Source organism: Spiroplasma endosymbiont of Danaus chrysippus, from assembly GCF_902809815.1.
In the GTDB taxonomy this organism is placed as follows: Bacteria; Bacillota_I; Bacilli_A; order Mycoplasmatales; family VBWQ01; genus Spiroplasma_E.
Map to the genome: position 1 here is coordinate 1 of NZ_CADDIL010000007.1, position 115,343 is coordinate 115,343.

At 23.0% G+C, this 115,343-nt stretch carries 125 protein-coding genes, 1 rRNA gene and 6 pseudogenes (1 of these 132 running past the window's edge); 66 read left to right on the forward strand and 66 right to left on the reverse strand.

Features of this window, described 5'->3' with window-relative positions:
• Nucleotides 1-386: 386 nt before the first annotated feature.
• Nucleotides 387-509, forward strand: a complete 123-nt coding sequence (locus SPIRDC1_RS10375) for a hypothetical protein (protein ID WP_255496073.1) — start codon at nucleotides 387-389, stop codon at nucleotides 507-509.
• Between the two features lie 485 nt (nucleotides 510-994).
• Here the strand turns inward: SPIRDC1_RS10375 and SPIRDC1_RS08490 are convergent, their stop codons facing one another.
• The 9 genes from SPIRDC1_RS08490 to rpmH all read right to left on the reverse strand — a co-directional run bounded on the left by SPIRDC1_RS08490 (nucleotide 995) and on the right by rpmH (nucleotide 7,313).
• Nucleotides 995-1,291, reverse strand: coding sequence for a hypothetical protein (locus tag SPIRDC1_RS08490; RefSeq protein ID WP_174481415.1), 297 nt, complete (start codon nucleotides 1,289-1,291; stop codon nucleotides 995-997).
• 498 nt (nucleotides 1,292-1,789) lie between these two features.
• On the reverse strand, nucleotides 1,790-2,410 hold the full coding sequence (locus SPIRDC1_RS08495; RefSeq protein ID WP_174481416.1) for a hypothetical protein: 621 nt from the start codon (nucleotides 2,408-2,410) through the stop codon (nucleotides 1,790-1,792).
• A gap of 68 nt (nucleotides 2,411-2,478) precedes the next feature.
• Nucleotides 2,479-2,691 carry a hypothetical protein gene (locus SPIRDC1_RS08500; protein ID WP_174481417.1) on the reverse strand — a complete coding sequence of 71 codons (213 nt, stop codon included), beginning with the start codon at nucleotides 2,689-2,691 and terminating at the stop codon, nucleotides 2,479-2,481.
• 46 nt (nucleotides 2,692-2,737) lie between these two features.
• Nucleotides 2,738-3,583 carry a TatD family hydrolase gene (locus SPIRDC1_RS08505; protein ID WP_174481418.1) on the reverse strand — a complete coding sequence of 282 codons (846 nt, stop codon included), beginning with the start codon at nucleotides 3,581-3,583 and terminating at the stop codon, nucleotides 2,738-2,740.
• Nucleotides 3,584-3,600: 17 nt separating this feature from the next.
• Nucleotides 3,601-4,956, reverse strand: coding sequence for a tRNA uridine-5-carboxymethylaminomethyl(34) synthesis GTPase MnmE (gene mnmE, locus SPIRDC1_RS08510; protein ID WP_174481419.1), 1,356 nt, complete (start codon nucleotides 4,954-4,956; stop codon nucleotides 3,601-3,603).
• A gap of 50 nt (nucleotides 4,957-5,006) precedes the next feature.
• Nucleotides 5,007-5,444 carry a Jag family protein gene (locus SPIRDC1_RS08515; protein WP_174481420.1) on the reverse strand — a complete coding sequence of 146 codons (438 nt, stop codon included), beginning with the start codon at nucleotides 5,442-5,444 and terminating at the stop codon, nucleotides 5,007-5,009.
• Nucleotides 5,445-5,624: 180 nt separating this feature from the next.
• Nucleotides 5,625-6,806, reverse strand: coding sequence for a membrane protein insertase YidC (yidC, locus tag SPIRDC1_RS08520; protein ID WP_174481421.1), 1,182 nt, complete (start codon nucleotides 6,804-6,806; stop codon nucleotides 5,625-5,627).
• 13 nt (nucleotides 6,807-6,819) lie between these two features.
• Nucleotides 6,820-7,149 (reverse strand): ribonuclease P protein component, encoded by a 330-nt coding sequence (rnpA, locus tag SPIRDC1_RS08525; RefSeq protein WP_174481422.1) that lies wholly within the window; start codon nucleotides 7,147-7,149, stop codon nucleotides 6,820-6,822.
• Nucleotides 7,150-7,178: 29 nt separating this feature from the next.
• Nucleotides 7,179-7,313 carry a 50S ribosomal protein L34 gene (gene rpmH, locus SPIRDC1_RS08530; protein ID WP_174481423.1) on the reverse strand — a complete coding sequence of 45 codons (135 nt, stop codon included), beginning with the start codon at nucleotides 7,311-7,313 and terminating at the stop codon, nucleotides 7,179-7,181.
• 267 nt (nucleotides 7,314-7,580) lie between these two features.
• Between rpmH and dnaA the strand changes: the two genes are divergently transcribed.
• The 7 genes and pseudogenes from dnaA (at nucleotide 7,581) to SPIRDC1_RS10420 (ending at nucleotide 17,394) form a co-directional block, all read left to right on the forward strand.
• Complete coding sequence (gene dnaA, locus SPIRDC1_RS08535; protein ID WP_174481424.1) at nucleotides 7,581-8,960, forward strand: chromosomal replication initiator protein DnaA; 1,380 nt, start codon at nucleotides 7,581-7,583, stop codon at nucleotides 8,958-8,960.
• A 180-nt stretch (nucleotides 8,961-9,140) separates the two neighbouring features.
• Nucleotides 9,141-10,328 carry a DNA polymerase III subunit beta gene (gene dnaN, locus SPIRDC1_RS08540; protein ID WP_174481425.1) on the forward strand — a complete coding sequence of 396 codons (1,188 nt, stop codon included), beginning with the start codon at nucleotides 9,141-9,143 and terminating at the stop codon, nucleotides 10,326-10,328.
• Nucleotides 10,329-10,385: 57 nt separating this feature from the next.
• A complete protein-coding gene (locus SPIRDC1_RS08545; RefSeq protein WP_174481426.1) occupies nucleotides 10,386-11,417 on the forward strand; it encodes an SGNH/GDSL hydrolase family protein in 1,032 nt (343 codons plus the stop codon).
• Nucleotides 11,418-11,657: 240 nt separating this feature from the next.
• Nucleotides 11,658-13,578, forward strand: a pseudogene (gene gyrB, locus SPIRDC1_RS08550) (DNA topoisomerase (ATP-hydrolyzing) subunit B).
• 31 nt (nucleotides 13,579-13,609) lie between these two features.
• A pseudogene (gene gyrA / locus SPIRDC1_RS10655) lies at nucleotides 13,610-16,098 on the forward strand (DNA topoisomerase (ATP-hydrolyzing) subunit A).
• 16 nt (nucleotides 16,099-16,114) lie between these two features.
• A complete protein-coding gene (locus SPIRDC1_RS10415) occupies nucleotides 16,115-16,792 on the forward strand; it encodes a serine--tRNA ligase (protein WP_304625650.1) in 678 nt (225 codons plus the stop codon).
• A gap of 62 nt (nucleotides 16,793-16,854) precedes the next feature.
• Entirely contained in the window at nucleotides 16,855-17,394 is a 540-nt protein-coding gene (locus tag SPIRDC1_RS10420) for an aminoacyl--tRNA ligase-related protein (RefSeq protein ID WP_304625651.1), read from the forward strand.
• Between the two features lie 161 nt (nucleotides 17,395-17,555).
• On the opposite strand, the gene SPIRDC1_RS08565 is transcribed toward SPIRDC1_RS10420, so the two are convergent.
• Nucleotides 17,556-18,551, reverse strand: coding sequence for an IS3 family transposase (locus SPIRDC1_RS08565; protein ID WP_174480087.1), 996 nt, complete (start codon nucleotides 18,549-18,551; stop codon nucleotides 17,556-17,558).
• Between the two features lie 390 nt (nucleotides 18,552-18,941).
• On the opposite strand from SPIRDC1_RS08565, the gene SPIRDC1_RS08570 reads away from it, so the two are divergent.
• The 5 genes from SPIRDC1_RS08570 to SPIRDC1_RS08585 all read left to right on the forward strand — a co-directional run bounded on the left by SPIRDC1_RS08570 (nucleotide 18,942) and on the right by SPIRDC1_RS08585 (nucleotide 23,401).
• A complete protein-coding gene (locus tag SPIRDC1_RS08570; protein WP_174481427.1) occupies nucleotides 18,942-20,030 on the forward strand; it encodes a hypothetical protein in 1,089 nt (362 codons plus the stop codon).
• Nucleotides 20,031-20,034: 4 nt separating this feature from the next.
• Nucleotides 20,035-20,157: a hypothetical protein gene (locus tag SPIRDC1_RS10380; RefSeq protein WP_255496166.1), complete on the forward strand. Its 123-nt coding sequence runs from the start codon at nucleotides 20,035-20,037 to the stop codon at nucleotides 20,155-20,157.
• Nucleotides 20,158-20,174: 17 nt separating this feature from the next.
• On the forward strand, nucleotides 20,175-20,450 hold the full coding sequence (locus tag SPIRDC1_RS08575; protein WP_174481428.1) for a hypothetical protein: 276 nt from the start codon (nucleotides 20,175-20,177) through the stop codon (nucleotides 20,448-20,450).
• Between the two features lie 154 nt (nucleotides 20,451-20,604).
• A complete protein-coding gene (locus SPIRDC1_RS08580) occupies nucleotides 20,605-21,417 on the forward strand; it encodes a hypothetical protein (RefSeq protein WP_174481429.1) in 813 nt (270 codons plus the stop codon).
• The gene (locus tag SPIRDC1_RS08585; protein WP_174481430.1) at nucleotides 21,368-23,401 is read left to right on the forward strand and encodes a hypothetical protein; all 2,034 of its coding nucleotides are present in this window, start codon (nucleotides 21,368-21,370) and stop codon (nucleotides 23,399-23,401) included. Before SPIRDC1_RS08580 ends, SPIRDC1_RS08585 begins: the two co-directional genes overlap by 50 nt.
• Before the next feature lie 93 nt (nucleotides 23,402-23,494).
• Here SPIRDC1_RS08585 and SPIRDC1_RS08590 read toward each other — a convergent pair whose 3' ends face one another.
• Both SPIRDC1_RS08590 and SPIRDC1_RS08595 read right to left on the reverse strand, forming a co-directional pair.
• A complete protein-coding gene (locus tag SPIRDC1_RS08590) occupies nucleotides 23,495-23,731 on the reverse strand; it encodes a hypothetical protein (protein WP_174481431.1) in 237 nt (78 codons plus the stop codon).
• An 18-nt stretch (nucleotides 23,732-23,749) separates the two neighbouring features.
• Entirely contained in the window at nucleotides 23,750-23,917 is a 168-nt protein-coding gene (locus SPIRDC1_RS08595) for a DUF3761 domain-containing protein (protein ID WP_174481432.1), read from the reverse strand.
• 300 nt (nucleotides 23,918-24,217) lie between these two features.
• Here SPIRDC1_RS08595 and SPIRDC1_RS08600 point away from each other — a divergent pair, with 300 nt between their 5' ends.
• On the forward strand, nucleotides 24,218-25,339 hold the full coding sequence (locus SPIRDC1_RS08600; protein ID WP_174481433.1) for an Mbov_0401 family ICE element transposase-like protein: 1,122 nt from the start codon (nucleotides 24,218-24,220) through the stop codon (nucleotides 25,337-25,339).
• 2 nt (nucleotides 25,340-25,341) lie between these two features.
• Here SPIRDC1_RS08600 and SPIRDC1_RS08605 read toward each other — a convergent pair whose 3' ends face one another.
• From SPIRDC1_RS08605 to SPIRDC1_RS08680, 16 genes are all read right to left on the reverse strand, one after another.
• Nucleotides 25,342-25,800, reverse strand: coding sequence for a hypothetical protein (locus tag SPIRDC1_RS08605; protein WP_174481434.1), 459 nt, complete (start codon nucleotides 25,798-25,800; stop codon nucleotides 25,342-25,344).
• A gap of 377 nt (nucleotides 25,801-26,177) precedes the next feature.
• Nucleotides 26,178-26,543 (reverse strand): hypothetical protein, encoded by a 366-nt coding sequence (locus SPIRDC1_RS08610; protein WP_174481435.1) that lies wholly within the window; start codon nucleotides 26,541-26,543, stop codon nucleotides 26,178-26,180.
• A 19-nt stretch (nucleotides 26,544-26,562) separates the two neighbouring features.
• On the reverse strand, nucleotides 26,563-26,943 hold the full coding sequence (locus tag SPIRDC1_RS08615; protein ID WP_174481436.1) for a hypothetical protein: 381 nt from the start codon (nucleotides 26,941-26,943) through the stop codon (nucleotides 26,563-26,565).
• A 176-nt stretch (nucleotides 26,944-27,119) separates the two neighbouring features.
• The gene (gene rplA / locus SPIRDC1_RS08620) at nucleotides 27,120-27,800 is read right to left on the reverse strand and encodes a 50S ribosomal protein L1 (protein ID WP_174481437.1); all 681 of its coding nucleotides are present in this window, start codon (nucleotides 27,798-27,800) and stop codon (nucleotides 27,120-27,122) included.
• Between the two features lies 1 nt (nucleotide 27,801).
• Nucleotides 27,802-28,248: a 50S ribosomal protein L11 gene (gene rplK, locus SPIRDC1_RS08625; RefSeq protein ID WP_174481438.1), complete on the reverse strand. Its 447-nt coding sequence runs from the start codon at nucleotides 28,246-28,248 to the stop codon at nucleotides 27,802-27,804.
• Nucleotides 28,249-28,438: 190 nt separating this feature from the next.
• Nucleotides 28,439-29,071, reverse strand: coding sequence for a transcription termination/antitermination protein NusG (gene nusG / locus SPIRDC1_RS08630; protein ID WP_174481439.1), 633 nt, complete (start codon nucleotides 29,069-29,071; stop codon nucleotides 28,439-28,441).
• A 19-nt stretch (nucleotides 29,072-29,090) separates the two neighbouring features.
• On the reverse strand, nucleotides 29,091-29,522 hold the full coding sequence (secE, locus tag SPIRDC1_RS08635; protein WP_174481440.1) for a preprotein translocase subunit SecE: 432 nt from the start codon (nucleotides 29,520-29,522) through the stop codon (nucleotides 29,091-29,093).
• Nucleotides 29,523-29,533: 11 nt separating this feature from the next.
• The gene (rpmG, locus tag SPIRDC1_RS08640; RefSeq protein WP_174481441.1) at nucleotides 29,534-29,683 is read right to left on the reverse strand and encodes a 50S ribosomal protein L33; all 150 of its coding nucleotides are present in this window, start codon (nucleotides 29,681-29,683) and stop codon (nucleotides 29,534-29,536) included.
• Between the two features lie 166 nt (nucleotides 29,684-29,849).
• On the reverse strand, nucleotides 29,850-30,965 hold the full coding sequence (locus SPIRDC1_RS08645) for a hypothetical protein (protein WP_174481442.1): 1,116 nt from the start codon (nucleotides 30,963-30,965) through the stop codon (nucleotides 29,850-29,852).
• A gap of 54 nt (nucleotides 30,966-31,019) precedes the next feature.
• Nucleotides 31,020-32,351, reverse strand: a complete 1,332-nt coding sequence (locus SPIRDC1_RS08650; RefSeq protein ID WP_174481443.1) for a hypothetical protein — start codon at nucleotides 32,349-32,351, stop codon at nucleotides 31,020-31,022.
• 21 nt (nucleotides 32,352-32,372) lie between these two features.
• Nucleotides 32,373-33,617 carry a replication-associated recombination protein A gene (locus SPIRDC1_RS08655; RefSeq protein ID WP_174481444.1) on the reverse strand — a complete coding sequence of 415 codons (1,245 nt, stop codon included), beginning with the start codon at nucleotides 33,615-33,617 and terminating at the stop codon, nucleotides 32,373-32,375.
• 22 nt (nucleotides 33,618-33,639) lie between these two features.
• On the reverse strand, nucleotides 33,640-35,382 hold the full coding sequence (locus tag SPIRDC1_RS08660; protein ID WP_174481445.1) for a hypothetical protein: 1,743 nt from the start codon (nucleotides 35,380-35,382) through the stop codon (nucleotides 33,640-33,642).
• Nucleotides 35,383-35,584: 202 nt separating this feature from the next.
• Nucleotides 35,585-35,998 carry a hypothetical protein gene (locus SPIRDC1_RS08665; protein WP_174481446.1) on the reverse strand — a complete coding sequence of 138 codons (414 nt, stop codon included), beginning with the start codon at nucleotides 35,996-35,998 and terminating at the stop codon, nucleotides 35,585-35,587.
• Nucleotides 35,980-36,132: a hypothetical protein gene (locus tag SPIRDC1_RS08670; protein WP_174481447.1), complete on the reverse strand. Its 153-nt coding sequence runs from the start codon at nucleotides 36,130-36,132 to the stop codon at nucleotides 35,980-35,982. Before SPIRDC1_RS08670 ends, SPIRDC1_RS08665 begins: the two co-directional genes overlap by 19 nt.
• Before the next feature lie 107 nt (nucleotides 36,133-36,239).
• The gene (locus SPIRDC1_RS08675; RefSeq protein ID WP_174481448.1) at nucleotides 36,240-36,497 is read right to left on the reverse strand and encodes a hypothetical protein; all 258 of its coding nucleotides are present in this window, start codon (nucleotides 36,495-36,497) and stop codon (nucleotides 36,240-36,242) included.
• On the reverse strand, nucleotides 36,470-37,345 hold the full coding sequence (locus tag SPIRDC1_RS08680; RefSeq protein ID WP_174481449.1) for an ankyrin repeat domain-containing protein: 876 nt from the start codon (nucleotides 37,343-37,345) through the stop codon (nucleotides 36,470-36,472). Before SPIRDC1_RS08680 ends, SPIRDC1_RS08675 begins: the two co-directional genes overlap by 28 nt.
• 360 nt (nucleotides 37,346-37,705) lie before the next feature.
• On the opposite strand from SPIRDC1_RS08680, the gene SPIRDC1_RS08685 reads away from it, so the two are divergent.
• Nucleotides 37,706-38,146 (forward strand): hypothetical protein, encoded by a 441-nt coding sequence (locus tag SPIRDC1_RS08685; protein ID WP_174481450.1) that lies wholly within the window; start codon nucleotides 37,706-37,708, stop codon nucleotides 38,144-38,146.
• A gap of 76 nt (nucleotides 38,147-38,222) precedes the next feature.
• Here SPIRDC1_RS08685 and rlmB read toward each other — a convergent pair whose 3' ends face one another.
• From rlmB to SPIRDC1_RS08740, 11 genes are all read right to left on the reverse strand, one after another.
• Nucleotides 38,223-38,963, reverse strand: coding sequence for a 23S rRNA (guanosine(2251)-2'-O)-methyltransferase RlmB (gene rlmB, locus SPIRDC1_RS08690; RefSeq protein ID WP_174481451.1), 741 nt, complete (start codon nucleotides 38,961-38,963; stop codon nucleotides 38,223-38,225).
• Between the two features lie 12 nt (nucleotides 38,964-38,975).
• The gene (gene cysS / locus SPIRDC1_RS08695) at nucleotides 38,976-40,307 is read right to left on the reverse strand and encodes a cysteine--tRNA ligase (RefSeq protein ID WP_174481452.1); all 1,332 of its coding nucleotides are present in this window, start codon (nucleotides 40,305-40,307) and stop codon (nucleotides 38,976-38,978) included.
• A gap of 135 nt (nucleotides 40,308-40,442) precedes the next feature.
• Entirely contained in the window at nucleotides 40,443-41,174 is a 732-nt protein-coding gene (locus SPIRDC1_RS08700) for a hypothetical protein (RefSeq protein ID WP_174481453.1), read from the reverse strand.
• 201 nt (nucleotides 41,175-41,375) lie between these two features.
• On the reverse strand, nucleotides 41,376-41,954 hold the full coding sequence (locus tag SPIRDC1_RS08705; protein WP_174481454.1) for an ECF transporter S component family protein: 579 nt from the start codon (nucleotides 41,952-41,954) through the stop codon (nucleotides 41,376-41,378).
• A gap of 132 nt (nucleotides 41,955-42,086) precedes the next feature.
• The gene (locus tag SPIRDC1_RS08710) at nucleotides 42,087-43,211 is read right to left on the reverse strand and encodes a bifunctional folylpolyglutamate synthase/dihydrofolate synthase (protein WP_174481455.1); all 1,125 of its coding nucleotides are present in this window, start codon (nucleotides 43,209-43,211) and stop codon (nucleotides 42,087-42,089) included.
• Between the two features lie 18 nt (nucleotides 43,212-43,229).
• Nucleotides 43,230-44,177 (reverse strand): hypothetical protein, encoded by a 948-nt coding sequence (locus tag SPIRDC1_RS08715; protein WP_174481456.1) that lies wholly within the window; start codon nucleotides 44,175-44,177, stop codon nucleotides 43,230-43,232.
• Nucleotides 44,178-44,286: 109 nt separating this feature from the next.
• Nucleotides 44,287-44,958, reverse strand: a complete 672-nt coding sequence (locus SPIRDC1_RS08720) for a uracil-DNA glycosylase (protein ID WP_174481457.1) — start codon at nucleotides 44,956-44,958, stop codon at nucleotides 44,287-44,289.
• Nucleotides 44,959-44,970: 12 nt separating this feature from the next.
• Complete coding sequence (locus SPIRDC1_RS08725) at nucleotides 44,971-45,444, reverse strand: 23S rRNA (pseudouridine(1915)-N(3))-methyltransferase RlmH (RefSeq protein WP_174481458.1); 474 nt, start codon at nucleotides 45,442-45,444, stop codon at nucleotides 44,971-44,973.
• Nucleotides 45,444-46,256 (reverse strand): hypothetical protein, encoded by an 813-nt coding sequence (locus tag SPIRDC1_RS08730; RefSeq protein ID WP_174481459.1) that lies wholly within the window; start codon nucleotides 46,254-46,256, stop codon nucleotides 45,444-45,446. The genes SPIRDC1_RS08725 and SPIRDC1_RS08730 overlap by 1 nt, the downstream gene beginning before the upstream one ends.
• Nucleotides 46,257-46,537: 281 nt before the next feature.
• A complete protein-coding gene (locus tag SPIRDC1_RS08735) occupies nucleotides 46,538-46,783 on the reverse strand; it encodes a hypothetical protein (protein ID WP_174481460.1) in 246 nt (81 codons plus the stop codon).
• A 16-nt stretch (nucleotides 46,784-46,799) separates the two neighbouring features.
• Nucleotides 46,800-47,795 (reverse strand): IS3 family transposase, encoded by a 996-nt coding sequence (locus SPIRDC1_RS08740; protein WP_174479968.1) that lies wholly within the window; start codon nucleotides 47,793-47,795, stop codon nucleotides 46,800-46,802.
• A gap of 416 nt (nucleotides 47,796-48,211) precedes the next feature.
• Here SPIRDC1_RS08740 and SPIRDC1_RS08745 point away from each other — a divergent pair, with 416 nt between their 5' ends.
• Complete coding sequence (locus SPIRDC1_RS08745; protein ID WP_174480391.1) at nucleotides 48,212-48,607, forward strand: terminase small subunit; 396 nt, start codon at nucleotides 48,212-48,214, stop codon at nucleotides 48,605-48,607.
• Nucleotides 48,608-49,695: 1,088 nt separating this feature from the next.
• Here SPIRDC1_RS08745 and SPIRDC1_RS10565 read toward each other — a convergent pair.
• The 6 genes and pseudogenes from SPIRDC1_RS10565 to SPIRDC1_RS08770 form a co-directional block, all read right to left on the reverse strand.
• Nucleotides 49,696-50,300, reverse strand: a pseudogene (locus SPIRDC1_RS10565) (recombinase RecT); the annotation flags it as partial.
• A gap of 110 nt (nucleotides 50,301-50,410) precedes the next feature.
• Nucleotides 50,411-50,602 carry a hypothetical protein gene (locus SPIRDC1_RS08755; protein WP_174480720.1) on the reverse strand — a complete coding sequence of 64 codons (192 nt, stop codon included), beginning with the start codon at nucleotides 50,600-50,602 and terminating at the stop codon, nucleotides 50,411-50,413.
• Nucleotides 50,595-50,819, reverse strand: coding sequence for a hypothetical protein (locus tag SPIRDC1_RS08760; RefSeq protein WP_174480719.1), 225 nt, complete (start codon nucleotides 50,817-50,819; stop codon nucleotides 50,595-50,597). Before SPIRDC1_RS08760 ends, SPIRDC1_RS08755 begins: the two co-directional genes overlap by 8 nt.
• Nucleotides 50,820-50,822: 3 nt before the next feature.
• Nucleotides 50,823-51,464, reverse strand: coding sequence for a PD-(D/E)XK nuclease family protein (locus tag SPIRDC1_RS08765; protein ID WP_174481462.1), 642 nt, complete (start codon nucleotides 51,462-51,464; stop codon nucleotides 50,823-50,825).
• Nucleotides 51,457-51,579: a hypothetical protein gene (locus SPIRDC1_RS10385; RefSeq protein ID WP_255495914.1), complete on the reverse strand. Its 123-nt coding sequence runs from the start codon at nucleotides 51,577-51,579 to the stop codon at nucleotides 51,457-51,459. Before SPIRDC1_RS10385 ends, SPIRDC1_RS08765 begins: the two co-directional genes overlap by 8 nt.
• Before the next feature lie 17 nt (nucleotides 51,580-51,596).
• Nucleotides 51,597-51,806: a hypothetical protein gene (locus SPIRDC1_RS08770; protein WP_174480717.1), complete on the reverse strand. Its 210-nt coding sequence runs from the start codon at nucleotides 51,804-51,806 to the stop codon at nucleotides 51,597-51,599.
• A gap of 1,153 nt (nucleotides 51,807-52,959) precedes the next feature.
• On the opposite strand from SPIRDC1_RS08770, the gene SPIRDC1_RS08775 reads away from it, so the two are divergent.
• From SPIRDC1_RS08775 to SPIRDC1_RS08805, 7 genes and pseudogenes are all read left to right on the forward strand, one after another.
• Nucleotides 52,960-53,727, forward strand: coding sequence for a hypothetical protein (locus SPIRDC1_RS08775; RefSeq protein ID WP_174481463.1), 768 nt, complete (start codon nucleotides 52,960-52,962; stop codon nucleotides 53,725-53,727).
• 3 nt (nucleotides 53,728-53,730) lie between these two features.
• Complete coding sequence (locus SPIRDC1_RS08780) at nucleotides 53,731-56,070, forward strand: hypothetical protein (protein ID WP_174481464.1); 2,340 nt, start codon at nucleotides 53,731-53,733, stop codon at nucleotides 56,068-56,070.
• A gap of 4 nt (nucleotides 56,071-56,074) precedes the next feature.
• Entirely contained in the window at nucleotides 56,075-56,197 is a 123-nt protein-coding gene (locus SPIRDC1_RS10390; protein WP_255495889.1) for a hypothetical protein, read from the forward strand.
• An 18-nt stretch (nucleotides 56,198-56,215) separates the two neighbouring features.
• A complete protein-coding gene (locus SPIRDC1_RS08785) occupies nucleotides 56,216-57,457 on the forward strand; it encodes a hypothetical protein (protein ID WP_174481465.1) in 1,242 nt (413 codons plus the stop codon).
• Entirely contained in the window at nucleotides 57,408-58,286 is an 879-nt protein-coding gene (locus SPIRDC1_RS08790) for a hypothetical protein (RefSeq protein WP_174481466.1), read from the forward strand. Before SPIRDC1_RS08785 ends, SPIRDC1_RS08790 begins: the two co-directional genes overlap by 50 nt.
• Before the next feature lie 167 nt (nucleotides 58,287-58,453).
• Nucleotides 58,454-58,700 (forward strand): annotated as a pseudogene (locus tag SPIRDC1_RS08800) (transposase); the annotation flags it as partial.
• Between the two features lie 152 nt (nucleotides 58,701-58,852).
• Entirely contained in the window at nucleotides 58,853-60,565 is a 1,713-nt protein-coding gene (locus SPIRDC1_RS08805; protein WP_174481468.1) for a hypothetical protein, read from the forward strand.
• 571 nt (nucleotides 60,566-61,136) lie between these two features.
• Here SPIRDC1_RS08805 and SPIRDC1_RS08810 read toward each other — a convergent pair.
• On the reverse strand, nucleotides 61,137-61,829 hold the full coding sequence (locus tag SPIRDC1_RS08810) for a lipoprotein (RefSeq protein ID WP_174481469.1): 693 nt from the start codon (nucleotides 61,827-61,829) through the stop codon (nucleotides 61,137-61,139).
• Nucleotides 61,830-62,040: 211 nt separating this feature from the next.
• Here SPIRDC1_RS08810 and SPIRDC1_RS08815 point away from each other — a divergent pair, with 211 nt between their 5' ends.
• From SPIRDC1_RS08815 to SPIRDC1_RS08900, 17 genes are all read left to right on the forward strand, one after another.
• Nucleotides 62,041-63,159, forward strand: coding sequence for an Mbov_0401 family ICE element transposase-like protein (locus SPIRDC1_RS08815; protein WP_174481470.1), 1,119 nt, complete (start codon nucleotides 62,041-62,043; stop codon nucleotides 63,157-63,159).
• A gap of 330 nt (nucleotides 63,160-63,489) precedes the next feature.
• Nucleotides 63,490-64,437 (forward strand): rolling circle replication-associated protein, encoded by a 948-nt coding sequence (locus SPIRDC1_RS08820; RefSeq protein WP_174481471.1) that lies wholly within the window; start codon nucleotides 63,490-63,492, stop codon nucleotides 64,435-64,437.
• A 570-nt stretch (nucleotides 64,438-65,007) separates the two neighbouring features.
• Nucleotides 65,008-65,295 (forward strand): hypothetical protein, encoded by a 288-nt coding sequence (locus SPIRDC1_RS08830; protein WP_174481473.1) that lies wholly within the window; start codon nucleotides 65,008-65,010, stop codon nucleotides 65,293-65,295.
• Between the two features lie 209 nt (nucleotides 65,296-65,504).
• Nucleotides 65,505-65,696 (forward strand): hypothetical protein, encoded by a 192-nt coding sequence (locus SPIRDC1_RS08835; RefSeq protein WP_174481474.1) that lies wholly within the window; start codon nucleotides 65,505-65,507, stop codon nucleotides 65,694-65,696.
• A gap of 2 nt (nucleotides 65,697-65,698) precedes the next feature.
• Nucleotides 65,699-66,433, forward strand: coding sequence for a hypothetical protein (locus SPIRDC1_RS08840; protein WP_174481475.1), 735 nt, complete (start codon nucleotides 65,699-65,701; stop codon nucleotides 66,431-66,433).
• Nucleotides 66,434-66,768: 335 nt separating this feature from the next.
• Nucleotides 66,769-67,020, forward strand: a complete 252-nt coding sequence (locus SPIRDC1_RS08845; RefSeq protein ID WP_174481476.1) for a hypothetical protein — start codon at nucleotides 66,769-66,771, stop codon at nucleotides 67,018-67,020.
• Nucleotides 67,020-67,943, forward strand: a complete 924-nt coding sequence (locus SPIRDC1_RS08850) for a hypothetical protein (protein ID WP_174481477.1) — start codon at nucleotides 67,020-67,022, stop codon at nucleotides 67,941-67,943. The genes SPIRDC1_RS08845 and SPIRDC1_RS08850 overlap by 1 nt, the downstream gene beginning before the upstream one ends.
• Before the next feature lie 265 nt (nucleotides 67,944-68,208).
• The gene (locus SPIRDC1_RS08855) at nucleotides 68,209-69,156 is read left to right on the forward strand and encodes a rolling circle replication-associated protein (protein WP_174481478.1); all 948 of its coding nucleotides are present in this window, start codon (nucleotides 68,209-68,211) and stop codon (nucleotides 69,154-69,156) included.
• Nucleotides 69,157-69,331: 175 nt separating this feature from the next.
• Nucleotides 69,332-69,673: a hypothetical protein gene (locus tag SPIRDC1_RS08860; RefSeq protein ID WP_174481479.1), complete on the forward strand. Its 342-nt coding sequence runs from the start codon at nucleotides 69,332-69,334 to the stop codon at nucleotides 69,671-69,673.
• Nucleotides 69,674-69,836: 163 nt separating this feature from the next.
• A complete protein-coding gene (locus tag SPIRDC1_RS08865; protein ID WP_174481480.1) occupies nucleotides 69,837-70,112 on the forward strand; it encodes a hypothetical protein in 276 nt (91 codons plus the stop codon).
• A gap of 60 nt (nucleotides 70,113-70,172) precedes the next feature.
• The gene (locus SPIRDC1_RS08870) at nucleotides 70,173-70,376 is read left to right on the forward strand and encodes a hypothetical protein (protein ID WP_174481481.1); all 204 of its coding nucleotides are present in this window, start codon (nucleotides 70,173-70,175) and stop codon (nucleotides 70,374-70,376) included.
• A 183-nt stretch (nucleotides 70,377-70,559) separates the two neighbouring features.
• Nucleotides 70,560-71,423, forward strand: coding sequence for a hypothetical protein (locus SPIRDC1_RS08875; protein ID WP_174481482.1), 864 nt, complete (start codon nucleotides 70,560-70,562; stop codon nucleotides 71,421-71,423).
• A gap of 1 nt (nucleotide 71,424) precedes the next feature.
• On the forward strand, nucleotides 71,425-71,658 hold the full coding sequence (locus SPIRDC1_RS08880) for a hypothetical protein (protein WP_174479931.1): 234 nt from the start codon (nucleotides 71,425-71,427) through the stop codon (nucleotides 71,656-71,658).
• A gap of 1 nt (nucleotide 71,659) precedes the next feature.
• Nucleotides 71,660-71,866: a hypothetical protein gene (locus SPIRDC1_RS08885; RefSeq protein WP_174480862.1), complete on the forward strand. Its 207-nt coding sequence runs from the start codon at nucleotides 71,660-71,662 to the stop codon at nucleotides 71,864-71,866.
• A gap of 21 nt (nucleotides 71,867-71,887) precedes the next feature.
• A complete protein-coding gene (locus tag SPIRDC1_RS08890; RefSeq protein WP_174481483.1) occupies nucleotides 71,888-72,142 on the forward strand; it encodes a hypothetical protein in 255 nt (84 codons plus the stop codon).
• 11 nt (nucleotides 72,143-72,153) lie between these two features.
• Nucleotides 72,154-72,441, forward strand: a complete 288-nt coding sequence (locus tag SPIRDC1_RS08895; RefSeq protein WP_174479933.1) for a hypothetical protein — start codon at nucleotides 72,154-72,156, stop codon at nucleotides 72,439-72,441.
• Between the two features lie 209 nt (nucleotides 72,442-72,650).
• Entirely contained in the window at nucleotides 72,651-72,842 is a 192-nt protein-coding gene (locus tag SPIRDC1_RS08900) for a hypothetical protein (RefSeq protein ID WP_174481474.1), read from the forward strand.
• Between the two features lie 542 nt (nucleotides 72,843-73,384).
• On the opposite strand, the gene rrf is transcribed toward SPIRDC1_RS08900, so the two are convergent.
• Nucleotides 73,385-73,491: ribosomal RNA gene (gene rrf, locus SPIRDC1_RS08905) — 5S ribosomal RNA — on the reverse strand.
• A 1,318-nt stretch (nucleotides 73,492-74,809) separates the two neighbouring features.
• Nucleotides 74,810-75,082 (reverse strand): hypothetical protein, encoded by a 273-nt coding sequence (locus SPIRDC1_RS08915; protein ID WP_174481485.1) that lies wholly within the window; start codon nucleotides 75,080-75,082, stop codon nucleotides 74,810-74,812.
• A 1,070-nt stretch (nucleotides 75,083-76,152) separates the two neighbouring features.
• Between SPIRDC1_RS08915 and SPIRDC1_RS08920 the strand changes: the two genes are divergently transcribed.
• The 10 genes from SPIRDC1_RS08920 (at nucleotide 76,153) to SPIRDC1_RS08965 (ending at nucleotide 82,053) form a co-directional block, all read left to right on the forward strand.
• Entirely contained in the window at nucleotides 76,153-76,404 is a 252-nt protein-coding gene (locus SPIRDC1_RS08920; RefSeq protein ID WP_174481486.1) for a hypothetical protein, read from the forward strand.
• A 2-nt stretch (nucleotides 76,405-76,406) separates the two neighbouring features.
• Nucleotides 76,407-76,925 carry a hypothetical protein gene (locus SPIRDC1_RS08925; protein WP_174481487.1) on the forward strand — a complete coding sequence of 173 codons (519 nt, stop codon included), beginning with the start codon at nucleotides 76,407-76,409 and terminating at the stop codon, nucleotides 76,923-76,925.
• 134 nt (nucleotides 76,926-77,059) lie between these two features.
• Nucleotides 77,060-77,209, forward strand: coding sequence for a hypothetical protein (locus SPIRDC1_RS08930; RefSeq protein WP_174481488.1), 150 nt, complete (start codon nucleotides 77,060-77,062; stop codon nucleotides 77,207-77,209).
• 2 nt (nucleotides 77,210-77,211) lie between these two features.
• Nucleotides 77,212-77,676: a hypothetical protein gene (locus tag SPIRDC1_RS08935; RefSeq protein WP_174481489.1), complete on the forward strand. Its 465-nt coding sequence runs from the start codon at nucleotides 77,212-77,214 to the stop codon at nucleotides 77,674-77,676.
• Between the two features lie 2 nt (nucleotides 77,677-77,678).
• Entirely contained in the window at nucleotides 77,679-77,870 is a 192-nt protein-coding gene (locus tag SPIRDC1_RS08940; protein ID WP_174481490.1) for a hypothetical protein, read from the forward strand.
• Nucleotides 77,871-77,928: 58 nt separating this feature from the next.
• On the forward strand, nucleotides 77,929-78,924 hold the full coding sequence (locus SPIRDC1_RS08945; protein WP_174481491.1) for an IS3 family transposase: 996 nt from the start codon (nucleotides 77,929-77,931) through the stop codon (nucleotides 78,922-78,924).
• Between the two features lie 16 nt (nucleotides 78,925-78,940).
• Complete coding sequence (locus SPIRDC1_RS08950) at nucleotides 78,941-79,183, forward strand: hypothetical protein (protein ID WP_174481492.1); 243 nt, start codon at nucleotides 78,941-78,943, stop codon at nucleotides 79,181-79,183.
• 164 nt (nucleotides 79,184-79,347) lie between these two features.
• Nucleotides 79,348-80,586, forward strand: coding sequence for an IS256 family transposase (locus SPIRDC1_RS08955; protein WP_174479940.1), 1,239 nt, complete (start codon nucleotides 79,348-79,350; stop codon nucleotides 80,584-80,586).
• A gap of 119 nt (nucleotides 80,587-80,705) precedes the next feature.
• A complete protein-coding gene (locus tag SPIRDC1_RS08960) occupies nucleotides 80,706-81,248 on the forward strand; it encodes a hypothetical protein (RefSeq protein ID WP_174481493.1) in 543 nt (180 codons plus the stop codon).
• A gap of 106 nt (nucleotides 81,249-81,354) precedes the next feature.
• Nucleotides 81,355-82,053, forward strand: a complete 699-nt coding sequence (locus tag SPIRDC1_RS08965) for an SGNH/GDSL hydrolase family protein (RefSeq protein WP_174481494.1) — start codon at nucleotides 81,355-81,357, stop codon at nucleotides 82,051-82,053.
• Between the two features lie 249 nt (nucleotides 82,054-82,302).
• Here the strand turns inward: SPIRDC1_RS08965 and SPIRDC1_RS08970 are convergent, their stop codons facing one another.
• A complete protein-coding gene (locus SPIRDC1_RS08970) occupies nucleotides 82,303-83,385 on the reverse strand; it encodes an Mbov_0401 family ICE element transposase-like protein (protein ID WP_174481495.1) in 1,083 nt (360 codons plus the stop codon).
• 72 nt (nucleotides 83,386-83,457) lie between these two features.
• On the opposite strand from SPIRDC1_RS08970, the gene SPIRDC1_RS08975 reads away from it, so the two are divergent.
• On the forward strand, nucleotides 83,458-85,164 hold the full coding sequence (locus SPIRDC1_RS08975; RefSeq protein ID WP_174481496.1) for a terminase large subunit domain-containing protein: 1,707 nt from the start codon (nucleotides 83,458-83,460) through the stop codon (nucleotides 85,162-85,164).
• 245 nt (nucleotides 85,165-85,409) lie between these two features.
• Nucleotides 85,410-85,613 (forward strand): hypothetical protein, encoded by a 204-nt coding sequence (locus tag SPIRDC1_RS08980; protein WP_174481497.1) that lies wholly within the window; start codon nucleotides 85,410-85,412, stop codon nucleotides 85,611-85,613.
• A 257-nt stretch (nucleotides 85,614-85,870) separates the two neighbouring features.
• On the opposite strand, the gene SPIRDC1_RS08985 is transcribed toward SPIRDC1_RS08980, so the two are convergent.
• The 3 genes from SPIRDC1_RS08985 to SPIRDC1_RS08995 all read right to left on the reverse strand — a co-directional run bounded on the left by SPIRDC1_RS08985 (nucleotide 85,871) and on the right by SPIRDC1_RS08995 (nucleotide 87,945).
• On the reverse strand, nucleotides 85,871-86,857 hold the full coding sequence (locus tag SPIRDC1_RS08985; RefSeq protein ID WP_174481498.1) for a hypothetical protein: 987 nt from the start codon (nucleotides 86,855-86,857) through the stop codon (nucleotides 85,871-85,873).
• Between the two features lie 14 nt (nucleotides 86,858-86,871).
• The gene (locus tag SPIRDC1_RS08990) at nucleotides 86,872-87,423 is read right to left on the reverse strand and encodes a hypothetical protein (protein ID WP_174481026.1); all 552 of its coding nucleotides are present in this window, start codon (nucleotides 87,421-87,423) and stop codon (nucleotides 86,872-86,874) included.
• Between the two features lie 138 nt (nucleotides 87,424-87,561).
• Nucleotides 87,562-87,945 (reverse strand): hypothetical protein, encoded by a 384-nt coding sequence (locus SPIRDC1_RS08995; RefSeq protein WP_174480410.1) that lies wholly within the window; start codon nucleotides 87,943-87,945, stop codon nucleotides 87,562-87,564.
• A gap of 122 nt (nucleotides 87,946-88,067) precedes the next feature.
• Here SPIRDC1_RS08995 and SPIRDC1_RS09000 point away from each other — a divergent pair, with 122 nt between their 5' ends.
• From SPIRDC1_RS09000 to SPIRDC1_RS09060, 12 genes and pseudogenes are all read left to right on the forward strand, one after another.
• Nucleotides 88,068-89,231 (forward strand): Mbov_0401 family ICE element transposase-like protein, encoded by a 1,164-nt coding sequence (locus SPIRDC1_RS09000; protein ID WP_174480409.1) that lies wholly within the window; start codon nucleotides 88,068-88,070, stop codon nucleotides 89,229-89,231.
• 721 nt (nucleotides 89,232-89,952) lie between these two features.
• On the forward strand, nucleotides 89,953-90,768 hold the full coding sequence (locus SPIRDC1_RS09010; protein WP_174481500.1) for a hypothetical protein: 816 nt from the start codon (nucleotides 89,953-89,955) through the stop codon (nucleotides 90,766-90,768).
• Nucleotides 90,769-90,848: 80 nt separating this feature from the next.
• Nucleotides 90,849-91,847, forward strand: a complete 999-nt coding sequence (locus SPIRDC1_RS09015; protein ID WP_174481501.1) for a glycosyltransferase family A protein — start codon at nucleotides 90,849-90,851, stop codon at nucleotides 91,845-91,847.
• 4 nt (nucleotides 91,848-91,851) lie between these two features.
• Entirely contained in the window at nucleotides 91,852-92,547 is a 696-nt protein-coding gene (locus tag SPIRDC1_RS09020) for an RDD family protein (protein WP_174481502.1), read from the forward strand.
• Nucleotides 92,548-92,582: 35 nt separating this feature from the next.
• On the forward strand, nucleotides 92,583-94,769 hold the full coding sequence (locus SPIRDC1_RS09025; RefSeq protein WP_174481503.1) for an ATP-dependent helicase: 2,187 nt from the start codon (nucleotides 92,583-92,585) through the stop codon (nucleotides 94,767-94,769).
• Between the two features lie 460 nt (nucleotides 94,770-95,229).
• Nucleotides 95,230-96,237 carry a type I glyceraldehyde-3-phosphate dehydrogenase gene (gene gap / locus SPIRDC1_RS09030; protein ID WP_174481504.1) on the forward strand — a complete coding sequence of 336 codons (1,008 nt, stop codon included), beginning with the start codon at nucleotides 95,230-95,232 and terminating at the stop codon, nucleotides 96,235-96,237.
• 126 nt (nucleotides 96,238-96,363) lie between these two features.
• Nucleotides 96,364-97,554 (forward strand): phosphoglycerate kinase, encoded by a 1,191-nt coding sequence (locus tag SPIRDC1_RS09035; protein ID WP_174481505.1) that lies wholly within the window; start codon nucleotides 96,364-96,366, stop codon nucleotides 97,552-97,554.
• Between the two features lie 9 nt (nucleotides 97,555-97,563).
• Nucleotides 97,564-98,220, forward strand: a complete 657-nt coding sequence (locus SPIRDC1_RS09040) for a hypothetical protein (protein WP_174481506.1) — start codon at nucleotides 97,564-97,566, stop codon at nucleotides 98,218-98,220.
• A 290-nt stretch (nucleotides 98,221-98,510) separates the two neighbouring features.
• Complete coding sequence (locus SPIRDC1_RS09045) at nucleotides 98,511-98,651, forward strand: hypothetical protein (protein ID WP_174481507.1); 141 nt, start codon at nucleotides 98,511-98,513, stop codon at nucleotides 98,649-98,651.
• A 280-nt stretch (nucleotides 98,652-98,931) separates the two neighbouring features.
• The gene (locus SPIRDC1_RS09050) at nucleotides 98,932-99,309 is read left to right on the forward strand and encodes a hypothetical protein (protein WP_174481508.1); all 378 of its coding nucleotides are present in this window, start codon (nucleotides 98,932-98,934) and stop codon (nucleotides 99,307-99,309) included.
• A 446-nt stretch (nucleotides 99,310-99,755) separates the two neighbouring features.
• A pseudogene (locus SPIRDC1_RS09055) lies at nucleotides 99,756-100,283 on the forward strand (agmatine deiminase family protein); the annotation flags it as partial.
• Between the two features lie 107 nt (nucleotides 100,284-100,390).
• The gene (locus tag SPIRDC1_RS09060; protein WP_174481510.1) at nucleotides 100,391-101,386 is read left to right on the forward strand and encodes an IS3 family transposase; all 996 of its coding nucleotides are present in this window, start codon (nucleotides 100,391-100,393) and stop codon (nucleotides 101,384-101,386) included.
• Between the two features lie 6 nt (nucleotides 101,387-101,392).
• On the opposite strand, the gene SPIRDC1_RS09065 is transcribed toward SPIRDC1_RS09060, so the two are convergent.
• The 9 genes and pseudogenes from SPIRDC1_RS09065 to SPIRDC1_RS09100 form a co-directional block, all read right to left on the reverse strand.
• The gene (locus tag SPIRDC1_RS09065) at nucleotides 101,393-101,569 is read right to left on the reverse strand and encodes a hypothetical protein (RefSeq protein ID WP_174481511.1); all 177 of its coding nucleotides are present in this window, start codon (nucleotides 101,567-101,569) and stop codon (nucleotides 101,393-101,395) included.
• Nucleotides 101,570-101,777: 208 nt separating this feature from the next.
• Nucleotides 101,778-102,740: an alpha/beta hydrolase gene (locus tag SPIRDC1_RS09070; RefSeq protein ID WP_174481512.1), complete on the reverse strand. Its 963-nt coding sequence runs from the start codon at nucleotides 102,738-102,740 to the stop codon at nucleotides 101,778-101,780.
• Nucleotides 102,741-102,816: 76 nt separating this feature from the next.
• Nucleotides 102,817-103,326 (reverse strand): PTS sugar transporter subunit IIA, encoded by a 510-nt coding sequence (locus SPIRDC1_RS09075; RefSeq protein WP_174481513.1) that lies wholly within the window; start codon nucleotides 103,324-103,326, stop codon nucleotides 102,817-102,819.
• An 84-nt stretch (nucleotides 103,327-103,410) separates the two neighbouring features.
• A partial coding sequence (ptsP, locus tag SPIRDC1_RS09080; protein WP_174481544.1) for a phosphoenolpyruvate--protein phosphotransferase occupies nucleotides 103,411-104,892 on the reverse strand: 1,482 nt, incomplete at its 5' end.
• Between the two features lies 1 nt (nucleotide 104,893).
• Nucleotides 104,894-105,193: pseudogene (locus SPIRDC1_RS10570) on the reverse strand (phosphoenolpyruvate-utilizing N-terminal domain-containing protein); the annotation flags it as partial.
• The gene (locus tag SPIRDC1_RS10395) at nucleotides 105,162-105,293 is read right to left on the reverse strand and encodes a hypothetical protein (protein WP_255496404.1); all 132 of its coding nucleotides are present in this window, start codon (nucleotides 105,291-105,293) and stop codon (nucleotides 105,162-105,164) included. The pseudogene SPIRDC1_RS10570 and the gene SPIRDC1_RS10395, both read right to left, overlap by 32 nt.
• Nucleotides 105,294-105,839: 546 nt before the next feature.
• A complete protein-coding gene (locus tag SPIRDC1_RS09090) occupies nucleotides 105,840-106,517 on the reverse strand; it encodes a hypothetical protein (protein ID WP_174481515.1) in 678 nt (225 codons plus the stop codon).
• Nucleotides 106,518-106,618: 101 nt separating this feature from the next.
• Nucleotides 106,619-107,173 carry a hypothetical protein gene (locus SPIRDC1_RS09095; RefSeq protein ID WP_174481516.1) on the reverse strand — a complete coding sequence of 185 codons (555 nt, stop codon included), beginning with the start codon at nucleotides 107,171-107,173 and terminating at the stop codon, nucleotides 106,619-106,621.
• Nucleotides 107,174-107,899: 726 nt separating this feature from the next.
• The gene (locus SPIRDC1_RS09100) at nucleotides 107,900-109,282 is read right to left on the reverse strand and encodes an MFS transporter (protein ID WP_174481517.1); all 1,383 of its coding nucleotides are present in this window, start codon (nucleotides 109,280-109,282) and stop codon (nucleotides 107,900-107,902) included.
• Between the two features lie 522 nt (nucleotides 109,283-109,804).
• Between SPIRDC1_RS09100 and trxA the strand changes: the two genes are divergently transcribed.
• Both trxA and SPIRDC1_RS09110 read left to right on the forward strand, forming a co-directional pair.
• Nucleotides 109,805-110,146, forward strand: a complete 342-nt coding sequence (gene trxA, locus SPIRDC1_RS09105; RefSeq protein WP_199188855.1) for a thioredoxin — start codon at nucleotides 109,805-109,807, stop codon at nucleotides 110,144-110,146.
• Between the two features lie 10 nt (nucleotides 110,147-110,156).
• Nucleotides 110,157-110,981, forward strand: a complete 825-nt coding sequence (locus SPIRDC1_RS09110; RefSeq protein WP_174480654.1) for an HAD family hydrolase — start codon at nucleotides 110,157-110,159, stop codon at nucleotides 110,979-110,981.
• Nucleotides 110,982-111,367: 386 nt separating this feature from the next.
• Here the strand turns inward: SPIRDC1_RS09110 and SPIRDC1_RS09115 are convergent.
• The 5 genes from SPIRDC1_RS09115 to SPIRDC1_RS09140 form a co-directional block, all read right to left on the reverse strand.
• The coding region (locus SPIRDC1_RS09115) for a transposase (protein WP_233215024.1) at nucleotides 111,368-111,742 on the reverse strand (375 nt) is incomplete at its 5' end.
• 478 nt (nucleotides 111,743-112,220) lie between these two features.
• On the reverse strand, nucleotides 112,221-112,883 hold the full coding sequence (locus SPIRDC1_RS09125; RefSeq protein WP_174481520.1) for a motility associated factor glycosyltransferase family protein: 663 nt from the start codon (nucleotides 112,881-112,883) through the stop codon (nucleotides 112,221-112,223).
• Nucleotides 112,873-113,559 carry a ribulose-phosphate 3-epimerase gene (locus SPIRDC1_RS09130; RefSeq protein ID WP_174481521.1) on the reverse strand — a complete coding sequence of 229 codons (687 nt, stop codon included), beginning with the start codon at nucleotides 113,557-113,559 and terminating at the stop codon, nucleotides 112,873-112,875. Before SPIRDC1_RS09130 ends, SPIRDC1_RS09125 begins: the two co-directional genes overlap by 11 nt.
• 13 nt (nucleotides 113,560-113,572) lie before the next feature.
• Nucleotides 113,573-114,454, reverse strand: a complete 882-nt coding sequence (rsgA, locus tag SPIRDC1_RS09135) for a ribosome small subunit-dependent GTPase A (protein ID WP_174481522.1) — start codon at nucleotides 114,452-114,454, stop codon at nucleotides 113,573-113,575.
• Between the two features lie 12 nt (nucleotides 114,455-114,466).
• Nucleotides 114,467-115,343: the 3' portion of a serine/threonine-protein kinase gene (locus SPIRDC1_RS09140; protein WP_174481523.1), read on the reverse strand. It continues 95 nt past the right edge of the window; 877 of the gene's 972 nt are visible here — the last part of the coding sequence; its start codon lies off the right edge, out of view — the gene reads right to left on this strand; it ends in the stop codon at nucleotides 114,467-114,469.

Genomic DNA, 115,343 nt, shown 5'->3' on the forward strand with positions numbered 1-115,343 from the left:
TATCCATTATTAAAAATCCTTTCATGTCAAAATTAGTGTTAATTGTATAACACAATTGTTTTTCGAATACATTCAAGTTTTTTTTAAATTAATGGTCTAGTAAAAAGGGCTAAGTAGCAAGTAGCAAGTAGCAAGTAGCTATTAAAGAAATTAGCGCAAATTATCAAGCGGGTTGATGAGCAACTAATAACATAATTAGTGTTAGTACTCATGAATATGGTCATGCTTTCGATAATTTTTTATCATTAACGGATGCTGATCGTAGTACGTTTAATAACAATTGAAATTGACCTAAAAATAATAAAATCGAAAATTGTTTACTTAATAAAAATATTTTTAAAATTAATAATGATTATTCATCTGTTTGAAGAGCACAAAATCACGTGATGAGGGCACCAATTTCTGATTGTAGTCAATTATTAATGGATTACTTAAATGATAAAGTTAATATTAGTAATAGTGATTATCAAAAAAAGATTAGTATTCCCAATGATTATTGTGCAAAGTAATTATGGTCGTATATTTTGAAGCCAAGCGAAACCCTATAAAAAAGGTGAATTTTTTGCCGAAGCCTTTGCTGAATGATTATTAACGCCGCAATCTGGACGAGGGTGAAATTGAGAATTATTAAATGATTTTTTTATTAAAAAATTACCAACTTATTTATAAATTTTTCCATAAAATATTTTAATTAATAAACTTTTTTAATTCTTCTGTTTTTAAAATTCCTAGAATTTTATTAAAATTAATATTATTTATGCTAGTTAATCTTAATAATCTTGTATTTTTAATAGTTTTTAATTTATCAAATATCATAGATTTCCTATCTTTTTTAATTTTAATCATACTCTAAAAATTAAATTTTAATCCAAGAAGTCTATTATATAGAGAAACATGAAGCAATATTAATAAAGGAAAATTATATAAAATAATAACCTAAAAATAAAATAATATTTATTTTTTTTTACAAATTAATTATTATTAATAAGTTTTATTAATTTTTTTGTCTAACAAAATAACCAATCAAAATTAAAACTCCAGGAATAACAAATGTTGTTAAACTAAATAAACCTGTTAAAAATAATCATTTTTCTTCAATAAAATAATTATTTAAACAAAGTAAAAAGGGAATTACTTGAAATAATCCATAAATAATTATTAAAATGATAACTAGTGAAAAATAATTAAAAAATGTAAATATTCCATAAATAATACAGCTAATAAGTAATATTATTGACATAATCATTCCAATTATTAAACCTATTTTAATAAAATTATTATTATTTATCATTTTTTAATTACTCCTTTTTTTACTTTATATAAAATTTTAATATAAAATGTTATAATATTATTATACTACTTATAGGAGAAAGATAATCTAATGCAAAAAATAAATATTTTGTTTAAAAATCAGATTCAAAAGAAAATTAAAGTAAATAATTTATTAAAACATAAAAATCAAATTGTATATTTTTATAATGTAATTGTCTTTAAAACATATATATTAGTTTATTATTATTACTATAAATAAAAAATACAAACTTAAAATACTACCAATTGACTTTCCAATTGATAATAATACTACTACTTTTTCATCTAAATTAATAATTTAACAAGTTAATATTATTAATTTTTTAAAAAAAATCTTTAAAAGAATACTATAAAAATAGTAGACACTGCTTATAAAAAAATAAATAATATAAAAACTTTTTTCTAACTAAAAGCAGATTGTAATTTGAAGTGTAAAACTTTGAATTATAATCTGCTTTAATAATTTTATATTATAACTTTATTTTAAATATTTAATTAATAATCTATTGCAAATTTCAATCCATACTCTCCCTAAACTTCTAGTTAAATAGACATTAGAAAATGACATATCGAATGTTAATTTTGCAGGAAATAAAAATTGAATGTGTCAATCAAGATTATCAAAAAATAATGCAGTAGTTATACCTCTAACAACTTCAGCAGTTGCTAAAAAATCTTGATACGATTCTTTAAATGAAAAATTCATTCTATTATATGCTACTTCTTCATCTGTAATTTTTCCCTCATTAATTTTATTGATTTCTTTTCCCATTATTTTTAAAGGAACAGAAAATACATCATAATGATCTGAACCTCAGTCTATTTTATCTGAACCATTATTTAAAAATCATTCTAATATTCTAATAGATTTTGGTTTTTGAAAAGATTTTAAACCTGTAGAAACTACAAAATCTCAACTTTCATAAGCTGGATTTGATACTGATGAAGTTTTATAACTATGAACAATATCTTTTTTATTTTCACTAAATTCATAAGTTATTTCTTTAACTTCTTTTGGACTATTATTTATATTTAAAAAACTATTTGCATTTGTAAACGCTAAACCAATCGTTCCTAATAATGTTACTAAAGTTTTCATATATATTTTCCTTTCATAAATTAAAATATTACATTTTTATTTTTATAAATATTCCATAATTTATTTTATTAAACTTCTGGAACTCAATTAACTTTTAAATCGTTATTTTCACCAATAAAATGGTTCTTTCCTTCATCTGTTAATGTTAATTTAACATGTGTATCATGTTCTTTTAAATCTTCTGTAGTTAAAGGATCACCAAAGTCATTTTCGATACTTACTAAATCAATAATAATATTAGCCCTTCTTAATAGATCAATAGTAATTATTACTTCACCCATTTCATAGCCTGTTGCTAAAAAAATAGCTACTTTAAACTTCTCATTATTACTCATTATTTCTTTTCAATTCATTATTTAATTTAAAAACATTAATAGCATTTTCCCTAGTTGCATTAATAATACTTTGTTTTGGGATCTTCTTTAATTCAGCTATTTTATTAACTGTAAATATTATATTTTCTGGATGATTAATTGTTAATCCATTTTTGGGATTTTTGCCTCTTTTTGGTTCAGGAGTTAAATATGGCGCATCTGTTTCAACTAATATTTTATTAATTGGTATATTTTTTGCTACCTCTTGTAACTTCAAAGCATTTTTATATGTCACATTACCTGCAAAAGAAATATAAAAACCTTGTTTTATAAATTTTTCAGCTATTACTTTTGTTCCCGTAAAACAATGAAGAACACCATTAGTAATATTTTCTTTTTTAATAATTTCAAAAGCATCTTCAAAAGCATTACGAATATGTAATAATACAGGTAATTTATGTTCTTTAGCTAATTTTAGTTGTTCAATAAATCATTTTTTTTGCAATTGTGGTTCTGTAAATTTATGATAATAATCTAATCCAATTTCACCAATAGCAACTACTTTACCAGTTGCTATTAATTTTTTCAATTCTGAAATAGTATTACTATCGCAAGTATTTACTTCTGTTGGATGAATACCTACAGCTGCATAAAGATTGGGAATTTTTTCTTCACTCTCAAATTCATAAATTTGACTAACAGCTTGCTTACTAGTATTTAAGTCAAAACCAACATTACAAATACTACCAATACTATCACCTGCTGAATAAGCATCAGTTAATAATTTTAATATTTCTGTTTCATCATAATGTTTTGACATTAAATGACAATGAGTATCAAAAATTCCATTATTAGCCATATATTTTACCTTCCCTTTTATTTTCCTAAACAAAATCTTTTAAAAATTTCATCTAATAAATCAGTTTCAAATTTTTTACCTTGCATTTCTAAAATCTTATTTCATGCAGTTTGTAAGTGAACAATAATTAAGTCTATCGAAATATTCTTTTTTAAATCTTTTAATGCTTCTGAAATACTAAGTTCAATTTCATCCAAATATGCTAATTGTCTTGTATTCGCAAAAAGTAATTCTTTATCAAAATTAATTTCAGTAGTTATAATTTTATTTTTTATTCCTAAAATTAGATTTTCAATTTCGCCCATTATTGCACTAACTTTTACCACATTAAAATTATTTTTAATGTCTAATTTTAATTTTAACCTTAAATCCGTTTTATTAATAGCAATAAGGTAATTTTTATGTTTTATTTTTTCTAATAATTGTTTATCCTCAATACTTAAATCTTTTGAACCATCTAGTACTAATATTATTAAATCTGCTTCGTTTAAAGCCTTATGTGATTTATCAATACCTGCTTTTTCGATATCATTTAAAGTATGACGTATACCTGCTGTATCAATTAAATTTAAACTAATATCACCCAAATTAATTTTGCCTTCTACCAGATCTCTTGTTGTTCCTTCTTCATTAGAAACAATAGCTTTATCTTCATTTAAAAGCACATTTAATAGGGAAGATTTTCCAACATTAGGTTTTCCAATAATAACTGTATTAATTCCCTCTTTTATAGTTTTAGTAATTTTACTATGTTCTTTAATAACTTTTATTTTATTTAAAAATTTTTCAACTAAAGGAATAACATTATTAATTGTTTTTTCCTCAACCCCATCGTATTCAGGATAATCAATATTAACTGTTATATTAGCAATTAAAGTTAGTAATTCTGAAAATAATTCATCAATTAGTATTCTTGTTTTACCACTTAAACTATTAATAGCGGTTTTTAAAATAGTATTATTTTCAGCCATAATTAAATCATTAATAGCTTGTGCTTCAATTAAATCAATTTTATCATTTAAATAAGCTCTTGTCGTAAATTCTCCTCTTGTTGCCATTCTCATACCTGTAGATAGTAATAATTGCAAAATCTTTTGTGTTATTAGCACTCCACCATGACAATTAATTTCAATTGTATCTTCACCTGTAAAAGATTTGGGAGCGCGATAACATGCTAAAACAACTTGATCAATTTTATTCTTATTATGATCAATAATATATCCTGTTATTAAAGTGTGACCTTTTTGATTTAAAATATCTTTATCAAAAACCTTATTTAATAGTTCATAAGTATCTTTTCCTGAAATTCTAATAATACTAATTGCTTGATTTAAAGGTGCGGTTGCAATTGCAGTAATAGTATCATTTAACATTTTTCCCTCTTTTCATTTAAACAATCTAAGATTTTAAATCTTAGATTACTCTAATTTTCCAATCTAATTACTACATGACGGTTATAACCTATACCTTCAGAAAAGCTTGATATTCCTTCAATATTTTTAACTATTTCATGTATAATTTTTCTTTGGTTATTAGGCATTGATTCAAAATGAAACATTTCTTTACTTATTCTTATTTTTTTTATAATTTCATATATTCTAATTTTTAAATTTTGTTTTTGAATATTTAAATAATTATTAACATTTATTACTATTTGATAGTTTCTTTTAAATTTTGTTTCTAAATAAGTAATAAGTAAATTTTGTAAAGCACTAATTGTATAACCTTTTTTGCCAATTAAAATTGAATTTTCATTTTTACAATTAATATTAATATAAAATTTATTGCCATTTAATATTATTTCTTCTTGATAATTTTTTATATTAAAAAGTTCCAATAAATCATGTCATTTATCATTCAAATAATTTTTAACATCATTTTCGTTAAAAATAAAAATTTTAGTAATGGTTTTAAATAAACGTTTTTCTATACCTAATTTTATATAAAATGTCTTGGGGGGTAAATTTTTGATAGTTTTTTCTAAATCAATATTTTTTTAAATGATTTAATTTCCATCTTTTTTTCTCCACATTATAATAAATTACTTATTTTTTTTAGGTTGAACAACTATTTCAGATTTTGTAAATATCTTTTTAATCTTACTTGAAAATGATGTACTAATTGTACCATTTTTTTTATAACGGCTACATTTATGTTTATTATAGTAATGAAAACCAAGAGTTTGAAATATTTGTAATATTCCAGAAATAATTCAATAAATGCCTAATCCTGAAGGAGCAACACATACATAAAATAAAAACATAAAAATCATAACGCTTTGAATAATAACTTGTTTTTTTAATGCAGCTTTTGCTTCTTTAGTTTTAATCTTCTGTCGTGAACGATTTAAAAACATCGGTAATAACATAGAAACTAATTGTGTTGGTATATATATAACAATAATTATTAAATACATAAATTGGCCATGGGTAACCATAGTTCATGGTTGTTCAACTAAACTAATAGCACCAACAACAGTATTTTTTAATAAATTAGTTGATTTCATAACAGTAAACATAGCTGTTAAGAAAGGAAGTGATAAAAACATTGGAATAAAAGCAGCCATTGGATTTATTCCTTCTTTTTTATAAATAGCCATTAATTCCATTTGTTGTTTTTGTTTTGCACTTGGATCACGTGAATGTTTATATTTGGCTTGAATTTCGGAAGTTTTCATTTGCACTGATTGCATTTTTTCCTGATTTTGTTGGGCTTTAAAAGTAAATACTAATGTAATAAGTTTAATAATTAAGGTTGTAAAAATAATAGCAAAAATAACACTTACTGATCAATATTTTGAATTTACATCAACTCCACGACTTAATCCAGCAGAAATACTAACTAAGATTCAAGCAATTGGATAAACAAACATTCCAAAGAACGGTGATTTAGTTTGCGTTCAAGCTTCACTTCATGTTCTAATCCCTGTAAATCCATATTCATAAATATTGTTACCATTAAAATGAAAAATGTGATTTTTTGCTACATCACTGTTACCAATAAGTAATTCAAAAAAAACAGCCGCTACATTATATTTTTGAAAATCATAAGCTGAAATAACATCACTAGTTGCAACATTAGGATCACCCATAGTCTGACCGCAACCTCAAAGTGTTGACATCAATAAAAAAGTCCCTAAAATAATTTTAGTTCATTTTCATGTTATTTTTAATCAAACGTTTTTTTTCTGTTGTTCAGGAAATAAAAACTTTTTATATTGCATTAATTTTACTCTCCTATAATGGGATTTTCATTAAAAGATGTAATAAAGAGCTAAGATTTTCTTCATATGTATTAGATAAATAATTTTTTCTAATCATAATTACTATATCTACTGGTCAATCTTTTTTAATATCTACTAACATTCCTCGTACTTGACGTTTAATCTTATTACGTGCAAAAGCAAAACGAACTAGTTTTTTTCCTACTGATACACCTACTCGTATAGTTTCAAAATCTACTCTATTCATATAATAGATAAAAAATTGACCATTTGAAATACTTTTTCCTTCATTAATTAAATATTTAAAATGATGATTTTTCAAAAGGCGGTATTTTTTTTCCATATTTTGTTCACCTTATTTTATTTTTTAAACTATGCTGTTAATTTTTTACGTCCTCTTTGACGTCTTCTTTTAATAACATTAATTCCTGTCGCAGATTTCATTCTTGCAAAAAAACCATGAGTTTTTTGATGTTTTCTCTTACTTGGTTGATATGTCGGTTTCATTTTTTTTCTCCTTTTTTTAAAATTCTAATAAAAAATCATTAAGAGTATTGTAACATAATATTTATATCTTAACAAATTATTCTGTTTATTTTTAATAAAAACAATATTAGTTTAACAAAAAAATAAATCATTTATAATATTAAATAATAAATATCATTTTTTTTTATTTTTTTTAAAAGTATAATACAGATTATAATTATAAAAAAGTTATCAACATTAATCCACAATTTATCCACAATAATTATATTAATTAAAGAGGTTTTTAAAATGAATGACACTGATAATAAACGAGAAAACTTTCAAAATATTTGAAATAAAGTTAAAAATTTTCTTCAATATGATGAAATGATTGATCCAAGTATTTTTAATAACTATATTAAAAACACTTATATTTATGATATTTTTGAAAATAAATGTTTAATTATTGTTGATTCACTATTTGCAAAAGAAATTTTAACTAAAAATATAACATTTAAAGTTAAAGAAATTTTGGAAAGAATTATTCAACAAAATCTTCAAATTGAATTTTTAGAACTTAATGAAGCAAAGAAGCAAAAAATATATGTAGAAAAAGATTTTGTTGAATTTAATAAATTGCAACAAATTAAAAAACAATTTCAATTTAATAACTTTGTTAAAGGTGAATCAAATAACGATGCTTATCAAGCAGCATTTTCAATTACCATAGAACTTGGTAGGTATTGAAATCCCTTATTTATCTATGGTAATTCTGGATTAGGAAAAACACATTTACTTCATGCTATTGAAAATGAAATACTAACAAAATATAATAATCAAAAAAAAGTACTTTACTTATCTTCTGAAGAATTTGGTCGTATGGTACCAGAAATTATTAAACAAAATGTTAATGATATTGAAAAATTTAAAGATTCATTTAATCAATACGATGTTCTTCTCGTTGATGATATTCAATTTTTAGCTAATCGTAGTAAAACAAATGAAATATTTTTTCATATATTTAATAGTTTTGTTAACAAACAAAAACAAATTGTTATTACATCAGATAAACATCCTGATGATTTATATGGTTTTGAAGAAAGAAATGTTTCAAGATTTCAAAGTGGTTTAAGTGTTGGTATTGATTCACCAGATTTTGAAACTTCATTAATTATTTTAAAAGAAAAAATTAAGTCTTTAAATTATGATCCAAGCATTTTTACTGAAGAATCTTTAAGTTTTATTGCTTTAAATTTTAATAGTGATGTTAGAAAATTAGAAGGAGCATTAAATAGATTAATTTTTTACAGCATTTTATATATAAAACCTAATCATTTAATAGTACTTGAAGACGTTATGAAAGCTTTTAAAACATCAAATACTTCATTAAAAGAAAAACTAACTATTAAAAAAATTAAAACAATTGTATCTGAATATTATAATATTCCAATCAAATTATTGATTAGTACTTCTAGAGTTAAAACGATAACAATAGCACGCCATGTAGCAATGTATTTAATAAAAACACTTTTAAATGAATCATATACAAAAATTGGTTCTGAATTTGGAGGTAAAGATCATACAACAGTAATGAATGCTTATAACAAAATTAAAAAAAATATTGAAACTAATTATGAATTTAAAAAAAATATTGAAAGATTATCACGTGAATGTTTAAAACACAATTAATCCACTATTTTAATCATAAATTATTAACATATAAAATCCTGATTTTTTACTTATTTTATAAGTTAAAATTAGTTATTCACATTAATCCACATTGTAATATTATTAATAATTAAATAAATAATAGTAATTAATATATATAATATATAATTAATTATTAATGTTTAAAAATGGGAGATATTTATGAAAATCGAAATCAAAAGTTCTATATTATTCAAAATAATAAAAAAAATAATAAAAATAACAATTTCTAATAACAATTATGAAGAATTATCTTGTTTTTTATTAGAAGTTGAAAAAGAAAAAATAATTTTAACCGCATCTAATGGTAATTTATCATTAAAATATGAACTAAATAATAATGAAAAATACTTAAAAATATTAAATATTGGTTCAGTATTAATTAATACTAAAATTATTTATGATATTTTTAGCAAATTAGAAGATGAATGAATTTTATTTGAACTTAAAATTAATAACTTAATCATTAGTAATTTTAAAAATGATAATAATGATTTTATCTTCAAATTAAGTACGTTAACAATTGAAAAATTTCCAAAAATTAACTTTAATAAAAATATTAAAAATAAAGTATCTTTTAATAAAAGTTTGTTACAAAATATAAATGAACAAATTGCTTTTGCAACAAATACAAACAATAATAAACCAGCATTAAGTGGAATTAATTTTAAATTTAATGATCAAAAGTTATTTGTTACAGCAACTGATGGATATTGTTTAGCAAAAAAGTGTTTTTCTTTTGAAGAAAAATTAGAATTTAGTAATAAAGAGTTTAATATTCCAGTTCATTTAATAAATGAAATTGATAAAATTACTAGTGATTTAAATTCAAATATAAATTTTTATTTTGAAAATGATTATAATTTAATTATTGAAATTGAAAATTTTTTATTTCAAACACGAATGATTGAAGGTACTTATCCAAATACGGATGATATTATTAAAAATATTATAGAAAAAGAAAAAAATATTATTGAAATTAATAACGTTAGAGAATTTTTAAAAATTATTGAATTATCAATAATTTTAGCAAAAAAAGATACTTCACCTATGATTCAATTTTGAATCAATGTGGAAAAAAATGATTTTAAAATTAATTGTTTATCTAATAATGATAGTATAGGTGAAGTAATTGAACAATTTAAAAAATTTCATATTGTGAAATCTAAAAGTTTAAAAGAAGAAATAAAAGTAGTTTTTAATTCAAAATTAATTATTAATGCTTTAAAATCTTTTAATAAATGTAAAAAAGTAAATTTGAAAATTTCTTGACCAAAAAATTATACAATTATTGATAGTGAAGAAGAAACTGGGTTATTACAACTAGTTTTACCAATTGGAGAAAAATAATATGATATAACTAAAATAGTTATTTTTAATTAATAAGCTAAGAAAAGGTAAAAAATAATGAAGAAAAAATTACAATTGTTAAGTATGTTTACTATTTTAATTTTTACTAATTTAAATATAATTGCTTGTAAAAATAAGCAAGATAGTATTAATGAATTTTATGTTTTAGGGGATAGTTTATCAGATACTGGTGCAGGAACATTTGCACAAAATCAATATTTAGAAAATAGTAATAGTAAATTTAAACATTTTCAATTAGATAAACCTTATTATAATAATTGTTGAAGTAATAATAAAGTAGCTTCACAATTAATTGCTGAAAAATTAAATATTAATTTTAAACCTGGGTGATTATTTAACATCAATGGTAAAACATTTCAAAGTTTGGGTAATAATTATGCTTATGGAGGAGAAATTGCTGATAGCAGTGATAATAATTTAGATATTATTAAAACTTTTGATTTGTCTCATCAAACACAAATGTTGTTACTACAACATTCTTTACAAAAAAAAGATGTTATTTGAATAGAAATGGGAGCTAATGATATTGGTAATTTAATGAATAAAACAGATCCTATTATTATTAACAGTAAGATTAATAATGTAATAAATGAAGAAAAAAAAGCAATAAAATTATTAATTAAAAATGGTGCAAATAAAATTATTATTACTGATGTTCCTGACTTAACATTAACACCAAAAATTAAAAAGATATTACATAATAATCAACAAAAAATACAAATAGCACGTAAAACATGTATTGAATATCAAAAACAATGAAAAAAAATGATATTAGAAATGAAAATAATTTATAAAAATATTATTACACCTTTTTTTCTTTCAAGAGAATTAGCAACTGATATGAATAATTTTAAAAATAAAATTCCAGATGGAATTGTTGAAACTAGTGCTACAATTTGTAAAATGATGTCTAAAGAAACAAAATATTCTTATAAACCAGTTTTTAATTCTGGAGTTAATGAAAGTAATTTAAATAAATATTTTTATTTTGATGAGTTTCATCCAGGTATGTGATTTCATCAACAAATGGCAAATAGTATTATTAATTTAATAGAAAATTTTAAATAGATTTTTTGTTAAATATTTTTAAAAAAGTAATTTATTATTTTTGAATAAAGATTTTTTAATTTTTCTTTTAAAAAAATTATGTTGTTTTAAATCAAAAAAAATGTATAATTTATACATAAAATGTAAAATAATATGCTTATTTTAAAGAATAAAAAGTCTTTTTTTTGAATTTATTTTTGAAATTTTAAATATTTTCATTATTAAATTAATGAAAATATTTAATGATGAAAGAGAGTGAAAATAGTGAGCACAAGGACTCCAAATGATTATAATGCTAACTCAATTCAAGTTTTAGAAGGACTAGAAGCAGTTAGAAAACGACCTGGAATGTATATTGGTTCCACTGCAGAAAGAGGATTACATCACTTAGTTTGAGAAATAGTTGATAATGCTGTTGATGAAGTTATTGCCGGTTTTTGTACAAAAATTTCTGTAACCATTACTAAAAATAATGAAATATTAGTAAAAGATAATGGTCGAGGTATTCCTACTGATATACATCCAAAGACTAATATTTCAACAGTAGAAACGGTTTTTACTACATTACATGCTGGTGGAAAATTTGATAATGGTTCTTATAAAGTATCAGGTGGTTTGCATGGTGTTGGTGCTTCAGTAGTAAATGCTTTAAGTAAGTATTTGGAAGTTACTATTTATCGTGATGGTAATATTTTTTTTCAAAAATATATTGAAGGTGGTAAACCAGAATTACCATTGGCAGTTATTGGACAAAGTGATAAAAAAGGAACAACTGTTTTATTTAAACCTGATGAAAGTATTTTTACTGAAACTGTAAATTTTAGTTTTATAATAATTAAAACAAGGTTAAGACAACTTGCTTTTTTAAATAAAGGTTTAACTATTCAAGTTATTGATGAACGTGAAAATAAAGAAGAAACTTTTTGTTATGAAGGGGGTATTAAAGAATATGTTGCCTTTTTAAATAATAAATTTGAACCTTTAAAACATGAAATTATTTATGGAGAGTTTGAAATAAATGGTATAAACACAGAAATAGCTTTTCAATATAATGAAAGTGAAGAATCTCAAATATTTTCATTTTGTAATAATATTAATACACCTGAAGGTGGAACACATGAAGATGGTTTTCGTTTAGCATTAACAAGAGAATTGAATTCTTATGCGAAAAAAAATAATCTTTTAAAAAATAATGATGAAACATTTACTGGTGATGATGTTAAAGAAGGAATTTTAGCAATTATTTCAGTTCAACATCCTAATCCACAATATGAAGGGCAAACTAAAACAAAACTTGGTAATTCTGAAGTTAGAAAAATTGTTTCTAATGTAACTGGAAAAATAATTAATAAATTTTTATTGGAAAACCCTGCTGAAGCAAAAATTATTATTAACAAAGTTATTTTATCAGTAAGTGCACGTTTAGCATCTAAAAAAGCACGTGAGAATATTATGACTTCGAGAAAAAATCCTTTACAATTTTCTAATTTACCTGGTAAATTAGCAGATTGTTCTTCTAAAGATCCAACTAAAACAGAAGTTTTTCTTGTCGAAGGTGAGTCAGCTGGTGGCACTGCAAAGTTGGGAAGAAGTAGAGAAATTCAAGCAATTTTACCATTAAGAGGGAAAATAATTAATGTTGAAAAAGCACGACTTTTAAAAGTTTTTTCTGACGAAGAAATAAATAATCTTATTATTTCCTTTGGTTGTGGTGTTGGTAAAGAATTTAATATTACTAAATTACGTTATCATAAAATTATTATTATGACTGATGCTGATGTTGACGGTTCACATATTAAAACATTATTATTAACATTTTTTTATCGTTACATGCGTCCCTTAATTGATGCTGGTTATATATATAGCTCAGCATCCTTTATATAAATTTTATAGTGGTAAATTTGTTAAATATGCATATAATGATCAAGAATTGCAAGAAATTAAAGATAATTTTAATGGAACTAATTTTAACATTCAACGTTATAAAGGTTTAGGAGAAATGAATGCCACACAATTATGAGAAACAACTATGGATCCACAACATAGAATTTTATTACAAGTAAGTATTGATGATGCTTCAGAAGCAGATGAAACTTTTTCAATATTGATGGGGAAAGATGTATTTCCACGAAAAGAATTTATTCAAGAAAATGCTAAATATGTAAAAAACATTGATGCTTAAAAGTTAATAAAATAAAATTAGGAGTTTATATATGAGCGAAATAACTAAAAAAAATGAAACATTTATTTCTAATAAATATGTTCGTAATATATCTGATGAAATGAGAACTAGTTTTTTAGAATATTCAATCTCAGTTATTGTTTCAAGAGCTTTACCAGATGCAAGAGATGGATTGAAACCAGTACATCGTCGAATTTTATATTCTTTAGCAATTTTAGGTATGACATATGATAAACCTTATAAAAAAGCAGCACGTATTGTTGGAGAATGTATTGGAAAATTTCATCCTCATGGTGATATTGCAGTTTATGAAACAATGGTAAGAATGGCACAAGAATTTAATTATCGTTATCCTTTAGCTGATGGCCAAGGTAATTTTGGTTCAATTGATGGTGATAGTGCTGCTGCTATGAGATATACTGAAGTTAGAATGAGTAAAATGGCAGGAGAGTTGGTTAAAGATTTAAATAAAAATACAGTTACTTTTGTTGAAAATTATGATGGTGCTGAAAAAGAACCTAGTGTTTTACCGGCTTATTTTCCTAATTTATTAGTTAATGGAACAACAGGTATTGCTGTTGGAATGGCAACAAGTATTCCACCACATAACTTAAGAGAAATAGTTGATGCAATTATTTTTGTAGCTCACAATCCTGATTGTGATATTATGGAAATATTAGATATTGTTAAAGGACCTGATTTTCCTACAGGTGCAATGATTTTAGGCGTAAATTCATTTAAAAGTGCTTATTTAAATGGAAGATCAACAATAACAGTTCGTAGTAAAACTAAAGTTGAAAAATTATCAAATGGTAAACCTGCAATTATTGTTGAAGAAATACCTTATCAAACTAATAAAACTAATTTAATAAATAATATAGTTAAAGCAGTTCAAGAAAAAAAAGTAAATTATATAACTGATTTGCGAGATGAATCTAATGGTGAAGGAATAAGATTAGTATTAGAAATTAAAAATATTGATTATGCTGAACTTATTTTAAATCAACTATATAAATTTACTTCATTACAAACAACATTCACAATAAATTTATTAGCATTACATAATAAACAACCTAAAGTAATGAATTTAAAAGAAATGATTGAAATTTATATTGAACATCAAATTGAAATTATTCTTAATAAATCTAATTTTGAATTAAAAAAATATGAACATCAATATCATATTATTTTTGGTCTTGTTAAAGCATTACAAAATATTGATGAAATTATTAAAATAATTAAGGAATCAAAGAAAACAGAAGAAGCATTAACTAATTTACAGAATAAATTTGAATTTTCTGAAAAACAAGCTAAAGCTATTTTAGAAATGAAACTGCAACGTTTAACAGATTTAGAACAAGAAAAATTAAATAATGAATTATCATTTATTAATGAAGAAATTATTCGATTAAGAACTTTAATTAATGAACCTTCTAAGCAAATGAATTAATAATTTCTCAGTTAACAACAATTAAAGAAAATTATGGTGATGATAGAAGAACCGAAATTATTGAAAATTATGAAGGTGAAATTATTGATGAAGCTTTAATTAAAGAAGAACAGGTGGTTATAACGCTTTCAAAAAGTGGTTATATTAAACGTTTACCTTTAGATACATATAGAACTCAACATCGTGTTGGTGTTGGTGTTAAAGGTGCTGGTGGCACTGATATTAATACTGATGATATTGATAAAGTTTTAATTACTTCAACTCATTCTGATTTGTTAATATTTAGTAATAAAGGCAAAGTTTATCGAATTCGTGATCATAAGCTACCAAATTATTCAAGAACAGCTAAAGGAACACCAATTGTTAATTTAATAGCAACAGAAAAAAATGAGACTATTAAAACAATAATTGCTATATCAGAAGATTATGATATAAATGCTAATTTATTTTTTGTTACTAAAAAAGGAATTATTAAACGTTCAACTTTAGATCAATTTAAATCTATTTACCAAAATGGTAAGATAGCTATTAAATTGCGTTCAAATGATCAATTAGTAGATGTTCTGAAAACTACAGGTAATAATGAAATAATTATTGCTGTGGCTAATGGACGAGCAGTTAGAATCAATGAAAATCAAGTTAGAGTAATGTCAAGAATAGCCAGCGGAGTAAAAGGAATAGATACAAAAGGTACTCATGTAATTGGAATGTGCTCTAATCAAGATGGTGATTTAGTTATCTCTATTAGTGACAAAGGTTATGGAAAAATATCACGATTTGAAGAATATCGTTTAGCAAATCGTGGTGGTAAGGGTGTAATTTCAATGAAATTAGCTCAAAAAACAGGAAAATTAATTGGTATAAATTCAATAAATAACACTAATAATAGTAATGATTTATTAATTATTACTTTAAAAGGTACAGTTATTAGATTTTCTTTAGAAGATATAAGAACTACAAGCAGAAATACTATAGGTATTAAATTAATTAGATTTAAAACAGAAGATGATGCAATTTCTTCAATTGTAACAATCCCAATCACTAAAGAAAAAACTATTTTTATTGATTAATTTAAGAGGTGCTAAAATGATTGATATAGAAAAAATACGTAATAATTTGGAAAAAACTATTAATAAAATAGAAACAAGGGGCCAAAGTTATAAAAATGAAATAAATAAAATTTTTAATTTAGATTTAGAAATAAGAACTTTAAAAACAAAAAATCAAAAATTAGAAGAAACAAGAAATAAGCAATCTAAACAAATTGGTGAATTATTAAAAAATAAAAAAAATGATCAAATAAAAAAAATTAAAGATGATATGATTATTTTAAAAGAAAAAATTATAAAAAATAATTTAAAAATTGTAGATTTAGAAGATAAAATATATGAATTACAGTTAGTAATTCCTAATATACCACATTTTTCAGTTCCACAAGGAAACGATGAAACTAATAATCAAGAAGTTAGAAAATGAGGGAAAATTATTAAAAAAAATAGTAAACCACACTGAGAAATTGCTGAAAAGTTAAATATAATTGATTTTTCAAAAGCAACTAAATTAAGTGGTACTAGATTTATTATGTATAAAAATAAAGGTGCTTTATTAGTTAGAGCATTAATGAATTTTATGATTGATTCTCATTTAAAAAATGGTTATTCTGAATTTTTACCACCATTAATTATTAATAAAGAAAACTTATTTGGTACAGGGCAACTTCCTAAATTTAAAGATGATTTATTTCAATTAAATAATGAACAGTAAATAATGAACAGTATTTAATTCCAACAGCAGAAGTTCCTTTAACAAATATTTATCGTAATGAAATTATTAATTTTTCTGAATTACCAATAAAAATGTGTGCTTATACACCATGTTTTCGTTCAGAAGTGGGTTCTGCTGGTAGAGATACAAGAGGAATAATTAGATTACATCAATTTAATAAAGTAGAATTAGTTCAAATTGTTGAGCCTGAAAAATCTTATGATGCCCTTGAAGAGTTAACTAATAATGCTGAATTAATTTTACAAAAATTAGATATTCCTTATAGAGTTATTAATTTATGTAGTGGTGATATTGGTTTTACTGCTGCTAAAACTTATGATTTAGAATTATGATTACCTTCTCAAATGTGTTATCGTGAAGTTTCTTCATGTAGTAATTGTGAAGATTTTCAAGCAAGAAGAATGGAAACTAGAGTTAGTGAAGATAATAAGAAAGTAATTCCACATACACTAAATGGATCGGGATTAGCTATTGATCGAGTTGTTGCAGCAATTTTAGAAAATTTTTATGTTGAAGAAGATAATGTTGTAAATATACCTATTGTTTTACAACCTTATATGAATAATTTAAAAACTATTTAATTTATAATGTTTCACGTGAAACATTATAAATTAAAAAAAATGTATTTTTTATAAAAAAATTGTTATAATTAATAATGCCACTGCAACAATTACATTCGAACCGGGTCAGGACCGAAAGGGTGGTTAGCCCTAAATACTGGACCACTTTTGGATAGACAGTTTTAAATTTTTATTTGTGAAATTGGTGGTTTTAGAAATTTAGAATGTATTCTTTCGTAATTATAAAACATAATATATTGGTTTACATCATTTATAGCTTCATTGAGAGAAAAATATTGATTTGAACCTTTAGGTAGTCATTCTTGAGATAAATGAGAAAATCAGTTTTCAGATATTACATTGCCACCAATATCATAAGGTTGTTTTTTGCTTAAAATTATTTGCTTATCAGCAGCTCAATTTGTGATGTCTTGACAATAAAATTCGTTGGCGTTATCTGAGTGTAAAATAACGTTTTTTACTTGGTTTCAAGAGAATTGTTGATTTATTTTTTCAAGTGCAGGAAGGATTAAATCTTGATAGGATTTGTTTGAACATGTATTATAGCTTACAATATTATTTGAATAAAAATCAATAATTACAAAAAGATATAATCAACCTTCTTTAGTATTTATTTGTTTAGTGTCCATTGATCAAATTTGATTTGAAGAGGTTGTACTTTTATAATCTTTGTTTACTTTATCCATTGTAGGTATTCACTTATTTGAATTTTTTTTGTTTTTAGGATAGTTATTTTTAGTTTGTTTTAATCCTTGAAGATTGTGATCTTTCATAATTTTTCGCATTTGTTTTGTTGATAATTCTAGATTTAAAATAATATGTTTGTATTGTTTTAATCATTCTTTAAATGCTGAAAAAATTCGTAAATAGCCATAAATTTGTCCTTTTCTTGTAAAATGAAATTCAAGTAAAAGTTGGCATAATTCTTGATATTTATGTGTACAATTACTAATTTGATTTTTTTCTTTTTTAATAGGGTTTTGTTTGTTTTTTACAAAATAATATGTTGATCGGTTTAGTTGAAGATGTTGGCAAAGATATCTAATTGAATATTGGTTTTTGCTATCATCAATAATTTGAATTTTTTGTTTGATATTTAACTTGTTAATTACTAATGCTATTTGTTTAATTTTATCCATTATTAAAAATCCTTTCATGTCAAAATTAGTGTTAATTGTATAACACAATTGTTTTTCGAATACATTCAAGTTTTTTTTAAATTAATGGTCTAGTAAAAAGGGCTAAGTAGCAAGTAGCCATTACCACCCGAAGCATTACAAAATAATCCACAAATTGGTGATTATACACATGCACCAACTTGTGATTTTTCTGCTAAACAACAAAAACGAATTACTACTAATGAAAATGAAATTACAAAATTAAATACTGAATTAATTAAAGCAAACGAAAATATTAATGATGTTAAAAATAACTGATTTAATATCGAAACTAGTCCCCTATGAAAAAAAGTTGAAAATAATAATATAGAAACATTTAAATGATATTTTATTAAAATCAGTTATCAATATTCAACAGAAAATGACTTTATGAAATTTTATAAAGTAATTAAAATTTATTTAAATAATGTTTTTAATGAATTTGAATTGTTAAATGTTGATTCCATGACTTATAAAGAACAAATCTCAAATAAAAATATTTTAAATATTGGAACTATTTACTATGACAATAGAAATAAAAAATTTAGTGGTGGAGGTAATTCTTATCCTGAACGTGGAAAAATTAATTTAATTGGTGATATAAAAGAAATATATCAATATCAAGGAATAGATACGCCAACTGAATTTATAGCAGAAGAAAGTATTGAACGTGATTACTATACAAAAATAGAAACTAATAATTTATTAGATAAAAAGCAAAACAAATTAATTGCTGGTACTAATATAACTATTGATGAAAATAATAAAATTAGTGCTACTGGTGGTAAAGTAGATTTATCTGATTATTATAAAAAAGAAGAAGTAGATAAAAAATTAGAAGATACAAAAGCACAATTTCCGATTGCATTTCAAATAAATGCTCTAAGTCAAGAAATTCCTAATTTAGAAACTAATAATAAAACTGTCGCTAGTGCTATTAATGAATTAAAAGAAAAAATAAAAGACAAAAAATTTTCAAATGATTATTTTAAATATAATGCTAAAACAAATGAAGTTTCGTTAAATGATGAAGAAAATTCATTACTTTGTAAGGATATATTAGAAAATAATGAATATAAAATATTAAAAACTCAAAATAAAAAATTATTAGAAGCAATTAATGAAATATTAGAAAAACAACCACAACCCAGTCCAAGTGGTTCAAATTGAAAAGAAGTAGGTAAAGTCGTAGTAGATAAAAATAATCTTACACATATAGAATATATATTTAAAGATAAAACACATTATAGAATATATTATAGTTTTGGTGATTATACTAGTAAAGAAAATAATAAAAATTATAGTTGACAAATAATTAATTTTTATTATCAATTAGATACAAGCGTTGTAAAAAGTAGTTTATGAATAGCAAATAATAACAATAACCAACAAACTGAAATTAATATTTATAACAATAGAATAATGTGGGGTATGAGTAGAGATTATATTTTTAAAAAATTAGAAGAATTACAGGAATAATATTATGTTTTTTAAAATTATAAAAATTATTTTAAGTTTAATTGGAGTTTTATTATCTTCTGCAACTGCTGGTTTAATTATATTTATTATTGTAAAAATTGTATTTAAAATTAATCAAATATTTTAAGAAAGGTGGTGAATATTATGTTAGGTAGATTTTTTAGAAAAGATAAAAATAATATTAGTGATAATCAAAATGAAAAAGTAAAATTTTTAACTAATAAAAATAAAAGTACACATGCTTCTATTTTAAATTATTTTGGTTTTAATGACTTTAACCATGAAACTTATTTCACTGATTTTGTAGCAGAAAATAATGCTAATTTATATAATGCTCCATTAGAAATTAATAATGAAACTATTAAAAAATACTTAATTCAGCAAGAATTTTATAGAAAAAAATTGAAATTCTATTTTTAAATTAAGCAAATTAGGAATTAGTGGTTATTTAATTTATATTGCAAATGATGACTTATATTTTCAAGTAGTAGATATACAACAAAGAGTTTATAATATTACTGGTAAATTAATTCAATGTACTATTTTTTATGATAGTTATGAACAAAATGCACAAATGGTAAGATTATTTGAAGTTTATACACTAAATAATGAACAAGTAACTATTAATCGTGCAATTTATAGTATTAGTGATAATAAAAAACAATTTCCATTACCTTTTAAATCATACATTAATAATCCAAATTTAGAGCAAGAACAAACACTAAATATTAATTATATTCCAATAGCAATTATGCGAAATAAAGCAAATGAATTAGCAGATTGTAATAAAGTAATGGATAAAATTAAAGCATTAGATGTTATTTATGAACAAATTGTTTTAGATACCATTTTAAATTCACCTAAATTTATATTTAGTCAAACTTATGGTAATGTTCAATCAACATTAGAAGAAGCAGTAAGAACATTAGTTACTAAAAATTACATATTTAAAAGTGGTGGAGATAATAATGAACAAAACGAAAATATCAATATGACAAATAGTAATTTTAAAGGTAAAAATTTAACTGATATATATGATTGAAATGTTAATGAAATATTTAAACGTTGTGGTATTCATATACCAAGTCAAAAGAAATCTGCACAACAATCAGTTCCCGAAAGTACAGCTGTAAATATTTCAACCATTAATTATATTGAACAAAAATTATGGCAATTTAATATTGATATTCTTAAATTTATTCAAATATTAGTACGTTTAGATAAAGATTTATTAAATAGTAAAACATTTAATATTAATGATGAACAAGAAATTAATAACTTAACTGTTAAATTAAAATTATTTAACCCCGAAAATAACCAATTAATAGGAGAAAACAATGGAAAACAACAACAAACCACAAACGAAGTTTCCACAGAAACAAACTAAGCTTAATCAAGCAGAAATAGAAAATGATTATTTAATTGATAATATTCCTTATGATTTTACAAATATGATGAGAGCTACTAGTGACCCAGATATTAATAGAGCATACGATGAATTTAAAAAAAGAACAATTTATATTTATGAAATTGAACGTTTATTTAAAAATAATGAAAATAATAGTTTAAAATTTTCAGCAAATACTATTAAAATAGGTTTTATTAATATTGATAAAGTTTTAAAAACTACTGCTGTTGAAACATCAGACTTTACTATGCAATTAAATCAAAGAGCTAGCACAAATATTAATGATAATACTATTGAATATAGTATGACTGATATTAAAAATTTAATATTTCAAGAAATAAATTTATTAAATCAATTTAAGTTATATGCAGTATCTATTAATGAACCATTAACTGAAAATAATATAGATAACTTATATATAATTAATAATTATTCACAACCTTATCAAAATCTAAAAACAAGAAGTACTAAAAGTATTACTATTATTAAAATTAAAGATTTTAAAACAAGAGATGGTTATCCCATTATTATTAAATTACAAAAACCATTAGATAAAGATACAAAAGTTATCGGTTTAAAAATTAAAGCTCCTAGAAGCATGATTTTTGGCAATATAAAGGTACTTGGTGAAGTTGACAATATGGAAGTATACCCAAAGTTATTTGTTAAAGATAAGATAGCATTTCCGCTGTTATCAATGCCTATTGAAACTCAACCAAAAGTTAGAATATTACAACAATGATTTAGTGAACAAATATTACCTTGAAATCTTGCAAAACAATTTATAGGACAAGAAAAATCAGTTTTAGATTTAATTGCTATTGGTGGGGGTAAAGGAACAAGAAAAGAAATAATTAAAAACGCAAGAGTTACACATGCTTGATTAGGATATTTTTTAAGTTCCTATTCTTTTGGAGAATGACCATTAAAAGAAAAGAAAGAACTTAAAGATAAAGAGGTATGAAAAATTCAAAGTGGTCCAATTGGAAAAGAATATACAAGTATTGCTACATATGATAAATTTGATGATATTGAAGTTGAAATAAGTGACAAACCACCAATTGATAGTTTACAGAAACTATTATTAGATATGTTAAGTTATACATATAACTACAATAGAAATTTTGATGGTGCTTTGTATGATGATAAAGGCAAACCAAAAAATGATATTGCAACACTACGTGAAAAATTTGAAGGACAAAAACCAGATGAAATAATTACTAATTTATTTAAACAATGAGAGTTTGAATATCCAAATTATATTAACTTAGAGCAAATAAAAATATTTAAACAAATATTTATTATGTTATCAAAAAATATTTATTCATCATTATCAATTAATAAAGGTTTAAATGATGATAATAAGATTTTATTACCTTATTATTTTGAATTAAAATCAAGTCCAATAAAACCAAATGATAAAGAAATATGAAAATTCAAAGACATAAAAGTTATATTAAAATCTGTATATTTTGATTTTACAGATATCAATAATATTAAATTAAAAAATAATGACATTAGTCAAAATGAATTATTCAAACTAGATGATAACCAATTTAACTGATTATCTATCACAAACGAGTTAGAAAGCAATAATATACCGTCATTAATTCCTGCTGATTGAACATTAGGAAATGGTGAATATGGAAAGTATTTTACAAGAGTAATTATTAGTAATAATAAAATTGAAAATGCTTTAAATTTATATGGTTCAAATAAATCTCAATTATTTTCTAAACTAGAATTTTATAAAGAAATTTCACAAATTGATAATAATAGTGAATTTGAGTTAAAAATTGAAAATCCGATTAATAACTTAAATCGGATTGAAATTAGTGGCATATTTGGTTCTGGAAATTATGATTTAATTTTAATAACCAATAAACAAGAAATAAATTTAAAAAACATTAATTTATTTGATAAATATAGTGAAAATATTTCATATATAAATATTCAAATTTAATTATCAAAATATCCATCAGGATAAATTCCATCTCATTTTATATCAGAATTAAGAAGCGGTTTAATACTAAAATATAAATCTATTTTATTTGCATTATCAGTTTTTGTTTCTCATATAGTTTTCCCAGCCCCCCCAGTACGCTGTATAATCATGACCTAAATAAAAACTTAATTTTTGTCTTCCATCTTTACATGCAAGTCCTAATGCTGTTGCTGAAATAATAAATAATATTGTCATAAATGAAAATAATCCAATAAATATATTTCTTTGTGTTTTTCTTTGTTTTGCTATATTTTTAGCATAATTTAATTCTATATTTTGTTCACTCATGTTTAATTACTCCTTATCTTATTTTTTTATTCCGCCATGGCATGAACATGCACCTTTACCATGACTATTAGTTCAAGTACCATCATTACATTCAATAGTATGTCCTGTTAATGAACATCGATAAGTGCTTATAGAAAATAATGGTATTGATGCAAGATATAAAATCGTTGTCATAATTTTTTTCATATCAAATTACTCCTTTTTTCCTTGATTTTACTTATAAATTGTACTATTTTTGATTATTTTTACAAGTATGCTTTTAAATGCAAAATAACGCCTAAATACAAGGTGTTTATTTTGTGATACCTATACTATTAATTATATTGAAATTGTTTATTATATTTTAAATATGAAAGTTGTTTTTTAAATAATTTTAATTTAATTTTAAATTACACTTATATATGTATATAATAAACAAGTAAATTAATTTTTTAAAAATATTTACAATAAATTTAGATTTTTTTAAAATAGTTAGGAGAAGTAAATGTGAATTTTAATTATAAATGAAATTTTAGAGAACAAAGTGCAAAAATTGATAAATTAGTTTTAGAACATATAACAAAAAAATGAGAAAAATGAGATTGAAGAATAAAAAATACAAGAGATAAAAAGAAATATAAAATTGTTGATTATCAATATCGAACAAGAAAAATAATGTATGGATTAGTAACTTATAAAAGAAGAATTTATGAATATTTTGATGAAAAATTACAAAAATGAGTTCGCATTTGTTTTGTTGATGAATGACTAGAATTACCTAAATATAAAAGAATTAGTGAAGATGTTGAACAAACTATTATTGAATATTTTGCTGATGGAAAAAGATATCATGATATTTGTGCTATTTGTAAAAAAGCAGGTATTAGTGTTAGTACTGTTCATAGAGTTTTTAAAAATTTAGAAGTAATTGAAGCAAATCCAGTAAAAGTAAAATTAGAAAAAAATCAACCTATTTTTGTAGCAATTGATGATGGACATCGAAAATTTTGAAATTTTAAACGTAAAGGTATAAAACACTCTATGCGTTTAATAGTAACATATACAGATAATATTAATCATAAAGTACAAAATAAAAGAGTAAAAGCAATTATAAGACCAACAAGAACATCAATTGGTGTTAAAAAAACTGCTGAATTTGTTAAAGAACATTGTAAAAAATTTTATGAAAATGTTGAACAAGCAAAAATTATTATTTGTGGTGATAATGCAGGATGAATTAAAGATTTGGCAGATTATTTAGGTGCACAGTTTGTTTTAGATAAATTCCATTTAATTAGAACATTATATCTTGGAATAATGGCTGGAAATAAAGGAAAATATTTAAAAGAATATAATCACTGTAAAAATTTAATTAATAATGGTAATTATGAACAATTAATTGATTATTTATATAACCAATTAGAAAATCATAAAAAATTAAAGAAAAAATATTTTAAAAATAATAAACAAGGTATTGAAAATCAAAGTAAGAAATGAAATATTGGTTGCTTTACTGAAACTAATATTTGGCATGTTTTAAAAGAAATGCTTGGTAATAGAACATATAATATTTTAATTTATATTAAAATGGTTATTTTTAAATGTAATAAGATAAATTTAGAAACATAGTTTTAATGAATGTAGTAATTATTGATTATTTCACAATTTGCAATAAAGTCTCAAAAATTTTTATTTTTAATTTTTATTTTTAAATAAACTATTCATAAAATTAATAATATAGTTATAAATATTAAAATTGGTACTAAAATCTCACAAAAAATAATTCCAATTTTAAATTGTAATAAAGAATAATGATAATAATTATGAACAGTATAATAGTTTCCAAAATTTTTAAGAGAAATATTATTATTACTTAAAATATAATATAAACTATATTTACTTCATAATATAAAACCATTATATTTAAATATTTTTTTTAAAATTTTATGTAAAGAAATATCTTTCGAGATTACTACTTCTTTTCCATGAAATAAACCTATTAATCACAATCCTATAATTAAAGTTAAAATAGTTAAAATAAATAATGATACAGTTATTAACTGTAATTTTTTAAGTGTTTTAATTTTCATTTTTAAATTCTCCTTAACATTATTCCATAAGTTTAGCACTTACTAAATTTAATTATAAGTATTTTAGTTGCAATATTTTTAAAAAAATTATATTATTTAAATACAATTTCAATACAATTTATACAATTTCATAAAAATCCAAATTATTTCTTGTCTAAATTTATAATAACACTACAACGATTTAATTTATTCCGGATTTTTGACAATCTCCCAAAAATTTAAAACTGTCTATCCAAAAGTGGTCCAGTATTTAGGGCTAACTACCCCACCGTAAAAAAACAATTATTTTTTTAGAATTAAACATCATAATACACCCTTTTTAATGAAATAATGATTATTAAATTTTACTATAAATAAATTTATGAAGTAACTATATATTAAATTCTTGACTTTCATCATCCTCTAACTAATAAACTAACTCCAAGAACAAAACATATTGGTACAATAATAATTAAAAAAATAATTGCAAAATAAACTTGTTCAAAAGGATGAGAAACATAAGTATTTTTACCCGCTTCTATATCTAGTTGATCTCAATTATAAAACAAATTAATAATACCATAGTGTTTTAAACTTCAAAAACCGTTACCAAGAAAATTATTATAATGATCATTAAAAATAGCTGTTCCAAATAATATTAAACTAATTATTAGAAAAAACAAAGTTAAAATGAATAAGAATAATCCTAGTTTTTGCTTTCAATCCCAAGATGTAACTTTTTTATATTCTACATTTTTATTCATATTTAACACTTACTAAACACTAAGAATATAATCAACGTTTAAAATAACCAAATATTAAAGATAAAACACTAACACCAAGAAAGATAGCAGTTAAAATTACTGTAAATACAATTCCGACAACTACTTGCGCAAGAGGATAAGTTAAAAGCTTATCACTAGTAGCATCTGTTCACATTTGATCATAGCCAGCTTTGCTTAAAAAACTATCAAGTCCTCATATAGAAATAGCATGAAAGCCATTTCCAGCATATTGTGAACTTCCTCCACTTGGGGCTTTAAAATTGGCTGTTGCAATTAAAATTAGTCCTAATGCTAAACAAAGCAAACTAATTACCAGTGAGGCAAAGCCAATTTTTATTCCTCAATTTTGTTTCTTAAAAAGATTTATAAGATTTTTCATTAAGGTTTCTCCTTTACTACCTAATTATTTTATTGTTTTACCAAAATAACGTATTAATTGGTATTATCACAATAAATAAATTATAGCGTAAAATTTTTTTAAATAATAAAAAAATTATGAATAAAAACATAAAAAAATCATTAGTACTTTTACTAATGATTTTTTCTATTATTATATTATTCTTCAATTAATACTTTAATACCAGGGCCCATTGATGTAGTAATACTTATATTTTTAATATAAGCGCCCTTAACTGCTGCAGGCTTAACTTTTCTTAAAGTGTTAAGAATTGCTAAATAATTATCTTTTAACCCTTCTTGTGCAAATGATACTTTACCAAGAATAACATGAATATTACCTTGTTTATCAACACGATATTCAACTTTACCTTTACGAATATCAGCTATTGCTTTTTGAACATCCATTGTTACTGTTCCTAGTTTTGCTGTAGGCATTAATCCTTTTGGTCCTAATACTCTACCAATTTTTCCTAATTCACCCATCATTTCGGGTGTTGCAATAATAACATCAAAATCAAATCAACCTTTTTGAATTTTTTCAATCATTTCCTTACCACCAACAAAATCAGCTTGACTTTCCATTGCCCCTTTTTGTTTAGTAGTAGTTATTACTAAAACACGTTGTGTTTTTCCAGTTCCTGCTGGTAAAACAATAGAACCACGTAACATTTGATCAGCATGTCTTGGATCAACATTTAAACGAAATGCTGCTTCAACTGTTGCATCAAATTTTAATGATGAAGTTTGTTTAGCTAATTCTAAAGCACGATCAATTGGATAAACTTTAGTGTTATTAACTAATTTTGCAACTGCAAGATATCTTTTACTTCTATTCATATTAAACACCTTGCTTTCCATCTTCAACAGTAATGCCCATATTCTTGGCTGTTCCTGCAACAATTTTAATTGCATCTTCTAAAGAATAAGCATTTAAATCAGGTAATTTAATTTGAGCAATTTCTGTAATTTGAGCAATAGTAAGTGTTCCTACTTTTGTTAATTTAGCATTTGATGAACCTTTTGCAAGTTTCAATGCTCTTTTTAAAAGAAATGTTGTTGGTGCAGTTTTTATTTTAAAGTCGAAAGTTTTATCTTTATATGCTGTAATAAAAACTGGAATTGGAACCGGATTAACATCATCTTTTTGATCTTTGGTTTTATCGTTAAATTCTCTACAAAAACGTGGCATATCAATACCAAATGATGCTAAACTAGCACCTGGTTTGGCACTACCAGCTGGTAATTGAATAATACCTTCACGATTAATATTTTTTTTATCTGCCATGAGCAACTCCTCCTAAATGGATTCTCACTGTGGTCCAAACGAATAAATCTTCCACAAGTTTAAACATAATTAAAGTCTATTTATATTTATATATATATATATAAATAGTACTTTACAAATAATAACATCATTATAATTAGTAGTCAAATATATTTTAATTTTATTTTACATAAAAATTAAATAGTTTAAACTAAACTTTAATTTTTTTACAACTATCATATTCTACTTTAATTTCAGTTTGACGACCAAACATATCAACAGAAACTGTTGCAACACCCTTATCTTCATCTAATTTAATAACTTGTCCTTCTCGACCTTGTAAAGCACCAGAAGTAATATGAACAAAATCATTCAACTCAAAATCACGAATAATTTTTTTTGTCTCTTTAACTTTAGGTTGTGATGAATTTTTAGAATTACGATATAACATTTCATTAACTTCTTTAGTAGAAAGTGGAGTTGGTGGTACACCCTTACCACTAGAACCAATAAATCCATTAATACCTGTTGTATTACGAATATCATATCAAGTATCTTCGGTTAAAATCATATGAACAAAAATATAACCCGGAAAAATATTTTTTTCAGTTATTTTTTTATCTTTATCTGGTATTGCTTCTTTAACAACCCTAACTTGAAAAATATTATCTTTTAAATTTAATTTTTTTTCAATTTTATTTTTCAAATCAGCAGCAACTTTATCTTCATGACCTTTGTTACAATTAACAATATATCATTGTGCTTGCTCAATTCGATGTTTATGTGTTTCTTCTAATGATGTAGTTTTCACTAAAGGGGTTTCTTTTTTTATTCTTTCGCTCATTTTTTGGCATCTCCATTTTTTACATTATTTTTAATAAAGGTAATACAAATAGTAATAACTGCTCAATTCCATAAAAGAATAGTGCTAAGACAGCAATAAATAATACTGTTGTAATAAATTTATTATTTAATTGTTTTCTTGGTGTTCAACGAGTTCTTCTAATTTCTCTTGATAAGTATAAGAAAAAATATTTATGATAAGTTCTCGCTTCTTTTTTATAATAAAAACGTTCTTCAGGCGTACGATTTTTACGTTCTTTTTCTCAAATTTCGCTAATATTAACCTTTTTATTTTTATCGGCTGTTCGTGGATCAAAACTTGGTTTTCCTTCAGAAGTTCTTTTTGTTCTTAAAGGTTTAATTTTACGTAAAATATTAAATTTACTTTTTAAAAGAGCCAATTTTTCAGGATTAATTTTTGGTTTTTCTTTTGATTTGTCTTCTGCACTCATGAAAATTTCTCCTAACGTGATTCCTTATGTAAAGTATGTTTTTGACAATGTTCACAATATTTTTTTAGTTCCATACGCTCTTTATATTTAATCTTATTTTTGTATGTATGATAATTACGATTTAAACATACAGTACAAATTAAAATTATTTTTTCGTTCATTAAATTCACCTAGAAAATTTAACCATTTTTAATTATATTATTATTTAAAATAAGTGTCAATTTTAAAATATTTTTATTTTAAAAACAAAGTTAAATTTTTAATCTTTCTTTAAAATTCATCATTTCTAAAATAATTGTACAAGAAAAAATAATTTTTATTAACTTATTAACTATTAATACTTCCTAAAAGTGGTTGTCTTTCATTGGGTTCTATGATAACTTCTGGCATATCATTATTTGAATTTGTAACAAATTCCGGTTCAAACTCATAATCAGGAATTTTTAACTTTATTCTTTCTCGTTGACTACTATCTTCAATCTCCGCTACTAATTCCACCTTTTTATTTTCGGGAGTATAATTATCTATTCATTCTTTAAACTTTGTCAATGTTGGTCTTCAATCTTTTATTTTTCCGGGTTTAACAAAACTAGGAATTGTTTTATCTGAATGTCTCATTTCAAACTTATCTCAATTATTTTTTTCTAAATACTCATATATTTCCTTTAAATCTTTATTACTTAAAATACCTTTATATAAAGAAAAACTTTTCGTAATGTGTTCTTTTCTTTCATTAATAATTTTTATAATAATTTCCTCTTTACTATTTGAAGTATTAGATTTACTCATTGTAGAAAAATATGTGTGACTAACATCCATCATTGCTGAAATTGACATTAAATTTCCTCCCACAATATTACCATTTGTAAAGTTAATGCCTGCAGTTGCAAAAGTAGTAAGTGATTTTAAGTATTCAATAGTTTTTGTTACTTTTTGAATTTTATATAAATCAAAACCTGATATTCCACTAAGCACTTTAACTAATCCATTTGTACCAGTAAATAATTTATTTAATGCAATAGAAATCATTTCTGGAGTTAATTCATTACTTACAGCATCTTCTGTTAATTGTTCAGCAATTTCAGAATAAAGTCTTTCATCATTTGGTGGTAAAGTAGGAAAAGTAGGTAAATTTGGTTCGGTAGTTGTACTACCACCAGTTTCATTTAAATTATATGCTTGTCAAATAACTCAACCACCAAATGCAGCATATAACATATCAGCTACTCCACTTTTAATTAATTGGTAACGTTTTTCAATATTACTATCCCTAGTAACAGACTTAAGTCCTGCTATTGTTAGTAGAACTCCTGTTGTCGTATTACTTCAATTTTGTGCACTTAATGCTCCTGCTCTAATTGGACCATGAAGATTATTCAACGCTCATTGTACTTCTGTTCATGTTTCTTCTTTATTTATTTTCATTTTATTTATTCCTTTCATAGTTAAAGTAGTTTTAAATTAAATTTTTAATTTTATTGATAAAATAATACATAATTATTCATTAATAATGTTACTAATTGTTCATCTACTAATATTTATTGAGAAAGATGGCCCAATATCAAAAGCACGAGATATAGAACTACTTCTAAGTTGTTGATATATAGTGTTTTCATCATGTCACATAAATATATAAATAACTAATCCTTGTGATTTATGACCTGCAGGTGGCTGATTTACTACTCGTCAAACTGGTAATTGATTATCTTTGTCTTGAATTTTTTTGGTATTAAAATTTAGTTCATTACTTTTAATTGTTGTTGTATTATTCATAACACTATAAGTTATACTGTCTGTCGAATTAGAAAAAATTGTTGGATATAAAAATATAAAATTATTTCATGAATAAGCATAATCACTTCATTTTAAAAGCGTAGTTATTTCTGAATTATAATCTATTAGTTTTCCTCCATCTTTTGGAAAACTATGACTTAATGTTAAATTATTATTAGTATCCAAATTTTTGCTATCATATTGTAAATATCCAACACTAATAATATTACCATTACTGTCAACTAAATATCTAATACTTATTTTTTTACTATTATTTTCAATTGAAAAATTATTAATAACAGATTCTAAATTTGGACTATCAATCATATTATTGAAAATATTTTCAGAAATTTTTTCTGCAATGCTTTCATTATTTTTTAAACTACTTTTAGTAATAAATTGTTTAACAAAGTCAAGACAAATTCCCCTACTATTTTTTGAATGAGACTGAGCAATATAATATAATCCCAATGTTTCACTTAAATTATCATAGTTCTTAATTACATCAACAATACCTTTTCTTCCAGTTAATGATATATGAGTATTAGCACCACCAAATTGAATAAAAGTAAAATTACTTTTAGACTTTTTATTTGAAATATAAGCTGTTGTTGATATTTTGCTCAAGTTTTGTTTTTGAAAAATTTGCAAATCATTAGTACTTGTTAATTGTTCTTCTTTATAATTAATAGCAGCAATTTCTTTATTAAACTCATTAATAACATCTTTATTTATCTTTTCAGGGTTATAAGTTAATTTAAAATTATCAATATAAATTTCTTTTACATAAGGTTCTAAATTTGGATTATCAATAATGCTTTTAATATCAAAAAGATGATATATTCCGTCTTTATCTTGACTATTTAAAATAGTACTATTACTTAAATTACCATACGTAGTATTAGTAACGACTTCATTAATTTCAGTTTTATTTTTATTTTCTTGTTTTAATTTATTAATACTTGTTAAATTATTAGTAATACTAGTGTTAGCAACAATATTAGTGGTTGCTAATGTTAAACTAAGTCCCAACCATAAATGTTTATTTTTTAACATTCTATTTTGCACCTCAGAATTTTATTTTTTAGTAAATCTATTATAAATTTCATTTAATTTTTTTTCATAAATATTATGGAGTTTTGGTTGATAATATTTCGTATCTTTTAACTTTGTTGGTAAATACTGTTGTTGTACATAATCATTAGCATAATCATGTGGAAATTTATATAATTTACCTTTACCTACTGATTTTTTTAATGTTTTAGATCAATTATGCTTCAAATAATCAGGAATTGGATATATTTTTCCTTGTAAAACATCACTATATGCTTTTTGTACTGCCAAATTAGCACTATTTGATTTCTCACTAAGTGCCATTTCAATAACTACTAAACCAAGTGGAATTATACCTTCGGGCATACCAATTTGACGAAAAGTATCAATAGCAGTTTTTACCCTAATTGCTAAAGCAGGATTAGCAAGCCCAATATATTCGTAAACAATAATCAACATTCTTCTTAATAAAGCTTCATAATCACCAGTTGCTAATAACCTTGCTAAATAATGCAAAGCAGCATTAACATCACTGCCTCTAATTGATTTTTGTAATGCTGACTTTAAATCATGATGTTCATTTCCCTCTTTAGCATTTCAATTACTTGCTTTAGGCATAATAGCATTAATAATATCAATAGTTATGATTTCATTAGGATATAATTTTATTAATATTTCTAAAATATTAATTGCTATTCGTAAATCACCGGTTGCTAAATTACAGATTTTTTCTAAAATTTCATCACTAATATTAAAATTAAAAAATGAATTATTAGTAATTATTTTTTTTAAGCCTAATAACATTTCTTCATTACTAATTGGCTTTAATTCTAATAATAGACATCTACTTCGTAAAGCTGGATTAATTACAAAATAAGGATTTTCAGTAGTACAAGCCATTAAAATAAAATTGCCATGTTCTAAATATTGTAATAATAAATCTTGACGATCACGATTCATGCGTTGTATTTCTTCAATTATAATTATATAAGGTTTAGTATTTTGTGCTATTTTAATTAATTTTTCTAAATTTTCTTTTTTATCAATGGTAGCATTAAATACTCCAAATTCACATTTTAAATCATTAGCTAGTGCTTGAGCAATAGTGGTTTTGCCTGTTCCTGGATTACCATAAAATATTAATGATGTTAAAAACTTCTGATTTAATATTCGATTAATAATTCCATTTTTATCATTTATCAAATGACTTTGACCAATTATATCATTAACAGTAGTTGGTCTTAATATTGTTGCTAGTGGCTTATCCATACTCATCACCTTTGTTTTTAATTTAACGTCGTGAAGTTATTTTAACAATAGAACTAAAATTAATAAAGGTTAAATTATTATTTTTAATATTAACATCCAAGGATTGAAGCATTTTATATTCTTTATCATCATCATATTTAATAATGAGACCAATGTTTTTTAAGTGCTGATATTTATCATTTTGTTCAGAAACACTAACAAGTTCAATATTATTTATCTTTTTTATGATATCAAAATTAATTGTTTTTTGAAAATGAATTTGATAGTTATCGCCATCAATATTAATTCCTATATTCATTTCTAAATTAATGTCATTAGTAGGAGAAAAATTATTCATATCATTAATAGCTTCTTGAAATAATAGTGAAATAAGTGAAATAGAATTATCTTTAAAAGTAATTGGATATATTACACCACTAGGAAGAACATTTGGATATAAATCAATAGAATTTAAATCTTTAACATTAAAATTGTTATTTTTAAAGGTTTTTTCATTTGGTTCTTTATTTTGACATTGAATATTTATTGAAAACTCGATAGTATCTTGCAATTGATTTTTACCAACAATTGTTACTATTATAGATTTTGGTTTTTGATAATTTCCAGTAATCGCATTACTAGTAATAATATAATCTTGATCATTAAAATCTTGATGTCATTTTTGCTTACCAAACTCATTTATTTTTTTACTAACAAGGAAAGCAATATGATTATCAATATCCACTTTGCTAACATTAGTATTATCTTCAATAGTTATTAATTGATTAATAACACTTTCATCATTTTCCAATACTGTTTTAATAACAGATAATGATTTTTTTGTTCAACTACCTTGAACATTAAAATTAATATTTAATTGATCTTTAATAATTTCACTACTATTTTTAGCACAAATAACAACTGTTATTTTCTTTTTTATCATATAATTATCAAAATTTTTTATTGAATCATAATTAATAACAAAATCACTTTTTGTTACTTTATCTGATAATGATTTTTCTTTATTAATTTCTTCTAAAAATTTCTCTTCAATAATTTTATTGACTTGAGATTCTATTTCATTTTTAGTTCCTTTTGTAGCATCTGACATTACTATTGTTTGTGATGGAATTGTAATTCTATTGTCTAAATCAAAAATATTAAATTTTTCTGGAATAACATCATTTTCAACACTAAAATTAAAATTTAAGTCACAAGGAAGCAAACCATAATTACTACCAAATTGATTAACACTCATTTCAATTTTAAATTGTTTTATTTTTTCTTTATAAGATGTTATTTTTATTGAAAAATTATTTTTAAGTGCATTTTCATCATTAATTTTAATATTAATAGTTGGATTTACTGGTAAATGTACAAAAAAATTATTAGGAATATCTATTTTATTTGTTTGTAACACATTATCAATCTTTTTTAATAAATCACTAAGATAAAAAATTTTTAGTTTTTTATCAGTAGATATTAAACTAATATTATTTATTTTATCCTTGTAATCTATCAAATTATATTTTTTATTTGTTGGACAATTATTCTTATAATAATCTTCTCAATTTTTATCTTGATTAGGATTTCAGTTGTTGGAATTATTAGTATTTATGCCACTATTTCATTGATTATTTGCAATTATTAAAATCATAGTAGTAATAATTAAAACAACAACAAATAACAAAGAAAAAATTTTAAACCAATGTTTTTTTTCTTGCTTAACATTAGGTTTTTGCTTATAATTTGATTTTTCATTTTGATTAATACCAATTTTATACATTATTTCCTCCACCAAAAATCGATAATAAAACATAAAAAAACTTTATAATGATTAAAAAATCACTACAAAGCAAAAGCTAAATTATATAAATAATAATATAACAATAAAACTTATAAATTAATTTTTAAAATTAAAAAAATAAAATAAATAAAATTAAAATATAAATTTTATTGTTATCTTAATTCTATCATAGTAATTTTTATTAAATATATTTTTTGTAACTATTTTTTAATTTTAACTTTACTCGTGTTCAAGCATTATCAACTTGCTTATAGCTTAAATTTAATTTTTTCATAATTTGATGAACATTATATCCTCTTCGCTTTAATCTTAAAACTTCATTTTCATTAGTAGTAAAATTTGTAATACTAATAACTTCTTCCAAAAATGAAGTATATTCACAATCATTTTTTTCATATAAATAATCATTATATTTTAAGGCACAATTAATAATTTTATGATTATTATTTAAAAAACTTTTAACATAAGTAAATACTCCTCATTTTACTTCATAATATAAAAAATTTTGAAATGACTTGTTTTTTCTTTCTTGAAATTTAAAAATTGCCTTTAAAAAAATAAAATAAAAAATTGATTTTAAATCATTTGTTTCCAAAGGAATAGCAAAAAACTTTTTAATAATATTTCGTAAAAAAAATCATTTTTCAATTCATATTTTTTATATAAAAAATTAAAAGCAAATTCATTGTTTTCAATACAATACAAATAAATCAATTCATTATCATTCATAATTAAGTCCTCCTAAATATTTCAAATAACAAACTAATTATGAATTACTAATCAACTAATTATTTAAAGTTATGATGTATTAGTATTTAACTTTGAAATTTTTAATATTATATATTTAATCCATAATCACGTTTAATAGTTGTTTTAGTCACTATTGATGATGAATCTAACAAATTTATCTTATCTTTAACGATTTCTACTTCTGTTTGTGGTATGTAATACTTAAATATTTCTCTTCTAGTTTCATTAGCCACTTTGTCAATTTCCTGTTCTTGATTTTGATTTCAATTTGATGATAAACTAAAAAAATCTTTTAAAAACATTTTATTTTCAATAGTTAACTGATCATAATTTTTAATTGTCAAAGCAATTTTTTTTGTAATAGTAAACAAGTGTGATTTCATGCTGAATTTCCTGAGTTATCTTTATAATCAATATCAATTGGTCATTTGTTAATTAAATAAGTTACTAATTTTTGTCAATCATTTATTACCGCTATACGTAGTAATGAATAATTTAGTTCATCAAATACTAAACTATTAATAACTTCTTTTTGTCAAAAAATTTCAATATTTGAATTATTTTTTTCATTTAATTTTTTAATTTCATTTTGCAAATATTCTAATGAATCTATTACTGATTCTTCTTTTTCTAATCAACTATCATCATCTCCCTTTATAATATAGATTATTTTTTCATAACAATTTCCTTTAGAAATCATTATTTCATTTTTAAATTTTAGAAATTCTTTAAATGTTTTTATTATTAAATCTTTATTTTTAATAGAGCAAGTTAAAGCAGTAAAACCACCTTGATTTTTATGATAAACATGAGTTTTGTATAATAATAAAATATTAAAAATTTCAATTCTTCCATTTTCAGCAGCTAAAATTAAAGAGGTATTACCATTTCGATTTTTATAATTAGCATCAGCACCACTAGCCAATAAAATCTTAACTATCTCCCAATCACCAATTTCAGCAACTCACATTAAAAATGTATAACAATATCTATTTTCATAATTAACATCAGCACCATTTTCTAGTAAAACTTTAACTACCTCCAAAAAACCATATTCAACAGTTTGCATTAAAGAGGTATTGCCATCTCGATCTTCATAATTAACATCAGCACCATTTTCCAATAAAACTTTAAGTGCTTCCAAATCACCAACTTCAACTGTTTCAATTAACAGTTCATTTACTAGTTGCATACTATTCACATTTTCCTTTCAAAAATAAAAAATAATTATTTTTGTAATTTTTTGACATTACATATTTGATTAATTTAAAGAACAATAAACTACTTATGTTATTTTCAACTTTATGTTAATAGTTACTTTAACAAATAAATTTTATAATAATATATAATATTTATAAAACTTAATAATAGATTTTTAACTCATTACTTTCATAAAAAGTAAATGAGTTTTTTTATTTTGAAAGGAAAATGTGAAACAGATGTATTTAAATATTTTAAAAAACTTATTTAAACGTAGAAAAAATCATTATCCAAGTAATAACAGTACAGACATTGAAAATAGCGAGTTTTTTTCTTCTATAATGAACAAAAAATGTTATCAAAATTAAAAAAATTAAGTGAAGAAAAAGATAAAGAATTAGAGAAATTAACTAATGAAAATAATAACACTTCTAAAATAATATTACTTTCTTCAGATATTTTAGAACTAAGTTCAAAAATTTGACCTTTGGAAGAAATGTTAGAAAAGAAAATAACAATAAAAATAGAACAATTAGAAAAAAGTAAAATAAATAAATATAAAAATTTTTTTATTAAATTTTTTACTTTTTGAATTAAAGATAAAAACAAATATATTAATAATAAAATAAATAAGATAAATTCTGACTATACAAATATTAAAAACAATTGTAAAGAATTAGAAAACCATTTAATTGATCAAATAAATATATGCAAAAATTTAAAAGAAAAAAAATGAAAATTTTCAGAACCAAATCTAATAAATAAAGAAAAAACATTTACACCTAAAATATAAAAGTATCTTTTTAAAAAAATAAAATATTATTTTTTCATAAATTTAAATATTATCAAAAAATATAGGTTCTTAAAATTTACGATAATTTTAACGTTTCAACGTAAATATAGTTTGCAATAATACCACAAGCAACGCTAGCATTAAATGATTCTATTTTTGGACTTATTGGTATTTGAACAATATAATCGGTATGTTTTAATAACTTTGGACTTATTCCTTCACCTTCATTACCAATAATTAATGCTAAGTTGCTACTACAATCAATATTAAAATAATCAATTGCTTTTGCTGTTTTAGCACCAGCCAAAATTCAAAATTTATATTTTTCTTGTAAATTATTAATTGCGGAAGTTAAATTATTAACTTGACAAATTGGAATAATACTTAGAGCACCGGCTGCAGCCTTTGCAACTGCACCGTTTATTTCAGATTGATTACGATTTAAAACAATTACACGATCAAAGTCATTACCCGCTGCAATTCTTAACATTGAACCAAAATTATGTGGATCAGAAATACGATCTAAAATTAAAATTCTTAAAAATTTAGATGTTGAACCAATATTAATTAATTCGTCAAAAGAAAAATATTGATAGTCTTTAACATTAGCAGCAATATTTTGATGTTTAGTAGTACCTAATAGATTATTCATTGCTTGTAAACTAATAATTTCATAAGGAATATTTACACTTTTTAAATCTTTTTTTAATTCTTGGTACTTATCTTGAACTAAAAAAACTTTTTTAATTTTTATTAATGATGATGTTGATAATGCAGCAATAATAGGGTGATAACCATAAATATATTGTAATGCCATAATTTTGCTCCTTTAAATAATATTCAAATCTTTTAATTCTTGACGAATTTTATCAGCTTCTTGGTATTGTTTTTCCTTTTTTAGTTGTTCTCATATTTTAATTTTATTTTTAATCTTTTCAGAATAATTACCAACTTTAAAATAAAATCCTAATATTTTTAAAGCAAAGGTAAAAGTATAAAAAATTTCTTGAAATTTTTCATTAAAATTTTTTTTAATAAGTGCTTCATTTAATTTTTTAATCATATTTTCAATTAAAGTAATAGTATTAGTTGTATCAATATTATTTGATAAATTTTTAATAATTTGTTGATAATAAATTGAATGATGATTATTATTACATATTATATTGTTAATAAATATTTGATATGTTCATTGTTTTAAAACATTTTCATATTTTTTTGTTGACACTAATCCGTTTTCAATTGTTTCCTTATTGAAATCAATTGGTTGTTGATGATCACGATTTAATATTAAATATCGCAATACATTCGGGTGATGTTGCTGACAAAATTCTTTAACCAAAATAAAATTATTTAAAGATTTTGACATTTTTTCATTAGCAATATTAACATGACCATTATGTCATCAAATATTTGACATTTTTTTATTATTAGTTGCAACAAATTGAGCTCGTTCATTTTCATGATGAGGAAATTTTAAATCAACACCACCACCATGTAAATGAATAGTTTGACCATTAAATAAATCCTCAACAAAACAAGCACACTCAGTATGTCAACCAGGTCTTCCTTTTCCTCACGGACTATTTCAACTAATACCTATTGTTGTTGATTTTCACAAAGCAAAATCTAGATTATTTTCTTTAGTAACTAAATTTTTAATTCTAAAATTTGGAATTAAATCTTCAATATTTTTATGTGCCAAACTTCCATAATCTTTTAACTTATTAACTTTAAAATAAACATCACCAGCCGTAACATATGCATAATCTTTAATAATTAATTTATTAATAAATTCAATAATCTTTGAAATATATTCACTTACTTTTGGTAATTTTGTAGGAAAAATAATATTTAATTTTTCTAAGTCTTCATAATATGCTAACGTATATTTTTCAGTAACTTGTTGTTCTGTTATTTTTAAATCCGCAGCTTTCTTAATAATTTTATCATCAATATCAGTAATATTATGAACATAATTTATTTTATAATTTTGATGAATTAACAAACGATGTAAAACATCAAAAACAAGCACACCACGAATATTACCAACATGAATATAGTTATAAACAGTAGGACCACATAAATACATATTAACTTGCTTTTTGCTAGGGGCAAGCAGCTGCAATCTTTGTGAAAAACTATCATAAATTTTAATCATTTAATTAACCCTTCTTAATAAAGTTTAGTTTTCATATACTCTATTATACTTTAAAGAATATCAATCTGTAACAAAATAATTTTTTAAATTTAAAACTCTCTTTAACAAAGAGAATCATTAATAATTAAAAAAGTATTAATTATTTGAAATTTCATAATTTTTGATAGATATCATTTTTATGTTTTTATTTTTTTCAGTTATATATAAATTTCCTTTATTAGCAGAAGTTATTGTTCCTATATAAATAGGATCATTAATATTTGTTAAACTTCAAACTGCACCATTAGTACTCTCTCAACCAAGCATCAATCCAAAACTTTTATCAGCTTTACTTTTATATATTTTTCCTTCACCATTAGTATTATTTCAAGTAGAAACTGGCTCAATCTTAGCATTAATATCATTAGTATTTATTTTATATAAATTTCCCTTTTTATTAGCAATTGATGTTCCCACATAAAGCACACCATTAATATTTACTAGAGCATGAACTTCACCATTATTATCTTCTCAATTAGAAATTTTTTTAAAATTAGTAATAGTACAAGATAAAGAAACTTCGTTTTTATAAGTACCTTTACCATTAATAATAATTTTTGTAGTGTCAATAAAACTTTTAATATCAAAATCATCTTCAGTTAGATCAATTGCTTCTTTATTTTTATCTTTAATGGCTTTTAAAATTTCAGACTTATTTGGTTTGTCCAATTGACCAATGTAAATAATACCTAATTCCTTTTTAATAATAACTGTATTTAAATCAGTTTTTTCTACTGGTGAAGGTCTTTCTCCATCACAAGTGATGACACTTATACTTGTTACTCCAATTAAAGTTACTACTGCTAGACTACTTAGTAATTTCTTCATATATCTTTACCACCTAATCTTTAATTATTTTAATACAATCATTTTACATGATTTCTATATCAATAAAAATAAACATGCTATTAAAATTAAAATAGTAATATTAAAAAATTACTATTAATTTAATATATTCTCAATAAAGAGATAAATTTAAAAATGTTACAAAAAATATCAGAAATTTTAATTAAATAATTATTTTTGGGTTTATTCTTCAGGTACTCTATTATATTGTAAAGATTGCGGATCTGTAGCGAAATAATATTTTTTAAATTGATTTTCTAAATTTAAAGTTTTCTTTAGTGGAGAATAACAAGTAGTAATTAAAAAAACATTAACCATTAAATCAATAGGATATTTTATAACTCTTAATGGAAAATACATTAATCATAAAGGTGGTAATCCAGGAAATAATATTTTTAATGCAATAGGATCAGTACCAGTAATAATTAATGAAGTAATAGCATAAGCAATTGGCAAATATCAATAAAATGTCTTTTTACTATAATAAATTTTACTAAAATTTAATACTAAATAGTAAGGTAATATACATCATAAAATACTAGTAAAAGTAAAAAATAAACATGGTGATGCACCACCAGTACTAAATAATAAACCTAAAAAATCACTGGCAATACCACTAAGAAATCCTAATATTCCACCACAAAAGAAACCTATTAAAACTAATATAAAATTACCCAATTTAATTTCAAAATATTTAGAAAATGGTAAACTTTTTAACATTAAAGCACCTGTTGTATTTAAAGAAACAGCTAATGCTAACATTATTCCACTTAAGCAAATAAATTTTATTTGCTTTATCTTTTTTTTATTATCTTTATAATCAAAAAATGTGATCAATAAAAAAGTAATTAAAATTAACACTCCACCAATTATATTCAATAACAACACATTCATTTAATTACCACCCTTTTTTATCAGAATTATTTTCTTTGTTCTTAAATAATTATAAACATCTGCTAAAAAATAACAAGAACCCGTAATTAAAATTATTTTATGAGGGCTACATTCAATCATTTTTTGATAATCAAAAAATTCACCAGTAATACTATTTAAATTACTATTACTGCAAATAATAATATTATCTGAGACTTTTTTTAAACAACTAATTAATTTTTGTGGATATTTATTTTTTAAACAAGAAAATATAATTTGTTGAGGAATAATTTTATTAATTTTTAGCGTTTTAATTAATGCTTTAATACCATCAATATTATGAGCAGCATCAAAATAAATAGTTTTATCATTAATTTGATATTTCTCAAATCGTAATCTAATATTAGTATCATTAATGATTTTTAAAGCTTGTTTAATATTAATTTCTAAAAATGTTTTTGAAATTACTGTTAAAACTAATTTTTTATTTTCTTGATAGTATGGTTGGTTGATTAATCTTGGAGAATATATAGGTTTATAACCTTCCATATCAATTTGCTTTTTTAATTTATTATTTAAATTACCTGAAATAAAAAGATTTTTTGTCGTTGGTTTTACTATTCCCAATTTTTGATGTAATATTTCAGATGTAGTTTTACCAAGTCTATCTTGATGATCTTTACCAATTGAAGTGATAATAGCATATGTTGCATCAATGATATTTGTAGGATCAATTTTTCCACCAATCCCAACTTCAATTATTGCTCATTGCACATTTTGTTCTTGAAAATAAATTAATGCAATTAAAGTTAAAATACCAAAAAAACCTAATTGATAATATTCAATATCATCAAAAATCAAGTCTCTAATACGAACTAAATCTTGATTACTAATCATTCTATCATTAACAATAATTCGTTCATTAACAAACTCAATATGGGGAGAAGTAAACAAACCAATTTTTTGTTTTAAGGTTTGTGATAATATAGCAAAAATTAAACGTGATACTGAACCTTTACCATTTGTTCCAGTTACATGAATATACTTAATATTATTGTTTAAATATTTTGGACTAATAATTTTTAATTTTTTTAAACAATCTTTATTTGAATATTTAGATATTTTTTTAAAAAATTCTTCATTCATATTTTTAAAATCCTTTATTTAATAATTATTATTATCAATATTAATTAAAGGATTAACAGTTCTTCAAGTCACATAAATTATAATTGAATTAATTATAATTTTAAAAGGTGCTTGCACAATTCTCATAATTGCTGTTGCTCCATAATCCTTGGCATTAGGATCAAATAAAGTCATATCAGCATAGGCGGCTATAAGCACTGTTGTTACATACTCAGCTACTACCACTAATAAAATAATTGGTAAAATTTCTTTAATTCTATAAATTTCTTTTTTCAATAAATAATAAAATAAAACACTATAAATACTTAATAGGCCAATAATGCCACCACCACCCATAATACTAGCCAGAACATATTTATTAACAATAATTCCTGACATAGAATATGATGATTGCTTACCTGAAATAACAATATACATGCCACCACCAGCAAAGAAAATAATAAAAAAATTAATTAAAGCAAAAATAACTCATGGATAATCTTTTAGTTTTACTTTAAATATTCCAGCAATTCCTGCTAAAAAACCAGTAAAAATAATACAAAACATATAATAAATACTAATATATGAAGGAACAAATAACATTACTAAAATATCTGTTACTGCAGCACAAATAATACCTATAATTGGACCAAACATATAACCGGTTATTTTAATCATTAAACCTTCAAAAGCAATTCTAATTGGTGGTAATACTGTAATGGGTATCGTAATAGAAACAATAATAGTTGCCACAACTGATACCGAAGATAACATTGTTATATAAGCAATATTTTTAGTAGTAAAACGAACACCTTTATATTTATCTTTACGAAATCATTTTCAAAAACTATTCATTAAAATATATGCTAACATTATGCTACTTAAAGTAATAATTAAATAAATAGCTGTAGATCTACTAAATAAATTTAAGGTATTTAAATCATATCGTTGAGAAAATATGTGATTAAATATTAAATTATTGGGCATTTAAATAACCACCATTCCCGAAATATTCTTTAAAACTATATTAATTTTAACAAATATATCATAACATTGTTTGCTTAAATACATATAATAAAATTAGTATTTTTTATTTTTATCACTTAATGGGAGTTTTATTTTTTGAAATCAATCAATTATTAGTTTTGCTAAATGGTCTTGAATTAAAAAAACCATTATAAGCACTTAAAGGTGAAGGATGTGCACTCTCAATAATAAAATGTTTTTCTGTATCAATTAGCATTTTTTTATTTCTTGCATTTTTACCTCATAAAATAAAAACAAGATTAGTACAGTTTAAATTTAAAAATGATAAAACATGATCAGTAAAAGTTACTCATTGATATTGTAAATGACTATTAGGTTGACTTTGTCTGACAGTTAAAGTTGTATTTAAAAGCAAAACTCCCTGTTTAGCTCAAGTTGTTAAATTACCATCATTATCTTTTTCAATATTTAAATCATTTTTTAGTTCTTGAAAAATGTTTTTTAAACTTGGTGGTAATGGAGTATTTGTTTGAACACTAAATGCTAAGCCATGAGCTTGATTTGGCTGATGATAAGGATCTTGACCTAATATTATTACTTTAACCTTTGATAAAGGAGTTATTTTAAAAGCTTGAAATATTTCTTCTCATTGAGGATAACAAAGATAAGTTTGATATTCCTTTTTAATATCTTCTAATAATTTAGTAAAATATGCTTCTTTATATTCTTGTTGAAAAAATTCTAATCATGAAGAATCAACAAATAAAGTTTTATTATACATTTTTTTCACCTACTACTTATGATAACTTTGATTATTAAGTATTTGTAATGAACGATATATTTGTTCTAATAAAACAACATAACATAATTGATGAGGTAATGTTATTTTACCAAAGGAAATATTAATTAAATTAATATTGTCTTTTAATATTTGTGCTACACCATTACTACCGCCAATAATAAAACCAATTTTACCTTGTTGATAAATTTGATTTTTATTAATCATCTGTGATAATTGTTCACTACTTATTAATTGTCCTGATAAATCTAATAAAAATCACTGATAATCATTATTCTTTGATATGTATTCGGTGATTTTATTGGTTTCAATTTTAATATTATTAGGGATTGAATTTAATTTAGATTCGATAATATTTTTTGTTTCAATATTAGTTCGCTTTTTAATTCGTTCTAAATAATCTTTGGCGGCTGATTTTCAATATGTTTGTGACAACTGGCCAATACAAACAATTTTAATATTTATCATTATAATTCTGAAAAAGCCATGTTATTTATTCTTTCATGAACCACTTTATCTGGGTTACGAAAATCAACATCACCCAAAGCTCTATCAATAGTATTTAGATTAATAACAACTATTTCTTTTTTATTTTTATCAACTCATAAACTAAAAATTACATCAATTTGAATATTAAAATCAATTTTAAAAGTCTTGTTCATTTTTGAATCTTTCATTATAAAGAATAAATGAATTCAACCTTTTTTAATAATGGTTTTATTTTTATCATCTTTAAAGTCAGTAATTTTTGGTGAAACAATACTAGTTTTAGCAACTTTTGAAGGGTTTTCTGCTTCTGTTGCTGTTTCATATGTAACATATCAATAACCATAATATTGCTGTTTAGATATATCATTATCAGTTAAACCAAAAACTAAAAGACTTCCATTTGCATCTTTATAACTAAATGGTTTATTCATTACTTTATCTGGATCATTATTAACATTATAATTAATACTCTCATAATTACCTGATTTATATTGGTCACTATTATAAAAATCCCTAGCAGCATCTGTAACTTCTAATGCATTACGATCAATTCTAATTTTGTCTGCTGCTAGTTGCATAAATGCAGCGAGTGGTTTGTATAAAAGTTTAGTATCATATTGATAGTATTTATTATAAACATAATCAACTAACGGATCACCTTCTTTGTTTGATGGCTCGTTTTCAAAATTTGTTTGAATTTTTGAACCATCTCCAGTACCACAAGCCACAATAGTACTCACAGAAGAAGAAAGTAAACTAAGTGTTGAAAATAAAGTGATTAATTTACGCATTTGATTGTTATTCTCCTTAAACTAAATAATAATTAAATATTCACTAAGAATTGTAACTTATTTTTTTATAAAAAGCAAAAGGAAATTCATATAGGGAGGAATTAATATAACGGATAGATTTTCTAACTTCAAACAATAAAACTAGCAAATCTAAATATTTGTTAATTAAATTATACCACAAATTTTAAAAATGTTAAAAAATATAATTATAAAATTACATTTAAATAACACAAAAATCCTAATCTTAAAATTAGAATTAAAAAATATTAAATTGTATTATTTTAAGCACTATTAATATAATTTCTATTATTTAAATAATTGGCTCTAGCCATTAACATATTAATTAACGTTGGATAAGCATATATTTTTGCACCTTTAGTTTGAGATTTAACTAAATGTTGAATATCACTTTCAGCACTACAGCCAATATTTCAACTAGCATTTTGATTAATAATACCTTCTTTATTATTTTCAAAAATCCTTAAAGTTTCTTTATTTACGGTGGTTAGCCCTAAATACTGGACCACTTTTGGATAGACAGTTTTAAATTTTTATTTGTGAAATTGGTGGTTTTAGAAATTTAGAATGTATTCTTTCGTAATTATAAAACATAATATATTGGTTTACATCATTTATAGCTTCATTGAGAGAAAAATATTGATTTGAACCTTTAGGTAGTCATTCTTGAGATAAATGAGAAAATCAGTTTTCAGATATTACATTGCCACCAATATCATAAGGTTGTTTTTTGCTTAAAATTATTTGCTTATCAGCAGCTCAATTTGTGATGTCTTGACAATAAAATTCGTTGGCGTTATCTGAGTGTAAAATAACGTTTTTTACTTGGTTTCAAGAGAATTGTTGATTTATTTTTTCAAGTGCAGGAAGGATTAAATCTTGATAGGATTTGTTTGAACATGTATTATAGCTTACAATATTATTTGAATAAAAATCAATAATTACAAAAAGATATAATCAACCTTCTTTAGTATTTATTTGTTTAGTGTCCATTGATCAAATTTGATTTGAAGAGGTTGTACTTTTATAATCTTTGTTTACTTTATCCATTGTAGGTATTCACTTATTTGGATTTTTTTTGTTTTTAGGATAGTTATTTTTAGTTTGTTTTAATCCTTGAAGATTGTGATCTTTCATAATTTTTCGCATTTGTTTTGTTGATAATTCTAGATTTAAAATAATATGTTTGTATTGTTTTAATCATTCTTTAAATGCTGAAAAAATTCGTAAATAGCCATAAATTTGTCCTTTTCTTGTAAAATGAAATTCAAGTAAAAGTTGGCATAATTCTTGATATTTATGTGTACAATTACTAATTTGATTTTTTTCTTTTTTAATAGGGTTTTGTTTGTTTTTTACAAAATAATATGTTGATCGGTTTAGTTGAAGATGTTGGCAAAGATATCTAATTGAATATTGGTTTTTGCTATCATCAATAATTTGAATTTTTTGTTTGATATTTAACTTGTTAATTACTAATGCTATTTGTTTAATTTTATCCATTATTAAAAATCCTTTCATGTCAAAATTAGTGTTAATTGTATAACACAATTGTTTTTCGAATACATTCAAGTTTTTTTTAAATTAATGGTCTAGTAAAAAGGGCTAAGTAGCAAGTAGCTAAGTAGCAAACTCTGAAAAACTATTAAAAATAAGAAACGAAATAAAACAATCTAAAAAAATAATGAAAGAAGAAAAAAATAAACTTACTGCTAAAGAATATAGAGAATGAAGAGATAAGAAAATTAAAGAAAAAGAAAAAAAATAACAATTAATTTGTTATTTTTTGTTATAATTATATTATAAAAATTAAATAAAAGAATATATGAACTAATTAATAAAGTTAATAAGTTATTACTAGCGAAGTCTAACTTAAAGATTATATTAATTATATCATAATTTTTCTTTTTTTAAAGCATATGAAAGGAGATTTTTATGTGCAAGAAGAAAAAATAAAAATAAGAACAATTTTTAATGATGCTAAAAAATTAAGAGAATCATTAGAAAATTATTTTATTCATTGTAATGAATTTAAAGAAGTTCCTACAAAATTAGGAATGTTAATTTATTTAGATATAACTGAAAGTACTATTAGGACTTGAAAACAAAAAAAGAGAAATACTTTTTTACAACAAATTAATTGAGCGCATTCTCAAATTGAACACTTAAATTTACAAAGATATTTAACTTCAAATGCTGGTACTTCATCATGATATTTAAAAAGAGCATATGTTAATAAATATCATTTATCTACAAAAATTGATATAAAAAACAGTGATAACGTCGCCCCTATAGCAATTAGTTTAGAAAATAAAGGTAAGAATAAATGTTAAGTAATTTTGGTTATTTATTAGATATTGCTAAAAGAATGTATTTAAAACAACCTTTAAATATTACTAAAATTAAACAATTAGGTAGTCGTAAATCTGGTAAAACATTTAGTGATATTGAATTTCTTGGTATTTTATTAATGTTAGATAATATTAATATTCATGCTTATTTAATTCGTAATATGTCAAAACAATTAAATGATAGTTGACAAGAATTAAAGCAAATTATTAGAGCAACATATCCATCAATTAATTTTATTATTAGTGAAACTAAAAAAAGTATTGAATTTAATGGTAGTAAAATAACTTGTAAATATTTACATTCACAAGATAATAGTAATGTTAAATTAACTGGATTAGCAAGTAATTATTTATATGATTATGTAATTATATGAAGTGATGAAAGATATGAAATTACTGAAAATGATTATCAAGATTTAAAAGATGCTATTCGTGGTGCAAATCAATTATTAGAAATTGAAAGTTGTAATCCTTGAAGTATTTTAAATGAATTTATTAAAAAAACTATAAATGCTTGTCCACAAAATGAAAAACAAATTATTAATGAATATGAACAATTTACTATTATTGATAATACTATTTATCATTATCAAAATTGAAAATTAAATACTTATTTAAAAGATAGTGATAAACAACAATTATTAGAAATAGAAAAATTAGACCCAATATCTGCAAGAGTAAGAAGTCATGGTTTAGTTGGTTATGAATCTGGTGGAATATATTCACATTTAATTCATAAGATTAGTAGATTATTACAACCAAGTTATAGATTTAGTGCTGGATTAGATTATGGGTTTAAAGATGATGCTTTAGCATGTTTATTAATAGGTTTTGATTATAATTTTAAATTTGTTAATGTTATTGATTGTTTAAAAATAGAAAATAAATTAATTCGCTATGATAATAAACAATTAGCAAGATTAGTAGTTGAGTTTTATATTAAATTAGCAAAAGAAAATAATTTGTTATATGAATATGGTTTAACTGTATATTGTGATTTTAGTAATTATACATTTATTGAAATGTTAAATGATACAGCAATTAAATATCAAGTTAATTCATGATTATANCTAATTAATGCTTTTACAACTGTTTTTAAAGCCATTTGGTCAAAAGCAGAAGTTCATATATGATTTAATTTTCATTCTTGACTTTTTTTATTATAAGTTTTGCCATATTTATCTTTATGTTGATTAATTTCTTCAACAGTCATTCCTTTATAAAAATTATTAATTTTACCATTTTTATCTAAAAGTGAAATATAACAATAATAACCAATAGTATTAATTGTTTTTCTTTCAAAAATTAATGCTGGATTAATTTCTCATTTATTATTTTCTTTATTAAATTTATGTGCTGTTGTTATTTTTTCTCTTTGAAAATCAACAACTAATCCAGTTCTTTGTAATAATGTTAATCAACCATCTTCTTGAATTTGAACTTGTAATTCATCACCATAAGGAATTAATGCTAATTCTTTTTTAATAGGATTAATTGAAAGATTTAATTTATATAAATTAAATAAAGCATTAAATAAACTTTGTTGATTCATATTTCTTAAATCTTTACTAGAATTTCTAATCATTTCATAATAATTTCTAAATTTTAATAATTCTTCTTTATTACTTTTAATAAAATTAGGAATTTTTAATTCATTTTTAGTATTATTACTCATTATTTTCTTCTCCTTTTTTATTTAATAATTCTAAAATTTCATCTAATTTTTTATTAATTTTTCCTAAGTGTTTTAATAAAATTAAAGTTTGATTATCCATAATTTTTCTCCTATCATTTTTTAATTGTTTTAAATCTATTATCTAAATGTACTTCAATATTTTTACTAGGATTAACTATTAAATGACTATTCATAACAATTCAATTATTTAAATTACTATCTAATTTTTTAGGTAATTTATCAAATTCAATTGAATTACAAGAATAAATATTTTTTTCTTTAATTGTTTTTTCATTAATCATTTTTATTTCTTCTTAATCATTCTTTAATATTATTTTTTAAAATATTTAATTCTTTAATTTGACCTCTGAACACATCTAATTCTCATAAATTTAATTGACTTAAATTAATTTCTTCAATTTGATATTCTAAAAATTCAATTCTAGCATTAAGATTTTTAACTAATAATTCATTAAAATTACATTTTTTATTTTTACAATATTCCAATTTATATTCCATTTTTTATTTTTCTCCTTTAAAATAATTTGTTTTTGCATTTATTCATTCAAGTATTAATTCATTGGTTATTTCAATTTCTATTTCTTTTTGAGTATTTTTATTAGTTAAATAAACATAAGTTTTATTAGATGGCCATATACCATTAGCAAGTAACATACAATAATAAGCAGTTAATTGTAATTTAATTCTTTTTAATTTATCATCATCTATACAGGCATAAGTTTTATAATCTACTAAATAATATTTATTTTCTTTTTTATCTCAATAAACTAAATCTGGTGTTCCAGCAATTACACTATCATTAATAGGTTTTTCTATAATAAATTCATAATTATTTTTATTTTTAAATTTTTCTTGTAAAAATATAAGTGATTTTTTACAATAAGAATAATTTATATTATTAGTTACTGGTTTTAATTTTTTTAATAAATTATTAATTATATTTTCTTGATTAATATTTTGTAAATATAATTCATTAAGTTTATGAACTCATTTACCACGAACTGAAGCATTTTTTAATACTTCTGGTGCTATATGACTATATCCAAAACCTAAATAATTATCAATAATTCTAGAAACAGATATTAATTCTTTATTTTCTAAAAAATATTGATGAGTTTCTTTTTTAAAAATAAATTTACTCATATTTTTTTCTACCTATTAATATTCAAAAACATTTATTACATAATCTATTACCAAAAGAAGATTGTTTTCTACATTTATCACAAGAACTATTCATTCTATATTCTCTATATTCCATAAATATTTTTCCTTTCATTAATTAAGTTTTTTATTTAATTCCTTATTATTTAAATTTATGTCTAATTCCATTACTAATATTTCATATTTTTCAATATAAGCATCTTTAATTAAATGATGTTTATAATTTCTATGATAATTATTAGCATGCTCTACAGTTGAAAATGCTTTAAATTTTATTTGATTAGTATAATTGACTTCATATTTTAATAAGTAAATATATTTCATATTTATTTTTCTCCTTTTAATTTTTTATTGTGTTATGATATTGTTAATGAGGTATGTATTTATATATAAACCCCCTATTTTTTTAAATAATACAAATGTAATTATTAATATAGATTAATGGGTTATTTACTGAGCCATAATAAGGCTATTCAAATTAATCTATAATTACATTAAGCGATACAGTGTAACATTTTAACTTGCTTAACATTAAATGCTCTTTTATTCTGATATAGAAGTATTTACATTTTGTACTCACTATTAGACTTCTACGACAGTTTTATTAAGTTTTAATCTTTTAACAAAAAAAGAACGATAGTTATATCGTTCTTTGTTATCCAATTATGAATCTATCCATTAAAGTTATGCGCCCGAATTACTAAAAAAGAATTTGGTAAATCTATAATAACTAATTTAGATAATATTTTTATTGGTTATACTAATGAAAATTTAAAATTAACTGGTGATGGTGCAACTTATCTTAAATCTACTGCTAATTATTTAAAAATTGATTATGCTGTAGATAAATGACATCCATTACAAAAATTAAAACAAGTATTTATTGTAGGAAAAGGTAAAAGAACAAAAGAAAATAATAAAAAATTAAATTATGCTTATTATAAATTATTTTTAAATGGTAATTATTATAAATTATTAGATTATTTAAAAGAAAATAATGCTGATGAAAAAATATATGAATATTTTAAAAATAATAAAAAAGGTATTGAAAATCAAAATGCTATTTGAAATATTGGTTGTAGTGCTGAAAGTGATGTTTATCATTTAATAAAATCAATATCTAATAATAATGCAAAAATTTATTCAAAAGAAGCATTTTTTAATTTATTAAAATTAAAACAAGCAAGAATTAATAAATTAAAAGTGTTTGTTTAAATTTATAAAATTTAATAAATCTAAACCTAAATAGTTAGGAATTTTTAAATTATATTAATAAAAATAAAACACTAAAATACTTTATTTTTTATAAATACTATGGTATAATAATACCAACAATTAATAATTTATTTTGTCTTTTATTTAAAGAAAATTAAATTATAACTAGACTTGAAATACGCCCTTGCATATTGAAGTCAAAATTATTCTCGTCTAACTTTATAATTTTAAGACAAATTTGAATATTATTGACAACATCGGTATGCTCCCATTTTGAAAAGATACTCCATATTTTGAAAAATTACGAGAAAGTATATATAAATTACAAGAAAAATTTGAAAAATTTGAAAAACAAGCATTTGAAAAAATTAATAAATTAAAAGAAAAAGCAACAGATTTATTTACTAGTGCAGAGAAAAAAGCAATTAAACATGCACAATTAATTCCATTAAATTCACCAGTATTTATGGGTTGTAAAATTCAACCTTTATCATTAGATAAATGTGCAATTACTATTTATCATCGCAATCCTAAATATAAACCAATTACAGTTGTTGATAGTATTCTTAAAGCAGAAACTTTTGTTACTCAAGTACATCCATTTCACTGATATCGTTGATATAGTGGTTGATACATTGGTTATGGTGTTAATCGTAATAAATGATTAAAAGCAATAGCATTTGCTCCACCAGTGGTACAACAAGTAATTAGAGATAGTTTTAAAGTATATAGAGAAATATTTAGAATAGTAAGAACTTATCATAAAGTAGTTAATGTTATTAATAATCCTATTGAAAATATTAACAAATCATTTAAAAATGTTGGTTTAAAGTTTTCAGTTAATACTTTATTTGGTACAGGATTATTACATCATTTAGAAAAGTTTGCATATAGTCAAGTTGTAACAAAAAGTAAGAAAAAATTAAAAAAAGGTAAAAATAAAATACAAAAAGAAATTGAGCATATAACACATAAAAAAACAAAAAAACATACTCATCATTATAAACAAGCATTTTTTAAGGAATGATAAATTATGATTAATAAACTTTGAACTGATGTCAGTCTTGAAAATTATAATAACTGATATCCATTAACTGGAAAAATTACAGAAACGCCACAGCAATATATACAAACATGACCAATTGTTAATGATTGATTTAAAACTTTTGCTATTCGTGCTCAAAATGATATTAATGCTTATCTTGATTTTATTTTATCTAAATTTCCTTTTGATAGTTTTAAAGATGAATTAATTAAAGAAACATTAAGAGATATGGTTTATGTTATGGTTGAACATTGAGTATTTAATCGTACACCAATTGAATTTAATGTTGATGCTACTATTCAATTTAATAATGGTAATCAATTTAGTGCAAATAGTACTCCTACAATTAATGTTTGAGATTTAGCACCTAGTAGAATGAAAATATGAGCAAGATTAACAGAATTAAAACAAATATTTTCAAGTTATAATAATGATGAAATAGATGTTGAAAAAATTGACTTAAAAGCATTTTATACTAGAAATCAAGTTGATGAATTAATAAAAGAACAAAAAGAATTTACATTATTAAAACAAATTAAATTATATGATGATTTAGTTGATGATAATGAAAATGAAATATATAGAGGTCCTGTTAGTAAATTTATTAATAAAGGTTATGTTGCAACTGATTATGATAAAGAAACTGAAACAATGATTTTAGATTGACCAGATGAAATTGGAACATTACCACCAGAAGCATTACAAAATAATCCACAAATTGGTGATTATACACATGCACCAACTTGTGATTTTTCTGCTAAACAGCAAAAACGAATTACTACAAATGAAAATGAAATTACCAAATTAAATAGTGAATTAACTAAAACAAATGAAAACATTGATGATATCAAAAATAATTGATTTAATATTGAAACTAGTCCTTTATGAAAGAAAGTTGAAAATAATAATATAGAAACATTTAAATGATATTTTATTAAAATCAGTTATCAATATTCAACAGAAAATAACTTTATGAAATTTTATAAAGTAATTAAAATTTATTTAAATAATGTTTTTAATGAATTTGAATTGTTAAATGTTGATTCCATGACGTATAGTGAACAAATCCAAAATAAAAGAATTTTAAATACCGGAACGATTTACTATAACAATAAAAAGAAAGAATTTAGTGGTGGTGGTAATTCTTATCCTGAACGTGGAAAAATTAATTTAATTGGTGATATAAAAGAAATATATCAATATCAAGGAATAGATACGCCAACTGAATTTATAGCAGAAGAAAGTACTGAACGTGATTATTATACAAAAATAGAAACTAATAATTTATTAGATAAAAAACAAAATAAATTAATTGCTGGTGAAAATATTACTATTGATAAAGAAACTAATACTATTAGTGCTACTGGTGGTAGTAGTGAATCATTATGAGAAGTAGACCCTAATAGTCCAAATATTATTCAACCTAAAGAAAAAAGAATTATTACTTCAAATAATACTAGAATTGTTGATATAGGTGAACCAGAACAAGAAAAAGATGCAACTACAAAACAATATGTTGATAATTTATTAGATAAAAAGCAAGATAAAGAAAAGTGATTAATAGTTGCTACAAGTGTTATAAATGGAGTTAATCAAACTATTACATATGATTGTAAAGAAAATAAAAGATATCGTATATGATTTAATTATGGTATTAGAAGACAAACATTAATATTATCTGATATTTATATTTATGAAGAATTTATTTATTCAAAAGGAAGTAATACTGAATTAACATTTGATATAAATCATTCTCAACCTTATTTAATTTGTAATAGAACAAATACTCCAATATTTACTTGATTAGCTGGAAATACAAGAAACGGTAATTTATGAAAATTAGAAGAATTAGAAGAAAATAATGAAAATATTTATAAAATTACTAGTAATACATTAAATATTATTTCACCAAATAAAATTAATATGAATAAACCAATAAAAATTATTTCTAATAATTTAGAAACAAATGAAATTGAAGAAAATTGTTGAGATATTGAATTAAAAAATAATCCAATTCCAAGTATTCCAAAATGAAAAGAAGTAGGAACAAGAGAAAAAAATAAATGAGATAATTGACAAATTACTTATGATTTTAAAGAGAATAAACATTATAGAGTTTATTATTCTTGAAGTATATATAATCCAGTTTATACTATTCAAGAATTTATTATAACTGATAAAAAAATTGCTGGTGTACAAATACAAACCTTTAATGATAGTGCTAATATAGTAATTTTATCAGTTCAACATGCTAAATTGATTACTATTTATACAGGAAAAGGTAATTTAAAAGGTAATGTATGAAAATTAGAAGAATTACAGGAATAATATTATGTTTTTTAAAATTATAAAAATTATTTTAGGTTTAATTGGAGTATTATTATCTTCTGCTGTTGCTGGTTTAATTATATTTATTATAGTAAAAATTGTATTAAAAATTAATCAAATATTTTAAAAAAAGGTGGTGAATATTATGTTAAGTCTATTTAAAAGAAAAGAAAAAAGTAATATTAGTGATAATCAAAATGAAAAAGTAAAATTTTTAACTAATAAAAATAAAAGTACACATGCTTCAATTTTAAATTATTTTGGTTTTAATGATTTTAATCATGAAACTTATTTTACTGATTTTGTAGCAGAAAATAATGCTAATTTATATAATGCTCCATTAGAAATTAATAATGAAACTATTAAACAATATTTAATTCAACAAGAATTTTATAGAAAAAATTGAAATTCTATTTTTAAATTAAGCAAATTAGGAATTAGTGGTTATTTAATTTATATTGCTAATGATGATTTATATTTTCAAGTCATAGATATACAACAAAGAGTTTATGATATTACTGGTAAATTAATTCAATGTACTATTTTTTATGACAGTTATCAACAAAATGCACAAACTGTAAGATTATTTGAAATTTATACACTAAATAATGAACAAGTAATAATTAACCGTGCAATTTATAGTATTAATGATAGTAAAAACCAATTTCCATTAGATTTTAACTCATTTATTAATAATCCTAATCTATTACAAGAACAAACACTAAATATTAATTATATACCAATAGCAATTATGCGAAATAAAGCAAATGAATTAGCAGATTGTGATAAAGTAATGGATAAAATTAAAGCATTAGATGTTATTTATGAACAAATTGTTTTAGATACCATTTTAAATTCACCTAAATTTATATTTAGTCAAACTTATGGTAATGTTCAATCAGCATTAGAAGAAGCAGTAAGAACTTTGGTTACTAAAAACTACATATTTAAAAGTGGCGGAGATAATAATGAACAAAATGAAAATATCAATATGACAAATAGTAATTTTAAAGGTAAAAATTTAACTGATATATACGATTGAAATGTTAATGAAATATTTAAACGTTGTGGTATTCATATACCAAGTCAAAAGAAATCTGCACAACAATCAGTTCCCGAAAGTACAGCAGTAAATATTTCAACTATTAATTATATTGAACAAAAATTATGACAATTTAACATTGATATTCTTAAATTTATTCAAATATTAGTAACCGTAGATAAAGATTTATTAAATAGTAAAACATTTAATATTAATGATGAACAAGAAATTAATAACTTAACAGTTAAATTAAAATTATTTAATCCCGAAAATAACCAATTAATAGGAGAGAACAATGGAAAACAACAACAAACCACAAACGAAGTTTCCACAGAAACAAACTAAATTAAATCAAGCAGAAGTAGAAAATGATTATTTAATTGATAATATTCCTTATGATTTTACTAATATGATGAGTGCTACTAGTGATCCTGATATTAATAGAGCATATGATGAATTTAAAAAAAGAACAATTTATATTTATGAAATTGAACGTTTATTTAAAAATAATGAAAATAATAGTTTAAGATTTTCAGCAAACACTATTAAAATAGGTTTTATTGATATTGATAAAGTATTAAAAACTATTGCTGTTGAAACATCAGACTTTACTATGCAATTAAATCAAAGAGCAAGTACAAACATTAATGATAATACTATTGAATATAGTATGACTGATATTAAAAATTTAATATTTCAAGAAATAAATTTATTAAATCAATTTAAGTTATATGCAGTATCTATTAATGAACCATTAACTGAAAATAATATTGATAATTTATATATCATTAATAATTATTCTCAACCTTATCAAAATCCAAAAACAAGAAGTACTAAAAGTATAACTATTATTAAAATTAATGATTTTAAAACAAGAGATGGTTATCCAATAATTATTAAATTACAAAAACCATTAGATAAAGATACGAAAGTTATTGGTTTAAAAATTAAAGCCCCTAGAAGCATGATTTTTGGCAATATAAAAGTACTTGGTGAAGTTGACAATATGGAAGTATACCCAAAGTTATTTGTCAAAGATAAGATAGCATTTCCGCTATTATCAATGCCAATTGAAACTCAACCAAAAGTTAGAATATTACAACAATGATTTAGTGAACAAATATTACCTTGAAATTTGGTGGTTAGCCCTAAATACTGGACCACTTTTGGATAGACAGTTTTAAATTTTTGAGGCTTTTTAGTAATCTGTGTTTCTTTGTTTTACAAAGTACTAGTTCAGATTAATTCTGTCTTCAAATTTTATCATAAAATGAGCAATTGCTGTATTTCAATTTTGAATAGGCAATGTTCATTTTTTTGTGATATTTTCAATTGCTAAGNTTTTATTAGTTATCCAGCAGAAATTAAAAGGGTAATTTATACTACAAATGCTATTGAATCTGTTAATAGCCAATTACGAAAAGTTATTAGAAATAAAAAAGTTTTTCCTAATGATATGGCAGTTTTTAAAATTTTTTACTTAGCAATTGAAAATATCACAAAAAAATGAACATTGCCTATTCAAAATTGAAATACAGCAATTGCTCATTTTATGATAAAATTTGAAGACAGAATTAATCTGAACTAGTACTTTGTAAAACAAAGAAACACAGATTACTAAAAAGCCTCAAAAATAATGAAAATAATAGTTTAAAATTTTCAGCAAACACTATTAAAATAGGTTTTATTGATATTGATAAAGTATTAAAAACTACTGGTGTTGAAACATCAGATTTTACTATGCAATTAAATCAAAGAGCAAGTACTAATATTAATGATAATACTATTGAATATAGTATGACTGATATTAAAAATTTAATATTTCAAGAAATAAATTTATTAAATCAATTTAAGTTATATGCAGTTAGTATAAATGAACCTTTAACTGAAAATAATATTGATAATTTATATATCATTAATAATTATTCTCAACCCTATCAAAATCCAAAAACAAGAAGTACTAAAAGTATAACTATTATTAAAATTAAAGATTTTAAAACAAGAGATGGTTATCCAATCATTATTAAATTACAAAAACCATTAGATAAAGATACCAAAGTAATTGGTTTAAAAATTAAAGCCCCTAGAAGCATGATTTTTGGCAATATAAAGGTACTTGGTGAAGTTGACAATATGGAAGTATACCCAAAGTTATTTGTTAAAGATAAGATAGCATTTCCGCTATTATCAATGCCAATTGAAACTCAACCAAAAGTTAGAATATTACAACAATGATTTAGTGAACAAATATTACCTTGACATTTAGCAAAACAATTTATTGGACAAGAAAAATCAGTTTTAGACTTAATTAAAATTAGTAGTGGTTCTGTAACAAGAAGAGAAGTTATTAATAATGCAAGAATAACTCATGCTTGATTAGGATATGAAATGGGTACTGTTTGAAATGGTCAGTGACCATTGAAAAAACAAAAAGAATTAAAAGATAAAGAAGTTTGAAATTTTGCCGGTGAAAGTCAATTTTATAGTTATGTTGCTACAAATGATAAATTTGATGATATTGAAATTGAAATACAAGATGCACCAACTATTGATAGTTTACAACAGTTATTATTAGATATGCTAAGTTATACATATAACTATAATAGAGGTTTTGATGGTGCAGAATATGATGAAAAAAAACATCAACCAACGAATGAAATAGCAAAATTGCGTGATAAATTTGAGGGACAAAAACCCGATGAAGTAATTACTAATTTGTTTAGACAATGAGAATTTGATTATCCAAATTATATAAATCTACCACAAATGCAAATATTTAAGCAAGTATTTATTATGCTATCAAAATATATTTATTCATCACTATCAATAAATAAAGGTTTAAATGATGATAATAAAATATTATTGCCTTATTATTTTGAATTAAAATCAAGTCCAATAAAACCTAGTAAAGGTGATATTTGACAATATAAAGATGTAAAAGTAATATTAAAATCTCCATATTTTCATTTTACTGATATAAATAATATTAAACCAAAAAATAATGATATTAGTCAAAATGAATTATTTAAACTAGATAGTAATCAATTTAATTGATTATCTATTACAAATGAATTAGAAAGTAATAACATTCCGTCATTAATTCCAGCAGATTGAACATTATCAAATGGTGAATATGGAAAGTATTTTACAAGAATAATTATTAGTAACAATAAAATTGAAAATGCTTTAAATTTATATGGCTCAAATAAATCTCAATTATATTCCAAATTAGAATTTTATAAAGAAATTTTAAAAATTGATAATAATAGCGAATTTGAATTACAAATTGAAAATCCGATTAATAACTTAAATCGAATTGAAATTAGTGGAATATTTAGTGCTGGTAATTATGATCTGATTTTAATAACTGATAAACAAGAAATTAATTTAAAAAATATTAATTTATTTGATAAATATAATGAGAATATTTCTTATATAAATATAGAAATTTAATTATCAAAATGAGGCTTTTTAGTAATCTGTGTTTCTTTGTTTTACAAAGTACTAGTTCAGATTAATTCTGTCTTCAAATTTTATCATAAAATGAGCAATTGCTGTATTTCAATTTTGAATAGGCAATGTTCATTTTTTTGTGATATTTTCAATTGCTAAGNATTTGTTTTATGTTGTGCTATTGAACCAACTATTAAACCAGTTGTAGCAAGAAATAATGCTAAAATTGATGTTATTTTATAAAAATTTGTTTTTATTCATGTTTTCATATTAAATTACTCCTTTTTTCTTAATTTTACTTTTAAATTGTACTTATTTTTTGATATTTTTACAAGTATGCTTTTAAATACAAAATAACGACTAAATTAAAGGCGTTTATTTTATGAGACCTATACTATTAATTATATTAAACTTGCTTATTATATAGCAAATGTGAAGATGCTTTTTTTCACAGTAGCATTATTTTATCCTTAATTACATTTTTATATGAATATAATCTTTCATTTCAATTAATTTATTTTTATCTTTTTTAATCAAATTAAATATTTCATAAATTAAGTGATTTAATAACTTAATTTATAGTAATTTTAATTTTTTGTGTTTCACCATATCAATTAGGTTCTGAAAAATCTGCTTTAATAACTACTCAAAAGTTTCCTTTTCGTTGAGCATTATCAGAATTAATTTTTGATTGTGGGTTATATTCATAATATGTAACTGTTGTAAAACTATATGAAATAGGTTTATTTTTAAATACATCATTATTTAAAATTATCGAATCAAAATCTTTAAATTTTTTAAGTGAATCAACAGTCAAATTTAAACCAATTAATTGGGTAATATCACTTAATTTATATTGTTTTAAAGATATTTTAATTGGATTTGTTGAACCTTGATAATTGGTATCATCATTATCAGCAGTAATAACTACATACAAGTCACCTGCTTTTTGTTTTTGATTACTTACATTAGTTTTGCCTTGTACATCACTAAAATATTTCATTGTTGGATTTACTAATTTTGGTTTTAATACTCGTAAATAAAAATCACTTAAAATTTTTGAATCAAGTTCTTGATTTGTTTTATTTGCATCAAAAAGAATATCAACACTTAAATTTTTAATCTTAGTATTTAAATCAATCTTTTGTTTTGGAGTTGGACTTGGCTCTGGTGTTGGATTTTCTCCACCATCACATGCAACCACATTTGCACTTGCTGTTCCCATTAAAATCATTGCTCCTATCATACTTAGTAATTTCTTCATATCTTTTACCTCCTTATAACCTTTTTCATTAAATATTATAATTAATTTAAATAAAAAGATTATATTTATGCTATTTATATAGAAAATGTTTAAATAATTTTTATTTTATTTAAAATTACACTTATATATGTATATAATAAACAAGTAAATTAATATTTTTAAAATATTTACAATAAATTTAGATTTTTAAAAAATAGTTAGGAGAAAAAATATGAGTTTTAATTATTTATGAACTTTAAAAGAAGCAACCAAAAAAATGTATCAATCATTTAGAGATGATATAAAAAATCAATGAGAAAAAACAGATTGAAGAATATTAAAAGAAAGAGATAGAAAATATATTCCAGTTAAAATTAAAGAAAGAACTAGAAATACTATCAATGGTCTTGTTACTTATAAATGTCGTGATTATAAATATTATGATGAACAATTAAAAAAATGAGTAAGAGTTTGTTTATTAGATGAAGAATTAGAATTACCTAAATATAAAAGAACTTGTCAGGATATCAAAAATAATGTTATTGAACATTTTGCTGATGGAAAAAGATATGTTGATATTTTACATACTATGAAGCAAACAAAATTTAGTACAACAAGTATTAGTAGATTATTTCAAGAATATCAAGTTAATAAATTAGATGTTCCTAAAATAAAATTAGAACCAAATCAATTTATTTATATTAGTATTGATGATGGACATCGAAAATTTTGAAAATTTAAACGCAATTCTGGTAAATATTCAATGCGTTTAGTATTATTTTGTACAGATAATGTTAATCATAAATTAGTTAATAAAAGAGCAGATGTAATAATAAGACCAACAAAAACAGCAATTGGTGTTAAAAAAACTGCTGAATTTATTAAAGAACAAGGAAATAGATTTTTTGAAAATTTTGACCAAGCAAAAATTATTATTTGTGGAGATAGTGCAGGATGAATTAAAGAAGTTGCTGATTATTTAGGTGCAAGTTTTGTTTTAGATAAATTCCATTTAGTTAAAAAATTATATGTTGGAATAATCGCTGGAAATAAAGGAAAATATTGAAATGAATATAAGATTTGTAGAAATTTTATTGAAAATGGTCAATATGATGAATTAATAAAATATATGAATGAAATATTAAAAAACCATAAAAAATTAAAAAAACAATATTTTAAAAATAATAAACAAGGTATTGAAAATCAAGGTGCAAAGTGAAATATAGGTTGTTTTACAGAAGGTAATATTTGACATATTTTAAAAGAAATGCTTGGTAATAGAACATATAGCATAAATATTTATATTAAAATGGTTATTTTTAAATGTAATCAAATAAATTGTAAAACATAATCAAAATTTTATTTTTTAATAAAAAATATTAAAAACTTATTAACTTTTAGTTTAATAAGAATTTTTGTTGTGTATAAATATTAAATTTTATTAGTGATTTTTTTAATATTTGTATTTTAATTGTAATTCATTTAATTTATTAGTAAGATTTATTTACAATTGCATATAATTACAATTATTTCTTGATTAAGTATCACAATTGTTTTAATTAAGTATCACAATTGTTTTATATTTGCTTTTATAATTTTTTATGTTAAGATTTGTTTGTTATTAAAATATATAAAATTGGTTTTTTAAAACTTAGAATTGCGAAATTTTATATGGATATATATGGATATTCAACAAGATTTTTATATTAAAAAAGTTTTTTATGCTTGTTATGTAAAAAATATAGTATTACCTATTTCTTTTTTAAATAATATTGGAAATGTTAGTGGTAAATCTTATATTGTTAATAAACAAAAATTAAGAAATAATACTATTCGTACTAAAAATAATTTAATTCAAAAAGCTTTACATAATTTTTATGATAGTAAAATGTTGAGTTTTGTTACTTTAACGTATAAAGATAATATACAAGATATTAAAAAAGCAAAGAAAGATATTCGTTTATTTTTTCTTAAATTAAATAAATGATGAAATGACCCTAAACGTTTTGAACATTTGGGAGAATTAAAATATTTTTATGTTTATGAATATCAAGAACGTGGAGCTATTCATTTTCATATAATTTTTAATAGAAAGATATATAAAAGTATGTTAGCAGAATGATGAACTCACGGTTTTAATGATTTAAAAGTCGTTAAAAAAGGTACAAATGAATTTGTTATTAAATATTTAGGAAAATATGTTACAAAAGCAATGGATGATGTTAAATCTATAAATCAGACAGATGTAGGTGTAAGAGCGTATGCTTTTAGTCGTAATTGTAAAAATCCTATTATAGTTCGTGGAATTAAAAAAATAACAATTGGAGATATAATTAAAGCAAGTTTTAATGCAACAAATGTATTTTATTTTAAAACTCAAAGAGATAGTAATGGCGATACTGTTATGATTGGTGGTATTATTGAAAGTACTGTTGTTAATGATTATTTTAAAGACTATGAAGATTACGAAAGATATGTATATTTAAGTGTTTTATCATATAAGCATTATTTACGAACCAGTGAAATTGCTTATTTAATTCAAAGAGATAAAGATGTTTTGACTTGAGCAGAGAAAATTTTTGGTAATAAAGTTGAGAAAATTGATTTTAAGAAAAGAGTTTTACATTAGAAAAAAAAACTAATTTTTTCTATAATTTTACTTGTATATATATATATATATATATATAATGGTTAATGAACATTAGTAATTATCGCAATTCTTATTAATGTTCATTTTTATTATAGTTTTTAACTCATTACTTTTATACCAAAGTAAATGGGTTTTTATTTTGAAAGGATAGTTTGTATGAAAGATAAAAAGAAAAATATAATTTGAAAAAGAATTATTAATAAAAACTTTAATAAATTAATTAATTTTACTGAAAAAGAACAAGCAAAATTGAATTCTTTTGATAAGGTAAAAGAATGATTAAATAAACAAGAAAATTTAGAAAATTTAGAATTATTAGCAGATGTTGCATGTCAACAAAAAAAACTAAAAATTGAAAAATGAAAAGAAATTCATTGAAAAANTAAGTTCTTTTGCTGGATTACATACTGTGACACTTTTTATTAAGTCGTTTTTTTATGATAGTTTATACACTTTACCTTTGCCTATTCTTGCTTTAATAAATGTTAGTTTTGTATTTTATTTAATTTTAGGATTATTTAGATTTACAAGACATTAGGATGTGAAATTATGTTTATACCTTTTATTACAACTGTTATGCAATTATTTGCTTCAATTTTTATGAAGTTTTTTAGTTTTCCACTTGGTGATTTAGGTTTTAATTTAGGTACGTTAATGATATTTTTGATTTTGCTTAGATTTGCATTTAGGGTTATTTTACCCGAATTAATGTTACCAACATTAGGTTTAGGTTATGGTGTTAAGAAAATTGGTAAGGCTTCTGTTTCAGTTGGTAAAGCAATTGCTAAGGGTCATAAACAAACACAAGATGTTACTGGAATAAAAGTAGGTAATTAATTATGTCTAATTTTGTTTTTAGTATATTACATTTTATTTTTATATTTTCTAGTAAAGATATTCAAATATTTTTAAATCAACCAAATATTACTAATGAAGTTTATATTTTGTTTAATTTGACTTTTTGGTTGGTATTAGGTGTATTTTTTAATTTTATTTATCGTGCTATTAAATTTGTTTTTAGGTCATTGTTTGGGTAGGTGTTAAGTATGAGTGTTTTAGAAATTTACAATAAAATACATCAATGTATCGTTGATTATTGAACTATGTTTATAGGTAATCCAGTTGATGATTTTACTACTGTTTTATGAAATTTAGTAGTTTATGGAACTCAGTTTTTTATTGGATTTGTTTTATTTTATGGTTCATGGTTAATTTTAAAATGTTTATTTGGTAAATAATTATGTGATTTAAGTTTGCTAAATTATTTTTTGTTGTAAATACTTCTGTTCAAGCACCCACTAGTTTAATTGCTTCAAATGACCCTAATGTTGTTAATTATGATATTACAAAAGAAATGGTTAAACATGTTAAATATCATGATTTTGATGATTGAGCAACTATTCCTTGAAATTCTGCTTATTTTGATGTTGACCAACCGGATTTAAAATTAGTTAGTGGCGAATTTATTGGAAATGGTGAGGGTATTTATACATGTTATTATTATAGTGATACAGTTGGTGTTCCATCACAAATGATAGATATGGGAACTGGTGTTTATACTTTTAATAAAAAACAATTAGATGAATTTTCACGTATCATGTTTAATCATAATTATGTTGCAAAGAATAATACTAATAATTTAAATTTTGTTAATACTGGTAAAAGTATTATAAATTTTCAAACACAGTTAAATTTTGAAATTGATAAACCTTTAAGTTTTTATATTCAAGGTTTTATGTTTTATTTTGAATATGAATATTTTAAAACTTTTACTGCTGATTTTACTTTTAGTTTTTTAGATAATGTTGGTGATACAAAATATGTTTTTAAAGGTAAAGTTGATAATGATATTTATCAGCAAGATTTATATAATTTTGTTACTATGCCTATTCGTGTTCCAAATTTAAGACATTTAACAGTATTTTTTGATGTTCATGGAGAATCTCAACTAGACCAACTTTTTCACCACAATTAAATTTTGGTCAAATTAATATTTTTTCAAGTGAGAAAGTAACACCAGTACCGCCAAATAGTCCTTTTAACCCTGAGTATGAGCGTGTTAGTTGATATAATGTTTTTGGTCATTTACGTAATGCTTTTAGATGAGTATTTTATGGTGTTGTTGGTAAAGTTTTACCGGTTGAACCATTAAGAGAATTTTTTACTAAACTTGACGGATTATTGAGACGTATTTTTGATGATACTATTAGTTCTGTTTTAAATGTTGATTTTACTAGTGGTTTAGAACAAGTTTTAACATTGTGAGTATTTTTAAAAGCAGTTGGATTTTTAGTTGGTTAGGAGTTTATTATGAAAAAGAAAGATTTATTTGAAATTTGTAGTGGAGTTATTTTTTGTTTTTTAATATCATCGCTTACTGCGTTATTTTTTGATTTTGATGTAGATAAATTAAAGTTATTTTTTGAAAATGCTAGTTTTGGTTCAAAAATTTTAATTTTCTTTTTTGATTTTATTTTTCCTTTTATTTTAAGTTCATACTTTGTAGAGTTTTGTTTTTGAATTAAAAATAAGTTTAAAAATAAAAGTAAGGTGGTTAAATAATGCCTTGATATGGTTATTTACTTTTAGGAGTTTTATTATTAATAATACTGTATCCATTTTTAATAACTAGAAAAAATATAAAGATATTACAACGTGTAGGTAGTTATATTATTTCAGCACCACCACGTACTGGTAAATCTGCCCTTGCTTGTTGTTTAGCACAAAAACATAAGGGTAGGGTAGTTAGTCCTATTCCTATTAAAGTACGTAATGAATATAGTTATCGCTGTTCTTATGATGATGTTTTTAAATTTAATCAATTAAATAGTAATTATGCTTTTAAAGAGTGTGATATGGTTGTTTTAGATGAGTTAGGTTTGAAAATTAATAGTAATGATTTGTCACCCGAATTTAAAGAAACACAAGAAAGTTTGGGAATGTTTTGTAAATTGATAGGTCATAATTTTAATGGAATTATGTATATGATTGAACAACACCCCGATAGAATACCAAAACAAGCACGTGAAAAAGTAGAATATATTGTTCAAGTTAAAAGAATGCGTATTTTGTTATTTTTAGTTAAATTTAAACTTAATATTTATACTAATGTTGATGATTATAATAAAGTTGTATTATCTAAAAGACAAACTAAGAAAATAATTAAACGTGGTGGATTGCCACCTAATTATAGTGGTGAAACTATGACTTTTAGTTTATGATTTCCTAGGTCTTATTTACAAAGATATAATAGTCGTGCTTTAAATTATATTCATTCGTTAAAGAGTGAATTAAGTAACGTTAAAGAATATGAACAGTCACAAGCATTAGATTTTACTGTTGATGATATTAGAGCAGTAGGATTAGATAAGTTGGATAATATATTACAGACCGAAAAGAAAGAAATTGAAAATACTGTATGTCGTGTTTGTTATTATAGAAATAAACATTCTAAGAAAAATAAAAAAAATATTAAAATAGAATAAATCTATATTATTGGTCGGTGCCAACCAGAACCTTGGTTGGTTGGCCGCGGCGTTTAGCCCCGCTGGGGTGAGTTGCGAAGCAACGAGGGGCAAAGCCCCTATTACTTGATTAAGTATCACAATTGTTTTATATTTGCTTTTATAATTTTTTAATTAAGTATCACAATTGTTTTATATTTGCTTTTATAATTTTTTATGTTAAGATTTGTTTGTTATTAAAATATATAAAATTGGTTTTTTAAAACTTAGAATTGCGAAATTTTATATGGATATTCAACAAGATTTTTATATTAAAAAAGTTTTTTATGCTTGTTATGTAAAAAATATAGTATTACCTATTTCTTTTTTAAATAATATTGGAAATGTTAGTGGTAAATCTTATATTGGTAATAAACAAAAATTAAGAAATAATACTATTCGTACTAAAAATAATTTAATTCAAAAAGCTTTACATAATTTTTATGATAGTAAAATGTTGAGTTTTGTTACTTTAACGTATAAAGATAATATACAAGATATTAAAAAAGCAAAGAAAGATATTCGTTTATTTTTTCTTAAATTAAATAAATGATGAAATGACCCTAAACGTTTTGAACATTTGGGAGAATTAAAATATTTTTATGTTTATGAATATCAAGAACGTGGAGCTATTCATTTTCATATAATTTTTAATAGAAAGATATATAAAAGTATGTTAGCAGAATGATGAACTCACGGTTTTAATGATTTAAAAGTCGTTAAAAAAGGTACAAATGAATTTGTTATTAAATATTTAGGAAAATATGTTACAAAAGCAATGGATGATGTTAAATCTATAAATCAGACAGATGTAGGTGTAAGAGCGTATGCTTTTAGTCGTAATTGTAAAAATCCTATTATAGTTCGTGGAATTAAAAAAATAACAATTGGAGATATAATTAAAGCAAGTTTTAATGCAACAAATGTATTTTATTTTAAAACTCAAAGAGATAGTAATGGCGATACTGTTATGATTGGTGGTATTATTGAAAGTACTGTTGTTAATGATTATTTTAAAGACTATGAAGATTACGAAAGATATGTATATTTAAGTGTTTTATCATATAAGCATTATTTACGAACCAGTGAAATTGCTTATTTAATTCAAAGAGATAAAGATGTTTTGACTTGAGCAGAGAAAATTTTTGGTAATAAAGTTGAGAAAATTGATTTTAAGAAAAGAGTTTTACATTAGAAAAAAAAACTAATTTTTTCTATAATTTTACTTGTATATATATATATATATATATAATGGTTAATGAACATTAGTAATTATCGCAATTCTTATTAATGTTCATTTTTATTATAGTTTTTAACTCATTACTTTTATACCAAAGTAAATGGGTTTTTATTTTGAAAGGATAGTTTGTATGAAAGATAAAAAGAAAAATATAATTTGAAAAAGAATTATTAATAAAAACTTTAATAAATTAATTAATTTTACTGAAAAAGAACAAGCAAAATTGAATTCTTTTGATAAGGTAAAAGAATGATTAAATAAACAAGAAAATTTAGAAAATTTAGAATTATTAGCAGATGTTGCATGTCAACAAAAAAAACTAAAAATTGAAAAATGAAAAGAAATTCATTGAAAAAAAGAAATTATTAATATAAATAAAAATTTACAAAGTAATGATATATATTATATTGACTTGTTAAATCAACAATCAACAAATGGATATATTAATGAATTAAAATTACCAAAAATTTAGAAATCAATATTAAAGTACCATTATTACTAAATAATGATACAAAGTTCTTATTTTTGTTGAAATTTTATATTTTTATGATATATTATTAACAAGTATAGGTTTACCCTACTATGCTTAACTTATTAAATTAAATTTTAATGAATTGCGAAAGTTAAGTTTTTTTATGTTTAAAGTACAGTTAGTTAATATTGAAAAAGGGCGTATTATTCTCGATAAAAATAATAAAGGTCAAACATTAAAGTTTGATGTTTTGAAATTTGTAGAAATAAATAAACAAACAAGCGTGCCAACTGGTCAAACACGTGATAAATGATATAATCCAGAATTTGCTAGTGATTTTAATAATTGTTTATCTGCTGTTGATTTGAAAGTTGGTAATTTTTATTCACTTGAACTTGATTTAAGCGGTAATATTAAAAAACTTTCTAATTGAAAATAGTTATTTATTAAAAGGGTAATTTTAAATAATTATTAATATGTTAGGAGTTAATTTTAAATTATGGCTAAAAATGATAATTGTTCATGTGAACAAGCATTTCATTTAGCAATTTATATATGTAAACTTTGTGACCAAGTTATTTGTCCTAAAAGAGTTTTACAAAACTTATATACTAGAAAATATTATTGTCCAACTTGTATATTAGATATGGCTTTAAATAAGGCAATGAGACAACAAGAAAGTAAGTTAAATTATGAGACATAAGTGTAGTGATTGAACTTATGAAAGAGTATTTGGTTGTGAAATGTGTTATAGAGTTGCTAATGAAATGGAACGAATAAGAAAAGAGAATAAAAGAAATAAATAACATTTAAAAAATGTGCCAGAAGCTTCTGGCAAAAAATTAAATAAGCTCCTTATTATTATATAAAGTAAGGAGTTTTATTTATGCCTAATGAGTTAGAACAAACTAGTAATTATACTTTAACTAAAATTTTAAGAACTGGATTAAGTCCATTAAGTGCTATGGTAGGAGTTAGTGCTTATTATGGTCAATATTTAAAAGACCCAATTTTAGGTTCTATTAATTCTTTGTTGTTTAGTAAGAAATTAGGTATTGATATATGGAATATTAATCAAAGACCAACTACTAAAAATAAAGTTATTAATAGTTATAAAAAGATATTTTTAGGTTTAGGAACAATTGGTTTAATTAATTATGCTAAGTTTGTTCAGTTTGTAGATAAGTCAGTTTCTTTATTAAGAGATGAACCTTGTTTTTGACCACCATGTCCAACTGAACCACCTAAACCAACGTATCCACCATTTACAACTGTTAAACCGATAATTGATGTTCCTTTTGTAGACTGAGATACTTATATATCTTTAAATAGTTTTGGTATAGCAAATGTTATTAGTAGATTAACTGAATTAATACCTAATAGATTTCAAAATATAAGAAAAATAGCAAATATGGGTACTGGTGGTTGCTTGATTAGTAGTGGTGTTGCTATGGGTATTAATAATAATTTTAATAATTATTTTGCTATTCCTACGATTATTGCCGGAGCAAGTGAGATTATAAATACTTTATTGTTACCGTTAGGAAATACACATAATAATACAGAGTTACAAGAAGTATTTACTGATGAAAGAGCAAGATTAATTAATGCTAGTGTTAGTGATTATCAAAGTACAAATGATAGTATGGTTGATGTTGATTTAAATGATGATAGTATGTCTGAGATTAATTTAGATAGAGCAAGTTTAAATTGGGATTATTCTTATGCTTATACGTTAGGTGGTGTTTAAAATGGATTTTAAGGAGATTATAAAATATGCTTTATATATTGGTGGGTTTTGCCTTATACTTTGATTTTGTCGTAATTGAATACATGAGGGTATACAGAAATTCAAACATAAAAAACATGTAAAGGAAAAAGAAAATGACCCTGATTGTACTTTTTGTCGTAAAGATTTTGAAAAGAAGAAACGTAAATTAGAAATGGAAAAACAACAAAAAGAATTAGAGAAAGGGGGTGATTAATATGCCCGCTGGACTATCAGCATTATTAACCATGATAGGTGGTGTTGGACAACAATTATTAAATGCTTTTACTTATATTTTTGGTTGAGTATTTACAACTGGCGATGGTGGAACACTTACAAATTGACCAGTTTTAATTTCAATCGTATTTATGGTTCTTGTATTTATTAAGCAGTTTGTTGGTCATATTATCCATGGAACTCATTAGTAATTAGAAAGGAGTAAGCAAATGGTAAAGTTATTTTTTAGTTTGGTTTTTGTTTTACCATTATTGGGTACACTTTTACCAGTTGTTAATACTTTGGTACAAACTATTTATATGCAGTATTTAAGTTCTTTTGCTGGATTACATACTGTGACACTTTTTATTAAGTCGTTTTTTTATGATAGTTTATACACTTTACCTTTGCCTATTCTTGCTTTAATAAATGTTAGTTTTGTATTTTATTTAATTTTAGGATTATTTAGATTTACAAGACATTAGGATGTGAAATTATGTTTATACCTTTTATTACAACAGTTATGCATTTATTTGCTTCAATTTTTATGAAGTTTTTTAGTTTTCCACTTGGTGATTTAGGTTTTAATTTAGGTACGTTAATGATATTTTTAATTTTGCTTAGATTTGCATTTAGGGTTATTTTACCCGAATTAATGTTACCAACATTAGGTTTAGGTTATGGTGTTAAGAAAATTGGTAAGGCTTCTGTTTCAGTTGGTAAAGAAATTGCTAAGGGTCATAAACAAACACAAGATGTTAGTGGAATAAAAGTAGGTAATTAATTATGTCTAATTTTGTTTTTAGTATATTACATTTTATTTTTATATTTTCTAGTAAAGATATTCAAATATTTTTAAATCAACCAAATATTACTAATGAAGTTTATATTTTGTTTAATTTGACTTTTTGGTTGGTATTAGGTGTATTTTTTAATTTTATTTATCGTGCTATTAAATTTGTTTTTAGGTCATTGTTTGGGTAGGTGTTAAGTATGAGTGTTTTAGAAATTTACAATAAAATACATCAATGTATCGTTGATTATTGAACTATGTTTATAGGTAATCCAGTTGATGATTTTACTACTGTTTTATGAAATTTAGTAGTTTATGGAACACAGTTTTTTATTGGATTTGTTTTGTTTTATGGTTCATGGTTAATTTTAAAATGTTTATTTGGTAAATAATTATGTGATTTAAGTTTGCTAAATTATTTTTTGTTGTAAATACTTCTGNGTAAACCAATATATTATGTTTTATAATTACGAAAGAATACATTCTAAATTTCTAAAACCACCAATTTCACAAATAAAAATTTAAAACTGTCTATCCAAAAGTGGTCCAGTATTTAGGGCTAACCACCTGTCGTGTTTGTTATTATAGAAATAAACATTCTAAGAAAAATAAAAAAAATATTAAAATAGAATAAATCTATATTATTGGTCGGTGCCAACCAGAACCTTGGTTGGTTGGCCGCGGGGTTTAGCCCCGCTGGGGTGAGTTGCGAAGCAACGAGGGGCAAAGCCCCTATTACTTGTCTATAATTTTAAAGAAATGTTTAAAAAGTAATTATATCCTCCGTTTTTGTTACCATCCCAAAATGATTTATAGATAGCAGAGCGTATAAGTGGTTTAAAACAATCATAAATTAAAAATAAAATCATTTACTTATTTTAATGTAAAAATTAAAAAAATCTTAATTTTTACATTAAGATTAACAATAAAAAAAATTTGGCATCGTGATATTTTCCCATTGCTGGTATTTTCGCCGCTGGAGTGCTTAACTGCTGTGTTCGAGATGGGAACAGGTGTGACCACTCCGCCATGGACACCAAATAGTTTAGCAATTGCTCCCTAAAAACTAGAAACAGACATCTTTAAATTTGATTACTTTTGATTTGCAATAGAGAATATATTCTTCAATAAATCCTCGATCTATTAGTATCAGTAAGCTGAACATATCACTATGCTTACACACCTGACCTATCAACCTTGTAGTATTCAAGGGATCTTACTTCTTTCGAATGAGAAATCTCATCTTGGAACTGACTTCGCGCTTAGATGCTTTCAGCGCTTATTCATGCCCTACATAGCTACCCAGCTGTGCCACTGGCGTGACAACTGGTGCACCAGAGATAGGTCCATTCCGGTCCTCTCGTNATTATTTCAGCACCACCACGTACTGGTAAATCTGCTCTTGCTTGTTGTTTAGCACAAAAACATAAAGGTAGGGTAGTGAGTCCTATTCCTATTAAAGTACGTAATGAATATAGTTATCGCTGTTCTTATGATGATGTTTTTAAATTTAATCAATTAAATAGTAATTATGCTTTTAAAGAGTGTGATATGGTTGTTTTAGATGAGTTAGGTTTGAAAATTAATAGTAATGATTTGTCACCCGAATTTAAAGAAACACAAGAAAGTTTGGGAATGTTTTGTAAATTGATAGGTCATAATTTTAATGGAATTATGTATATGATTGAACAACACCCCGATAGAATACCAAAACAAGCACGTGAAAAAGTAGAATATATTGTTCAAGTTAAAAGAATGCGTATTTTGTTATTTTTAGTTAAATTTAAACTTAATATTTATACTAATGTTGATGATTATAATAAAGTTGTATTATCTAAAAGACAAACTAAGAAAATAATTAAACGTGGTGGATTGCCACCTAATTATAGTGGTGAAACTATGACTTTTAGTTTATGATTTCCTAGGTCTTATTTACAAAGATATAATAGTCGTGCTTTAAATTATATTCATTCGTTAAAGAGTGAATTAAGTAACGTTAAAGAATATGAACAGTCACAAGCATTAGATTTTACTGTTGATGATATTAGAGCAGTAGGATTAGATAAGTTGGATAATATATTACAGACCGAAAAGAAAGAAATTGAAAATACTGTATGTCGTGTTTGTTATTATAGAAATAAACATTCTAAGAAAAATAAAAAAAATATTAAAATAGAATAAATCTATATTATTGGTCGGTGCCAACCAGAACCTTGGTTGGTTGGCCGCGGCGTTTAGCCCCGCTGGGGTGAGTTGCGAAGCAACGAGGGGCAAAGCCCCTATTACTTGTCTATAATTTTAAATTCTTGTCTATAATTTTAAAGAAATGTTTAAAAAGTAATTATATCCTCCGTTTTTGTTACCATCCCTTTTTTTTATTATTATTTTTTATTTCTGCTTGTTGTTGATTTTCTATTAACTGTGTTTCTAATTCTGTAATTTTATTTGCAAGATTTGTAATTATTTTTCTTTTATCTAATGCATCTCTTTCTGATTTTGCATAGACATCACTTATTTCTTTTAAATCATCAAGACTTTCTTGTAGTTTTTTATTTAATTTTTCAATTTTGGTTTTATATTTATTATTAGTTAGACTTTCTTTTTCTAATATTTTCTTTTTATTATTTATCATTTTTTAATAAGTACCTCTTTCTTTAAATTAATATAAATATTAATTTTTAATATTAAGATTTACCAAAAATTTGATTTTTTATTATTTAATATCGTAGGTTTAGAAAAAAATGTAAAATATTGTTAATTAATTTAATTCATATAAAAATTAGTATTTTTATATTATTTATAAAGTTAAATTAGTAATAATAACATCATATATATAATTTAATCAATAATATATTACTAGTTTTGTTATAGATTTAAAAAAGTAGATTAATACTTAATTTTGTTGAAACAGTTTTATATAAATTAGTAATGATAAATTCTAATATTTTTTAATAGTTATTTTAGGTAAATCTTAATTAAAGTTTATATGTGAAAAAAATAATATACAATAAAAAAGTTTTTATTATTAATAAATAATAAAAAAATAAAGATAGATGAAAAATAAATTTTATTTTTGGGAGCGTGTCGAAGATGTCAATAACTAAAAAGTTTTAAAAATAGCGCCTTTCTTTTTTTTACCCTTGAATTAAAAATAAATTATAAAAGACGAGAATAAAAATCTTGTCTTTTTTTGTAATTGTAAAATTTTAAAATTTTTATTATTAACACCCTTTAAATATCTACTACACGCAGTTACCAAGTAGGAGAAAGTTAATAATTAATAATCTTCTTTAACACTATTATCAACAAGTGTTAGGGAATTAAAACAGTGAACTACAACACAGTTGTTAAAAATAGTAGCTAGAACATGTGGACTTGCATGGATAAATAAAAAGTGGAGTGATACCTAATAAAATATACTAACCATTTAATGGTAATTCTTGGGGTGGGAGCGAATTGGAAACTAGTATATATAGACCTGTTGTAGGGACCTATTGTATTAATTCTATTCTTTATTTAACCAACCTTGCCACTCTTCAGTGAGCAAGTGTTGGTTTTATTTTTTATTTTTTTTGAAATTTATTTTTGAGCCCACGATTTGTGCAATGAATAAAAATAATAAAAGTAGTATTAATAATTTAAAAATAAAAATATATGTCCTTTATGCTAGGAAGCAACAGGACATATTAGGAAAGGATTATTATGACAATAGAAATTCTTGATTATGAAGCACTAAGAAAGATTGATAAAAAAATTAAAAAAAGAAGAAAAAGATGTGTTGAATGTAATGAATTATATGAAGATGACAAAATCAATATGCTTTATCACTTTAAAACAGAATTAGAATCACAACAACATAATACTAAAAAATATGAAGATAATTATGATATTGAAGAACATTTAGATTATACAAAACCATTTGGATATGTTTGTGATTGATGTAGAAGTGATTAATTATGCAAATAGAATTTAAAAAAGAACAAATTATTAAAGATAAACCACAATCTATTGTTATTGATTATGGTGAATATAAATTACAATGTCCAAAATGAATGATTAAAAATAATAGTTTTATTGCTGATGATAAATATACATATTGAGTTTTTAATTTAGAAAATATTAAAAGAGAATTAAGTGGTAATGAATTAATAAAATTATTAGAACCATATATTAAAGACCAAAAAATAACTGTTAATAAACCAATTGCTCCAAAAGAATATTATCTTAATGATATAAAACTTGAACCATTAACATTTTATGAACAGCATAATACTTGATTTATGGGTGAAATAACAGATAACAAAACTAAAATTACTAATCCTTGCTTTAAATATAACATTACGTGAGAAGAAAACAGAAAAGGTTTTAAAATAAATAATCCATATAAACATGATGATTTACCAATTAATTATATAGTTACTTCTTATAAGGAAATTTCAACTCATAATGAAAAAGTATTTTTGTTGAACATGTAAACAAAATAAATTAGATTATTTATTCTTTAATACTAATGATATAAAAACAAGAAAATATTTTTTAAGAGATAAAAATAGTAAAGCAATTTGTTATGACTGTATTTTAAATATTAGGTTAAGTAGGAGGTATAAATATGGATAAAGAAAAATTAATTAAATATTTAATTAATAATAGAGCAAATCCTTATAATGGAAAACAATTTTTATTATCTTCAAATAGAGACCCAAATATAAAAGGTATTGATGAATTAATTAAAAGAATTAAAAACGGAGAATTTGATTAATAATGCAATATGACTTAATTATTGGTATTGACCCAGCAGGAATTGGGAATAATGGAATTGTTATATATTCAAATGAAACTAATAATATTATTTTTAATGAAACATTCAATACATTAACTGTTTTATGAACTAAAAATATTTATAAAGAAAAATTTCAATTAATTAAAGAAAAATTTATTGATAAAAAAATATTAGTTATTGTAGAAAATTTCTTTTTAAATTCAAAACAATTACTAACCAATCCATTATCAACACCCAAAATAATTGGTGCATTAATGGTATTAGTTCAAGATGTTTTCAACTGAAATTATCTAGAAAACCAACCAAAAAATAAAAATAAAATAATAAATTATAAAGGAAATATAAAATTTACAAAACATGAACATGATGCATATAAGCATATTCAATATTATTTAAAAAATCATAAAAAAATATTAATTTTTGATAATTATTTAAGGAAATTATAAAAATGAAAGATAAAACAAATTATGTCAAATTAACAGTAAAACTGAGCAACACTATTGAAGCAAAATATTACGAAAAAGGTAATAAGGAATTATATTATAGTGTTCGAGGTCAGTGAAATGGTTTAAACTATGTTACTTTAATTTTTAACAACGCTACTTGCTACTTAGCCCTTTTTACTAGACCATTAATTTAAAAAAAACTTGAATGTATTCGAAAAACAATTGTGTTATACAATTAACACTAATTTTGACATGAAAGGATTTTTAATAATGGATAAAATTAAACAAATAGCATTAGTAATTAACAAGTTAAATATCAAACAAAAAATTCAAATTATTGATGATAGCAAAAACCAATATTCAATTAGATATCTTTGCCAACATCTTCAACTAAACCGATCAACATATTATTTTGTAAAAAACAAACAAAACCCTATTAAAAAAGAAAAAAATCAAATTAGTAATTGTACACATAAATATCAAGAATTATGCCAACTTTTACTTGAATTTCATTTTACAAGAAAAGGACAAATTTATGGCTATTTACGAATTTTTTCAGCATTTAAAGAATGATTAAAACAATACAAACATATTATTTTAAATCTAGAATTATCAACAAAACAAATGCGAAAAATTATGAAAGATCACAATCTTCAAGGATTAAAACAAACTAAAAATAACTATCCTAAAAACAAAAAAAATCCAAATAAGTGAATACCTACAATGGATAAAGTAAACAAAGATTATAAAAGTACAACCTCTTCAAATCAAATTTGATCAATGGACACTAAACAAATAAATACTAAAGAAGGTTGATTATATCTTTTTGTAATTATTGATTTTTATTCAAATAATATTGTAAGCTATAATACATGTTCAAACAAATCCTATCAAGATTTAATCCTTCCTGCACTTGAAAAAATAAATCAACAATTCTCTTGAAACCAAGTAAAAAACGTTATTTTACACTCAGATAACGCCAACGAATTTTATTGTCAAGACATCACAAATTGAGCTGCTGATAAGCAAATAATTTTAAGCAAAAAACAACCTTATGATATTGGTGGCAATGTAATATCTGAAAACTGATTTTCTCATTTATCTCAAGAATGACTACCTAAAGGTTCAAATCAATATTTTTCTCTCAATGAAGCTATAAATGATGTAAACCAATATAGTATGTTTTATAATTACGAAAGAATACATTCTAAATTTCTAAAACCACCAATTTCACAAATAAAAATTTAAAACTGTCTATCCAAAAGTGGTCCAGTATTTAGGGCTAACCACCTTCACTTTTGGTTATTATAATTTTGAAATAAGATTAGTTAATAGAATAGAATGTGAAAAAGTTGTTTTAAATAATCAAAAAGAGCAACTTTATAAAATTGGATTAAAAATTTGTAATATCAAAAAAAGTTTGAATAAAGTTGAAATAAAAATTAGAAAAAAAGACAAAGACTTAATTTATTTAAAGAAAATATTGTCTCTCTTGTTAAGGAAATAAATTCAATTAATGTACAAAATACTGAAATTTCAACAAACAATAGATTAATAACACAATTATAGTTATTCTGGGAATGTTTAGTAATCTGTGTGACTTACAAAAATAACTATGTTTAATTAATTCTAGTAAATATAATTTATATATCTAGAAAGAGTGAGTTACAGATGGCTAAAAAAGATAATCTTAATAACAATGATCCAATATCAAAAGCAGTAGATTTATTATTAGAAAATACTGAGGATTTAACAACAGTTTTTAAAGAGGGAGGCTTATATAAAGAATTAACTAAACGATTGGTAGAAAAAATGTTGAATTCTGAGATGCAAAATTATTTAGGACACGAAAGAAATCAACGCAGTAATAATGACAATGTTCGTAATGGTACAACATCAAAAAAATTAATAACTCAACAAGGTAAAATTGAAATTGATGTACCAAGAGATCGCAATAGTAATTTTGAACCAGTAATAATCACAAAAAGACAGAGAAGATTTGATGGTTTTGATCAACAAGTTCTTTCACTATATGCAAAAGGTATGACTTTATCAGATATTAGAATGCAGTTGCAAGAGTTATATGATGGCGCAGATATTAGCGAAAGCGTAATTAGTCAAATTACTGATGATGTCATTGATGATGTCAAAGCATGGCAAAATCGTCCATTAGATAGTGTTTATCCAATCATTTATTTTGATTGTATCGTAGTTAAAGTACGTCAGGATAAACGTATTATTAACAAATCAGTTTATATAGCTTTAGGAGTTGATTTAGAAGGTAAAAAAGATGTTTTAGGTTTATGAATTAGTGAAAATGAAGGTGCTAAATTCTGATTAAATAATTTTACAGAAATGAAAAATCGAGGCTTAAATGATATTCTTATTGCTTGTAGTGATAATTTAACAGGCATGTCAGAGGCAATACAATCAGTTTATCCTAAAACTGAACATCAATTATGCATAGTTCATCAAATTAGAAATAGCTTAAAATATGTTTCATACAAACATCGAAAGTCTCTAGTTATCGATTTAAAGCCAATTTATACAGCATGTAGTGAAGAACAAGCAATGCAAGCTTTAGAATCATTTGAAAGTAAATGAAATAAACAATATCCACAAATTGCTAAATCTTGATATAAAAATTGAGAAAATTTAATGGTTTTTATTAGTTATCCAGCAGAAATTAAAAGGGTAATTTATACTACAAATGCTATTGAATCTGTTAATAGCCAATTACGAAAAGTTATTAGAAATAAAAAAGTTTTTCCTAATGATATGGCAGTTTTTAAAATTTTTTACTTAGCAATTGAAAATATCACAAAAAAATGAACATTGCCTATTCAAAATTGAAATACAGCAATTGCTCATTTTATGATAAAATTTGAAGACAGAATTAATCTGAACTAGTACTTTGTAAAACAAAGAAACACAGATTACTAAAAAGCCTCGTTATTCTTTTTATTTGTAATCTAAAATTGGAGAAAATTATTTCCATTTATATGATAAAATCTTACTTATATATAGACATGAAAGGATTTGTTATTTTGGAAAAAAGAGTATATTTTTTAAAGTTTAATAAAAAAATTCTTAAAATGGATTTAATAAGTTTTGGAACTGGTTTAATAGGTATTTTTTTGGGAATTCTAAGTATTTTAGCATTACAACCTTTTTGAGATAATGATAAAGCATCACTTTGAATAACTGTTGTTGCAATTTTTTTTGATATTACTAGTTTTACTTTAGCTTTTCTACCTTTTTTCTTAATGTTTCGTTTAATTAGATTAAAGAAAACTTTGATAAAACAAAATATGAAATTATATCGAAAAGATCAATTTAGTATTTCGCTTGATTTTATTAGTTTTTGTTTAGGTATTATTGGAACAAGTTGCGAAATTATTAGTGTTATTGTGCTTTTACCTCAATTTAATGATAATAAAGTTTTTTCATATCAAATTACTATTGTTGCTGTTGTTTTAAATATTATTAGTTGTATTACTTGTTTAATGGCAATATTAATTACTATTAATATTATTAAAGATTATAAACAAAGAGGAAATTCTATTATTTAAATATGATAATGTCCACTTTTAGCATAATTATTTTTTATACTATGACAAGCTAAATCAATTATGTTAAGATATTTTCAGTTTAAGTTTATTGTTAGAAGGAAAAGTCATGAATGATAATGAAAAAATAAAAGGTAATTTTTATGTTCTAGGAGATAGTTTATCAGACACAGAAACATTAGTAAGTGGTTTTACAGCTCTTTTTAAGCATTTAAAAATACCTAAAATAGTTAAAATGTTACCACCATTTTATAAAAATTCTTTTTCTAATGGTCCTGTGGCAGCACAACTTATTGCTGATTATTTGCATATAAATTTAACTTCTGCTTGAAGATTTGACCTTTTTTTATTTGCTGATGAGCAAATTGGTAATAATTATGCAGTTAGTGGAGCTTTAGCTAGTAGAAAAAAAGAATTAACAGTAGAAAGTTTTGTTATTAATCATTTTGATATTACTCATCAAGTAGATGCTTTAATTAGTCAGCATCATATTAATAGTAATGATATAATTTTAGTAGAGTTTGGTGGTAATGATATTTTATATGCTTTTAAACAATCATTATTAAACGACCAAGAAGAAATTATTAATAAAGCAGTTGAGTTAATAAAAAATGCTTTAACTAAATTGATAAATAAGGGTGCTCAACGTATTTTATTATTTAATGTTCCTAATATGAGTATTATCCCTTTATTTAAAAATAAAGAAAAAGATAAGGAACGTATTTTAAATTTAACTACTAATTTTAATAAAATGTTAGGGAGCATACCGATGTTGTCAATAATATTCAAATTTGTCTTAAAATTATAAAGTTAGACGAGAATAATTTTGACTTCAATATGCAATTGTATGTTAATCTTAACACTTGAAAAATATTAGTCAACAATAATACTTACTTTTATAACACAAAAACTCTTATTAAAGTTTACTTTAATAAGTTTTGTTTTATTTTTAATTTTTTTTAAAATTTTAATTTTAATTTATAATAACTGGATGGCAGTATTTATTTGATAGCATTTAAAATTAACCATTTTTGTATACATATCAATGTTATAGGTTCTATCACCAATCATTTTTTTTTAAAATTTGTTTAATATTAGTTTCAGTAAAGCAACCAATATTTTCAACTAGTGCTTGGTTTAATACACCATCTTTTGCATTAATAAAATAACCAACTTTTAATTTTTTATATTGCAAAGTTAATGATTGTAAAAAATCAATTAATTCATAATATTGACCTTTTTCAAATAAATTTATTGCATTTTGATAGTGTAATTTAGCAATTTGATTTTTTCTTCTTCCAGCCATTATACCAAGAAATAAAACATGAAAAGCATGAAATTTATCTAAAATAAATTTTGCATTTAAAATTGTAGCAGTTTTTCTAATTCATTTTGCACTATCTCCACAAACTATTAAATTTGCTTGGTCAAAATTTTCAAAAAATAAATTACCATATTTTTCAATTAATTTTGCAGTTTTTTCAGCACCAATTTCTGTTTTTGATACTCTTATTTGACATGCAGCTCTTTTATTAATTAATTTTCCATTTTTCTTTTTACCAGTACAAAATACTATTAATCTCATAGAACATTTTTTACAATTTTTAGTATTGTGTTTTTCATTAAATTTAAATTTTCTATGTCCATCATCAATATTTATATATAATGTTTGATTTGGTTGTAATACTATTTTTGGAATATTAACTTTTGGTAATTCAAATTTTTGATATGTTCTACAAACTGTACTATTACTTATTAAATCTTCAATAAAAGTATCACAAACATCACGATACTTTTTATCATCAGCAAAATATTTCAAAATTTGTTTAATAACATTAGGTGCAAGTTTACTATATTTTTTCACACCAAGATAATTATCTAATAAAGATACGTATTCAATTTTTTGTGTTTTTTTGTTATAATGTGTACAAATACGTCGTTTATATGTTAATAAACCTTTTTTTGCTTTTAATTTTCTTTTTCTAAATCTATATGATTTATATTCAGATTTATCACATATACTTCATAAATAATCATCTATTTTTGTAAATAATTCTTCTGTTTGTTTTAAACTTAATTCATCTTGATTAAAATCGTGTTTGTCTCAATCAAAATGATTAGCGAATGGCAATATAAACATTTTTAATGTTCCTTTCTAAATTTGGTTTGTTAATAATTTAAGTTTAATTTTTTTAAAAAATAAGGAGTAAATATGGCTTTTATTAGTAGTTATGCACAATTAAATAAAAAATATAATCTTAATTTTAGTGATAATAATTATGGTTTTAGTTGAGATATTTTTAAAAAATTTGTTGGTGATGAATGAGCAGAATATTTTACTACTAATTGTTTTTATCGTTTTATACCAACAGCACGTGGAACAAGAAAAACTTGAAACTGCTTAGCATTTGATTTATTTATATGTTGTAATTTTAGTGATAGTAGTGTTCAAGAAGTAAGACGATATGAAAATACCCATAGTGAAACAACAATTGGTGCTTTGATGAATGTTTGTCAAGTCTTGTTAGATGAATATGATATTAATTTACTTCCTAATAATCCACATGGTATTAAATGAAAAATAACTAAGGATGGTGGATGTATTATTTTTCCTAATAGTCAGCAAATTGATTTTATTGGTTATGCTAACGGTAATAAGATTTTTGGAAAAGAAGCCGGTGGTTCAAGTTTTTTAGGTTCAAGAACAGATGAAATTATTATGGCAGAAGAAAAAGAGACTTTAACAGAAAAACAATTAACATATCGATATGAACGATTACAAAACTCTATGTTTAGAAGTAATCGTATTAAAGTATCAAAAGAACCTATTAAAGAGTTAAGTTGAACATTTATTGATAAAAATATATATAGTTCTACTTTTGGGCAAAAAATTACTCGTTATTTTTATAAAAGTTTTTTCATTACGTTTACATGCAATCCTTATGATAAATATCATCCATTTTATTTAAAATACTGTACGCCATTTTTACCATTAAATGATAAAATTATGGAAAATCTTAAAAAAGTTGGTAAAGTTTATTATGAAAATAAAGAAATGTTTAGTGGTTTAGGTTTATTTATATTAAGATTTACTATTCAACCATTTTGAAATAAATTACCAGACATTCAAAAAAGAACATTATTAGAAATGAAAAAAAGTAATCCCGATGAATTTAATACTGTTTTTTATGGTTTTGAATTTTTAGATAGTGATGCAACAATTTTTCCATTTCAAAAAACTGTAAAATATTGACAATCATATGAGTTAAAACAATTTTATAATCAAGAAAAAGATATGTATAAATTTGATTTTTATAGTGTTGGTGTTGATTGAGCAACTGGACATAAAGACCATACTGTATTTATGATAGTTGGTTTTAAAGAATATAATAATACTGGTTATTATGATGCTTATATTATTTGTGAATTAGTAGTTACTCCAAATGATTTTATAAATGAAAATGAAAAAATTAATGCTTATGTAAATGAAATTTTAGGATTAATAGATAATTTTGAAAATTTTGAACAAACAATTTATTTTTATGATGATAAAGCAAGAACAGCAATGGATTGATTAAATCAAAAATTAATAGATGAACACAATACTATTTTAATAACACAAACTGCTATTAAACATGCTTCAAATTTAAATCAAGAAGCCGGATTAACTAATAGAGTAGTTTGAATGAGAAATATTATGAGTTATGGAAACTTTTATGCAAATAAAGATGATTTACCAAAAACAACTCAATGTTTAGAAGAATTACGTTATGACGAAACAAAAACTAACATTCCAGACAAGAATATGTATCAAGACCCTTATGATGCATTATTTTATGCACTGTACCCATACAAAAATGTAATTAGGGGTAAAAATAATGCTACTGTAAAAAAAAGTATCTTCACATTTGCTATATAATAAACAATTTCAATATAATTAATAGTATAGGTCTCATAAAATAAACGTCTTTAATTTAGGCGTTATTTTGCATTTAAAAGCATACTTGTAAAAATAATCAAAAATAGTACAATTTATAAGTAAAATCAAGGAAAAAAGGAGTAATTTAATATGAAAACATGAATAAAAACAAATTTAAGTAAAATAACATTAGTATTAGCACTAACTGGTGCTACGACCGGAACAATAGGACTAATCATGGGGGGGTGCTTACCCATAATGTAGGTACTAATGTTAAACATTATCAAGAACGAAATGGGGTAATGGTGTATGGAACAACAACTATATGAGTTAATACACATACCAGTGAATGATATTTTGAATTATATTTTTCTAAAAAACCAAAACATGAAGATGATATAAAATGAGATGGTAACTATCCTGATTGATATTTTGATGGGAATGTTTAGTAATCTGTGTGACTTACAAAAATAACTATGTTTAATTAATTCTAGTAAATATAATTTATATATCTAGAAAGAGTGAGTTACAGATGGCTAAAAAAGATAATCTTAATAACAATGATCCAATATCAAAAGCAGTAGATTTATTATTAGAAAATACTNAATTTTATCCATTATTAAAAATCCTTTCATGTCAAAATTAGTGTTAATTGTATAACACAATTGTTTTTCGAATACATTCAAGTTTTTTTTAAATTAATGGTCTAGTAAAAAGGGCTAAGTAGCAAATTAGGTCTAATAGCACTTGGTAAAGCAAATAAACATTTACCAATAATTTTAATATTATCTGTATCATTATCTAATTTTTGTCTTATTTTAGTAAATGAAATAGGCATACCTCACATATATCTATTAACTACAAATCCATGTGTATTTTTTAAACTATAATCTTTTTCTAAATGCATTGCTTTTTCAGTATCATGAATAAATTCTTGTTCTAAATAAAAACTTTCTCAAAATTCCATACCAGCAATTAAACTTGTATATCTTCTACCATATGCTAATGTATCTGCTGAAATTTGACTATAATTTAAAACAGTAAATGCTTTTGATAAACCTAAATTACTATCAATTCCAGTTGCTCCCATTAAATCTTCTCTATTAGTTCCTACAGTAATATAATTTACTAATTTAATTAATTTATTATTTCTTGCTCAAATTTTATAATAAGCTTCTTTTGCTTGTTCTGCATTCATATTAATTAAATCTAATGGTAATACTAATGATTTAGCAATAGCATAATCTTGAATACCATTTAAAAATATTAATTCTAAGTTTTCACCTAAATTTCTCATAAATGAAGCTGTTCAATTTGAAACAATTTGTACTGCAATATCTTTTGGTGATTTCATAAATCTTTCAATATCAAATTCTGGAATTTCAAAATCAATTGTTAAATATTTATTAATTTCTAATTTAGTTGTATAAACATCACCTTTTTGTCTTTTAGTTCCATTCTTTCAATCTCATGTTGAACCTCATAATACACGAACAGTTGCTCTATAAATTGCTATAGCAACACCAGCCATTTCACCAATTTGAGAAGCACTACAAGTTCCACGCATAAACATTGTTGATTTTTCACTTGTTAATTCACCACGTACTTGTGCTTCAAGTACACTTAAAATAGCATTTTCTGTTGGATTATTACCTTTAATAAAAAATGCTTCAGGTATTTTTATAGCTCCCATAATAAAACTTCTTTCTATTTACTAATAGATTGAAAAGCTTCATTTCTAGTAATTTCAACTAATTCTTCTAATTCTTTTTGATTAGTCATTCCTTCTGTTTTTGCTTTATTTTTTAAATCTTGAGCAATTTTAAAATGATCTAATGAATTATTATGTAATTTTAAAATTAAATCAGTAGGATTAATTAAATTATCTTGTTGTTTATTTTCTTGTTTAATAGGTTCTGATTTATCAATTAAAAAATCTTTATAATCTTCATTTATTTTATTAAATGCTTCTTGTTTAGATAAAGATTTATAATTATCAGTACTCATTAAATTTTTAATTAAATTTACTTTTTTAGTATCTTTAATATTTGAAAATAATTGTTGCTCTTCAAAACTATTAATTTTATTTTCATATTCTTTTAATTTTGTTTGATATTCATTTATTTTTGGTTCTAATTCTTTTTTAAGAAATTCATCTTTTGCTTGAGCATAAACAACATTTCTTTGTTGTTTTAAAGTTTCTTGTAATTCTTCAAAAGTATAAGTTTCTTTTTTTTCTTTAACTTCAAAATTAGACATAAAAATACTCCCTTGTTAATAATCGCTTTTTTGATAATCCCTTGTAACTTATGTTAATAAATAACATAATCGCTTTATTAAATTATATCATTTTTTCCCTTTAAAATAAAGAAAAAAACCTATATTTATTATAGGTTTCTAATCATTATTTTCTATTTTTCTTGGTTCAGAAATATTAATAATTATATTACTATTATTTGCTTCTATATCTTGATTATCTATTAAATCATCAAACATCTCTCTATGATTTGTTCTTAAATAAGCTCATTCATATTGAGGTACTTGTGTAACATTTTTTAATCTTGCAATTCCTATTTTAAGACATGCTTTATCATATTCTTTAATAAAATCATTTTGTCATTTTGTCGACCTTCTTCGGCAATCATATATATATTTATTATCCACATTTAAAATATAATTTAATTCTTGTTTAGTACATTTTTTTAAATTATCTTTATTTTCTCTTAAATATTCTTGTATTTTTTCTTTATAATTTCCTAATTCTTTTCTTTTTGCTGGCATATTATATCACCTATATTCAATATTTATATAATAATTATAACATTTTAACTAAAGTATATTACAACACTAAATAATTAATAATTGTTATACTAAAAGTCATGTATTTAGAAAGGAATAATATTATGATTTTACTTCCTGAACAATTTCCTCATAATCAGTTTAAAATTAGTCATGAAAAACAAATGTTATTAGATTATAAAAATGATTTAATTAATTATGATAAATATTGACATAAAAATAAATATGATAAAAATAAATATAAATATGTTAAAACTGCTAAAAGAACTTTTACATCAATGTATGGAATAGTAAAAGATTTTTATAGAAAAGTATATCAACATAAAATTACTGGTGAATATTTATATCCATTAGATACATATATTAATATTGATAAAAATAAAAAATTTACTAATCAAGTAACAAAATCAATAATTTATGAAGCTGATTTTAATAATATTACATATCCTATAATTAAACATAATTTAAAAATAGATATATCTTTATCAACAATTTGTAGAAAAGTAAAAAAAACTAATATTTTTGTTCAAGAATTACCAAAAGAAAAAATAAAAATATTACCAACTGATTTTATTTATATTCAATCAGATGAATCATATAATAATTTAATTGATAATAAGAAAAAAAGAAAATTTAGATATAGAACAGTAAGTATAAGTACTGGTTTTGATTTAAATAAATCTACTGATAATAGACATGTTTTAGAAAATAAATATATTTTTGTTTTATCAACTAGAAAAGGTGAAAGAATTAGTAAAAAAGAATTTGCTAAATCAATAATAACTAATTTAGATAATATTTTTATTGGTTATACTAATGAAAATTTAAAATTAACTGGTGATGGTGCAACTTATCTTAAATCTACTGCTAATTATTTAAAAATTGATTATGCTGTAGATAAATGACATCCATTACAAAAATTAAAACAAGTATTTATTGTAGGAAAAGGTAAAAGAACAAAAGAAAATAATAAAAAATTAAATTATGCTTATTATAAATTATTTTTAAATGGTAATTATTATAAATTATTAGATTATTTAAAAGAAAATAATGCTGATGAAAAAATATATGAATATTTTAAAAATAATAAAAAAGGTATTGAAAATCAAAATGCTATTTGAAATATTGGTTGTAGTGCTGAAAGTGATGTTTATCATTTAATAAAATCAATATCTAATAATAATGCAAAAATTTATTCAAAAGAAGCATTTTTTAATTTATTAAAATTAAAACAAGCAAGAATTAATAAATTAAAAATATTTGTTTAAATTTATAAAATTTAATAAATCTAAACCTAAGTAGTTAGGAATTTTTAAATTATATTAATAAAAATAAAATACTAAAATACTTTATATTTTATAAATACTATGGTATAATAATACCAACAATTAATAATTTATTTTGTCTTTTATTTAAAGAAAATTAAATTATAACTAGACTTGAAANTAATTATTGATTTTTATTCAAATAATATTGTAAGCTATAATACATGTTCAAACAAATCCTATCAAGATTTAATCCTTCCTGCACTTGAAAAAATAAATCAACAATTCTCTTGAAACCAAGTAAAAAACGTTATTTTACACTCAGATAACGCCAACGAATTTTATTGTCAAGACATCACAAATTGAGCTGCTGATAAGCAAATAATTTTAAGCAAAAAACAACCTTATGATATTGGTGGCAATGTAATATCTGAAAACTGATTTTCTCATTTATCTCAAGAATGACTACCTAAAGGTTCAAATCAATATTTTTCTCTCAATGAAGCTATAAATGATGTAAACCAATATATTATGTTTTATAATTACGAAAGAATACATTCTAAATTTCTAAAACCACCAATTTCACAAATAAAAATTTAAAACTGTCTATCCAAAAGTGGTCCAGTATTTAGGGCTAACCACCCCGTGAAAAATTTTCTTAGACCACACTTTATATATAATTTGATAAAATAGACTTAGAAAATATTAGAGTTAGGAGTAGAAAATGAAGAAAATTATTTTAAATCCAAATATTTGTGCTGATGAAATTGAACTTACTATTAAAAAACAAGGATGAGAAATTATTGATAAAAAATATGATTTTTATCAACCATACGTTAGTATTTTTGATAATTTAAATTATGAAGCAAAAGTAGATTTATATATTGCTTTTAAAACTGCAGGTAACTTTGTTCATAAGGTATATTGCTATTTTTTAGAATTTGATACAAATAATATTTTTAAAATATCAGAAATTAAATCACCAGAGCATCCTAAGGGACAAATGACAACACGAGTTGCTGATTTTAAGTATTATAAAACTACTGGTAATCTAGGTTTTACTCCTTATAAAAGCCCAATATCTGGTCAACCATATAACTTAAGTCATAATTATCACAGTTTTTTTAATTCATTAATTGAATCAGAAGCAAGAAATGAATTAAACTATGTTTGTATTTTATTAAAATATGATAATCATGCTCGAAGCAAGAAAAGACTTCGATATTTTGTTAATTCGTATAAAAAATTTATTAAATCATTTCTTTTTAAATTTGAAAAATTTGAAATTAGAAAAACACGTGCTTTATTAAGAGCAGAAATATTAAAAGGACAAAAAAAGAAAAAAGTTAGCAAGCCCGCAAAACGAAACGTTATTAAACCTAATAATACTGAAACTGTTATTATTGAAGGTAATTTAAAAACTATTTTTGATCATAAAAATATGACTGTTAAAGTTATTAAAGAAACAGATAATATAGAAAAATCTACTTTAGAATCTAAAAATAAACTTAAAAATAGTAATCAAAAAAAAAAAAAATAAAAAATAAATGTTGATAAACCTTCACTTAAAATTGTTTAAGAAGTGTTATAATTATTTATAAAAGGGAGGAAATATTTATTATGCTACTAAGTTTTATTTTATATACAACTTCATTTGAATCCGAACACTTAGATTCTTTTTTAGCAAAGATTTTTGTAAATAAAAAAACTAATTTTGAAGTTGTTGTTGTTGATGATGGCATTAACAATGAAAATTTGGAGATATTTAGTAAATATTTTAAATTATATCCACAAAATTTAAAAATGATTACTAATTATCAAGTATCAGGTGTTGCCATTAGTCGTAATCTTGGCCTTAAATATATTTCCGGACAATATGTAGTTATTTTAAATCCAACTGAAATTCTTAGCGTTAATTTTGTTGAAACAGTTAATAAAATTTTAGATAATAATAAAGATTTAGATTGTATTGAATATTGTGTTCGTTATGAATTTGATATAAATAATGTTTTTCATTCAACAATTAGAACTGAAGTTAATAAATTATATAATTTAAATACAACACAAGGAAAAATAGTCTTTGCTTTAACAACACCAGTTTTAACAACAAAAATCATGAAAGTTAGTATTATTAATGAATATAATTTACAATTTCGTAAAGAAATCCAATTTGATAGTTTATTTTTATACTCATTTTTAGCACATTGTAAAACATATTATGCAATTAATGAAACATTATTAACGTCTAAAAATAACACATTGGAAAATGATAATATTTTTGAACTAATGCATCAATGAATACATATTTTAAACTATTATAATAATTATAAAATTAAAAAGGTTTTATATGAAGAGTTGGAATATGCTTTTGTTAGATACTATCTATATACTCTTTTAAGATTTATTAGTATTTCTAAAAAACCTGCATTAATTGAAAAAACATATAATCGTTTCAAAGAAATTATTGAATTTAAATTTAAAAATTTTAAAAAAAATTCTTATTTTAATAATATTAATCCAAATGATAAGTTTACCACTTATGCTCCTGATCTAAGTACTTATTTTAAGAAATATTTTAAAGATAATAATATTAGAGATGATTCAAAATATTGAGAGTAAAAAAATGAATATTAAAAAATTAGATACAACCGAAACATATATAATAGCTAAAACATGAAAACGTATTATTGCACGTATTTTTGACGTGATTTTTGTTAGTTTAATCCCATTAATAATTGGATTAGCAATCCATTATTTAGATAATAAAGGTAATCAAGAATCATGACAATTAATAATTATTTTTATTATTAATATAATTGTTGTCATTATATATTTTGTTATTATCCCATGAAAATGTAAGGGTCAAACTTTGGGAAAATTAATTTTTCAAATAAGATTAGTAAATGAAAAAAATCAAGATTTAAAGTTAAAACATTTTTTTTATCGTGAAGTATTTTTAGTTTTTATTCCTCTATTATTAACCACTTCAATAATTCTTTTTATGAAATTGACTTTTAATGAAAACATTGCTACTATTAATAGTAATAGTACTTTAAATTCTTGATTAAATATTCTTATTCGTTCTGTAGTTAGTTTTGATTTTGCTTGGTATTGTGGGATTATGATCGTCACTAAAATTGATAAATATCATCAGCTATTCTTTGATCGTTATCATAAAACTTTTGTCATTAACAAGAAACCACTTGCAACTAATAAAAAGAAGATATCAACTAACGTTAATGATCCACATATTCATTTAGTTTATTCTCAACCAGGAAATATTAATGATGACGAATTAGAAAATATAAATAGTCTTTAATAGTATATACTCTTACTAACTTAAGGATAAATAACATGGATAAAACAAAACTTTTAGAAAATCTAAATGAACAACAACTACAAACAATTATTAATGTTGATGGCCCATGTCGTATTATTGCGGGGGCTGGAGTTGGAAAGACGCGGGTTATAACATATAAGATTGCTTACTTAATTAATGTAATTAAAATTGCTAGTGAAAAAATATTGGCATTAACTTTTACTAATAAAGCAGCACGTGAAATGAAAGAACGAATAGTGCAACTTTTAAATGATACTAACATTAATGTTAATATTGTTACTTATCATGCATTATGTGCCAAAATATTAAGAAGAGATATTCATCATTTAAATATTAATAATAATTTTAATATTATTGATCAAGAAGATCAACGAAAAATATTAAAAGATATTTTTCAAAAAGAATTTTCACATAAAGCTGAATTGCAGGAGTTAAGATTATTAAGTTCTAATATTTCTAACTGAAAAAATAATTATCTTTCTCAAGATCAATTATTAACTGATTATCAAAATCAAGATGAGTGAATTTTACGTATCAAAGTTTTTGAATCGTATAAAAAATATCAATTTATTAATTCATGTTTAGATTTTGATGATTTATTATTATTAGTTGAACGTCTATTTAAAGAATTTCCACATATTTTAACAAAATGAGAAAAGAAATTTGATTTTATTTTAGTTGATGAATTTCAAGATACTAATGATATTCAATATAATATTTTATTATCACTTGCTAAAAATCATAAAAATATTACTGTAGTTGGCGATCCTGATCAAACTATTTATAGTTGAAGAGGAGCAAATATTAATTTAATATTGAATTTTACTAAACAATTTCCTAATACACAAACATTTATTTTAAATCAAAATTATCGTTCAACAACTAAGATTTTAAATACAGCTAATAGTTTAATTAAAAATAATGTTCAACGTATTGAAAAAGAACTGTTTACTAAAAATGATCTTGGTAATGATATTGTTATGTATCATGTTAGTAGTAGTGATCAAGAAGCACATTGAGTTGCAACAACTGTTAAAAAAATTCATTTAAAATATCATTTAGATTTGAATAAAATTGCTATTCTTTATCGTAATAATTATTTATCAAAATATTTAGAACAAGCTTTGATTAATAATAATATAAATTATAAAATTTTTGGTGGTTATAAATTTTTTGAACGTAAAGAAATTAAAGACATTTTGGCATATTTAAAAATTATTGTTTGAAATGATAATATATCAATGATTAGAATTTTAAATGCAACACCTAAAATTGGACCAAAAGCTATTGATAACTTATTATTACTTGCTAATGAACAATCACTAACTTTAAATGAATACTTATTTAAATTTCAGTATGGATTACCAAAAAATTATCGTCAACATTTACAACCTTTAATTAATTTAATTAATGAGATGCAAACTAATATCAAAGATGTTACTTCTTTACATAACATGGTTGAAAATTTATTAAATAAAACTAATTATTTAAAAAAACTAGAAGATAATCTTGAAAAAGAAAGAATCGAAAATATTCAACAATTATTAGAACAATTGCTTGAATATGATAGTAGTAATAATGAATTACAAGGCGAAGAATTATTAACGTCATTTTTACAAGAAGTAAGTTTATATACTGATTTAGATGAAAATAGTACTAATAAAGCCGTTAATTTAATGACAATGCACAGTGCTAAAGGTCTAGAATTTGATGTTGTTTTTATAGTTGGCATTAATGAAGGTATTTTACCTGGAATAGGTAAATTTAGTGTAGAAAACTTAGATAAAATTGAAGAAGAACGACGACTTTTTTATGTTTCAATTACTAGGGCAAAAAAATGATTATTTTTATCTAGTGCCAGTGGATATTCATATATCTTGGATCGTATGAAACAACCATCTCGTTTCTTAAAAGATTTAGATCTTAAATATTTAAAAATCATTAATAACGAACACCAAGAAATGGCAGCAACTTATCAAAATCGTAATCATTCTAAATTTAATTACTATAAAGCTGATAATAAAGATAAGGTTGAAATAACTAATAATTGAAATGTTGGAGATATAATTATTCATGAAATGTTTGGAAAAGGTATTATTACTAAATTAATTGGTGATAAAATTCAAGTTGCTTTTCATAAAAATTATGGTGGTATTAGAATTATTAGTTCTAATCATAGTGCTATTAAAAAATTTGTATAAATTTATTTTTATTAAAAATGTCTATTTTTTGGACATTTTTAAGTATAAAATTAGAATTAAGATTTATTTTAATTTAATTTTCCTAATAACATTTTAAAATTGGTGCTAAATTGCCAATTATTTTTTATTTTGAAATAACTTTAGAAAAATTAATATTTTAATAAATCTTATTATTTTAATGAAAGGAAAAAAGTAATTATGATAAAAATAAATTTAGAAGCGTGAAAAGGTTTAATTCGTAATTGAATTGAAGTTAACCCCAATCGTGATGGTCAATCAGTTACTAATAAAGTTAAACAACATGCTAACTATTAATTTAATAAAGGAAATAATTTACTAATAAAATAAATGTTTTATAAATAAATCCATATTTTATGACAAATATTAACAATATTTGTTTATAATATACCTAGTCATTAATCAATATAAAAAACAAACACATAAAAGGAGTGACTTAATAATGGCAATTAAAATTGCAATTAATGGATTTGGGCGCATTGGCCGCCTTGCCTTTCGTCAATTATTTGACAAAAAAGAAATTGATATTGTTGCTATCAATGATTTAGGAAATGTAGAAGCTCTAGCATATCTATCACAATATGATTCAGCACATAGAACTTGAAAACACGGAAAAATCAAAGCAGACAAATCAAAAAATACTATTAATGTTGATGGTAAAATAATTAAAGTTTGTCAAGAAAAAGACCCAAAAGCATTACCATGAAAAGCCAATGCTGTTGATATCGTAATTGAAGCAACTGGACGTTTTACAACAAAAGAATTAGCACAAGCACATATTGATGCTGGAGCTAAAAAAGTTGTGATTTCAGCACCCGCTAAAGGAGACTTAAAAACTATTGTTTATAATGTTAACCATGATATTCTAAAAAGTACTGATAATATTATTTCTGGTGCTTCATGTACTACTAATTGTCTTGCCCCTGTTGTTCATGCTCTAGAATCAGAATTTGGAATTATTAAGGGATGAATGACAACAGTTCATGCTGCAACTAATGACCAACGTTTACTAGACTTAGAACATTCAGATTTTAGAAGAGGACGTAGTGCTATGTCTAATATTGTTCCTGCAGCTACAGGTGCTGCTGCAGCTATTGGTTTAGTTATCCCTTCTGTTAAAGGAAAACTAGATGGTTCAGCAATGCGTGTTCCAATTATTACTGGTTCAATTGTTGATTTAACAATTGAATTAAAGAAAAATGTTACTGTTGAACAAGTTAATGCAGCAATGAAAAAACATAGTAGCGAATCATTTGCTTATAATGAAGATCCAATTGTTTCAACTGATATTATTGGTTCAAGTTTTGGTTCAATTTTTGATGCAACATTAACAAAAGTTATTGAAGTTGAAGGCAAACAAATTGTTAAAGTTTTTGCTTGATATGATAATGAAATGTCATATGTATCGCAATTAGTAAGAACAGTAATACACTTAGCAAAGCTAAAATAATTTTTAAATAGTTTAATTAAAATATTAAACTACAAAAATGCATCTTACCAATTACAAGATGCATTTTTATTAATAGCTTTAAAAATATATTAAAATTATAATATGAAAAAAGGAGATGAAAATTATATGAATAAAAAAACATTAAAGGATCTTGATTTTAAAAATAAAAAAGTTATTGTTCGTTTTGACTTCAATCTACCATTAGAAAATGGTAAAATTACCGATGATACAAGAATAAAAGCAAGCATCGAAACTATTAAGTATTTACAAAATCAAGATGCAAAAATAATCATGTTATCACATCTTGGAAGAATTAAATCTGAAGCTGATAAAGCGAAGAATACTTTAGCGCCCGTTGCAAAAAGACTAAGTGAAATCTTAAAAGAAAATGTAATATTCATTAATGAAACTCGTGGTACAAATCTTGAAACAACTATTAATAATCTTAAAAACAAAGAATTACTTTTAATAGAAAATACTCGTTTTGAAGATTTAAATGGTAATAAAGAATCTACTAATAATCCCGAATTAGGTAAATATTGAGCACATTTAGGTGATGTATTTGTTAATGATGCTTTTGGTACTGCACACCGTGCTCATGCATCTAACGTTGGTATTGCTACTAATATCAAAAATAGTTGTGTTGGTTTATTAATTGAAAAAGAATTAACAATGCTTAATAAAATCACCGTTAATCCAGAACATCCTTTTATAGCAGTACTTGGTGGTGCTAAAGTATCAGATAAAATTGATGTTATCAAACAATTATTAACAAAAGCTGATAAAGTTCTTGTTGGTGGCGGTATGGCTTATACTTTTATGAAAGCATTGAATTATAAAATTGGTGATTCATTATTAGAAAAAGATAAAATTGATATTGCTAAAGAAATTATTGAATTAGGAAAAGAAAAATTAATACTACCTATTGACTTTGTAATTGCTCCGGAATTTAAGGATATCAAAGGTAAAATTACTAATAATGAAAACATTGATGATGGATATGAAGGAATGGATATTGGTCCAAAAACAATTAAATTATTTGAAAATACTTTAATTAATGCTAAAACTGTTTTTTGAAATGGACCATTAGGAGTTTTTGAAATGAGTAACTTTGTTAATGGAACAAAAAATATTTGTAAAACTATTTCACAATTAAAAGGTGCATTTACACTAATTGGTGGTGGTGATAGTGCAGCAGCAGCAGTTAAATTTGGATATGAAAATAAATTTAGCCATATTTCAACTGGTGGAGGAGCTTCATTAGAATATCTAGAAGGTAAGGATTTACCTGGTATTAATGCTATAGAAAATAAATAGTGAAAATATATGATTACTCAAGATCAAACAACAAGTGTTTTTATTCTTATTAGTTTATTTTTAATTACGATGGTTTTAATATTTCAATTATTCCAATTTATTTTTTGATTAATTATTATTTTAAAAACTAAAAAAAATGATACTAAATTAAAATCTAGCTATCAACAAGCATTATCCAATGAAAATATTAATTCTCAAATAGTTAAAAGTAAATTTACTTTTAAATATCTTAACTATAATTTTAAAAAAAATATTTTAAAATTAAAAAGTCGTGATTTTAATGAAACTACTACTTGAAATAAATATCAAACTTTAAGTAGTGTACTTGTTATTAAGTGAAAAAATAATTCTCAAAAATGAAGTAATTTAGCTCTACCAATTATTAATTTATTTTTTATAAATGGTGTTATTATTACTATTATTTGTGCTTTATTATATTACATTCCAATTCAAAATAATAATATTAACAAGGAAATCTTAGCAATTTTTAGTTTCCTTAGTTTACTTATTATTACTATGAGTTGATTATTTTGAACAATGTTTTATGAAAAATTTCGTAAGCAATTAATGACATTAAATACAGAATTAAATTATAATAAACAAAAAACTATTAAATATATTACCCTATTTAAATCTTGTTTTCCATTTTCTGATTTAATGTTTTAAATAAAATAAAATTATTTTAATTAAGTATCAAATTTACACTTGTGGTAAAAATTGATACTTTTTTTATTATTTTTAATTAAATTTAAACTTAATATTTATTAATAAATGATTATTAAATAAATTTCTATTATCTAAAATACAAACCAAAAATAAACCTAGTAATTATAGCGATAAAACTATAATATACATTTAAATTTCATTTACAAAAGTATAGTAATCTTGTTTTAAATTATATACCATGTTTATTATTATAAAAGCAAATATCCTAAGAAAAATAAAAAATACAATCTATGCCAATAAAATCATTAACTAACCCAACAACCTTACAAGAATCATTAACCAATTTACAAGAACTACCAATTAATTTAAAACAAGCCGAAATTTTTAATCATAAACATCGTCAAAAAAATAAAGAAAAAATGAAATATTAATAGTAACTTAAAAAATTCAACATTTTTTAATGGTACATGTACAAATGAAGGAACTACTTTCGTAAAATTAATTAAAGAAGACTTTTACTGTGGTGTTGAAGAGCCTTGAACTAATAATAAAGGTGTTGCAATATTACCTTATGTTTTAAAAGATAATGAATATTATTATTTACTAGTTAAAGAAAATAATCCGTTATTTAAAAATAAACAAATTAGTGAATATAGCACTATTACTGGGGGAGTAGAAAAAAAAGATCTTAACACCACAGTAATAAATGAAATGAAAGAAGAAGCTAATATTGATGTTAATAATACAAAAGCAAAAATTTATTATTTGGGTAAACATTATTCAAACAAAATAAGTACCAAAGAATGACATTTGTATGGAATTGATTTAACAAATATGAATTTAGATTTAAATAAGCACTACAAAGGTGGTAGGAATGGTTCTATTGCTAAAAAAACAATTACTGCCAAATTTGTAAATAAAACTATTTTAGCCATGTGCAATGATGTTTTAAGTTTAGCTATTTATGGAAAATTAAATTTAGATAAAAAAATCGAATCAAGTTTAAATATTGATAAAATTAATTCAATGGAATTAGAAGATTTTTCAAATCAATCTTTAACAAGTATAAATAACAACTCTTCATTATAAAAATAAGCTATTTATATTATTGATAGATATCAACTAAAAACTCATTTGTTGACTAATGAACCAAAACTTAACTGCAATAAGAAACAAAGTTTCTATTATCTATTAGTAGTTATGATACGAATCATATTTTTAATAAAATAAATTGAAAGGGAAAAAAGATAATGTTAAAAAAATTATTTATGGAAATTAAACAAAGAAAAACTAAGAAAAAAATAAATAAAATAAAAGAAAATTTAGTTTTTATTGAAAGAATAAATTTACTTATAGAAAAAATTGAAAATTTTAAAATTAAGTTTATTGAAATTACAATATATGCACAAGATATAGACTTAACTTCTTACTATCTCTCACAACATAATCTTGAAAATAACTCTAATAAATATTATTTTAAAACAAAAAATGAAGCAATAATATTATTAAAAAAATACAAGAAAATCTATGAGCAACGAATAACAAAAACTAAAGAAAAATATGGAAAATCAATTGTATTAGAAGGTGGAAGCATTCATCAAGATGGTGAAGGAACAATTTATACTACAGAAGAATGTTTATTAAACCCTAATCGAAATCCTGATTTAACAAAAGAAGAGATTGAAGAACATTTAAAACAATATTTAAATGCACAAAAAATAATATGAATTCCTCGTGGTGTTTATAATGATGAAACAAGTGGTCATGTTGATAATCTACTACATATCATTACACCTGGTCATGTTGTTTTAACATGAACTGATGATAAAAATGATCCTCAATATGAACGTAGTTTAGAAGCTTTAACGTTTCTTAAAAATAGTACAGATGCTAAAGGACGAAAAATAAAAGTAACTAAATTACATCAATCAGCACCATTATTTATAACTAAGTCAGAGGCAGAAAATCGTGAAAAAAGTCCTCGTTTTGCTAATCGTACCGAAGGATTTCGTATGCCAGCTAGTTATGTTAATTTCTATATTACAAATAAAACAATCATTATTGCTACTTGCTACTTGCTACTTAGCCCTTTTTACTAGACCATTAATTTAAAAAAAACTTGAATGTATTCGAAAAACAATTGTGTTATACAATTAACACTAATTTTGACATGAAAGGATTTTTAATAATGGATAAAATTAAACAAATAGCATTAGTAATTAACAAGTTAAATATCAAACAAAAAATTCAAATTATTGATGATAGCAAAAACCAATATTCAATTAGATATCTTTGCCAACATCTTCAACTAAACCGATCAACATATTATTTTGTAAAAAACAAACAAAACCCTATTAAAAAAGAAAAAAATCAAATTAGTAATTGTACACATAAATATCAAGAATTATGCCAACTTTTACTTGAATTTCATTTTACAAGAAAAGGACAAATTTATGGCTATTTACGAATTTTTTCAGCATTTAAAGAATGATTAAAACAATACAAACATATTATTTTAAATCTAGAATTATCAACAAAACAAATGCGAAAAATTATGAAAGATCACAATCTTCAAGGATTAAAACAAACTAAAAATAACTATCCTAAAAACAAAAAAAATCCAAATAAGTGAATACCTACAATGGATAAAGTAAACAAAGATTATAAAAGTACAACCTCTTCAAATCAAATTTGATCAATGGACACTAAACAAATAAATACTAAAGAAGGTTGATTATATCTTTTTGTAATTATTGATTTTTATTCAAATAATATTGTAAGCTATAATACATGTTCAAACAAATCCTATCAAGATTTAATCCTTCCTGCACTTGAAAAAATAAATCAACAATTCTCTTGAAACCAAGTAAAAAACGTTATTTTACACTCAGATAACGCCAACGAATTTTATTGTCAAGACATCACAAATTGAGCTGCTGATAAGCAAATAATTTTAAGCAAAAAACAACCTTATGATATTGGTGGCAATGTAATATCTGAAAACTGATTTTCTCATTTATCTCAAGAATGACTACCTAAAGCTTCAAATCAATATTTTTCTCTCAATGAAGCTATAAATGATGTAAACCAATATATTATGTTTTATAATTACGAAAGAATACATTCTAAATTTCTAAAACCACCAATTTCACAAATAAAAATTTAAAACTGTCTATCCAAAAGTGGTCCAGTATTTAGGGCTAACCACCCCTACAGAATCTGAAATCTCACCTAATATTTCTTTTTTAATTTTATCAATTCTTCTTTCTACTTCAATTTTATTTTCAATTTCTTCTAATAAACCTTCAATTCTATTCATTAATTCTTTTTGATCTGCAATAATATTCATAATTTTTTTCTTCCTTTTCACATATAATTTTAATTTAATAAAACCTAGTATAGTTAACTTACTATACTAGGTATGAACAATTATTAAATTATAAATTATTAAATTATAAATACTATTATAACTATAAAGTAAAAATTACTCAATCAACTATTATTTACTATTTTTAAATTTTCTAATTATTTTTTTGATCTAATAACATAAATAATCATTATATATGTTCTTTTTCTATTCAAGTTAAAACATCTTCTAAAATAATATTAATATTGGGTTCATTTAAAATTGCATGATTACCTTCTTCATAAAAACTATAAGTTATCCCCTGTCTTCAACGTTTATTATTTTTTTCAATTTTATCAAAATCGGTAAATATAACTTTTGCAGATTGAACAATCAAAACTGGACATTTAGCATTATTAAGATTTTTTGGTACTTGTTTACTTAATTTTTGTGCTTGTAAAGAAAATAATAATGTAAATTTCATATTAGTCATTGCTCTAATTTTCCCTTTTTTAATATAATTAGAGTTAATAGAAATTGTTTCCATATCAAAAGTAATAGGTAATGGATGATGTTTATAAAATAGAAATCCTCAAATTGCATGACAAACTAATGAAGGTTTTATTTTAAATATTTGTTTCTTAGTAACAAAATTAGTTAAAATTGCACCATCAATCATTTTTGGTAATCTTTTAATTGCTAATGCTGTTAATGCCGAACCTAATGATTCACCCATTAATAAAATTTTTTTATTAGGATAACGTTCATTCAAAACCGTTATAATATCTTTAATATCATTAATAGTTGTTCCTAAAGTATGATATTTTCATTTTTCATTTTCTCCTCAACCTCGTTGATCAAAACTTAAAAATGAAATACCATGTTTAGTAAAAAACTTAGCAGCTGTTTTAAAGTCTGTTAAAGAGGCACCCATACCATGAATACCAATAATAATATACTTACTATTATCAACAAATTTAAATTCAGTATGTAAAAAATAGTTATCCCTAGTAATGATTCCCTCATTACTTCATTGTGGAAAATGACGATTCAGTTCTCAGTGATAATCAATATGGAAAATTTGATAAATTCTATATAAAATATAAAGTATTATTAACATAGTTAAAACTACAATAAGTATTGCTCATCAATAATGTTGCCAAAAATTATCCATAATAAATGATACCCTCCAATAATATATAAATACTTACTAATATTTTATCAAATTAATTTTGTTTTAATAAAAATATTTATTTCTTAGTGACTTCAGCAATTAATTGACCAACCGTTACTTGTTCATCATCTTTTACTACTTGCTTTACAACATAACCTTCCATTGTTTCATTAGTGAAAACAATTGGTGTTGTTACTTTTTTACCTTTATTCTTAACTTCTTGTAAATTAGCAACTACCATTACTTCTGATTTTTTAATTGGTTTACCTTGTTCAACTTTAATATCAAAACCCTTACCAGCTAATTCAACAGTATCAATACCAATATGAACTAAACATTCAATACCTGTATTTACATCTTTAATACCATAAGCATGTCCTGTATTAAATACTGTTGCTAATTTTCCATCAAATGGTGATACAAATTCAACTCCATCTTTATCTTTATATTCAGGAATAATAGCAAAACCAGTCCCTAACATTTCCTGAGCAAATACTGGATCTTCAACTTTACTAAGGTTAATAACTTTACCAGTAACTGGCGCATAAATTAATAAAGGTAATTGTTTTTTTTTCTTGAAAAACATATGTCGATTCTCCTCAAAATTATGTAAATTAGATGTTTATAATTTTAACATTAAATAATGTAACTTTAAAAATAAATAATATTTTTATTTTTTTGATAAAAATTTTTCTACTAATGATTTAACTTCTTCATTGGTTTCACATTGTAATGCTTTTGATGTCAATATTTCTGTATCCTTTTTATTTAAAATACTAATAATTTTTCTAGTTTCTAAAACACTAGATGCAGACATTGAAAATTCATCTAGACCTAGACCAACTAGTAGTGGAACAGCAATTTTATCACCAGCCATTTCACCACACATGGCAACAGGACGATTATATTTATGTCCACCATCAATTGTCATCTTAATCAAACGTAAAATTGATGGATGATATGGTTGATATAAATAAGACACTTTTTCTGACATACGATCAGCGGCTAAACTATATTGAATTAAATCATTAGTTCCAATTGAAAAGAAATCTGCATATTTAGCAAATATTTCGGCATTAACTGCTGCTGCTGGAATTTCAATCATCATTCCAACTTGAATATCATCACTAACTTTAACTTTTTCTTTAATTAATTCTTTTTTGCAAGTTTCATATAATGCTTTAGCTGCTTTAAATTCTTCAACAGTAGCAATCATTGGAAACATAATAGCTAATTTACCAAAAGCTGAAGCACGAATTAAAGCACGTAATTGAGTTTTAAAAATATCTTTACGATCTAAACACAAACGAATGGCACGATAACCAAGGAAAGGATTCATTTCTTTTGGTAAATCTAAATATGATAATTCTTTATCACCACCAATATCTAAAGTTCTAATAACAACTTTATGTTTAGTAGCAGACAATACTTTTTTATATTCTTCAAATTGAATATCTTCACTTGGAAAATTACTACTTTCCATATAAAGAAATTCACTTCTAAAAAGTCCTACTCCTTGTGCATCATATTCAATTGCTTTAATCATATCTTTAGGTGAACCAATATTTGCTTCTAACTTTACTTCATGATTATCACTGGTTTTAGTTAATTTACCTTTAAATACTAATAATTCTTTTTGTTCTTCAATTCATGCGTTTTGTTTAGCAACTCATTTATTTTTTTCACTACTATTTAAATCAATTTCAATTTCACCAGTATTACCATCTAATACACAAAATTGATTATTTTTTACTTTTGTAGTAACATTTTTTAATCCAAGAACTGCCGGAATACCAAGACTACGAGCCATAATTGCTGCATGAGAAGTTCTACCACCAATATCACATAAAAATCCTTTAACAAATTTAGGATTCAATTGACTTGTTTCTGAAGGTGTTAGATCATGACTAACAATAATTATTTCTTCTTTAATTCCACTTAAATCAATAGTTTTAATATTTAAAATTTTACGTAAAATTCGATCACGAACATCAATAATATCAGCAGCACGTTCACGAAAATAATCATCATCCATTGCTTGCAATGTTGCAATTGCTTTATTAGCAGTATTTTCTAAAGCATTAGCAGCATTATATTTTTCTTCTTTAATTAACTTTTCAGTATCTTCAATTAATACTGGATCAGTTGTTACNAATATCAGCAGCACGTTCACGAAAATAATCATCATCCATTGCTTGCAATGTTGCAATTGCTTTATTAGCAGTATTTTCTAAAGCATTAGCAGCATTATATTTTTCTTCTTTAATTAACTTTTCAGTATCTTCAATTAATACTGGATCAGTTGTTACTAAAAAATGAGCTTCAAAAACAGCGGCTTTTTCTTCACCTAAAGTTTTTGTTGTATTTTGGATGAGTTGTTTAATTTCATCACCTGCTATTTTTAAGGCATCATGTAACTTTTTAACTTCTCCTTCTATTTCTTTCTTTTTCATCAATTTTTTTAGGATTAATTTTGATAGTTTCATGTTTTAAGATTAATGCTTTGGCTAGAGCAATGCCATTACTAGCACCAATACCTTTCATTTTTAACATTATATATATTTCACTCCTTATAAAATATGTTTATTAATAGTCTACTAAATTATAATAAAAAAAAATGAAATATTGTATAAAATATTTATTATAATTTAAACTTTTTGTAAATAAAAATGATTTTAATATTTTTAAATATTTTTCATATATGTTAATTCCTACTTTTAATTTCATTAAAAGTAGGAATCTTTTCACTATATTAATATAATTAGATAGTTACGCATTGGATAAGAGAACGATCATGATTACGATTATTATTAGGAATAAGATATTCTCTATCTGAGTTATTTATATCTTGCACATCATTTTCATCTCATTCATTAATATTATTAATATGACCATTTATTGTTCTAGTAAGAAAACCTCTTCCATCACTAGCAGCATTCCCATTTGCTTGATTTATTATATTTGGTAATTCAGATAATACTTCGTCAATAATCTTTTATTGCTCTTCTTGCTTATATATTAATTTAAAAGCTGGTTTCATTTTATTTGTTAAATTATATAAATCAGAACTAGTTACACCAAGTGCTGATAATACCATTCCTAATTTTGGAAATGTTTCTTTAAATTGAATTCAAGCTTTTTTTCAATCACCTTTATTTTGTGTAACATCTGTTGCATAAGTTTTAATAGCATTAGTATAGCGCTAATAAAAAGAAAACTAACGATAAAGACTCCTAATTGACTTAATTCATTTTGATTTTTAACTCAATTTTTAAATGATTGTAGCAATGTATGATCATTATTTTGAGGGCAAAAATAATTTTTTACTGGTTCAAAAATTGTATTTAATGCATTTTTAATAAAACATTCATTAACAAATATCATTACTGTAGCACGAACAATAGTTGAAATAATATTATTAATTGATACTATATCTTCTTTATAAGATTCTCATGTTAATGTTTCAGCAGTATAAGCAGAAGAAGCAGTAATAACTAAATGATTTATTAATAATGTTTTCAAAAAAAAGTTAGTATTGGATAAACTATTTTTTATAATTTCTTTAATAGAATAGTCTTCATTTTTTAAATCAGTTTTTGATAATTCACTTAATTCATTTAAAAGTTCTTTTAAAAAATCATTACTGATTTCTGCACTAATTAAAGAATTAAATTTTTCAAAAGTAAATTCATCATTAAAATTAATATTTTTTAATTCATCTGTAATATGATTTATTACATCATGTTTTTTGATAATTGTTGATAAATTAGTACACAACTTATCTAAGTTCGAATTAATTTTATTTAATTTTTCATATTCTTTAAGTTCTAAATGTTTTTCTAATTTTTTAATAATAATTTCAAGTGGTAAATATTCATCTAATTCTTTTTTTGTGTTAATTGATTTGAAGGTAATAAATCAATAATACTTTTTAATCCAAATGGATAGTAAGATAAAAAATAAGATGTAAGTGTATCAACACCAGCCATAGGATAATTTTCAGGAATTTTTAATGATTCTCACATTCCTTTGCCTAATATTTCTAATTGTTCTATAAAAGTTTTACCTATTATAGACTTTTCTGATACTACAGCTATTGAAAAATATCTTTGTGCTACTCTAATTGAAATGCCTGTTAATAATACAATTGGAGAAGATAAATATTCAATAGTTTTTCAACAACAATTATTTGAACTTATTTCACTTTCTTTTTTAATAAATTTTGGTAAGTTTTCATAAATTTCTCCTAAATCATTAAAATATATTCTTACTTTATTTTTATATTTTTGTTCATCACTATTTCAATATTGATTAATGTAATTGGTATAATAACGAATTCTTAAATTAATATTTGCAAGTTCTCCAATAATTTTTTTAGTTTTATTAATAACTATTTCATTATTATTTTCTATTCCTACCACTAAAGATTCCATATTTTGATTTCTTATATTGGCACTAGCTACTGCTACTTAGCCCTTTTTAAACTTATATTAATAACACGTTTTCTCTATTATGTATAATTAAAATTTTATTGCATAAAGATTCAGAAAAGTTTCCAAAGATTTTTTAAACATATTTTAAAATTAACACAATATTTTCATTTTCTTTTTAAAGAAATATAGGTTTTATTTTGAAATTTTAATATTTATGTTAAATGTTCTATTTATATGTTTCTATATTAATTCAATTCGCTTATATTTCTTGATTTTATTCCAATATCTCTTTTTAATAGAACTATTTAAATTAAAAATAAAAGTTCATAATATATATTTTTATATATAAGAAATTATTGTTTTACTTACAAAGAATAATTGAATCAACTAAATTTCATTTTTTCTATCAATATGTAAAAGAAAAACCCCATAAATAATATATTGTAATTTCATTAAATAAAAAATAATAATATATAACTAGATTTATTTAAAAATAACAATATATTTTTCCTTTTTATAAGACATTACAAAAAAACATAAAAAAACTACTTAGTAAAAATAAAAAATAATACTAGTAGGCTAATAACCAATAATTTTGTGTGTCTTAAATTTATTATAACACCGTAACTTTGAAAATCAATAAAATTTTATTAATTTTATTATTAAAATATCATTTTAAATAAAAAAAATTAGCACCCTTATTATGGTGCTAATCTAATAATATTTTTATAATATTTTATTATCTTGATTTTTTGTTCATAGTAAAGCTAATGAAATAATAGCAGCAGCAATACAACCATAAAAGTAATAAAATACATAATCTCAGTTTTCATTACCAATACCAGCAATTACTACTTTTGAAAAAAGAGCATCACCAAGAAAATAACCAGATAATCCTGTAAATCCTGAAGCAGTAGCAGCTGCTTTCTTATTTGTTAGTTCAATAGCAGTAGCACCAATCATCGCTTGTGGCATATAAATACCAAAACCAGCAATCATTAAAGCAGTAATAAGCATAGGCATATTACCACGAGGAGCAACTTGCAATAAAACTAGTCCACAAAGTGCAATTAATAATCCAAATATCATTAATGGTGCTTTACGATTATTAAAAAATCACTTAGCAAAATATGCTGCAGAAATACCACCAAATAAACCAGATAATTCAAAACAGGCAGCAAATCATTTACTGTGTTTTAAATCTAAGCCATGAATATCTTTCATTAAAATTAATGTTCATCCTGCCAGTCCTTGTCGTACAACATATACTCAAATATTAGCAAATGCTAATATTCATAAAAATTTATTTTTTAAAATATACTTTACAAAAATTTCTTTTCAATTAAGTTCTACTTTTTCTTCTTTATGTTCTAGAACACCTTTTCATTTTTCAACAGTAGGTAACCCTTCTGCTTCAGGGCGATCACGTAATCCTCATAAACATAATGGAATCATAGCTAAAGCAAAAATACTAGGAATTCAAAAATATAAACCATAAATTGTTCCACCCGGATCAAGTAATGTTACTAAAGAAATAACAACAACCGGTAATAAAGCAGCACCAATATTTTGTCCTGAGTTTCAAATTCCAATACGTCCTGAACGTTCTTTATCAGTAAATCAATGAGAAAATAGTCTAGCTGTAGCTGGTCAACCCATACCTTGGAAAACAGCCAACATCGCAATCAAACTCAACATCATTACAAATGGGCCAACACTAATTTTAGTTCCAGCAAAAGCAACTACACCACCCATAATAATATTTAAAATAGAAGAAACAAATAATCCAACAATCATGATTACTCTTCCTGAACTACGGTCAGCGACATTTCCAACAATAAATTTAGCACCACCATAAACAACGGCAAAAATTGTTCCCATTAAAGCATACTCCATTTTAGTTATGCTACCATTGCTTTCTAAAGCAGAACCCGCTACTGTATACGCTTGACGAGTAAAGTAGTAAAGAATATATGATAAAATGCTAAAACCAAAAACTTGATTACGTAAAATAATAAATTTTTTATTAACTTGCTTTAAGTCTTCACTAAAAATTTCTTTTTTTGCAGGTGGCTTAAAAACACATGCAAGTCTATTAAAAACAGACATTTTTTACTCTCCTTCTAAAAGGATGCATAAATTATAGTAACCCAAATAACCTGCTCTTAAAAACTTAATATAAACATACTTTAACACATAGGTTTTTATAATTTTTGTTTTTGTGGAAAAATAAATAATATTAAAAATTAAAAAATAACTCTCTACCAAACTATTTTTTTGAAATACCATAAATAAATATTAACTCTACACCTTTTAAAATTCATTTACATTTATTTATTAAACAGTTTTATAAAATGTACTAATAATTTATTTATCCCCTTTTCAAATTGTTTAGTCCTAACCTATATATTTCAGATTATAACAGATATATTCTAAAATTGAAAAGATATTTCTTTAATTTTAAAAAAAATAATTTACAATTTTCTTATGAATTTATTCTAAAAAAATTATAAATATTTATATAGTAATAACTAAAATTAAAAAAATTATTTTATCGTTTAATGTTTTAAAAATTAAAACTAATGATAGAATTAAACCATAAAATAAATTAAAAGAAAAGGTAGTGAACACATGCATAATGAAAGCAAAATACAACATATTAATTCTATAAAAGAAGTTGAGCAACTTTTACAATCAAAAAAAATAACAGTAATTGATTTTTCAGCAGAATGATGTGGTCCTTGTAAAATGTTAGGGCCAAGATTTGAAAATGTTGCTAATGACGAAAAACACAAAAATATTAATTTTATTAAAGTTGATGTTGACAAAGCTAAAGAACTAGCAAAAGATTATGAAATCCAATCAATTCCAACATTAATTTATTTTAATAAAGAAGGAAAAGAAGTTAAAAAAACTTTTGGTTTAGTTTCTGAAAAAGATATGACTAATATTATCGAAGAAATAGGAAAATAAGGTATTTATAATGGCTATTAAATTAATTGTTCTTGATCTAGATGGAACTTTATTGAAAAGTAGATGAAAAATTCATCCTAAAAATCTAATTGCAATTCAAAAAGCATATCAAAAAAATATTAAAGTTATTATTGCAACAGGAAGAGCACCAAGTTCAACCATTGATATTGCAAAAGCATGTTTAATGCATGAAAAAACCGGTCATATTATTTGTTATAATGGTGGTAACATCCTTGATATTACTAATGATAATAGATTAGATATATTGTATGAAAAATCATTAACAAAAGAACAAATACAAACAATAGTTAAATTTGCTAATAAAAATAATTTAGCAATGTGAGGATATAGTACCGATAATAAAACAGGCTTAATTAATCGCAGATCACTAAAAGTTAAAATTATGGAAAATTTTAATAACCTACCAACTAAACAAATTGATGAGAATACCGATGAGGGTATGTATAAAATTTTATTATTTTGTAAAAAGAAAAAACAAGTTAATCCAATTTTAGAACAATTAAATACTATAAAAGATTTAGAACTTGCTACTTCTTCTCATAGTGTTATCGAAATTAATCCAATTGGTGTTAATAAAGCTGCTGCTGTACAATTTTTATGCAAAAAATGAAATATTACTCCTGACCAAGTACTAGCTTGTGGTGATGGTATGAATGATTATAACTTAATAAAGTGGGCTAAATATGGTATTGCAATGCAAAATGCTCATCCTAATTTAAAAGAAATAGCATATGATGTTACTAGTAAAAATACTTGTGGTGGTGTTGCAAAAGCTATCGATAAATATGTATTTCCTAAATCAGAGTTTGAATAAATAATTAAATATACTTTTATTAATACTTAGTCATATTAAAAATGCTAGCACAAATTGCTAGCATTTTTAATATTTTTTAGGTTTTCATCAATATTTATGTTATAAACCTTAAATTATACATATAAGGAAGAAAAAACCATAACTGATATTAAAGTAGTATCAGATTATATAACAGGAAGTAAAAAATGATATATTATTGATTTTATTGATGAAAAAACTCGAATTACTTATTGTTATCCATCTGAACAAGCACAAACCAGAGATATTGTAAATGCTACTAAAAATGCTTTAAATTTTTATGAAAAATTGGGAATTAAAATTAAAAGGATTAGGACTGATAATGGTGAGGCTTTTTAGTAATCTGTGTTTCTTTGTTTTACAAAGTACTAGTTCAGATTAATTCTGTCTTCAAATTTTATCATAAAATGAGCAATTGCTGTATTTCAATTTTGAATAGGCAATGTTCATTTTTTTGTGATATTTTCAATTGCTAAGTAAAAAATTTTAAAAACTGCCATATCATTAGGAAAAACTTTTTTATTTCTAATAACTTTTCGTAATTGGCTATTAACAGATTCAATAGCATTTGTAGTATAAATTACCCTTTTAATTTCTGCTGGATAACTAATAAAAACCATTAAATTTTCTCAATTTTTATATCAAGATTTAGCAATTTGTGGATATTGTTTATTTCATTTACTTTCAAATGATTCTAAAGCTTGCATTGCTTGTTCTTCACTACATGCTGTATAAATTGGCTTNTGCTGAAAAAATTCGTAAATAGCCATAAATTTGTCCTTTTCTTGTAAAATGAAATTCAAGTAAAAGTTGGCATAATTCTTGATATTTATGTGTACAATTACTAATTTGATTTTTTTCTTTTTTAATAGGGTTTTGTTTGTTTTTTACAAAATAATATGTTGATCGGTTTAGTTGAAGATCTTGGCAAAGATATCTAATTGAATATTGGTTTTTGCTATCATCAATAATTTGAATTTTTTGTTTGATATTTAACTTGTTAATTACTAATGCTATTTGTTTAATTTTATCCATTATTAAAAATCCTTTCATGTCAAAATTAGTGTTAATTGTATAACACAATTGTTTTTCGAATACATTCAAGTTTTTTTTAAATTAATGGTCTAGTAAAAAGGGCTAAGAGTTATGCGCCCTTTTTTTAAGATATTATTAATATACTTTTGTCATAAAATAATAATTAGTTTTTCTAAATTTTAAAAATTATTTATGTAAAAAAACTAAACATTTTCCTTTTTTAATAATTAGTTTTGGTCTTTCTTCTTTGTTAAATTCATTACTAATAGTTTGCGTACTATTATTAGTAACAGTAATATCTTGATTTGGATAAAACTTACAACCACTAAAATTATAAATTACTTCTTCATTGTCTAAACTAAAAAAAGAAATATATTTATATGTTAATTGTCAATTGTAAAAAATATATTCTGATTTTGCTTTTAGTAAAAAACAATAGTTATTTTCACCTAATAAAATTGGGTTAAAAAATTCATATTTTTTTAATATATTAATACTAGCAAGTAACATATCCCAACGTATTCCATCACTTACTATCACTATTTGTTGAAAATTAATTTTTTTGGAAATTGCAGTAACTATCGCAAGTTCACTATCAATAAAATCTTTTTCTTTATTAAAAGTAATAATTTCAAAATTATGTATTTTATTTTGATCATTTAAAATCTTTAACTGTTGTTTATTAATGGTATCATTATCACCACAAATAAACTTAATTGGTTTTTTATATTTTAATAATGATAAAACACCAGTTTCAACACCAATAAAAATTGGATTAATAAATTGTTCTCAATTTAAATTATAATCACGACAAACAATTACTAATTGTTTAATATCACTATTTTTCATAATTTGTTAACATCGCAAATTGTTTTTTTACTGAATTATCACTATTTAATAAATAACTACCCGCTACTAGGTAATTAGCACCAGCAGCAATACAATCATTTGCTGTTAAATTATTAATGCCACCATCAACAGCAATTGTAATATTTGGAAAATTATTATCGATATGTTTTACTAACATTTTAATTTTATTAATAGTTAAATCTAAAAAACGTTGTCCACCCGCACCTGGTTGCACACTCATAATTAAAATTGTATCAAGATCTTTCAAATAATCATAAATTTTTGAAATTGGTGTATCAGGATTAATGGCAATTCCTTTTTTAAAACCAGGGTTTTTTCACTGCAGAAATTCTTTTAATTGTTCTTCTGTTAATGCTTCATAATGCAAAGTAATATTTTTAACTTGCGGTAAAATTATAAATGGTTTTAAATAATCACATACTTTTGATGTTGTTATCTTTACCATCATATGACAATCAATATTGATATTAGAACTAAATTTACATACATCACTTAATATTTTTGCACCAAAACTTAAATTTTCAACAAAATGATGATCCATAACATCAAAATGAATTCAATTAATTCCTGCATTTTGTAAATTTAATAAATCATCTTTTAAAGATAGAAAGTTAGCAGTTAAAATGCTAGCGGCAATTGTTACTTCTTTTTTCATATATTACCATCCTTTATTTTAAATTATTAATTTTATTGAATTCTATTAAAATTTTACAATAATCTTCATAAAAAAAACTAGAAATTATTTTATTTGCAACTGCTTTTTTAATTGCACATTCTGGTTCTTGCTGATGTAAGCAAGTACGAAACTTACAATTTTGTCAAATATTAGTAAAACTAGGAAAATTAGTAGCAATATCAATACTACTTAGACCTTGTAACTGAAAGACCGAAAAACCAGGTGTATCTGCAATAATACCATCATGTAAAAAATAAAGGCGAGTTTTAGTTGTGGTATGTTTACCACGATTTAAACTTGTAGAAATATCCTGTGTTCATAATTTTAAATTATTATCCAAACTATTTAAAGTTGAACTCTTTCCCACTCCTGAAGTACCTGTTAATATTGATAACTTGTTTGTAAAAACTTTTTTTAAATCTTCAATACCATTTTTTTTAACATTTGAAATAAAAATTGTTGGTAAATTTAAATTCTGATATGCTTTAACTTTTGTTCAAACTTCATTATCTTTAGTTACCAAATCAATTTTTGTAAATATTAAAATTATTTTTAAATGATAATAATTAAAAATAGTTAATAATTTATTTAATAGAAAACTACTAAGAAAAGGATTAACAAGAGAACTAACAATTAATACTTGATCAACATTAGCAATGCTTGGTCGATATAGTTCATTAAATCGAGGTAAAATTGATTCAACCAAAGGATTTTTATCATCTTTAAAATTAACTTTAACATAATCACCAACTAAAATTTTTGCTGTTTGAAATTTTAAATTTCCTTTGATTAAACAAGAAAAAATTTGATTTTCAATTCTTACTTCAACAAAGTTATTTGCAACTCCAATAACTATTCCTTGTTTAAAATTCATAGTGTCCTCTAATTAATATAAAATTAATATGCTTATAATAACACCAATAAGTAATAATATAATTAAAATTAAAGATAATAAAAATTCTTTTTTTAAATAAAATGGTTTTTTTAATTTTTGTGAATTTAAGTAATTTTTCTTAAATAACATATTATTTTTATTTTCCGTTTTTAAACAACAATCTAAATCATTACTCAATTCACTAATTGTCCGATAGCGATCATTAATATTCTTAGCAGTTGCCTTCAAAATAATATTTTCTAAACTTTGTGGAATATTCTTATTAATTTCATGAATTAATGGCATTGGTTCTTTAATATGTTTAGCGGCTAATATTTGTGGATTTTTATGAAAAAAAGGTGGTTTACCAACTAATAATTCATATAATATAATACCCAAAGCATAAATATCACTTTGAATTGTTGGTTTTTGAAATTTTACTACTTCTGGAGCAATATATTTCATTGTTCCTACAACTTGATTAGCGTGTTTTTTAACTTCATAATCATCAATAACAGCAATACCAAAGTCTAAAACTTTAATTGCTCCACTACTAGTTAAAATAATATTTTCAGGTTTTAAATCACGATGAATAATATTGACTGAATGACACGCATTAACCCCTTTTAAAATTTCTTTCATAATAACTATAACTTCATTAACTGATAAAACTGAATAATTACTTAAATATTCTTTTAATGTTTTACCTTCTAATAATTCAAAAACTAAGCATCAATCTTTCTTATCAATAAAAACATCATATACCAAAATAACATTGGGATGTCTAACTCTAGATACTGCTCTAATTTCTTGCAAAAATCGTTCTTTTATTAAGTCATCTAGTGGTGAAATTGGATTAATTACTTTTAAAGCAACTTGCCGATTTAAA